This is a genomic window from Geodermatophilus sp. SYSU D00705 (assembly GCF_054050135.1).
In genome coordinates, this window is record NZ_JBJGYT010000001.1 from 1 (window position 1) to 115343 (window position 115343).

A 115343-nucleotide genomic window follows, 5' to 3' on the forward strand; every position below is an offset into this window, starting at 1 on the left:
CCCCCCCCGCCCCCGCCCCCCGCCCCCCCCCCCCCCCCCCCCCCCCCCCCCCCCCCCCCCCCCGGGCCGCGGTGGGCTGCCTTCCACGTCGGCGACTCACGCGTTTACCGCTGGTCGGACGGCGTGCTCGAGCAGGTCAGCACCGATCACTCGGTGGTCCAGGAGCTCATCGACGCGGGCTACATCTCCGACGAGGGGGCTGCGACGCACCCGCAGCGGCACATCATCACCCGGGCACTCGGTGTCGGTCCGCGCAACGAGCCGGACATCGTCCTGCTTCCAGTGGTGCCGGGGGAGCGCTTCCTCGCCTGCTCCGACGGCCTCACCGGTGAAGTGGCGGACGAGCGCATCGCCGAGCTGCTGGTGGCCGAAGCCGACCTCCAGACGATTGCCGAGGACCTCGTGGTGAGCGCCGAGGCCGTGGGTGCCCGCGACAACGTCACCGTCGTGGTGGCCCACGCCCGGACCGTCGGCGCGGTCTGAAGCAGCGGGCGTGGGTCGGCCGGGGATCCCGGTCGGCTACAGCTCGCCTGCGCCAGGACGGGTCAGGGCGCCTTGATCACGTCGGGCGCTCCGTGGGCCACCGGGTAAAGGCATCACAGATGTCTCTTCTCCGGTCTCCGGACCGATCGACCAGTCCGCAGGCGCCATTCAGATCGAGGCTGGTGTCGGTGACGGCCCACGCCAGGGCCCCGGTGAACTCGGAGCGGGACTCGACGAGCTGTTGCGCCGCTTCGTATCTCGCCTCCCGCGCGGCAGCGTCGTGCTTCAGGCTGATCCCGACTTCCCCCAGCAGGACCGCGCGGCCGGCCCAGTTGTCGAAGAACGGCCGCGCGTCCTCGAGGGCGGCCTGGTAGTACAGGTGGAGATCGAAGTGGTCGCTCATCGCGGCAACTGCTTCGTGGTGCCTCGACCGCCAACCCCCCGCCTCGGCCAGTACGTGAGAGTGTGCGAGGGGCTTGTCCGTCACATCGCGGAGAGCTCGGGTCAGCGCGGAGAGCGTCGCGAGGATGCTGCTCTCCACGCGTCCTACCGCGGCCCCCTGACCGAAGCCCTCGTTCGTCACGTCGATGCCGATCACGTGGTCGTAGCCATCCAGCAGGGCGCCCCACGCCCGGTAGATGCGTTGAGCCTGTCCATCGGTCGTCGCATCCCAGTGAGCCAGGTCGCCGCCGCAGGGATACGCGTAGAGGCCGAGGGACCCGGTGTAGTCCAGGAACTGTCGCCAGCGGTCCAGGTAGGTCTCGAGGGTGAAAGTGCCGTTCGTGATGCCTGAGACGTTGCCGATGAGCCGCACGGCGTTGGCATCGAGTTCGACGGCGCGGTCCACCTGCCACTTGACCCAGTCGTCCCACTTCCACCGGGACCACATCGATTCCCAGGGCTCGAAGTCGACGGTGAGGTTGACCCCCCGTAGGAGGGGAGCTCCACCGACCGACATCGGGCGAGGAAGTTCGGAAGGTTGCTTTGCAGCAGTCACGCCGGCGAGTCCCGCCGCTGCGAGAAGCAGTAGGAACCGCCGCCGATCCATCGACCGAGGCTAGCCATCGGTCCCGGTGATCTCGGTCTCCATGAACACGACGGCGGGCCTGGTCGGCCTGACGTCTTCGCGTCCTACACCGAAGGTGAGGACTCCTGGGCTGTTCGTGCTCGATCTAGTCGTGGAGGACCGTGACGGGTGTGACCGGGTTCCAGCAGAACCGACCGCTCGACCGAGTCCGAGCAGACCACCGCCCCCGCAGTAGGACATGGGCCATCGGAGGCAGGCCCCTCGGGGACGGTGTACAGAAGCGTCGACCCTGCGGAGAGCGGCACGCGTTCGGTGGGCGATAGTCGAAGCGTGAAGCCCGAAAAGCTGTGGTGGTGGTCCACGCTTCTGTACCGCCGGGGATTGACCCCGGTAGCCAAGCTGCTCAAGGCGTTGAACTTCTTGATCTTCAAGGCCGTGCTGCCCTACGAGTGCGACATCCAGCCCGACGTCGTCTTGTGGCATCGGGGTGTCGGCACAGTCGTGCACCCCAACACGACCATTGGTCGGCGTGTCCGTGTGAGCCACAACGTCACGATCGCGGCTGGGACGTGGCACATCGGTGACGGGGTGCAGGTGGTCATCGGGGACGACGTGGTGCTCGGAGTCGGATCCTTGGTCATCGGACGCGACGGCAAGTCGTTGACGATCGGTCCCGGCGCGATCGTGGGGGCCAACGCGACGGTGACCCGGGATGTGCCCGCTGGCGCCCGGGTGGTGAGCGGACGGTCGACGATCCTGCCGGGCGATGGCGAGGTGCCGCCCGAGGAGGTATCGGCGGAGGCCTGACTTCTCGTCAGGGTGCGACGACGGGGGGTGGACCGGGCGGCCAGGCGGCGCCGGGATGCCGTGAGATCTCGCCGTGCCGGATCTCCACAACGCCACCGTTCCCCGCGGTGCCCGCACCCCGAAGGGGCGGCGCCAGGATGTCCACGATGATCCGCACGGCATCGTCGATGGATTGCGCGGCGGCCGCGTGCTCTCTGACCGGCCCTCCCATGGGATCCAGGACGTCGTCCTCGGCCGGGGAGACGGGTGGCACCAGTCCACGGTGCCGTCGCACCGCTTCGACGAGGGCGTGCGCGCGCGGGACCGGATCCGCAGGCAACGCGGTCGGGACGATCGATGCGGCCAGCCGGGCGAACTCGCGCAACGCGAATGTCGTCGAGAGTGCCGAGGGCGCCGCCTGCGCGGCCAACGCACGGTGCCGTCGGGTGGCTCCCAGCACGAGGTGAGCGCTCGCCAGCATCGTGCCGTCCATCTGCCGGGCCACGAACCGGTCCACTGCGGGCGAGTCGAGCCCCCGGGACCGGAGCTGCTCCCGTGTCATGGGGTGGACGCCGGTCCCCACGACCGCTTGGACCCCTGCGCTGCCTATGTCGAAGGAAGAGCTGGAGCCGTACCCGAGCCGCTCGTTCAGCAGATGCCTCGTGACGATCGCAGCGAACGGGGAGCGGCAGACGTTGCCGGTACAGATGAACAGCAGGCGGAACTCGTCGTCCTCCTCCCGTCGATGCCGCCCCACGAACACATCATGACCGTCGACGAGCTGGACTTCCGCGCTCACCCCATGGGTCGGTCGGCGGGCCGCTGGGTTCCGTGTTCCCCATACTGGCGCGGTGGATCGTCCCCGAGTCTCGGTCGTCATCCCTGCATGGGAAGCGGAGACGACGCTGCCCGACACCCTTGCCAGCCTCGCCGCACAGACCGAGGAGTCGTGGGAGGCGGTCGTCGTGGACGACGGGTCGACCGACGGCACGGTCGCCGTCGCCGAATCCGTCGCTCAGGAGGACCCGCGGGTCCGGCTTGTCCGGGCCCAGCACGGGGGCGTGAGCGCGGCCCGCAACCGCGGCATCGCGGAGGCCCGTGCCGAGTGGCTGCTCTTCCTCGACGCCGACGACGTCCTGGAGCCGGAGGCCCTGACCGGCCTCCTCGCCGCGACCTCGCCCGAGGTCGATCTCGTGATGGGTGGGTACGTCCGCGTCGACCCCGGCGGTCGCAGGGCCGACGGCGTGCTCCCACGGGGATCGGAAGACTGGTTCGCCGTGCTGGCGAACCGCTGCCCGGTCGCCATCCACGCCTGCCTGGCTCGCAAGGAAGCCGTGGTCCACGTGGGCGGATTCGACACCGGCCTCGTCCTCTGTGAGGACTGGGACCTCTGGCAGCGGGTGGTCCGTCGCGGTCGCGGCGTCGCACTGGTGCCCGAGGTCCTGGCCGTGTACCGAGTGCGCGAGAACGGTGCGTCGATGGACGAACGCGGGCTGCTCAGGGACGCCCTGCAGGTCGTCGCGCGCGGTCACCGGCCCGATCCCCGCGTCCCGGACCCAGCCGACCGCCACCGCGCCGGCCTGCCCACTGTGGAGCTGACCGGCCGCGCCTACCTGCTGGCGTCATGGGTAGCCGGACAGGCTCTCGGTGCCGGCCGCGACGGCGCGGGCCTGCTGGAACTCGTGGGCGATCGGCCGTTCCCCGGGTTGGACCCGGCTGCAGTGGCGGAGGCGCTCGGAGACGGGCTCGCCGTCCACGGTCACGGCCGCCCCTGGGAAGAGGTGGAGGCGGGGATCGATCGGTTCCTGGCGGCACTCGAGCGCCAGTCCGAGGCGACCCACCTCGTGGACGAGGCCCGTCGACGCCTCGAGGCCTCGGTGCTCGAACGCCTGCCGAAGCGGCCTGCGACGGCAGGCGTCACCCACCTCGTCACCGTCAACGTCGACGAAGCCGTCCCGGACGTGGCGCTCCCGCAGGAGGTCCAGGTCCTCCGGGTGGAGGTGCGCAACGGGGAGGAGGTGCTGGGGGTCGTCGCTCTGCCCGCCGTGGGGCGGAGGGTGCGCGGCCTCGTCATCGCCGACACGATCGCAGCGGAACTCGGATGGCGACTGCTCGGGCACTTCTTCGAATCCACCGTCTACTCCGGACCAGCGGACCACGATGCGGTCGGCTGGGGGACGTTTCTCCGGGAGTTGTGGGGTCGACCGGACTGGTCGGAGGCAGCGTTCTACGACCCGCGCACGCGGGACGACCGACCGGCATCCTCGGCCCAGCTCGTGGACGGTTGGCTGCACGTCGAGGTCTCGTCCGACCTGCCGCGCGTTTCTCGCGTCCGCGGCGAGGTCCCCGTCGCCGTCGCCGTGGGCGGTCGGTCCATCGGAGCGATCACGGTGACCACTCGCCGCGGCCTCAGTCCTCAGCAGCTGCGGGCGGCGATCGCCGCGGAGTGCGGGGCGGAGCTGCTCACGGCGGCGGTTCGCGAGGGCCTGCTGGGATCGAGCCACGACGGTCCTCTCCGTGCCCGGCTCCGCGAGGCGGCGGCACGTGCCGACGACGGGGATGGCGACGAGGAGGTCCTCTGGCGTCATCCTCATGGGGCGGTGACCTCGCCGGCCAGTCGGCACGCAACGCTGCCTCAGGGTGCGGTGGACCTGCTCCGACGGTCGATCGCTCGGGAGAGGCAGCCGCTCACGCGGAACGAGGCCGGCTCCGCTGGAGTCCGCTACGCGCCGGATCGCCTGTGGGCCGTGCCGCGGATGGTGGTGACACCGCCTGCGCCGGAGGCGGACGACTCAGCGCAGAAGGCCTTCACCCGGCACGACTTCGAGGCCCTGTTCGCCGCTGACGCAGATCCGTGGAAGTACACGACCGAGTACGAACACATCAAGTACCGGGAGACCCTCGAGCTCCTGCCCGCCGGTCCCATCGACCGTGCGATCGAGCTGGGATGCGCCGGCGGGCACTTCACCGCGATGCTCGCTCCCCGGGTGGGACGGTTGGTGGCAGCGGACATCTCTCAGATCGCGCTCGAGGCGGCGCGGGAGCGCTGTCAGGAGTTCAGCAACGTCGACTACCGACAACTCGATCTCGGGAGTGACGAACTGCCCGGCCTGTTCGACCTCGTGGTGTGCAGCGAGATGCTGGCCTACACCGCAGACCGGCGCGGATTCCCCGCCGTGGCGGCCCGGCTCGCTGCGGCCCTGCGGCCCGGTGGTCACCTGCTGACAGCGCACGCCAACGTCGTCGTGGACGGTGAGTCCGGGCCGGCCTTCGAGTGGGACGTCCCCTTCGGGGCAGCGTTCATCAGCAGGACCTTCACCCGGACTCCGGGGCTGGAACTGGTCCAGGAACTCAAGACCCCGCTCTATCGCATCCAGCTCTACCGCCGGACGACGGGGAGGCGGCCCTTCCCGCGTCTCCTGCGCAGGACGCGCCCCCGTGTCGAGGAGCGACCGCTGACGGCGCGGCTGGAGCCCGAGGTCGCCGCTCACGTGCGCTGGACCGGGAAGGCCGCCCCAGCGGCAGATGCCGATGGTCCTGCTGGCACTGATCGGCTGCCCATCCTCATGTACCACCGCGTCTCCGCATCGGGCTCCGAGGCGCTGTCCCGGTATCGCGTGACCCCATCCGCGCTCGACGAACAGCTCGGATACCTGCGGTCGGCGGGCTTCCGCGGCACCACCCTGGAGGAGTGGGCCGAGGCGAGACGGGTCAACCGCCCCCTGCCCGGACGGGCAGTGCTGTTGACCTTCGACGACGCATACGTCGACTTCCAGGAAGAGGCCTGGCCGATCCTCCAGCGTCACGGTTTCCCCGCGACCCTGTTCGTGCCCACCGCTCACGTCGGCGGCAGCAACGTCTGGGACGAGGTGTACGGCGAGAAGGTGCCCCTGCTCGGCTGGAACGACTTGCAGGCCTTGCACGGTGCCGGCGTCACCATCGGTGCACACGGTCACACGCACCGGCCGCTGTCAGCCCTCACCCCCGCGGAGATGGCGGAGGAAGCCGCGCGCTCGCGCGTCGAGCTCGAGGACCGTCTCCAGGCGGCTGTCACGGCCGTGGCCTATCCGTACGGGCGTCACGACAGCGTGGTGACCCATCTGCACGCGGCATGTGGCTTTCTCCACGGTGTCACGACGCGGTCGGCGTTCAGCTCGCTCAAGGACCCTGCGATGGCCCTTCCCCGCGTGGAGGTGCTCGGCGATGACGACGTGTCCACCTTCATCCGACGGGTCAGTGTCACCGGCGATCGCCGCGTCTGACATCCGGGCGCTCGGGTTCCTCGAAAGGGGTGGGGTGGCGCGTGACGTCGAGCGACACCCATTCGTATCGGTTAGCGTGCTCCAACGTTGGCCAGGGAAGGGGACCGGATGGGGCGCCTGTCGGTCGTGGTCGGCCGGCACCGAGATCGCTCCTGCGCGGCGGACCCGGTGCAGTGGACCCGACCAGTGCCCACTGACCATGGTTGCTGAGCCGGGCCACCCGGTGGCCGGGCGTTCGACGGCGGCGCACAAGCCCTGGTACCGGGTGCTCGCGGCGAGATACCTGGACGTCCTCCCGCTCCGTGACTTCGTGCTCCGGATCCGACGGGTCCATCTCGCCCTCTACTGGACCCTGTGGGAACACCGCGAGGTGCGTCGCCTGGCCGAAGTCGTGAGTCCTCTGCCGGAGGCGACGGTCGCGGTGGTCATCCCGACCTTCCGGCGTCCGGCGCTCCTGCGAACCGCTGTCGCCTCCGCGCTGGGTCAGAAGTACCGGGATCTCGTGGTGATCGTCGTCTCGGACGACGATGACCCCCAGTACGTGGCCGGACTCCCCGAGGATCCGCGCTTACGCGTCGTCACGCTGCGCCGCCACACGGGTGTCCTGGGTGTCGTGAACAACGTCGGTGTCCGCCTGACCCGGTCCCGGTACGTGGCCCTGCTCAACGACGACAACCGGTGGCGTCCGGATCACCTGGAACGTGCGGTCGAGGCGCTGGAAGCCGGAGCCGACCTCGTCTACACCGGGATGCGCCGTCACCGCCCGGATGGTTCTGACGTCGACGTGCTCGCCGTTCCGTACGACCGGAAGACGCTCCGCCGCCTCAACTACACCGACAGCAGCACGCTCGTCATCCGGCGGGGGCCGCGGGTCCGCTTCGGGCGGACGCCGAGGAACAAGCGGGACGGGGTCAAGGAGGACTGGGAGTTCGTGTGGCGCTGCAGTCGCCGGATGCGGATGCAGTTCGTCCCGTCGATCACGGTGGACTACCTCATCCACGACGACAGCTATCTCACCGACTGGACCGAGTTCTGGCGCCAGCGGGCTCTGCGGGAGGCAGATCAGCAGTGACACCGCTGCATGAGGCGGAAGCGAGCACCGGCCCGAGCGCGCCGGGCGGAGTACCTGTCGTGCCGGCGCGGGTCGCCACGGCGCCGCCTGGCGCGTGGCACCCGGTCGTGGTGGAACTCGCCGATCCGGTGACCGACATCCCAACTCGCGGTGCGGCGGCGCTGCACGTCACCGCACTGTGGCGAGGGCACCCGCTGGGCACGGTGGTCCTCGCCGCGCCGGTCGACCCGTTCCCGGCCGCGGTCCTCGCCCCGACCCTGGCGCGCCGTTTCGGTGGACCGCTGGCCGACCACCGGGCCGATGAGCTGCTGACGCCGCAGCCGATCGCCGCGAGTCCCTCTCTGAGCGGGACCGTCGTGGTCTGCACACGCGACCGATCGGCCTCCCTGCTGCGCTGTCTGGACTCTCTGTCCGCACTCGCCCCCGGCGATCCGGTCGACGTCCTCGTCGTGGACAACGGCGACGGGGACCCGGCGACCCGACGCGTCGTGGAGGAGCGGGGCTTCCGCTGGGTGCACGAGCCCCTGCCCGGGCTCGCCCGTGCGCGCAACCGGGGCTTGCTCGAGGCCCGCGGGGACGTCGTCCTGTTCGCCGACGACGACGTGTACGTGTTCCCCACCTGGGCTCGGTCGCTGCTGCGGTGCTTCGACGACCCGCTGGTGGGCGCGGCCACCGGGCTGGTCCTCCCGGCCGTCCTCGACACCGTGGAGCAGCGCACGTTCGAGGAGCACTTCGGGTTCGGCAGGGGACGGCACCGCCGGGTCATGGACGGCGCCCTGCACGCGCCCACCGGCGCCGGCTCGCTGGGCGCGGGGGCCTCCATGGCGTTCCGACGTGACCTGATGCTGGCCGTCGGCGGCTTCCCCGAGGTCCTCGACAGCGGCATGCCGACGAGGGGAGGGGGCGACACCTACGGGCTCTACCGCGTTCTGCGCGCAGGCCACCGGGCCGTGTTCGAGCCCCGGGCCCTGTCACTGCACTGGCACCGGGAAGGCGCCGACGAGCTGATCAGGACGGTCACCAGCTACTCGATCGGGACCTACTCCTTCCTCTTCCAGGCCCTGCTGCACGACCACGACCCCCTGGCGCTGCGCGAGCTGGCGAGCTGGTCGGTGCGGTGGGTGGCCCGTCGCCTGCTCCGCGCTGCCACGGGGCGCGGGAACGCGCCCCCGACGCGTCTGGCGTGGGCTGATCTCGTCGGCGCGCTGCAGGCGCCGGCGGCCTTCTTCGCGGCCGAGCGCATCGTGCGTCGGCGCGGCGCACTGCTGTCCCCCGCGGGTGGCCTCCCCCCACCCTGGCCGGCAGCGGAACGGCCCTCCGTGCAGGTCTCGTCGGGCTCCGAGCGCCGTCCGCCGGTGTCCGTCGTCATCCCCACGCGGAACCGGCGGGACCGGGTCGTGGAGCTGCTGCGTGCTCTCGATCATCAGGCCACGCCGCCGGCCGAGGTGGTCGTGGCAGTCGACGGCGACGTCGACGGGACGGCCGCGGCGATCCGCCGCCTGGAGTTGGGGTGTCCCGTCCGCCTGGTCGTCCACCAGGAGAACCGTGGCGCCGCCGCGGCCCGCAACTCCGGGGTCGGGATGGCGACCGGGGAGGTGATCCTGTTCCTGGACGACGACGTCTCGCCGATCGGTGCCGACCTGGTCAGCGGGCACATGGCCGCCCACCGGTCGCAGGGCTCGCCGGTCGCCGTGGTTGGTCCATGTCTCCCCGGTGACGTGCCGGCCGAGCGACCGTTCCTCCTGGGCGTGCGCAACTGGTGGGTCGACCACGTAGGCCGGCTGTCCGCGGGGGGGCCGCTGGCGTTCACCGACCTGGGGACCGGCAACTTCTCGATCGGGCGCGAGACCTTCGACGCCGTGGGCGGGTTCCGCGAGCTCCCCCGGCGCGAGGACTGGGAGCTCGGGTACCGGTTGCAGCGCAGCGGGATCGAGCTCGTCGGGGCTCCCGCGGCGGCGGTGGAGCACCCGATCGACGTCGATCTCCGCGGGCTCCTGCGGGACCGCATCGAGGAGGGCGCCGGGGACTTCCGGTTCGCCCAAGACCATCCAGAGGTCGCCCACCACCTGCCGTTGTGGCGGTGGCTGGACATGGACGTCCGGCAGCAGGGGATGGTGACCGGACTCTTCCTCGCCCCTCACCTGGGGGAGCGGGTGCTCGGCCCGTTGCGGGTGCGGCTCGGCGGCTTGGACCGGCTGGGTGCCCGCACGCGGTTCCACCAGCGACTGGGGCAGGCCTTCTCGGTCGCCTACTGGACCGGGGTGGCACGCGCAGCCGGGACGGAGGCGCGGTTCATCGAGGCCCTCAGCCGCTCCCCGGCATGGGTGCGATCCCGCCCTGCTCCGTCGGTGCCCTTCACCCTGGACGACCGACCGTGGAGAGCTCCCGATCCAGCCGCCGTCGACGTCGAGCTCCTGGTCCGTGGGCGTCCTGTGGCGACGGTCCCGAGCAACTGGGGTGGGTTCCCGTGGTCCGGTGCCGAGTTGGGACGACGGGTGCGGGCCGCGTTGCCGCCCGAACGGTTGTCGGCAGCACTGGCGGAGCGGTGCGCATGAGCGCGCCGCTGCTCGTGGACGTCGATCTCCGCGATCCGGACTGCCCGGTGCCCCGGACGGAACGACCGCTGCGTGCGTTGCTCTGGTGGGGAGACCGCGTCCTGGGAGAACGGATCCTGCCCGCCACGGACACCGGCTGGGCGGAGATGAGGCAGGAACTCCTCCTGCCGCTGGAGCCGATCATCACGGCTCTGGACGCGGTGCGGCCGGACGGTGAGCCCGCGTACCCGCTGCCCGGTCAGGTGACCGTCGTCGTCTGCACCCGGGACCGCCCGGTCATGTTGGCCGGCTGTCTCGAGGCGCTACGGGACCTGGACCCGGCCCCGGCCGAGGTCGTGGTCGTGGACAACGCACCGACCGATGCGCGGACGGCCGAGGTGGTGGAGCGGTTCGGGTTCCGCCACGTCGTCGAGCCCAGGGCGGGCCTGAGCCACGCACGCAACACCGGGTGGTCCTCGGCGGGGACTCCGGTCGTCGCGTTCACAGATGACGACGCGCGTCCGCACCCCCGCTGGGTCGGCGCCTTGTGCCGCGGCTTCGTCACCGAGGCGGTGACGTGCGTGACCGGACTGGTCGCGGCGGCGGAGCTGGTCACCCCCGCCCAGCAGGTCTTCGAGGGCAACGGAGGGATGGGCAAGGGCTTCCAGCCGCAGCTCTTCTCCGCCGGGGACGTGGGTGTCCAGGGATTCCGGCTGGGAGCCGGCGCGAACATGGCGTTCACCCGCGCGGTGCTCGAGGAGATCGGCGGCTTCGACGTCCGCCTCGGCGCCGGTCGGCGCACCCGGGGCGGGGACGACCTGGACGTGTTCGTGCGGGCGCTCGCCGGTGGAGGAGTCGGCGCGTACCAACCCGACGCGGTCGTCCGGCACGTCCACCGTCGCGACCTGCCCGGCCTCCTCCGGCAGTACCGGGACAACGGCACCGGATACGCGGCCGTGCTGCAGAAGTACAGATCGGAGGGTGGGCCACGAGGGGCGGTCGCGGAGCGGGAGCTGTCCCGCTGGCACCGGCAACGGCACGTGCGGTCCCTGCTCGGAGCCGTGCGCCGGCGGGAGCCGGCCCGGTTCCTCGAGATAGCCGCGGAGGCCCTGGGGAGCCGCTCGGGTGCGGCCGCCTTCGAGGCCGAGGCTGCCCTCCCGTCCGGAGGCGACCGTGACCGTTGACACCCGGGCTTCCGATGGCCGGCTGCGGCACTCCGTCGACGTCGTGAGCCACCTGGTCCTGCGCGAGGTCCACCTCCGGTACCGACGTTCCGTCCTGGGGTGGCTGTGGTCCATCGCCCAGCCGCTGGCGCGCTTCCTCGTCCTGGCGTTCGTCTTCACCACCGTGCTGCCGCTGGACGTCCCGAACTACGCCGTGTTCCTCTTCTCTGGGCTCATCGGCTGGCTGTGGTTCAGTTCCGGGCTGGTCTCCGCGACGTCGAGCGCGGTGGACCGCCGTGACCTGCTGATGCGGCCGGGCATCCCCCGGATGCTCGTGCCGGTCGTCAGCGTCCTGACCGACGCCACCGACTACGTGGCAGCACTGCCGGTGCTGGCCGTCATCCTGCTGTTCTCCGGAGGCGTGCCCTGGACGTGGGTGCTCCTGCCGGTGGTACTGCTCCCGATGTTCATGCTCATCCTGGGGCTGGGATACGCCCTGTGTGCGGCCAACGTCTACGTCCGCGACGTGAAGATCGTGGTGGGAGTGGCGACGCTGCTCGGGTTCTACGTCACGCCGGTCTTCTACACCCCCGAGCAGATCCCGGAGCGGTTCCGGTGGCTGCTCGACCTCAACCCCGTAGCCACCCTGCTCTCCATCCAGCGTGACGTCCTCGTCGAAGGGGTTCTTCCGGACGTGCTGCAGGTCCTGTCCAGTTACGCCGTCGGCGTCGTGGCCCTGGTGATCGGTGGTCTCATCTACCGTCGCGCGAGCCGGACCTTCGTGGACGAGCTGTGAGCGAGCTCGGCAGGCCGGTCATCGAGGTCCGGAACGTCGGCAAGTGCTACCGCCGCTCCACCGCCGGCGGCGGCGGGTCGCTGCGGAACCTCGGAGAACTGCGCGCCCGTTCGCCGCACTGGGCGCTCAAGGACGTGTCCATGACGGTGCGCGAGGGTGAGGCCCTCGGCATCATCGGCGTCAACGGTGCGGGCAAGTCCACCTTGCTGCGGCTGTTGTCCGGTGTCACCGCGCCCACCCGGGGATCGATCACCCTGCACAGTCGGATCAGCGGGCTCCTGACCCTGGGTGAGAGCTTCCAGCCCCTCCTCTCGGCTGAGGAGAACGCGCTCACAGCCGCGATCCTGGCCGGCATGACGCGCCGCCAGGCCAGGGCACGGCTGCCACGGATCGCGGCGTTCGCCGAGCTCGAGGACGTCATGGACCAGCCGCTGCGGACCTTCAGCGACGGCATGCGGCTGCGGCTGGCCTTCGCGGTGTCCATCAGCGTCGAGCCGCGAGTCCTGCTTATCGACGAGGTCCTCGCCGTGGGTGACCTGCGCTTCCGCCAGAAGTGCCTGAACCGTCTCGCGGAGCTGCACCAGCAGGAGTCGGTCACGGTGGTCCTGACCTCCCACGAACTCGAGCAGGTCGAGGCGATGTGCACCCGAGCCGTCTGGCTCTCCGACGGCGTGATCGTCGCCGAGGGAGACCCGGTGGAGGTCACCAAGCAGTACCGGCGGTCGCTGCGGGCGGCGACCGGTGAGGTCGCGGTGGACGAGAGCGGACTGGAGCGGCACGGCGACCGCCAGGTCGAGATCACCGCCGTCCGGATGGGGTCCATCTCGGGCGGCGAGGCCACGGTGGACCCGGGCGAACCACTCGTCGTCGACGTCGACCTCGTGGCGCACGAGCCCGCTCCCGAGGTCGTCGTCGGGATCAGCGTCTTCAGCGACGACGGCGTGCTGTGCTTCGACTTCGCCACGCTCTACGACCGCGTCTTCGTGGGTCCGGTCGAGGGCAAGCAGACGGTGCAGTTGACCCTCCACCGCGTCGACCTGGCGCCCGGGACCTACTGGATGGAGGTGGGCGTCTACGGCGCGGACTTCAAGACCGCTCATGACGTGCACAGCGGCGCCTACCACTTCGAGGTCCCCGGCCGCGCGTCCCGTGGCGTCCTCAACCCGCCCCGGCAGTGGCAGGTCACGTGACCGGGGCCGGGGGAGAGCCCGTGCAGCTCAGCGTCGTCATCCCCACGCGAGGACGCCGCGAGGCCGTCTGCCGACTCGTCGCTGGGCTGCAGGAACAGCGGTTCGACTCCGGGGAGTTCGAGATCGTGATCGCCCTCGACGGCGACCTCGACGGCACGGAGGGAGCGCTCCGGTCGCTGACCGTGGATCGGTCACCGGTGATCGTGCGTCTCCCGCAGACCGGCGACGACCCCCAGCACGGGCACGGCGCCGGTCCCACCCGGAACGCGGGCGCCCGGCAGGCCTCGGGTCGCGTGCTCCTGTTCCTGGACGACGACGTCGTTCCCCACTGCCCGGACCTACTGGCTCGCCACGCCGCGGGGCACGCCGACGGCGGACGACGGGCGCTCGTCGGCACCGTGGTCTCCGAACCTGCCCGTGCGGACGGCTTCCTGACCCGTGCCATCACCGAGTGGTGGGAGGGACAGACGGCGCACATGGAGGGCCGGGGGGAGTTGCGGTTCACCGACGTCGCCACGGCCGACCTGTCGGTCCCCGGAACGGTGTTCCACGATCTAGGGGGCTTCCGCCCTCTGGCACGCCGCGAGGACTGGGATTTCGGGCTCCGGCTCCAGCAGGCCGGCGTCGCGCTCCTCCGGTGTCCCGGCGCGCCCGTCGGTCACCGCTTCGACACCGACCTCCCGACGTACTTCGCCGACATGCGCAAGGAGGGCGAGGGGGACGCCCGGCTGGTCGAGGCCCATCCCGGCGCCTGCGGCGCGCTGCCGCTGGACCTCCACCGGCACGCCCGCGGCTGGCAGCGGCGCCTGCTGGAGCAGGCATTCCGAAGTCGCGGAGCCGACCTTGGCCTCGTCCTGGGCCGATCGGCGCTGCGGGCCCTCGAGGCGGGGCAGCGATACCGCGAGTGGATGGCCGTCCTGCAGCGGGCCACCGTCCTGCAGTACTGGGTCGGTGTCGGAACCCAACTCCGGTCCCTGGACCGGCTGCACGCGCTCATGGCGAGGGTCGAGGAAGCCGCGCGGACGACAAGCGCCTTCATCGACGTCGACACTGGGGAACTGCGGCTACCCGAGCCCGGAGAACCGTGCGACGTACGGATCCTGCGCAACGGCCGACCGGTGGGGAGCGCCCCGCTGCGCTGGGGCGGGCTGCCGTTCGATCCCGACCACTTCGTCGCCCGTGTGCGCCGCGCCTCGCAGGACCGTCGCGCCCCTGCTCAGCGCCGACTCGCGACAGGGGACAGCGACGCGTTCTCCCGGCCGGCGCCGAGAGCCGACCGCGGCGTGGGATCGTGAATCCTGCAGCCCTCGGACACCGAGCGCAGGCTCGCCCGGCATGTGCGGGTTCGAGTAACGAACAAGGGATGGGATGAGGTGCGAACGCCTCTGTTGTTCGTCGCCGCTGCGGTAGCAGCCGCGGTTGCCGGGGTAGCAGCCTTCCACCAACCGCTGTCAGTGGCTGCCGCCCTTGGTGCCGGAGTCACCCTCGTAGTTGCTTCGCGCAGCCCGAAGTGGGGATTTGCGCTGTGGTTGGTCAGCTCGCTCACGATCCCCTACTGGGTCGGCGTCGACGTCGCCGCTTACATACCTGCCGCTGCGGCCACGGGCTTTCTGATCCTCGTCCCGCAACTGCGGGGGACGCCGTGGAGAGAGGTGCGCCCCAAAGCGGCTGACGTCATTCTGCTGTTGATTCTCGCGTCTTGCGCCGTACTGGTCGTGACCGGGCTCACCACCTCGGGGCCGTTTCTGGCCATGCTCGATCAATGGGCGCTGGCGTACCTGATCGGTCGGGTCTTCGCCGCTGAAGTCGGGCCGGACTGGATCTATCGGTGCCTGGCTGTGGCCATCGGTGTCCTCGGTGTCCTCGCTGTCGTGGAGTTGATCCTCGACATGCATCCGTTCACCGGCCTGCGCGTCAACAACCCCCAGTACTTCACCTGGTTCCCCGTGCAGGAGCGCGGAGGAGTCGCGCGTAGCGAGTGGGCGCTCGGGCACAGCATCGCTCTTGGTGGCGTGCTGGCGGCTGGAGTCCCTTTCGTGCTGGGCATGCGTGCTTCTGCTCTCGCGAAGCTCGGCCTGTTGGCGGCGATCGCCGGCGGGATCGCGGCTACGGGCAGTCGTGGGGCTCTCCTGGCAGGCGGTCTGTCGCTGGGCCTGTCGCTGCTGCTCATGCGGCGTCTCAGCCCCGCTCTCCGGGGAATCATCGGTGTGGGAGTCGTGGGCATCGCGGCGACGTCACTGAATGACGTGTTCGGCATCGCCTTGTCCGCGGACAGCGAGACCGCATCGAGCACGTCGTATCGTTTCCGGCTGTTCGATGCGGTCGTACCCCAGTTGCAGGTCGTCGGACAGGTTGCGGGTCAAGGTGCGCAAGTCGGGGATCTGCAACGGCAGGGGTTCGAGAGCGTGGACAGTGCGTTCTTGGGGTTTGCCATCCAATTCGGCTGGATCCTCACGCTGTGTCTCTTGGCCCTTCTGGGGATCGCTGTCGTCGTAGCGATCAGGGCAGGGGAGCCGGCGATGATCGCTGTGGTGGGTCAGATACCCATGCTCCTGACCGTCTACTTGATCACCCAATACCAGATCGTGGTGTGGCTCCTCGTCGGACTGGCGGTGGCCGGTATGGCTCACCGCGCGCCGACTCGACCTCTTATGTCCGCCGGCGGACGTACGACATGGCCTGAGCGAGAGCCGACCTCACCTGGGGTCTGGTCGAGGAGGCGTCCGGCGCATTAGACGGTCCACCCGGTCGCCTGCGCAGAGGCTGGGCGGATGTCCGGCGGCCGCACAGCGGGGACACTCCCTCGATGGGGGGTGGCGACCGCTCAGATCACGTGCTGGACCTGCGCACTGCAAAGCCCCACAGGTAACGTGCCTGTGGATTCCGCCGTCGGACGCTGCGATCCGCGCAGCGCCGACCGCGCGTTCTTCAGTGGAGGTAGGTAGTGCGCCTCAGTGAGTATCTGCGCGTCCTCCGAGAGCAATGGTTGATCATTGTCCTCGGGGTACTGTTGGGCACCGGCGCAGCTACTGCCGTGTGGCACTCCACACCACCGCAGTACACGACCTTCCTGACGATGTACGTGTCGGCGCAGTCCTCGAGCAGCGCCGACAGCGCCTACAGTGCTGGGCTCCTCTCCGCACAGCGCGTCACCTCGTACGTGGAACTGGCCAGCAGCGAGCGCGTCGCGGCGGAAGTCGTCGACAGACTGGGCCTCGATGAGACGCCTGGCCAGGTGGCTTCTCAGATCACGGCATCGAACTCGCCGGACACCGTCCTCATCTACGTCACCGTCACCGGTACGTCACCCGACGACGTGACGGCGATAGCCAACACCGTGGGTGAGGTCGTGAGCGACCTGGTGGACGACCTCGAGGCGCCGACTGTTTCCGGAGGGGCGACGCCGGTTGCCGTCCGCGTCGTCGAACCTGCCGCACTGCCGAGCAGCCCGTCCTCGACGAGCCTCACGACGGCTCTGACCTTCGGCTTCCTGGCCGGACTGGCCGTCGGGGTCGGTGCAGCCTTCACACGCAATGCACTCGACACGTCGGTCAAGTCGCCGGAGCAGCTCCGCGAGCTGGTGCGAGCCCCCAACCTCGGGATCATTGGGTTCGACCCAAAGGTCCCCAAGCGCCCCCTCACCGTGCACGAGGACCCGCAGTCGCCCCGGTCCGAGGCTTTCCGGCAGCTCCGCACCAACCTCCAGTTCGTGGACGTCGACGAACCCAGGCGCGTGATCCTCGTGACGAGCTCCCTCGCCGAGGAGGGCAAGACGACGACGCTCTGCAACCTCGCGATCGCCATCGCCTCCACCGGCAGTCGCGTGCTGGTTATCGAGGCCGATCTCCGTCGCCCTCGGGCGGCCGACCTCCTGGGTCTGGAACGCAGCGTCGGACTCACGAGCGTGCTCGTCGGCCAGGTGGAGGTCGACCAGGCCATCCAGCCCTGGTCGGGTGGGCTGTTCGACGTCCTGGGCAGCGGCCCGCTGCCGCCGAACCCGAGCGAGCTCCTGGCGTCCAAGCAGATGAAGACGCTGCTGTCCTCCCTGCGGGACAGGTATGACGTCGTGCTCATCGACGCGCCGCCCCTCCTGCCGGTCACCGACGCGGCTGCCCTGGCACCGGCGACGGACGGCGTCCTGCTCGTCTGCCGGCACCAGCGGACGGCGACCACGCAGGTCGCAACCGCAGCACAGGCGCTGGAGGCCGTGTCCGCGCACGTGATCGGCACCGTTCTCACCATGGTCCCGCGGCGAGGTCCGCATGCGTACGCCCAGTACAACTCGTACTACCAGCGCGATCACAAGCACGAGAAAGATGGCGCCATCCTCGCCCTGTCCTCGGGCCCGGTCGTCAACAGGACCGGTCGGCATGAGACGACGGAAGGCGCGAGCCCCGAAGCGCCCTCGGCGTCTCGTCCCACGTGACCACGGTGTCATCGCCACTTGACACCAGGCGTTCCTGCGGCCGCCCATGACGACGGACGCGGGGCGGGCCGTCTCGGCCAAGGGGCTTCGTCGGGGCGCTCTCACGGGGCTCGTCGGTCAGGCGACCGTCATCGGGGCAGGAGTCCTGACCCAGATGCTGCTCGCGCGTCTCCTGGCTCCCGAGGACTTCGGCGCCTACACGCTGATCACCACGGTCGTCTACCTGGCAGCGGCCACGGTTCGTCTGGGGCTGCACCAGGTGGTCGTGCGGGCGACAGCGTCCGTGTACTCAGCGGAGGGCCGGGACGCGGCGTTGGCGGTGGCCCGGCGTGTGGTCGTGGCCGCCACCGTGGTCGTTGCCGCGACGTTCCCGGTCGTAGCCTTCTTGGTGGGGCCGAGCGTCTTCGCGCCGATGTTCGACGATGGCCAGTTGGATGGCTTGAGCCTCGTCGTGGCGGGGACCGTGGCCACCGAGGCGCTGCGCGTTGTCGTCTCCGAGAGCTTCAGGGGGCTCCACCAGCAGGGGCGCGCCACCCTCCTAGGCAATGCGCTGCGGGCTGTCCTCGTGCTCCTACCTGTCGTCGTGGTCGGCCTGACCCGAGGCACCATGGGGTTCGCTGGCCTCATGTGGCTGCTGTGGGGTACCTCGGTGGCCGTGCTCATGAGCGCTCTGGTGAGCTTCGGAGTCACCGCAGCCCGACGTTACGGGAGGCGTCCCGCGACTGAGGCGAGTCTCATCTCTCTCTACCGGGCCGGATTGCCGTTCCTCGTCACCGAACTCACAGCCGCTGCGCTGTCCATGGGAGACGTCGTGGTCATCGGGCACGCGGCGTCCCAGGAGGAACTCGCGCTCTACGCAGCAGCCAGCCGGGTTGCCGGATTGATCGCGGTTCCCGCCTTCGTGGCGACGACGGTGCTGACCCCGGCGGTCGCGTCGCTGTGGAGCGTCCGGGACAAGACTCGTCTGCAGGTCCTCCTGCGGGGTTACGGCGTGCTGGCCGTGACGCCGGCGCTGCTCGCGCTGCTGGTCGTGGTGGCGTTGGGAGACAGGTTGCTGACCCTGCTCTTCGGGTCCTACTACGGGGCGGCCTGGCCCTTCCTCGTCGTCCTGGCCCTGGGAGCTGTGGGGAACACCCTCTTTGGGTTTGCCGGCGGGGTCCTCATGATGGCGGGCCAAACAGGCATCGTGGTGCGGGTGACCGTGGCTGCGGCTGTGCTGACCGTCGTGGGGGAACTGATCGCGGTTTCCCACTGGGGAGCGGTGGGCGTGGCGACGGTCGCGGCCGCCGGCGTTCTATTGCAGCAGGTCGTCCTGACTTTGATCTGTCGACGGAGGACGGGGTTGTTGGCACTGCCAGGAACCGTTCGGGACGCAGTCCGAGCGGTGCGGGAGCGGCCGTGAGCGAGGCAGTTGCGGAGATCCAGCGCCGGTCCATCGACGTCCTCGGCAGGTTCTTGGGTCCAGGAGAGCAGGTTGCCCTCCTGGACTTCCCCAGCCACCAGAACGCCGGCGACTCGTTGATCTATCTCGGCGAGAGCGAGTACCTGGAGCGACTCGGTGTCTCAGTGCAGTACGTCGCCGACATCGCGCGCTTCGATGTCGGACTGCTGCGTCGGAGGCTGCAGCACAACTCGACACTCCTGCTAAACGGAGGGGGCAACCTGGGGGACCGCTGGAGCGACATTCAGTTGTTCCGCGAGCGGATCATCGAGGCATTCCCGGACAGGCGGATAATCCAGCTCCCGCAGAGCACCGACTTCTCGGAAGCCGAGAGCCTCCAGCGCACCCAGGCCGTCTTCGGCTCTCATCCCGACCTGATCCTCATGATGCGTGAGCAACGCTCCCTGGCGTTCGCCCGTGAGCACTTCTCGGCGCCGGGCACCACGGTCGTCCACTGCCCGGACGCGGCGTTCGGGGTGGGCGTCCACCGACCCGCAGCACCACCCACGGTCGATGTGCTCGCACTGTTGCGTCGGGACTCCGAGGCGGTTACCCGGTCGTTCGACTTCCCCGGCCTGGAGGTGCTCCGGGACGACTGGGGACTCTCGGGCTGGCGCGACCGACAGTGGCGTCTGTCGCGGGTGCCGGGTCGGCTTCAGCGGTATGTGCCAAAGGCTGCCGGGGTGCTGTATCCGGCCGTGGCGCGCTCCTACGAGCTCCAGGCGCGGATCAACATCAGGGATGCCATCGAGAAGCTCTCCCGAGGTCGGGTCGTCGTCACGGATCGGCTGCACGCCGCTGTGCTCGGAGGCCTGTGCGGTCTCCCAGTCGTTGCCCTCGACAATGCCTACGGCAAGGTCTCCGGGGTGTACGAGGACTACCTGTGCCGGCTCCCCAACGTGCGGTTCGCCTCCGATGCGCCGACGGCTCGTCAGTTGGTCATGAACCTCCTCGAGGGTGATGGGGACGGGCCGGCGAAGTCGTCGTGATGTGCCCGGCCGTCCCGCTCGAGGAAGGTGCACTCGAGGCGTCCGCCCCCATCTGCGGGAGTGCTCCGTGACCGCGATCCGTCTCCGTTACTCGCACTCGCTCGACGCGCGGCAGTGGTCGGCGCGGTATGCCCGTGGCGAGGTACCCGATGAACTGCCGTACGGACTCCACCGTCTGGACGGCACAGGACGATCGCTGCACGTCGAGCCGCCCCCGTCGGGACTCACCAAGCTGGCCAGTCGCGCCGCTCGCTTCCTCACGGGCCGGTACGAATGGGCCGGACGGCGAGGAGTGGCCGGCGCGTCGGAGCTGAACGTCGCCTGGGACGAGGGGGTTGGCATCCCCCTGGCGCTGACCGCGCGACACGCAGCCGTCGCCACAGGCGTGATCTGGTTGACCGACCACGTCCGGCGACCCAGGGCGCTACTCGCAGCGGAACGGGAGGCGCTCCAGCGCTGTGTTGCCGTCTGGGCACTGTCCTCGGCGCAACTGCCGATCCTCCGCGAGGTCTGGGGCGTCGACGACCGGCGGTTGCACCACCTCAGGTTCGGTGTCGACCAGGAGTTCTGGACCCCGTCGCGCGAGGCAGCCGGGCCTGGTCGTGTGCTCGTGGTGGGCAACGACCGGGACCGGGACCACGACACGGCGATCCGGGCGGTGGAGGCGCTGAAGGACAGAGGTTCAGGCGCTCGGCTGCACCTTGTGACCAACCACCAGGTCAGCGTGCCTGCCGACACCGGCGTCCACACGAACGCACTGAGTCATGTGGCGCTGCGGGACGAGTACAGGTCGGCATCCGTCTGTGTCGTCGCAGTGAAGCCGAACGTCCACTGTTCTGGGGTGACGGCGACGCTCGAGGCCATGGCCTGCGGTCGGCCGGTCGTGGTGACCGACACGCCGGGCATGCGTGACTACGTGACGCACGGGGTGAACGGACTGCTCGTGCAGCCGGGGGACTCCCAGGAACTGGCCTCGGCGATCGACCGGATCGAGTCGAATCCCGCACTGGGGCCCGACCTCGGAGAAGCCGGGCGCCGGACGGTGGAAGAGCGCTTCAACACCGCTGCAATGGCTGCGGAGCTGGCCGGGATCCTGAACGGTGCATGAGATCGGATGAACGTCGTCGAGGAGGAGCAGTTGAGGGTCCTCTACCTCACCACCTATGACCCCGCCCGCAGTGACCTGGGCGGGGCCAGTTGGGTGGATCGCAGGATCCTCGATCAGGTGCCTGACGGCGTGACCGTGGACGTCGTGGAGGTCCTCCAGCCCGCTGGGCATGTCCGGCGAGTCCCCGTCTCGGTGCAGGACTCCCGCGTGAACCAGACGCGCGTCCTCCTGCGGATTGCGCGGCGGAGAGAGGCGTATCAGGAGGCCAAGTTCCGCTTCCATCGAGGCTGGCTCGAGGCCGTCCAGCACGTGCGGTACATGATCGCCGACGGGGGATATGACCTCCTGGTCACCAGCCAGTGGCCGGCTCTGCTGATGGCCGAGGACGCCGACGTCTGGCCCGACCTGCACATCGCTCACAACGTCGACACGGTCATCGCCCAGCGGTACGACCCCGCGGCCCTGCGCCTGTTCCGCAACGCGGCTCGCACCGAAGGAGCCGAGCGACGACTGCTCAGCCGCGCGGGTCACGTCCTGGCCCTGTCCCGCTCCGACGTCCTGCGCCTTCGGGAATGGGGGATCGACGCGGAGCACCTGTCTCTGGTCGGTCAGGAGCCCGGGCCGCGTCCGGTCGAACGTCCGCGGAGGAACGGCATCGGCTTCATCGGCAACCTGCGCTGGCCGCCCAACGCCACCGCGCTGCGGGCGCTGATGGACGACGTGATGCCCGAAGTGGGTCGGCGCGAGCCGGCTCTGCGGGACGCACTGCAGGTCGTCCTGGCCGGCCGGGGATCGGAGGCTCTCGCAGGTCCCGGGGTGGAGGCCCTTGGGGTGATCGATGACGTCCGGACCTTCTACGACCGCGTCGACGCCGTTGTCGTGCCGCGTACCGGGCCCAGTACGGGCGTCAGCGTCAAGATGCTCGAGGCGCTCGAGCGCGGGGTGGACGTCGTGGCGCCCAGAGCGCTGCTCGACGACGCCGGCGTGGTCCACGGCGCCTGGCCCGGGGACACCCCCGAGGAGATGGCCGGCCAGATCATCGAGTTCTTCTCCCATCGCAGTACGCCGCTGCCCGAGGACCGTCCCGCTGGAGCGGTCCCCGTGACCACCTTCGGCCCCGCGCTGATGGCTGCTGCGAAGACCGGCCGCCGACGGGGACAGCGTGCACCCGACGGGACCAGGGGACGGTTCGTCCGGGATTGCGCGGAGTTGCACGCCGTGGTCTTCGACGGTCCTCGGCCGGTGCGGGTGCAGACCGTGAACCTCCAGCACCTCCAGCTCGCATCGGTCCACTCGGGTTTCCGGTCGGCACTCGCCGGTGCCGACCGCCTGACGGCCGACGGCTGGCCGGTCCAGCTGATGCTGTGGCGGCGAGGCGTCCGCGTGGAGCGCGTCACCGGTTCCGGATTCCTCCACGATGCCGTGCGCAGTGGCGCCCTGGCAGGGCGGCGCGTGGCGTTGCTCGGGGCCGCCGAGAGCACGGGGATCGCCTTCCAGGAGATCGTGGAAGACGCGGGGGGCCACCTGGTCCTACGAGAGCACGGCTGGTGGAGCGAGTGGGACGCCGACCTCCTGGTCGAGGAGATCGGAGAGGCTCGGGCCGAGATCGTCTTCGTGGCAGTGACCCCGCCGGCCGGTGAACTGGTCGCGCACGCGCTGCGGCAAAGGGGGCTTCGTGCCGCCATCATCGGCGTCGGCGGGTCGGTCGACATGCTGACGGGCGTCAAGCGACTCGTTCCTTCGCCGCTCGGTCGACTGGGTCTCGAGTGGCTCTTCCGATTCGTGCAGGAACCGCGGCGGCTCTTCCGTCGCTACTTCCTCGAAGGGGTGCCCTTCCTCGTGCGGGCCCTGATGACCAACACCCCGGTGCACGGGATCGATGACATCCGAGCATGACCCGGTGGTCCCGATGGACGTGGTGATCGTCAACTACAACGCGGCGTCCTACGTGGCGAACTGCATCGGATCCCTCACCGGCGCCACCGTGGGCCGGATCGTCGTGGTGGACAACGACTCCTCCACCGCGGACCGCGAGCGACTCACCGAGGTGATCGCAGCAGACCCGCGCGTCCATGCCGTCTGGTCCGCGACGAACGTGGGTTTCGGTGCCGGCGTCAATCTCGGGGTCGATCACCTCGCCCCTGAGGACGACGACTTGTTCGTCGTCCTGAATCCCGACACCCGGGTGCACGACGGCGCTCTGCAGGCGTTGTCGCGCGCATTGTCCGACGGCCGGTTCGATGTCGTGACTCCGACCATCTACTCCGGTGCGGAGGAGGAGCCGGTCATCTGGTTCGGCGGCGGGGAGATCGACCTCCGTCGAGGTGAGACCGTCCACTGCGACCTCGGCCGCTCCCACCGTGCCGCGGGAGGGGACCGGGCCATCTCCTTCATCACCGGGGCCGCGCCGGCCATGTCGGGACGTACCTGGCGTGCCATCGGAGGATTCCGTGAAGACCTCTTCCTGTATTGGGAAGATGCCGAGTTCTCTCTCCGGGCGGCGGCTCGGTCGAAGCGATTGGGCCTCGTGGGTGACGCGACGATCTGGCACGAGGAAGGGGGCTCGAGCAGCGGTAGCGGCCGCAGCGTCGCCTACTACTACTACATGCAGCGGAACCGGATCCTGGTGTTGCGCCCGATCGTCGGTCTGCGACGCCTGCTGTCCGGACTCGGCGGCCTGGCCGTCCTCAGGTTGATCGCGCGGGCGCTCAGAGAGAGGGACTGGCGCTGGCGCAAGGTCCGCGCCACGGTGCTCGGCTTGCTGGACGGTGTACGCGGCCGCACGGGTCAGCGTCGTCTCTGACCCCGGACGACCGAGGCCCGACAGGACGGGCCCGACGGCCGCACCCAGATGCTGCTCGACGGCGGATGCGTACGGCTCGGATGACCTGCTCGGACCCGGAGGCCACGGGCCCGCCTCTCCCGGCACGTGAGCCGAGACACACTGCCGCAGTCGAGCGATACCGGGTAGTTTCATGGCACCGGTTGAACGCTGAAGTTCCCGGGAATCCTGGCTCGTTCTCGGCGCACGGACATGTGCGCAGTACGGTCTCACGGGGGTCCGGTCATCTCGATGCTCGACGTGCGTGACGGCGCGGGCCGGCGCGACGCTCAGGACTCTGCCCGTGGCTGGGCGGCCTTCACGTCCCGTCTCCGGGGTGAGGGGACGGAGGCCCGGCGCGCGTGGCAGGCGGGGTACGTCCGGCGGACCGTCATCGGGGACGCGACCTGCGCCGCGGCGGCGGGACTGGTCGGCTACCTGGCTCGCTTCGCTGCGCCCGGTGCCGAGGCCGCGGCGGCTTCCCTGGTGGTCATCGCGGTCCTGCCGCTGGTCTGGATCCTGGCCATGCTGGTCGCCCGGGCTTACGAGAAGCGATTCCTCTGGGTCGGCGCCGAGGAGTTCCGCCGCGTCTCCGGCGCGGCGGTCATGATGCTTGCTGCAGTCGGGACCGTCTCCTGGGCGCTCAAGCTCGAGGTGGCCCGCGGATTCGTGGTCGTCGCCCTCCCGTTGGCCGCGCTGCTCACCCTGCTGCAGCGCTACATCCACCGGCAGTGGCTCCACCGCGAGCGCGACCGGGGCAGCTACCAGCAGACCACGCTTCTCGCCGGGCACCGCAGCGCCGTGGCCGCCCTGGACGACCAGATCCAGCGGGAGGCCTACCACGGCTACCGGGTCATCGGGTGCTGCCTGCCGCTCGACCCGCGTGACGCCACCGCCGACGCCTTCAACGGGCTGCCGGTGCTCGGCACCCTGGACGAGGTCGCGGACGTCGTCCGCCGCTACGAGGTCGACACCGTCGCCGTGCTCCCGTGCCCGGAACTGGACGGGCCGGCACTGCGCCGACTCGGCTGGGAGCTGGAGGACACGGCCGCGGAGCTGCTGTTGGCGCCGGCGGTCACCGATATCGTCGGCCCACGCGTCCGCATCCGTCCGGTGAGCGGCCTGCCACTGCTGCACATGGAGCGCCCGGAGCTGCGCGGCGTCCGCCGGCTGACCAAGGACCTCGTCGACGGTGCCGCCGCGGTGATCGGGCTGCTCCTGCTGTCCCCCGTCTTCCTCGGGATCGCCGCGGCCATCAAGCTGACGAGCCGAGGGCCGGTCCTCTTCAGGCAGGAGCGCGTGGGCCGGGACGGCCACACGTTCGGGATGCTCAAGTTCCGCAGCATGGTCGTGGGCGCGGACCGGATGGTGGACGAGCTGGCCGAGCAGAGCGACGGCAACGGCGTCCTCTTCAAGAAGAAGGACGACCCCCGCATCACGCGCGTCGGCAGAGTCCTGCGGCGCTACTCGCTCGACGAGCTGCCCCAGCTGGTCAACGTCCTCAAGGGCGACATGTCCCTCGTCGGTCCCCGGCCACCGCTGCAGTCGGAGGTCGAGCGGTACGGCTTCGACATGCACCGGCGGTTCCTGGTCAAACCCGGCCTCACCGGCCTCTGGCAGGTGAGCGGTCGCTCCGACCTGTCCTGGGACGACTCCGTGCGCATCGACGTCCGGTATGTCGAGAACTGGTCGCTGACGTTCGACCTCATGATCCTGTGGAAGACGGTCGGTGCCGTCCTCCGCGGGGGCGGCGCGTACTGACCGTCCATCGACCGGCTGTCCCGGCGCCGCCCGGCGACCGAGCCCTCGCCACCCCGTCCCGGCGTGAGCTGGGTGACCTGCAGGAGACTGGAGACGTGCGACTCCTCGTGACCGGCGGTGCCGGGTTCATCGGCGCCAACTTCGTCCACCACACGCTCCGGGAGCGGCCGGAGTACGCGCTCACCGTGCTCGACGCGCTCACCTACGCAGGGAACGAGGCCTCGCTGGCCGGCGTGCGGGACCGCATCGACTTCGTCCGAGGATCGGTGGCCGACGCCCCCCTAGTCGACTACCTGGTGGGCCGGTCCGACGTGGTCGTCCACTTCGCCGCGGAGAGCCACAACGACAACTCGCTGGCCGACCCGTCCCCGTTCCTGCAGACCAATGTCATCGGCACGTACACGCTGCTCGAGGCGGTGCGGCGTCACGGCGTCCGGCTCCACCACATCTCGACCGACGAGGTCTACGGGGACCTGGAGCTCGACGACCCTGCCAAGTTCACTCCCGAGACGCCGTACAACCCGTCCAGCCCGTACTCGTCGACGAAGGCGTCCTCCGACCTACTGGTCCGTGCGTGGGTCCGCTCCTTCGGCGTCCAGGCCACGATCTCCAACTGCTCGAACAACTACGGGCCGTTCCAGCACGTGGAGAAGTTCATCCCGCGGCAGATCACCAACGTCCTGTCGGGGCGTCGGCCCAAGCTCTACGGCGAGGGCCTCAACGTCCGCGACTGGATCCACGTCGACGACCACAACTCGGGCGTCCACGCCGTCCTCGACGGCGGCCGGTCAGGTGAGACCTACCTCATCGGTGCCGACGGTGAGCGCTCCAACCGTGAGGTGCTGTCCCTGATCGTCGAGCAGCTGGGACAGCCGGCCGACGAGTTCGACCACGTGGTGGACCGGGCCGGCCATGACCTCCGGTACGCCATCGACACGAGCAAGCTCCGCGAGGAGCTGGGCTGGAAACCCCGCTACACGGACTTCGAGGGCGGCCTGGCTGCGACGATCGACTGGTACCGGTCCAACGAGGCCTGGTGGCGCCCGCTCAAGGACGCCGTCGAGGCCGCTTACGTGGCCCGTGGGCAGTGAGCGCGGTCGTCGTCGGCGCCACGGGCGAGCTCGGCCGGGCCGGCGCCGGGCCATCCCGTCGGCTCAAGAGAAGACGCACAGGTCGACGCTAGGGGCGGATGGCGCTGATCGCACTCGGTTCTCGCGGAGTGCCCACCCGATGGCGTGGGACAGGACTGTCGTCGGTCCGGGGCACCCGTCAGGCGTGCTGCCTCCGTCGGAGGCGCACGGGCTCAGCGACGCAGAGCGCTGCCACTGCGAGTGCGGGACCGTGTTCGGCCACCCAGATGTTGAGGGCGAGCCAGGTGGACCCCACGAGGAACATCACCCGACGATGGTGTCGCGTGGACCTGCGGAAAGGTGTCAGCCGCCGCAACAGCTGGGACGTCTGGGACGGCTGGTGGGTCGGTGGCCGTTGAGTCGCGCGGCAGCCGGTCAGCGCGGGACGTCGGGCAGCGCCTCGTCGGCGAACTCCGCCGCGTTGAGCGCCAGCGAGTCGTTCCGCAGATAGGTCCACATCCGCTCGCACGCCACGTCGTCCAGGTAGACGACGCTCGCGGCGCCCTCCGTGCCGGTGCCGAGAACGGGCGCGGTGAAGAACTCGACGTCATCCGGCTCGAGCTCGCGCAGGGAGTAGGCCAGCGCGAGCATGTCGCCGTTGCCCAGCTCGCCGTCAACCGCGACGGCGCTGGTCACGACGAGCAGGGCAGCGTCCAGGCGGCCGGGGTCGGTGAACGTGTCCGAGCTGGACAGCTGGGCGAACACCGACCGCAAGTACTGCTGCTGACGCTTCACGCGGTCGAAGTCGCCGCCGGCAAGGCCGTAGCGCTGTCCCAGGTACCAGCGGGCCTGGTCGCCGTCGAGGTGATTCACGCCGGTGCGGAAGGTGTACGGCCCGTTGCTCGTCGTCTCCGCGACGACGACGTCCACCCCGCCCAGGTCGTCGGTGACCTGGACGAGGCCCTGGAAGTCGATGGCCACGTAGTGGTCGATCCGGACGGCGGTGAGATGCTCGACGGTCTGGACGAGCAGCGACGGCCCGCCGAACGCGTACGCGGCGTTGATCTTGTCCTTGCCGTGCCCGGGGATGTCCACCCACGAGTCCCGCGGGATGGAGATCAGCTGCGCGTGCTGCCGATCGCCCGTGAAGCGGACGAGCATGATCGCGTCCGAGCGTCCACCCGCGGCGACGCCCTCGTCGGCGGTCGCCCGGGTGTCTGAGCCGACCAGCAGGAACGTGACCGGTTCCTCGCCGGTCTGCTCGACCGGTGTCGCCGGCGCCGGGCGCGCCTGCTCGTCGAGGTTGGCGAAGACGCCGGAGACCCGGTCGATGTTGCCGGCGTACCGGTCCGTGAGATACCAGAGGCTGCCGCCGACGAGCAGGACCAGTACCAGGCCGAGGACGCCGAGGCTGATCAGCACCCGGCGCAGCGCGCGACGTCGCCGTGACGTCGGCTCGTCGCTCTCGGCGGTCTGTCGTTCCGGCGCACTCACCTCAGTGCTCATGGGGCCCCCGTCCACCAAGCAACTCGCCCGAATGTACGGACGCGGACGGTGGACGCGACGGCGGTGCCACCCGTACGGGTGAGGCCGGTCAGCCGGCCCGCCGGACCGTCAGGTCGTCTCGTTCTCCCACGACGACGGTGACCGGTCGACCGGCGAGAGGCAGCCCGAGACGGCGCGGGGCGCCGACGCCCGGCGTGAGGCCCCCGCGGAGCTGCGGGACGCCCGGAGGGGGTGGGGAACGGCGGCGGCCCGGATCTCGCGCTGTTCGGCGGTGCGGATGGACCGGCCGATGACCACGGCGCCCGCGACTGCGAGCAACAGCCATCCGAGCCCGACGATCGCCACCCAGTGCATGTGCCCCCCAGATCACCCCGGTGTGCGCGCAGACAGACGGCACCCCGCAGCGCTGAGTCAACCGAACAGACGATCTCTTGTCCGCCCCCAACGTCGGGGAGGCGCGACGGGCCTGTGACGGTGTGACGGACGAGTACGCCACCATTCCGCTCGGTCGCAAAGCCGGGCAGACTGCGTACCGTGATCGCGCTGGTCCGGCTCGTCGGCCGTCGTCCCCGGACGGGCGACCAGGGTGTCCCCCGTCCGTGTCGGTGGCACCGCTTCTCCTGGGCGGGTGACGACGCCTTCAGCGGCTCCAGCCTCTATGCCTGTCGCTGCGGGGTCGTCCGCCCCGGGCTCTGAGGCCTTTCAGGAGGCGTCCAGCAGTCCGGGCGCCCCCTGCTCGGCGGCCCACGCGCTGCGCACCATGTCAAGCAGCTCCCGCTTCGCCGTCCATCCGAGCTCGGCGGCGATCCGGTCGACGCGGCTGACGACGTGCCCCGGGTCGCCCGGCCGGCGCGCCACCACCTCGTGCGGCACCGGGCGGCCGATGACCGCGGCGATGGTCTCCAGCACATCTAGAACGCTGCTGCCCACCCCGCGGCCGACGTTGTACGTCGCGATCCGCGGCCGCTCCTCCAGCGCCGCGGCGGCGGCCACGTGGGCCTCGGCGAGGTCCTCGACGTCGGTGTAGTCGCGGATGCAGGTGCCGTCCGGCGTGGGGTAGTCCCCGCCGTAGACCGTGGCGGGCGTCCCGCGGCGCAGTGCCTGGAACACCAGCGGCACGAGGTTGTAGGCGCCGGTGTCCTGCAGCTCCGGGGCGGCGGCGCCCACCACGTTGAAGTAGCGCAGGTTCACCACGCCCGTCCCGTACGCCGCCCCAGCCGCGGTGAGCACGCGCTCGCCGTAGAGCTTGGACTCCCCGTACGGGCTCTCCGGCCGCGTGGCGGCGTCCTCGTCGACGACGTCGACCGACGGCGTCCCGTACACCGAGCAGCTGGAGGAGAACACCACCCGCGACACCCCGGTCGCGCGCATCGCCTCCAGCAGGCTGACCACCCCGCCGGCGTTCACCCGGGCGTACAGCAGCGGATCGGCCACCGACTCCGTCGGGAACTTCTTGCCGGCCGCGTGGACCACCCCGGCGGGCGCGGTCCGGCGGATGACGTCGGCGAGGAACCCCGTGTCGAGCACCGACCCCTCGGCGAACTCCACGCCGTCGGGCACGCGGCAGGTCAGCCCGGTGGAGAGGTCGTCGACGACCACGGCGTCCCGGCCCGAGGCCAGCAGCGCGCGGACGACGTGTGCACCGATGTACCCGGCACCGCCGGTGACCAGCCAGGTCGTTCCCGCCATGACCGGAGGCTATCGGTCGGACCGACACCATGACGGAGCGTCGACGGGGGACCACGGAGCGGCGGCCCTAGAGTCCGTCAGGGTGTACGAACGCTCCTCCGACCGGGTGGTCTGCGAACGGTTCAACTTCGACGTCGTCGACTCGACCGTCACCAGGTCGGACGGCGCCACGTTCGGCCGCTCCTGGGCCCGGCACGAGCCGACCGTGGCGACCGTCGCCGTCACCTCCGACCGCCGGGTCCCGCTGATCCGCCAGTACCGCGCGGCCATCGACGCCGACAACCTCGAACTCCCCGGGGGGCGCATCGACGCCACTGACGGCGAGCCGTCGTCCGCCGCGGTCCGGGAGCTGGAGCAGGAGGTGGGCGTGCGCGCGGCCGCCGTCACGCCCCTCGGCAGCTTCCTCAACTCACCCGGCCACTGCAGTCAGCGGACGCTGCTGTTCCTCGCCGAGGACCTGACGGACACCCCCCGCGACCTCGACGCGGAGGAGGAGTCGACGTCGCAGGTCCAGTACGTCGACCTCGCCGACGTCGACGGCCTCATCGCCCGGGGCGACGTGCAGGACGCCAAGTCGATCATCGGGCTGCTGCTGGCCGCCCGGCGGCTGGGGGTCTGAGCGTGGCCTTCGTCGACGACGTCGCCGCCAACCTCGTCAGCGGCATGGTCGCCGGTGGGCTCTCCAGCGCGGCCACGGTCAGCTACCTGAGGGCCAGGGAGTGGCTGCCGGCCCGCCGGCTCTGGCGGCTGAGGGACCCGAAGCACCTCACCGTCATCGTCTCCACCAGCGAGACCCCGCGGCACATCACCGGGAAGGTCCGCCTCGGCACGGGGGTGGGTCAGCTGCGCGGGGTCGCGCTGCTCGCGCCGTCCCTGATCCGCGCCTACGGCTCGGCCCTCGCCCCCGACATGGTCGTGCTCTCTGCCAACGCCGGCCCCGAGGAGGAGGAGGGCGACGTGATCCTGCTCGGCGGCCCCCGCACGAACGCGGTCGCCGCGAAGGTCTGCGAGGTCCAGGGTCTGCCGGTGTACATGTGCGACGCCCCGCGAGCCGACGGCAGCGGCCCGGTGGACAGCCGCATCCACTGGGCGCCGCCCGGCCAGGAGCCGGTGGTGCTCGACACGGCCGACGAGGGGGACTGGGCCTACGGGATGGTGTTACGGCACCGGAACGTCCTCGTCGACACCTCTCCCGGGCGGATGTGGATGATCGCCGGCACCTCCACCTACGGCACGCAGGCGGCCGCCGAGTGGCTGGTGGCCAACACCAAGGTGCTCGCCAAGGCGAAGGACACCGCGGCCTACGTCGTCCGGGCCCGGCTGATCGGCACCCCCGCGCGCGGCATCCGCACGCCCCAGGTGCACCTGGCGGTCGACTATGCCGACCGCTGAGGTCGTCGCCACGCGCGGCAAGTACGACGACCCGGCGCGCAACGAGGACGCCGTCGTCGTCACCGAGCACTTCTTCGCGGTCGTCGACGGCGCGACCGCCAAGCACCCGGTCGCCGGTGGCGAGTCGCCCGGACGGCGGGCGTCGCAGGCGGTCGCGGCGGCCATCCGCGGGCTGCCACCGACCGTCGGCGCGCGCGAGGCGGTCGATGTCCTCACCCGGGCGCTGGCCGCCCTCGGGACGTCGTCCGACGTCGCCGAGCTGCCCTCTGCGAGCGTGCAGCTGCTGTCGGTGCACCGCGACGAGATCTGGGTCGTCGGCGACGGCTGGGCCTCCTGCGACGGGGAGGCCACCCGCTTCGGCCACGAGGTGGAGCGCCGGGGTGCCCGCGCCCGGGCCGCCCTCCTGCGCACGCAGCTGGAACGGACCGGCCTCGCCGAGCTCCTCGAGCACGACCCCGGGCGGGCCATGATCCTGCCCCTGCTCGCCAGCGAGCACCTGCTCACCAACCTCGACCGGGACGACCCCCTCGTCTTCGGCCGGCTCGACGGCCGCCCCGTGCCCGACCGGCTGCTGCGCGTCATCTCCCTGCCTGCGGACTGGCGCCGGGTGGTGCTGGCGACCGACGGCTACCCCGCCCTCGGCGGCACGCTCGAGGAGTCCGAGCAGCTGCTCGCCCAGCGGCTGCGCGAGGACCCGCTCATGATCGCCGACCCGCCCGCCACCAAGGGCCTGGGCCCCGGGCTGGTCAGCTTCGACGACCGCACCTGGCTGGAGGTCGTGCGCTGAGGACCCCCGGCCGCGCGGCGACGACGCGCGGCCGACGGCGACTTCGGCCATGATCGACTGGCCGCCGGGCCGTCGCACGGCGGGGAGGAGCGCCGGGTCGCGGGACGTGGGAAGCGGTGAATGCGAGCGTGACGAGCACGTCGAGGGGTCCGGCGCGCCCGCGAGAGCGGTCCGTGTGAGCCCGTCGACGCGGCGGCCGGTCTGGGAGCAGCGCTGGCACCCCCTCCGAGAAGAGTGGGTGATCGTCGCCGCGCACCGCCAGGGCCGCCCCTGGCAGGGGCAGACCACCGCGGCCCAGCACGACCGCGTCCCCGAGTACGTCGCCGACTGCTACCTCTGCCCGCGCAACACCCGCGTCTCCGGGGCGACCAACCCCGACTACCGGGGCGTGCACGTCTTCGACAACGACCACCCGGCCATCGGCCCGGACGCGCCCACCGACCTCGAGGTGCCGCCGCCGCCCTACCGCGTCCAGCCGGCGACCGGCGTCGCGCGGGTCATCTGTTACGACCCGCGTCACAACCTCACCCTCGCCCGGATGCGGCTGCCCGCGGTCGCCGCCGTCGTCGACGCGTGGCGGCGGGAGACCTGCGACCTCGGTGCCCGGCCCGGGGTGCGGCAGGTGCTCGTGTTCGAGAACCGGGGGGAGGCCGTCGGCGTCTCCAACCCGCACCCGCACGGGCAGGTGTACGCCACCAACTTCACCTGGAAGACCTTCGACGGCGAGCTCGAGGCGCAGCGGCGGTACGCCCGCGAGACCGGCCGCGGCCTGTTCGCCGACGTCATCGCAGCCGAGCAGGCCGACGGACGCCGGGTGCTGTGGGAGGACGAGCACGCCATCTCGTTCGTGCCGTACTTCGCGCGCTACGCCTACGAGGTCTACGTGGCGCCCAAGCGCAGCGTCCCGCACGTCTCCGCGCTCACCGACGACGAGGCCGAGTCCCTGGCCCGCGCCCTGAAGGACCTCACCGTCCGCTTCGACAACCTCTGGCGCCGGCCCTTCCCGTACGTCATGCCGCTGCACCAGGCCCCGACCGACGGTGGGGACCACCGCGACCACCACTTCCACGTCGGCTTCCTCCCGCCGCTGCGGCAGCCGAACCTGCTGAAGTTCCTCGGCGGGCCGGAGAGCGGCGGTGGCAACTTCCTGAGCGACACGGCACCGGAGGAGAAGGCGGCGGAGCTCCGCGCGCAGCCGACCGTGCACTACCTCGATGTGGAGGGCACATGAGCGGAACGCACCCTGGCGGCACGGGCGAGGACGGCGGCGACGCCCACCGCACCGACCTCGAGCGCTGCGCCGCTGCGGTCGCCGCGAGCGGGGAGTTCTTCGTCCCTTCCCGGCCGGTCCACGTGGCGCGCGCGCCGGGGCGGCTTGACGTCATGGGCGGCATCGCCGACTACTCGGGTGCGATGGTCCTGGAGCTGCCCCTCGCGGCCGCCACGCTCGTCGCCGTCCAGGAGGCCGACGACGCCGCGATCACCGTGCGCAGCCCCGCGGCACCGGAGTTCGGCGCCGACGCGGAGGTCCACGTACCCCTGGACGAGCTGGCCCCCGACGGCGTGGCGCCGGACTACGACGCGGCCCGCGCGCTGCTCGCCGGGTCCGAGCGCACGCGCTGGGGCGCCTACGTCATCGGCACCCTCGTCGTCCTGGGGCGGGAGAAGGGGATTGGCCTCGACCGCGGGCTGCGGCTGCTCGTGGACTCCAGCGTCCCCACGGGCAAGGGCGTCAGCTCGTCGGCGGCACTCGAGGTGGCCACGATGCGCGCCGTCGCCGACGCGCTCGGAGTGGACCTGGAGGGCCGCGAGCTCGCCCTGCTGTGCCAGCGGGTCGAGAACCTGATCGTCGGCGCCCCGTGCGGCGTCATGGACCAGATGACCGCCGCCTGCGGCCGCGAGGACGAGCTGCTCGCCCTGCTCTGCCAGCCGGCGGAGCTGCAGGACCACGCGCCGCTGCCGGCCGGCATCGAGGTCTGGGGCATCGACTCCGGCATCCGCCACGAGGTGGGTGGCTCCGACTACGGCGCGGTCCGCGTGGGCGCCTTCATGGGCTACCGGGTCGTCGCCGACCTCATGGGCCTGGACGTCCGGGAGGTGGCCGACGGGCGGGTCGCCGTGGACGACCCCCTCTGGCACGGGTACCTCGCCAACGTGCCGCCGTCGCTGTGGGAGTCCGAGCTGCGCGACCGCGTGCCGGAGAAGATGGACGGCGCCACCTTCCTCGCGCGCTACGGCGGCACCACGGACGACGTCACGCGGGTCGACCCGAGCGCCAGCTACGCGGTCCGCCAGCCGACGGCACACCCGATCCACGAGCACGCGCGGGTGCGGCTGTTCCGGGCGCTGCTCGGCGCCCCGCACCTGACCGAGGAGGTGCGCGCGCTGCTCGGCGAGCTCATGTACCAGTCGCACGCGAGCTACTCCGCCTGCGGCCTCGGGTCCAGCGGCACCGACCGGCTGGTGGAGCTGGTCCGGTCCGTGGGGCCCGACGGCGGCCTGTACGGCGCGAAGATCACCGGAGGCGGCAGCGGCGGCGTGGTGGCCGTGCTGGTCCGCGCCGGCGCGCGGGACGCCGTCGAGGAGGTCGCCCGGAGGTACGCGGCAGAGACCGGGCGCGCGGCCCGGGTGCTCGGCGGGTCGTCGTCCGGGGCGATGGCCTTCGGGGCGGTCCGGATCGACGCCGGCGGCGCCTGACGTCGGAGTCCGGTCCGGCGGTACCGGTGGGCACGCAGACTGCCGATACACGTCGACGTGGAGGTACTCGTGGGCGTTCTTCTCGTGTGGGTGCTGCTCGCGGTCGTCGTCGCCGTCGTCGTGGGCCGGGGCATCCGGCTGGCCGACGAGCGCTCCGGCGTCCCGGCGTCGCTGACGACCGCCGACCTGCCCGCGGGCTTCACGGCGGAGGCCAGCAGCGCGCGACGCTGACGGTCTTCCCCGATCGGGTGACCGGACGGTCAGGTTCCGCCATTGACCTGCCGATGGTCAGGGCGTGTGGCTCTGGGTCGTCGGGGGACTGATCGTCTGGGTGTTGTTCGCCCTCATCGTGGCCGTGGTCGTGGGCCGCGGCATCCGGGTGGCCGACGTCCACGCCGGGCACGCCCTCCCCGCCGCGCGGACGCCGCGCCGCCGCATCCCGCTCCCGCCGGTCGGGGTCGCCCTGGCCGCCACCGCCGTCGTCCTGGAGACGATCGGCTACGTCGGCCGGCTCACCGGAGCCAGCGGGAGCACTGCCCGGGCCCTGTCGATGGACGCCCCCTACTCCGTGCCCCGCCTGTTCGTCGGCGCCCTGTTCGCCGCCGCCGCGGTCGCGGCGGTCGCCGGCGCCGCCCGTTCGCCGGGACGGCGCACCTGGTGGCTCGCCGTCGGTGTGGTGGCGGCTCTCATCGCCGTCGTGAAGGTCGGCAGCACCGTGCATGCCGAAGCGATGGTCGGGCTCCAGCGCGTGATCGGCGAACCCGGCGCCGTCGGGGTGAGTGTGTTGCTCGCCGCCGGCGTGATCGCCGTGCTCGCCTTCGTCAGCCGGGCCGAACGACGGGACCGGCGCCGCGTGCTCAGCTGCCTGGCCGGCTACGCCGTGGCCTCGGTCGGCCTCTCCGCCGTCTCCGCTGCCGTCACCGGCCGGCTGGCGATCACCGCGACCTTCCTCGAGGAGTCGGGGGAGGCGCTCGCCGGCGTCGCGGTCCTCGTGGCGGTGCTCGTCGGCGTCGCCCCGCGCCTGGTCCTGCCCGCCGAGTGGGTGCTGCGCCGCGAGGCCGACGCCGCCACCCTCGATGCTCCGCAGTCCCAGCCGGGTGCGGCCCGTAGCTGAGTTCTCACTGAGCGCACGGGTACCTCGTCAGGAACGAGTCAGGCTGCCGTGTCCTTGCGCGATCCGGCTGCCTGTTGTATGGGAACTTGAGTGTTTCGACGCGCTCACGACTCGTATGGTGACTGTCAGTGATACAGCGCCGGAACTTGCTGTGAGTCACACCCCAACAGGTTGACCCGCACACGCTGTCGTCGAACAGTCGCTGCTGGGTGAATGCGGGCAAGAGGCCTGCCACCAGCCACATCGCTGCCCGTGCGGATGTGGCGCGGGGGAGTGGACGTGCTGAGCGCAGGCGGCAAGGAGGAGGCGAGCGGTCACTCCGCGTCACCGCCCTCCGCCGTCCCCGCCGCTCTCCGCCGCCCCTCCTGGGCCACCCGCGCGCTCCTCGCCGGGCTCTTCCTGATCGGCCTGTCGGCACTCATGGCCGACACCGCGTCGGCGAGTCCCGGCGCCCACCGCAGCAGCGGGTCCGACGGCTGGTCCGACCGCAGCTGGGACGGCTCCGGCTTCGCCGGCGGCGCGCACCGCTGGGACGGCCACTCCGGCCACCTCGACCGCTGGCACGACGCCGCATGGCGCGCCGACGCCCGGTCGTCGCGTGACGTCCGGGACGTTGGGTCCGCCGCCGAGGCGTCGCCGGAGGGGCTGACCGCCGACGGCGTCGTCGGGCGCGAGACCCTCGCCGCGGACACCGACGCCGTCGCGCCGGCCGACACCGCACCGCCCGCGCCGCCCGTCCAGGACGCCGCGCCCCCGGTCGTCGAGCCCCCCGCGCCGGCGCCGCCCGCGGAGACCCCCGCCGACACCGGGGATGCCGGCCCGCCGTCGGCCGGCGGTGCGGTCAGCACGCCGCAGTCGGTGCCCCTGCCCGCCGGCCCGCCGCCCGCCGCGCCGGCCGATCCCGCTCCCGCGCCCGAGCAGCCTGCCCCCGCGCCCGAGCAGCCCGCCCCCGCGCCGGCGCCGCAGCCCGATCCCGTCGTCCCGCCCTCGGGCAGGGACGTCGCGGCGCCGGTCTGCGACGTCGTGGACGGCGTCCTCCCGGAGCTGCCGCTGGGCCAGGTGCAGCCGTGCCCGACCGACGAGCCGTCGACCCCGGTCGCCGGTGGCGGAGGCACCCAGGCCCCCGCGGGCAACGGCTCGCAGACCCCCTCCGGCAACGGCTCGCAGACCCCCTCGGGCAGTGGCGCGCAGGCGCCGTCGGGCAACGGCGCCCCCAGCCCGCTGCCGGGCGCCGGCACCACGCCGCCGCCCGCGGGCACCGGCACCACCACCCCGCCCGCGAGCGGTGTCCAGCCGCTCCCGGCCACCGACCAGCCGCCGGCGTCCGAGCCCGCTCCGCCGGCGGCCCCTGCTCCCTCGTGCCCGGTGACGCCGGCCCCCGACGCGACGGGCTCGACGGCGGCCGGAGCCGCGGCCGCCGCCCTCCTCGGCGCCGTGACCGACCCCGTTCCCCCCGGGCCCGGTACCGCACCGGCCGCCGACCCGGCTCCCGCGCCCGTCGTCGACCCGCTGTGCGCCGCCCCGGTCGCGCCGGCGCCCGGCGCCGCGACGCCCGAGTCCTCGACGCCCAAGCCGGCGAAGGGTGCCGAGCCCGCGACCGACGCGACGGCGCCCGGTACGCCCGTGCCCGCGACCGGCGACGTCCCGGTGCTCGTCGTCCTCGACCGCGTCGCCCAGGAGCTGGTCGGGCCCCTGGCCGGGCCGCCGCTCGACGTGGTGTCCCTGACGCCGCTGTCCGAGGTGCTCGCCTCGCCCGCGGCCCGCGACCTGCGCGTCAAGGGCAGCGCCGCGGTCGGTACCGGCTCGGCGGCCGGTGCCCGCGCCACCGTGCCCGCGAGCGTCTCCGACGCCGGGGACGTCCCCGTCGCGCCGCCCGTGACCTCCACGCCGGTACCCCCGGTCGCCCCCGCCCCGGCTGCGCCCAGCGCGCCGTCCACGGGCGGAACGCACGCCTGCTCGTCGTCGGCCGGCTCGGGGGGCCAGAACGATGCGGTCGGCCTGCCGGCGGCGGTGCTCCCGGTCTCCTGGGTCGCGCCGCCCGCGAGCCACGCCGCGCTCCTCTCCTCCGGCATCGCCGGATCGGTCGTCGGGGGTGCCGACGACCCGGGCTGCAGTCCCGACTGACCCGGTTCCCGACCGGCTGATCCCCTGCGCGCCCTGAGCGACGCGCCCGAGGGCAGCCGGTGCTCCGGCGCGCCCGCCCTCCGTCGCGCGGCGCCGTCGAGCGCCTGACCCGTTCCCACGGTCGCGCCCGAACCCCCTCACGCCCGCACGCACACCTGCACCCAAGGACTTCGAACCATGAGGCGATCCACGCCCGGCCTCGGCCGCGGCACGGCCACGATCCCCGTCTTCGCCAGCCCCTCCGGGCGGCGTTGGCGACGGCTGCGCGCCGTCCTGCTGACGCTGCTCCTCCTCGCCGTCGGCTTCGCGGTCGTCGCCGTCCCGAGGATCCTGGCCGCGCCGACCCTCGCCGGTGCGCCCGTCCCCGCCGGCCCCACGCCGGAGGACGTCGGCGACGACGCCCCGATCATCGGTGCCGGCCCGCTGGTGCGGGTGGTCGAGGTGCTGCGCGCCGACGGCGAGACCTACGCGCAGGAGCCGTTCACCGGCGAGGTGGTCGGGCGGCTGGACCGCGACGAGCTTCGGACCGTCGGCGACGCCGACTACGCCCTGCAGTTCTACGGGTACGGCCCGCACGTCCACCGGACGATCTCGCTGACCTTCGACGACGGCCCCGACCCGCGCTGGACCCCGCAGCTGCTGGACCTGCTCAGCGAGAACGGCGTGCCCGCGACCTTCTTCGTGACCGGCGAGCAGGTGGCCAAGAACCCGGCGATCATGCAGCGGATCGTGCGGGAGGGCCACGCGCTCGGGAACCACTCGCTGTCCCACGTCGACGTGAGCGACGCGACGGCCTTCCGGGAGAAGCTCGAGCTCGCCGTCGCCGACCGGATCATGCGGGCGCAGACCGGCCAGGCCGCGCCGTTCTTCCGGCTGCCGTACGAGAGCCCCGACGAGGAGACCGTCCGCGAGGACACCACCGGCATCCTCCGGGCCCAGCAGCTGGGCTACACGGTCGCCTCGCACGACTTCGACACGCTGGACTGGGCACACGCCAGCGGCGAGGAGCCCGGCCCCATCGAGATGCCGCCCCTGGGCGACCAGGACAACATCACGATGCTGCTGCACGACTCCGGCGGCGACCGGTCGATGACCATCGCCTACGTCGAGGACCTCATCGCCGAGGCGAAGGCGGCCGGCTACTCGTTCACGACGATGCCGCAGTCCCAGCCCTCGATCGACACGGTCACGGGGGTGTCGGTCAGCCTCTGGGACCGGTTGGCGCTGTGGGGCGCCGAGGTGCTGTTCGTGCTGCCGCCGGACCTTCTCTACGTCCTCTTCGTCGTCGCGCTGGTCACCATGCTCGGCTTCGGCCTGTTCAACGCCGTCCTCGCCGTCGCCCGGGCGAAGCGGCGGATCCGGCCGGTGAACATGGGCCGGCCGCCGGTCAGCGTGCTCATCGCCGCGTTCAACGAGGAGAAGGTGATCGCGCGGACGCTGGACTACCTGCTGGCGTCGAAGTACCCGATCGGCGAGATCATCGTGGTCGACGACGGCAGCACCGACGGCACGTCCGCCGCGGTGCGCTCGGTCGCCGACCGCGACGAGCGGGTGCGGCTCATCCGGCAGGACAACGCCGGGAAGTGGGCCGCGCTCAACAACGGGTTCGCCGAGGCCCGGCACGAGTTCGTGGTCACGCTGGACGCCGACACCCTGTTCACGCCGACGACCGTGGCCCGGCTCATGGAGCAGTTCCACTCCCCGCGGGTGGGCGCCGTCGCCGGCGTCATCAAGGTGGGCAACTACTCCACCAACGTCATCACCCGGTGGCAGGCGCTGGAGTACGTCACCCAGATCGGGCTCGAGCGTGCCGCCGGCGCCCTGCTCAACGCGGTGATGGTGGTGCCCGGCGCGTGCGCGGCCTGGCGCAAGGCCGCCGTCCTCGAGGCCGGCGGGTACGACAACGCCACCCTCGCCGAGGACTGCGACCTCACCCTCGCCCTGCACCAGCACGGCTGGCAGGTAGAGCAGGCCGACCAGGCGGTCGCCTGGACCGAGGCGCCCGAGACCCTCGACGCCCTGCTCAGGCAGCGGGTGCGCTGGATGTACGGCACCATCCAGGCGGTCTGGCGGCACCGGAACATGCTGCTGCGGCCGCGCTACGGCTGGCTGGGCATGCTGTTCATGCCGATGACGGTGGTCACCCTCGTCGTCCCGCTGGTGTTCACCCCGCTGATCCTGCTGGGCGTCGTGCAGACCCTCGCCGATCAGGGCCCGCTCATGCTGGCGCTCTACTTCGGCCTGTTCGCGGTGGTCTACGGGCTGCTCGCGGTCATCGCGGTCAAACTGCTCGACGAGCGCGCCGAGCACCTGCTGATGGTGCCGGTGTACCGGCTGATCTACGAGCCGCTGCGGGTGTACCTGCTGTACGCCTCGCTGGGGACGGCGGTCCGCGGCATCCGGCTGGGCTGGGGCAAGCTCGCCCGCACCGCCCACATGGACGAGGTCGCCACGGCCACAGCCGCGGCGCCGCAGCCGGTGGCGGTGGGCACGTGATGAGCCACCACCGTCGCGACCCGCTGCTGTGGCTCGCGGTCGCCGCCGCGGTCGTCGTCCTCGTCGTCGGGGCCGTCGTCCTGCGGCCGCGGCTGTTCCCGGGCACCCAGCCGCTGGTCACCGCTGCCTGGCTGCCGGTGTGGGACGAGCGCGCCGCGGGGTCGCTCGAGACCGCACTGGACGAGGGCGGGCTGACCGAGGTCAGCCCCACCTGGGCGGCCGTCGCCCCCGACGGCTCGCTGTCGCTCACCCCGCCGCCGGCCGAGGTCCTCGACCGGCTGGCGGGGGAGGACGACGTCCTGCTGGTCCCGACCGTGCAGAACTTCAGCGGCGGGGAGTGGCAGGGGCAGGCGACCGCCGACCTGCTCGCCGACCCGGCACGGGCCGCCGACCACCGCGCCCAGTTGGTCGAGCTGGCGGTGGCCAACGACTGGGACGGCATCGACGTCGACTACGAGTCGCTGCCGCCCACGGCGGGCCCGCAGTACACCGAGTTCCTCGAGGGCCTGCGGGACGACCTGGACGCGCACGGTCTGCAGCTGACCGTCGCCGTCCCGGCCCGCACCAGCGACGACGACCCCACCGGCCTGGCCTACAGCTACCGGGTCATCGGGCAGATCGTCGACGAGGTGCGGGTCATGACCTACGACCACCACTGGAGCACCAGCGAGGCCGGGCCCATCGCCCCGGTCGAGTGGGTGCAGGACGTCGTCGACCACGCCGTCGACCGCGTCCCGAGGGAGAAGCTGATGCTCGGGTTGCCCACCTACGGCTACGACTGGGTCGGCGACACCGGCACCTCCCTCGCGGCCACCGACGCCGAGGCGCTGGCCGAACGGGTCGGCGCCGAGCCCCGGTGGGACGACGACGCCGCCGCGTGGACCTTCGCCTACGAGCAGGACGGTCAGCAGCACACGGTCTGGTACGAGGACGCGCGCTCGCTGCAGCGCAAGCAGGCGATCGCGGTCGAGGCGCGGCTGCGCGGCGTGGCGATCTGGAGTCTCGGCGGGGAGGACCCGCAGGTGTGGAGAACGGTGACGACCACTACGAGCAAGGGGGTGGAGCAGTGATGGCGCAGCGGGACCGGTACATCGACTTCCTGAGGACGTTCGCGCTGATCCGTGTGATGACCTATCACACGTTCGACTGGGCCTGGCTGCCCATGGCCTTCCCGGCGATGGGCATCATGTTCGCCCTCGGCGGGGGGCTGGTGGCCGCGTCGCTGGACCGCGCCGGCTCCGCCCGGTCGTTCTGGCGCAAGCGCGTGCGCCGGCTGCTGCCGCCCTTCTGGGTGTTCGGCGCGGTCGTCGTGGCCGCCATGTTCGCCGTCGGCTGGCGGGTCGAGAGCAGCATCAACACCTTCGACTGGAGCACCGCCTGGCTGTGGCTGCTGCCGCTGTCGGACCCGCCGTACTCCGCCGACGCCTTCGACTGGGTCGTCCCGCTCTGGTACATCCGGGTCTACCTGTGGTTTATCCTGCTCAGCCCGGCGATGCTGTGGCTGTTCCGCCGCTGGCCGCTGCGGATGATGGCGGTCCCGCCGGTCGTGCTGATCGTGACCGTCCTCGGCCTGGTGGAGCTCGGCGGGCGCACCTACGACAACATCGTCGAGCTGTCGATCTACGCCTGCTGCTGGATGATCGGCTTCGCCCACCACGACGGGAAGCTGCGCGCGCTGCCGCTCAAGCGCACGCTGCTCGCCGGGGTCGCGCTGGTGGGCATCGGCCTCTGGTACGCCTTCACGCACCAGGAGCAGTACGGCACGTACAACATCGACGACGTCCCGCTGGCCAACATGCCCTACTGCCTGGGTGCCGTGCTGATCCTGCTGCGGATCTACCCGAGGTTCACCTGGCTGGACCGGCTGCCGACGTTGGGTGCGATCGTGTCGCTGTTCAACAGCCGGGCGATGACGATCTACCTGTGGGGCAACGTCGCGATCGCGATGGCCCCCGTCGTCCTGGCCCACACCCCGATCTCCGGGTGGGACACCGACGACGCCCGCGGCATGGTCGTCGAGTACATGACCGCGTGGGCGCTGATCTTCGTCGCCGTCCTGGCCGTCGGGTGGGTCGAGGACGTCGCGGCGGCGCGGCGGCCGCGGCTGCTGCCGTGGGACCGCGTCCGCACGGCCGTCCCGGTGCCGGCACCCCGTCCGGTCGCGGCCGAGCCGCGGCCGGTCACCTTCGCCGACAACGTGGCGCAGGCGCTGCCGGCCCGGCCACGGGTGTCCTTCTCGGACAACGTGGCCCGGGAGGTGCCGGCCGCCGAGCAGCCGGCCGCACGCTCGGCGGAGCGGCCGGTGGGGGAGGTGCCTCTGCCGCGGCTCGTGCGCGACTACGGGCGCCGGGTCAGCCTGCCGGACGTCTCGGTGCCCGAACCGCGGGGCGGGGTGTGACCGCCGTCCGCCGCCGGTGACCTCCCGCCCGGGTGCGCCTGCCAGCACGGGGGTGGCCGGCCGTGCACCCGGGCGGGACTGCGGACGCCGGCTGGGCGCCGCCGCGGATCAGCCGCCGGCGCTCAGCCGGTCGTCCAGCCGAGGAGCTGGTCGGCCGGCCAGGTGTTGACCACCCGCTCCACCGGGACGCCGACCTCCACCGCGCGCTCGCAGCCGTTGCCCTGCCAGTCCAGCTGACCGGGGGCGTGGGCGTCGGTGTCGATCGCGAACTCGCAGCCCAGCTCGACGGCGAGGGCGAGCAGCCGCAGCGGCGGGTCCAGCCGCTCGGGCCGGGAGTTGATCTCCACGGCGGTGCCGTGCTCGATGCAGGCCCCGAACACCGCCTCGGCGTCGAACTCGCTCTCCGGCCGCGGCCGCTGCCGGCGTCCCTCCCGCTGTTCGCGGGGGATCAGCAGCCGGCCGGTGCAGTGGCCGAGGACGTCGGTGTGCGGGTCGGCCACGGCGGTCAGCATCCGCTCGGTCATCGCCGCCCGGTCCGCGCGCAGGTCGGAGTGCACGCTCGCGACGACGACGTCCAGCCGGCCCAGCAGCTCGTCGGTCTGGTCCAGCGAGCCGTCGAGGTTGATGTCGCACTCGATGCCGGTGAGGATCCGGAACGGCGCCAGCTCCTCGTTGAGCTCCGCGACGACGTCCAGCTGCCGCTCCAGCCGCTCCGGGGACAGCCCGTTGGCGACCGTCAGCCGGGGCGAGTGGTCCGTGAGCGCCATGTACTCGTGGCCGAGGCCGATGGCCGCCTCGGCCATCTCCCTGATCGGGCTGCCGCCGTCGGACCAGTCCGAGTGCACGTGGAGGTCCCCGCGCAGCGCGGCCCGGAACTCGGCGACGTCGTCGGCCAGCGGCACGAGCTCGCCGTGGGCCTCCTCGAGCCGCGCCAGGTACTCGGGCACCTCGCCGGCGTGGGCCTGGACGATCGCCGCCCCGGTCTTGGGGCCGATGCCGCGCAGGTCGGTGAGGGTCTTCGTGCGGATCCGCCGGTCGAGCTCGTCGGGCCCGAGCGTGTCGACGACGGCGGCGGCGGTGCGGAACGCCGCGACGCGGTGCGTGGGCTCGCGGGCGCGCTCCAGGAGGAAGGCGATCCTCCGGAGCGCGGCCGCGGGTGGGAGGGGAGCGCTCAGCGGGAGGCCCTCTTCGCCCGCCGTTCCGCCTTCCTGTGCGCCTTGGCCGCGCGCTTCTGGGCCTTCGCGTAGCTCTTCTCGGTCGTGTCGGCCGCCCGCTTCGCCGCCCGGCGGGCCCGGTAGCCGACCGACGGCTTCCCCTCGGTGTCGACCGCGGCGATCAGCAGTCCGCCGAGCAGGCCGAGGTTCTTGAGGAAGTGGATCGTCTGGCCGGCCTTCTGCTGCGGGTCGTCGTGCTCCCAGAAGCGGTGTCCGGCCAGCGTCGTCGGCACGGTGCTCACCGCCAGCGCGGTGGCCGACAGCCGGGGCAGCTTGCCGAGGGAGAACAGGGCACCGGCGGCGACCTTCACCGCGGCGTCGATCTTGACCCACTGCTCGACGTCCCGCGGGACCTGCACGGGCAGCTGCTCGTCGGCCTTGGCGGTGATCGTGTCGACGACCGGCTTGGCGCCGGCCACCCGCGACTGCGGGTTGCGCAGGGTGTCGATGCCGCCGTAGACGAACGTCGAGGCGAGCAGGGGCCGGGCGATCCGGCGGACCAGCATGGGAGGACCTCTCTCATCGGGGACATTGGGTGCCCCGGTCGCGACCGGGACACCCCTGCTCGGACCGTAGTGAGCTCACCGCCACTCCGCCTACCGAGTCCCACGCCGCAGCGGCTGGTCGCCGTCAGTCGGTGCGGGAGCAGTAGACGGTGAGGCAGGCGCGCTTGCCGAAGGCGAACTCCGTGGCCCGCTCGCCGGTCTCGCCGTCGTAGGCCACCTGCTGCGGCCCCGAGCGGGACACCACGCGCACCTCGCGGACCTGCAGGTCGGCGTAGCCGGAGCTGCGGTCGCTGATGCCCAGCAGCGAGCCGAGGACGGCGCGGGTACGGCTGAACCGGACGTCGGCGCGCAGGTACTGGACGTCGAGCAGCCCGTCCTCCAGCCGCGGTCGCCAGGCGGGGGCCAGCCCGCGCGGGGTGTAGCGGCAGTTGCCGACGAAGAGGATCCAGACCAGCGCCGGGCGGCCGTCGATCAGCAGCGACACCGGGGTCCCGTGCCGGAGCGTGCGGGCGACGGCCACGGTCATCGCCGCCCACTTGCCCATCCGCCCGGCCAGCGCGTCCCGGCGGCGCACCATCTCGGGATAGCTGCCGAGGCTCGCGGTGTTGAGGAACGGCGTCCCGTTGACCTCGGCGACGTCCACCTCGACGGCCTGCCCGGCGGCCACCGCCTCCGCGGCGTGCTCGAGGGTGTGCACGCCGACGTCCCGGGCGAAGTGGTTGAGGGTGCCGGCCGGCAGCACCGCCAGCGGCAGGCCGTGCTCGACGGCGACCGCCGCGGCGGCCGCGACGCTCCCGTCGCCACCGGCGACGCCCAGTGCCCGGGCCCGTCCCGAGCGCGCGGCCTCCGCCAGCAGCTCGGCGACACCGGTCTCCGGCGTGGTCTCGTGGACCTCGGCGCGGGGCAGCAGCCGCCGGACGTCCTCGGCGGGGTGGTACCCGTCCGGGCCCGACCGCGGGTTCACCGCGACGACCAGCCCCTCCCCCTCGGGCAGCGCCGGCGCCGACCGCGCCGGTCGGACCCGCGCCGGGGTGGTCGGACGCACCGCCCACCAGTGCCGGCCGGCCGTGGCGACCGCCGCGCCCACGGCCAGGCCGGCGACGACGTCCCCCGGGTAGTGCACGCCCACGTGCACGCGGGAGTAGCCGACCGCCAGGCCCACCGGCGCGAGCGCCGCCCCGGCGAGCGGGCTCTCCATCGCCACGCCCGTGACGAACGCCCCCGCCGACGCGGCGTGCCCGCTGGGGAAGGAGTGGGTGGTCAGCGGGTGGTGCAGGAGCTTCTCCAGCGCGTGCCCGGCGAGGTCGGGACGGCGCCGGCTGAACACCTGCTTGAGGACGGCGTTGACCACGGTGCTGGACACCGCCAACGACCCGAGCCCCCGGATGGCGGCCCGCCGCAGCGCGCCGCGACGCAGGCCGAGCAGCAGGCCGATCGCCATCCAGAGCCGGCCGTGGTCGGCGGCGGTGGTGAGCCGGCGCAGCCAGCGGTCGGCCGGCGAGTCGGGCAGGCCCCCGACGAGAGAGTGCAGGCGGGCGTCCCAGTGCCGGGCACTGCGCATGCCGCTGGACGCTAGCGGTTGTGGAGTGGATCCGTCGGGGTGATGGCGACGGATCCACTCCATCAGGTCCTGCGGCGGGCGCGGTAGGCGGCGACGGTCGAGCGGCTGGCGCAGGTGTTGGAGCAGTAACGGCGGCTGGCGTTGCGCGAGGTGTCGACGTAGACGTTGTCGCAGCCCTCGGCGGTGCACACGCCCAGCCGCTGCCACCCGTGCTGGACGACGACCTGCGACAGGCCCATCGCCACCGTCGTCGTCAGCTGCTCCAGGGCCGAGGCGTCCGCGCGGGCGTAGTGCAGGTGCAGCTCGCCGTCGTGGTCGGTCGCGTACGGCTGGGGCGAGGCGAGGGCGAGCAGCGCGTTGAGCCGCTCGATCACCTCCGGCTGGGACCCGGCCACGGCGACCGCGCGCACCAGATCGGCGATCTCGGCGGCCTGCGTGGCCTCGGCGGGGGAGAGGTCGAGAGCGGTGCCCGGCTCGAACCACTCGTCGTGGGCGCGCAGGAAGGCGGCAAGCCAGTCGGCGTCCCGGTCGGCGTTGGCCAGGTCGATGGCCAGCTCGACGGCGCTGGACCCGTAGGTGTCGTAGTCCATCAGGCTCCCCGGTCCCCTCCGGCCCCGCGCGACACGTAGGTGGCGTATGTCATTTGACTCCCTACCGCCGCGTCCCTAACCTGTAGGTGGCCAACAGAGTTTGGCCCCCTACTCTTCCTCATCTGCTCGTCCGAAGTGGGTTCGTCGTGCGTTCGTACCTCAGCGTCTGGCGGCTGCCGTCCGCCCCGGTGCTGCTCGTGGCCGGTTTCGCCGGCCGGCTGCCGTCGGCGATGGTCCCGCTGGGGCTGCTGCTCATGGTGCAGCAGCAGACCGGTTCCTACGCCGTCGCCGGCGTCGCGTCGGCCGCCTACGGCCTGGCGATGGCGGTCATGGCGCCGGTCCTCGGCCGGCTGGCCGACCAGCGCACCCCCCGCCCGGTCCTCCTCGCCCAGGCCGCGGCCTACCCGCTGCTCCTGACGCTGCTGGTCGCCGTCGTCCTCGGTGGTGCGCCCACGGCCGCGATCGTGGCCGCCGCCGCCCTCGCCGGGGCGGCGACGCCGCTGGTGTCGGGCACCGTCCGGGCGCTGTGGTCGCGGGTCGACCCGCGGGTGCGCACCACCGCCTTCGCGCTCGACGCCACCGCCACCGAGCTGGTCTTCGTCGCCGGCCCCACCGTCGTGGCCGCGCTCGCCGTGCTCGCGGCCCCCGCGTGGGCGCTGGGCGTCGCCGGGGCCCTGGCCGTGGCGGGTGCCGTCGGCATCGCGACGTCCCGGGCGATGCGTGGCTGGGTGCCCGCGCCGGCCGCCGAGCGGGCGCACCCGCTGGCCACGGTGCTCACCCCCGGCATGCCCCGCCTGCTGGCCAGTGGTGCGGCGCTGATGCTCGGCTTCGGTGCCCTCGAGGTCGCCATCCCGGCGTGGGCGGACGCCGCGGGCACGCCGGGCATGTCCGGGGTCCTGCTGGCCCTGTGGTCGCTGGGCTCGGTCGCCGGCGGGCTGTGGTTCGGCGCCCGCGTGGTCAGCGTCTCCCTGCCGCGGCAGTACCGCTGGCTCCTGCTCGGCGTCACCATCGGCCTGGCCCCGCTCACCGCGGCGTCCGGCCCGTGGGTGCTGGGCGCGCTGCTCTTCCTGGGCGGGACGGCGATCGCGCCGACCCTCACCGTGCAGAGCTCGCTGGTCGGCACGCTGGCCCCCGCGCACGCCACGACCGAGGCGTTCACCTGGCTGTCGACGATGGCCACCGGCGCCTCCGCGATCGGTGCGGCGCTGGGCGGCGCGCTCATCGACGGTCCGGCCGGGGTCTCCGGCAGCCTGCTGCTGGCCGTCGCCGGGGCCGCGCTGGCGGTGACCGTCACCCTGCTGCCCGGCCGGCGACGGGTGGCAGCCGAGCCGGTCGCCGCCTGATCGACGGGCCGGGGGAGGGCCCCCGTGAACCGCCGTCCGAGGCGCTGGTAGTGTCTCTCCTCGGTGGTTCCGGGGGGACTCGGACCCCGGGAGGCTTCGCCTAGTCCGGTCTATGGCGCCGCACTGCTAATGCGGTTTGGGTTAATCCCCATCCCGGGTTCAAATCCCGGAGCCTCCGCGCACGACAACTGAACACCAGGCACCCGTAGCTCAACGGATAGAGCATCTGACTACGGATCCCGTGCTCCGCAGCGCCCGGTCCCCGACCGGGCGTTTCTGCGTTCAACCGCCGTCATGGCGGCGTTCCCGCAGCTCACCGCTCAGTGTCGGCCCCGTCGGCGGCCCGGCGACCGGCCGCGCGTGCCGTCACCGCAGTCGCCGGATGACGCGGCGACGACCTCCGTCCGGCCCGCCGGACACAGATCCACCCGTTCCGCCGGACACAGCCCGGGTCCCGGAGTGTTCGGCCACTCCCAGCGGCGATTGCGCACCGGATGTCGTCGCGGACCGGTCGGCTGCGTGTTCCACCCCGCCCCGACGCTGCAGCCGTGGATCCCCGGCACCAAGCCGGTCCGGGTCACCCCGCCCCGGCCGCGGCGCAAGCCCGCCGAGGGCACGCCGCCGGCCGCCCCGCTGGAGCTGCCCGTCCTCCCGCCGCGCCGGGTGCTCCCCGCGCCGGCCGCGGCGCCGGACGGCACGCCCTCGGCGGCCGCGCCCGGCCCGGCTCTGGCGCCGGCGGCGCCGACCGCCGGCGCACCGGACCCGTCGACCGCGGCCGGCCCGGCGGGGGAGGCGCTGCTCGCCGCCGGCGTCACGCTGTACCGGCGCGAGACACTGCTGGCCCGGTGGGACCTCGACGAGGCCGAGTTCTCCGCGCTGGTCGACGGCGGCGGGCTGCTCACCGTGCCGCTCGACACGGTGACCCGGTACGTCCCCGCCGCCGCCGTGCCGACCCACCTGCGGTCCGCTGCCGTCGTCCCCCCGGCGGCCGCGGCGTGAGCGGCGCCGAGTGGGCCGGCCCGTACTGCTCGGCGCAGGCCGCCGACGGCGCCGCGCTGGCCTGGGACCCGCTGGCCGGCGGCCGCCCGCCGCGTGACGCGGTGCGGTTCGTCGTCCGCTGGCGGGTCACCGGCTTCGCCCACCCCCGCAAGCGCACCTTCACCGACCCGGCCGCGGCCGCCGACTGGGCGCGGCGGATCGCCGCCGCCCGACTGCTGCGCGCGCCCCGCGACGAGCGGGGCTGGCCGATGCCCGATGCCGCTAGCGGCACCTCGCGCGGCCGCCCCGGCGAGGATGCCCCCAGGGAAGCCGACGAGGGCCCCCTCGGGCAGGCCGCCGGTCCTGCCCCGGGTCCGGCCACCGGCGCCGGCTCCTCGCGCGGTGTGACGCCTGGGACCGGTGAGCCGCCGGCCGGTGACGACCGTCACCGGCCATCTGGCCGCTCCTCCGCGAGACGGGCCGATGACCTGCATGAACGCGGACACGGCCGTGCTGACGCGGGTGCGGACCCCGCGAGCGCACCGGCGATCTGGTTAGCTTCTTCCCACATGCCTTCACGCATGGAACCCGGGGCGGAGCTGGGCCCGGACATCGCCAGCTACATCGACGACGAGCTCATCGTCGTCAACCTCCCGTACTGGGAGCAGACGAACCAGGACCGCTGGTGGATCGACCAGCTCCGGTTCGTCCAGGCCGTCTTCCGCTACCGGGACGGCGACCCCCGGATCGCCCGGTTCGGCGTCGCCGCCGGTGACAGCATCCACTTCCGGCTGCTCGGCCACGCCGACCTCAACACGGCGCTGCAGATCCGACGGACGACCAACCTGCGCAACGCCCACCAGAACCGGCAGCGCCGCGAGGCCTACGAGCGCAAGCTCGCCGAGTACGAGGCCAAGCTCGCCGCCTGGCAGGCCCGCAGCGCCCCACGGGGTCGCAAGCCGGTACGACCCTCCGAGCCGAAGCGGGCGCCGGAGACCTCCGACGGGCAGGTGCTCATCGGCGAGAACACCGAGAACCGGTTCCGGATGGCGCTGTCCTTCGTCTTCGACCGCGCCTTCGACGCGGGGCTGTTCCCGCCCGGCCCCAACCCGTACCGAATGTGGAATCCGCGCGGCTCCGGTGGCCGTCACGCCGCCCGCCGTAGTCCGTTCCGCAAGCCGACCCGGCACACCGCCGGGGAGCGCGACTACCCCGGCCTCGGGTTCTGGATCGACCTCGGCGACGACTTCGCCAGACGTGGCCGGCGCGTCGCCGAAGGCGTCCACAGCGGCGAGCGCTACCGGATCCTTCCGCTCGTCGATGTGCAGGTGGCTCCCCGTCCCGGCGAGCTGATCCGGCTGCGCGACCAGCACTTCCGCCCGGACCTGGGCAACGTGCTGATCGAGAACGAGGACGGGCACCTCAAGGCCCGCGAGGTGGGCGCGACGCGCACCGCGCCGCTGAGCGCGCTCGTCGCCGCGCTCGTCGAGCAGCACGTCGCCGCCGGCCTGGCCGGCCCCGACGGCACGCTGTTCCTCTCCCCGGAGGGGATGGAGCTGGATTCGACCAACTTCTACGAGCACTACCTGCGCCCCGGCATCGCCGACCTGTGCGGGAAGGGCAAGCTCTGGCCGGAGTTCCCCGCGCTGGCGCGGGCGACGTTCTACGACCTGCGCAAGGCTGGCATCACCACCTGGGTGGTGCACGGCGCCGACACCTACGAGGCGTCGACCTGGTCCGGTGACACCGAGCACGAGCTGCTGCGCAGCTACCGCGGCGTTCACCAGGGCCGTGGCCGACGCGCCGTGTGGAAGGACATCGACCACACGGTGGAGCAGGCCCTGCTCGAGGCTCCACCGCGCGGCAACGGCCGGCTCGCGCGGCACATCCGCTCCTGGCTCGGGCTCAAGTAGCCGCAACGTGCTCGCGTGCCCCGGGCATGGCCGGCAGGACGCATGACGCAGCACCGGTCCGGCGACGCGGCTGTCGCCGGACCGGTGCTGTACTTGGAGGCAGTGGGGCAGCCAGCGCCGGTGACCCGGCAGCGCCGCGGCGAACGCGGCGAACGCGGCGACCGACTGGCCGTTCATCGCGTCGACGACGAGCAGCACCTCGTCGGCGGCGACGACCTCGAGCACCCGGGCGGCCTGGACCATCAGGTCGGCGTCGACGGTGACCCGCCCGGCGGTGTCGACGATGACCACGTCGTGCCCGCCGGCGGCCGTGGCCGGACCGGGAAGCGGTGCGGCACCGCGGCCGCTCTACCGTGCCGGGCGTGACCGCCGACGACCGCACTGCCCGGGACGAGGTGCTCATCGCCCATCAGTGACTGCGCCGGCTGGCGAAGGAGCACGGATTGAGCCAGCCGCGGGTCGATACCGCCGGTGCCGTCGTCATCACGCTGCTCGCTGCCGACCGCGGCTACGGGACGCTGAAGCGGTTCGCGGTGGTCGGCTGCTGGGCAACTTCGTCGCGGACGACGCCCCGGCGCCGTCGGGGGACACCATGCCGCTGTAAGCATGCCCGGGAGCGATTCCGAGTGATGTGCCGCCCGGACCTCGGCGCGCGGGTCAGCGGTCGGTCGGCTCGGCTCGGGTCAGCGCGCGGTAGCGGGCGTAGAGGCTGCTCCAGGCCATGAGGTCGTTGATGGTCTCCGGCAGCGCGCAGTTTGGATCATGGAAGGCCGCGGCCTCGGTCAACCGGTCGCTGGGCAGTCCGTAGCGCTCCTCGAAGCCGCGCAGCCGGGCGCGGATGGCGGCGGGGACCCGGCGGTCCACCAGCGGCGGCAGCGGCCTGGTCACTCTGTGGGCGGCGATCGGGTCAGGTCGGCCCTCGCCGGCGGCGAACTCGGCGTAGCTGCGCGCCACCAGCGCGGCGTACTCGTCCCCTGACAGCTCCGCCAGCCTGGCGGCGGCGGCCTGCAGGTTCGGCTCGGGCTCGCTCACGGCCCCATCGTGCGCCCCCGCCCGGGCCGGCTCAACCTTCCCGCCGGTGCCCGCGCCGACCGCCGGCGACGGGCGGGCGGCCCCTCTGCGGCGCCGGGTCAGACCCCGGCACTGTCCGCCAGGCGGCTGGCCAATGCCAGGCCCACCCCGCGCCGGCTCGCCGCCGGTAAGGAGCCGATGTGAGCGGGGATGTGCTCCGGCAGACGGTGGGCCTGGCGCAGGGTGGACCCCGGCCTGCTCACTCAGCGACATTCGGGCAACGACCCGCCCTACGCGCATGAGGACCACCGACGCGAGCCGGCCGGCGGCGACGTGCTCGGCATCGGACAGCCGCACGAGCGGAACATGAGGGTTTCGCTTCTGTCGACTCCGCGTGTCACCATCTTCGCGGCGCCGTCATCCATGAGGGGACCGGCGCATTCATGGGGGTTCCACCTAATGCGTTCGCGACTGTCTGTTCTTGCCGTGCTCGCTGTCGGGTTGCTCGCCGGTTGCGGCACCGACTCCGAGGCTGCCGCTCCGACGGCAGTTCCATCGCCGGCGGCCTCGGAGTCGGCGGCCGACGTCTGGGTCGGCCCGTCGGGGTTGGAACTCGAGTCCGAGGAAGCGGCACGGGGTGCGCTAGAGGCGGCACGCGCCGAGGCCGAGCGTGTCGCCGCCGAGGCGGCAGCGCGGGCCGCTGCCGAGGCCGCAGCGCAGCAGGCGGCCGCAGCGGCGGCCGCCCGGGAGGCGGCGGAGGCGGCGGCACAGCGAGCCGCGGAGGAGGCGGAGCAGCAGGCGGTCATCGAGGCCGAGGGCGGCTGTCCATCCGGCTGGTACTTCGACGACTACCTGGGCTGCACCCAGGTCGACGCCGGTATCGGCGACTCCTATGTCGACGGAGACGACGGCTACGTCTCCTCCGACCTCGAGGTCCGCTGCTCAGACGGCACCGCCACCGTCGAGGAGTGCTTCGGGCCGGGCTCGGACCTCAACGGCAACGGCATCGCCGACATCAACGAGTAGGCCCGGCCCCACGCCGCGCGGTCCGCGCCCGGGCGGCTCCGCTGCAGCGCTGTGGTACGGCGACATGCCGTGGATTCGGGCGGACGGCCGTCACATCGTGCGGCGATGACCCGCTGCGGACGGAGTGGCCACCGGACACCACCGCCCACGTCCGGCGCTCCGGCCGTGGGCGGTGGGACGGGGATGTTCGAGGGCGGTCGGCTACCGGAGATGATCGGCGGTCACCACAGCGCTTGCTCGCGGGCGGCGGCCGCGTGCGCGTAGGTCGGCAGCCAGGAACCGACAGGGCTGGTGAGCGCGGCACCCCACGGGCCGCCGGGCAGCCGCGCCCACACCGCGGCCACGGCGTGCCCGGTCACGTCGGCGTCGGCGGCGCTCATCGCGGGCCGCACCGTGGTGAGGGCGGCGCAGACGGCGGTGAGCCGGTCGGCGATGACCGCGGTGCGCACCGCGGACGGGTCGATGGCGAAGTCGAAGGCGAGGCTGCCGTAGAGCTTGGTGGCGTCGCCACGCTTGGCGTCGGTGAGCACGACGACCGGGATCGGCGTGCCGGCCGAGCCGAGCAGCGCCGCGCCGAGAACCTGCGGAGCGGCGAGGTAGCCGCCGGCGTCGCCCACGGTGTGCGCGGCCTGGCAGGTGGCGCCCGGGCAGGTGGTCGGGGTGCACTGCACCGGCGGGACCACGAACCCCGGCTGCGGAATCAGGACGCTGGCGCGCACGCCGGTGTCGTACATGCCGATCGTGGCGCGGCCCCACTGTCCAGCGGCGCCCTCGGGCTTGGCCTCGACGCTGAGCAGCGGCATGTCGTGGTGGGTGCAGCCGGGGTCGGTGCAGCGGACGTACCAGTCGACGACGCGGGAGCACCACACGAGCTCGGTCGCCGCGGCGCAGGCCGGGCAGGTGACCGGTGCGCCGAAGAAGTGCTCGAGCCACAGCTCCTCGGTGCCAGGCACCCGGGCGGCGGCGGTGACCAGCGCCTGCCAGTCGTCTTCGAGGATGTGCCAGTCGGGGCCCTCGATCCGCTCGACGGCGCGGGCGGTCTTCTCGGCGAGCACGTCGGCGGTGAGCGTCCGCTCGGCGGCGGCCGACAGCGGCACCGAGGTCCACGACGCGGTGGTGGGCGGGGGAGGGGGCGTGGCGGTGGTCATCTCGGCGCTCTTCCGTGCGGGCCGCGGGCGGGCGATTGAGGCATCTCCGGGGAGGTGACGGGAGGCGGCGGTCCTCACGAAGCGCCGCCTCCCGCCTGACCGTGGCAGCGTGCCGCCGGCGGCCCCGGCGGCACTCGCCCGACACGCGGAGCGCATCACCCGGCCTGCGGGGCCGACGGGGCGCTGCGGCACGCTGGTCACCGCCGCAACGGGGCGGCGGCAGGTCCAGGCGGAAGGCGGCAGCCGCGGCCGGCTTGGGACCGCGTGTCCGGCGGCTACGCGTTCGACGGCACGGCTCGCCGTGGCTGCTGGTAGGCAGCTTGTCGGGCGCATGCTCGCCCGGGCGAGCTTCAGCCGCGGGCTGATGCGTCTGGACTCCCTGTTGCGGCGTGCCGGTGTGACGCCCCATACGGCAGGGGCAGGACGAAGCCACCGGCTCAGGCAGCGGCGGCGTCCTCGCCAGGCGACAGGGCGCGGTGCGCGGCTTCGGCGGCCTCCTGCTCGGCGGCCTTCTTGGTGCGCCCGGTACCGCGGCCGTAGACGACGCCCGCGAGCAGCACCGTGGCGGTGAAGGTCTTGGCGTGGTCGGGGCCCTCGTCGGCGACGTTGTAGACGGGGGCGCCCAGGCCGCGGGCGGAGCCGAGCTCCTGCAGGCTGGTCTTCCAGTCCAGACCGGCGCCGCGAGTGGCCGCCTCGCTCAGCAGCGGGTCGAACAGCCGGTGCACCATCGCGGCGGCTGCGTCCAGGCCTAGGCCGACATGCACGGCGCCGATGAGCGCCTCCATCGTGTCGGCGAGGATCGAGTCCTTCTCCCGCCCGCGGCCGGTGTCCTCGCCACGGCCGAGCAGCAGGTGCGGGCCTCGGCGGTCGGCTCGTCGGGGCTCTGGCCCACGGGCGCGCCTACGTGCGGTTCGACGGCGTGCAGGTGCCAGCGGGGGCCGCCGTCGAGCTGGCTGCCCGTGTCGCCCGGGACTGGCCGGCGTCCGCGGGGCGGGCGGCGGCGTTGGCCGCCGCCGCCGCGGAGGCATGGACCGGTTGGGAAGCGACGTCTGCGTACTGGGTGGGGACCGGTGCCGCTGTGCTCCAGGGCGCCGTGCCGACTGGGGTGACCGTGATCGGCCTCTGGTGGGACTAGCCGGCCGCACCGGCCAAGATGCCGCACGCGGTCAACGGATGATCCGGTCGCAGCAGCCGTCGTGCACCGGCCGCTCGTCCTCTGTCCAGCACTCCTCGCAGAGGTCCCACGGCCGAACGGCGCCACCGCAGATCTCGCACAAGGCCCAGTCGTCGCGATGGCGCAGGGGGGTGACCAGGAGCCGGTGTGGTCTATGTCGGTCATGGCAGGCACCCGCAGCAGTGAAACGGCCGGATGGCCAGGATGCCTGTCGGCGGCCGACCGACGTCGGCCGAAGTGCACACGGCCAGACGGCAGCGGGCAGGGGCTGCGCGGGACATCGTTTCACCGGGGGGTGGTCCCGGGCCCGTCGTGACGACGGGCCCGGGACCGGCGCTGGCACCAGCGCCGCCCCCGGTGACAGCGGGGGCGGTGCCTGCGGCCGGCGCGGCGGCCGGGTGGTGGGACCACTCCGCCGCAGCCTGCGCCGAATCTGGTGCGCCGGAGGCACCGGACGCGGCTGATGTTGTCATCGTCAGGACAGCAGTCGTTCTTGAGCCGGGTGCCCTTGACCACCCGTACGGGGAACGGCAGGCAGAAGGCGTTCGTGGCGGCCAGTCGCGGCGCGTTGCATGCCGGCGGGTCGGGTGGCCGTTCAGGCGGTCAGGAGCTCTTTCAGCTCGACGGTGCTCAGTCGCTGGCCCGGATCGGCGACGTCGCCGATGAAGCGGACCTCCTCGCGCTCGAGCACCTCGCGCACGGTGTCGGTGCGGGTGGGGTCGGACCAGCGGAAGCCGGAGGCGGGGCTGCCGGTGTCCTGGAGCACCCGCCAGGCGTGCTCACAACGGGAGCAGGTGGTCACGTGCCGGCCGAGTGGCTGCGGGGCGGTGCCGACGAGTTGGGCGATGTCGCCGTAGCTGGCCCACCGCCCCTCTGGCAGGGCGGCCAGCAGCCGGTGCAGCCCGGCGGCGTCGAATGTGCTGGGGCTTCCGCCGGTGCCGGCGAGTTCCGCCAGGGAGCGCCCGTCGGGGATCACGACGTGCTGGGTAGCGGCCCCGGCCGGTGCCGCCGCGCCGGCCTGCTGGTACAGCCAGCGGACCAGCCCGGTGACGCTGAAGCTGCCCGCGGTGTGTACGCCGGCGGCGTCCTCGCCGGTCCACCGCAGCGGCTTCTGCGGGGCGCCGGACCACACGGCACGGTCTCGGTCGCCGACGGCCGCCCACGCGGTGAACACCTCGGCATCGGGGCCGGCGGCCAAGACGCGCAGCTCCGTGCCTGCCTCCAGCGCGCCGCTCGCGATGAGCTGCCGGACCGCCGGTTCGGCACGCGCTGCGCGCCGGTCGGCCTCCTCCCGCTTCCGTTCGGCCAGCAGCGGCGACACGGTGAACTCCTCCACTGACGGCGTCGGGTACACCGCCGACACGCTGATCACCGGGCCGGCGTCGGTGGCGTAGGCGCGCACCGCGCGCAGGGCGATGTCCACACCCATCTGGCGCAGCCACACCGCGACCGCCGTCGTTGACGGGGTGAACCCGCCCGCCAGCAGCACGATCCGCGGCTCAGCCAGCGGCGCACCGGCGAGCCCACCGACGTCCTCGGCCAGGTGCGCCTCCAGCTGGGCGGTGGCTGTCTCGGCGTCGAGGACTTCGCCGGCCTGCTCCCGCCAAGCGCGGTACTCGGCGACCAGCGTCTCCGGGGTGAACCGCGAGCAGAATGCCGCGTACTTCAGCGCCTGCAGCTCGACGGTCTCCGGCGCCTCGTCGCGCTTGAGCTCGACGACGACCAGGTGCCCGTCCGGGTCCAGGGCCAGCACGTCGAGCCGGTCCCGCTCCCGGCCGCGGGCCGACGACCACCGGTCGCACTCACTGGTGATCACTAGCAGCGACCCGCCGAGCATCTCCGGGTGCGCGAGCACCCATTCCTGCAGGTGCTCGCGTTCCCGCAGCCCCGCCTCGGCCAGCGTGATCGGGGTGGCGCGCACCGCGGCCGCGCCGTCGACGGTGTACAGCAGCTCGTCCATCGGCCAGGGACGGTACGGCCCGCCTTGCCCCCGCGCGGCGTGGCAGGGGGCTCCCGGCGCGTCGTGCTGTGGCTCCCGCACCCGTCCGTCTGGGATAGGGGACACCCTCTGCGGCATCTTGCGGCGCGGATTCCGGGACGACGCCGACCGGATGATCGTGAACATGTCGGTGTCGGTGCCTACCGTGGTCGGCCGCGGGTCATTGCGAGGTGCGACGGCCCGAGCACTGTCAGCCGCATGCGAGGAGCAGGCGGTCGAGCGTCAGGAGGTCGTGTGGAGGGCTTTACGGACAAGGTCGGCTTCATCTGGTCGATCGCTGAGCTGCTCCGCGGCGACTACAAGCAGTCCGAGTACGGCAAGGTCATCCTTCCGTTGACCGTGCTGCGCCGGCTGGACTGCGTGCTTGAGCCGACGAAGGACGCCGTCGTGGCGAAGGCCGCCGCGCTCGCCGGGAAGATCGACAACGTCGACCCAGTGCTGCGCCGTACGTCGAGGGAGAGCTTCTACAACGTCTCCCCATTGACGTTCGGCAAGCTCCGCGACGACCCGGAGAACGTCGCCGCCAACCTCACCGCCTACATCGCCGGGTTCTCCCCGGGCGCACTGGAGGCGATCACCCGGTTCGGCTTTGATGACCAGATCAAGCGGCTGGACGAGGCCGGCCTGCTCTACCAGGTCGTCGCCCGGTTCGCCGACATCGACCTGCACCCGGACGCCGTCAGCAACCTGGCGATGGGCTACATCTTCGAGGAACTCATCCGGCGGTTCTCCGAGCAGTCCAACGAGACCGCCGGTGAGCACTTCACCCCGCGCGAGGTCATCCGGCTGATGGTCAACCTCGTCTTCGCCGAGGACTCCGACGCACTCGCCATGCCAGGCGCGGTGCGCACCCTGTACGACCCGGCATGCGGCACCGGCGGCATGCTCTCTGTCGCCGAGTCCTACCTCCGCGAACTGAACCCCGATGCACGGCTGGAGGTGTTCGGCCAGGAACTCAACCCGGAGACCTGGGCGATCTGCCGGTCCGACATGATGCTCAAGGGGCAGGACCCCACGCACATCCACTTCGGCAACAGCTTCACCAACGACGGCGAACCCGACCTTCGGGCCGACTACCAGCTCGCGAATCCGCCTTTCGGAGTCGAGTGGAAGAAGGTCGAGAAGGCCGTCCGCGACGAGCACGAGAGCAAGGGCTACCGCGGCCGGTTCGGCGCGGGCCTGCCGCGCATCAACGACGGCTCACTGCTGTTCCTGCAGCACATGATCAGCAAGATGAAGCCGGTCGAGACCGGCGGCTCCCGCCTCGCCATCGTGTTCAACGGCAGCCCGCTGTTTACCGGCGCCGCCGGCTCAGGCGAGAGTGAGATCCGCCGCTGGATCTTGGAGAACGACTGGCTGGAGGCGATCGTCGCCCTGCCCGACCAGCTGTTCTATAACACCAGCATCAGCACCTACGTGTGGGTGCTCAGCAACCGTAAGCCAGTCGAGCGCGCTGGCAAGGTCATCCTCATCGACGCCCGCGACCAGTGGGTGAAGATGCCCAAGAGCCTCGGCGAGAAGCGCAAGGCGATCAGCGACGAGCAGGTCGCCACCATCACTGGCTGGTTCACCGACGCCGTCCAGCTGGCCGCTGTCGGCGACCCACATGTCCGGGTGTTCAACACCACGGACTTCGGCTACCGGCGGATCACGGTTGAGCAACCCCTCCGCGTCCGCTACGAGTTCACCAACACCGCGGTGGCTGCGGCGATGGCTACTCGCCCGGTCGGGAAGCTGCCGGCTGACGCGCCGGATGCTCCGCTCGACCTGGCTCGGCTGCAGCGGACGTTGGACGCGTGCAACGGCCTGGTCAGCACCGCCCGGGAGGATGTGGAGCAGCAGCTGCGCAAGGCCGCAGCCGGCCACGCGGCCGTGCTCAGCCCCGCGCTGGTCAAGGCCGTCGTCGACGCGCTGGCGGTCGTCGACCCGGACGCTCCGGTCGTCACCGATCGGAGAGGAGCCCCTCAGCCCGATCCGGAGGCGCGCGACTACGAGAACGTGCCGTTGTCCGAGGACGTCGACGAGTACGTTCAGCGCGAGGTCCTGCCGGTCGTGCCCGAGGCGTGGGTCGACACGACGAAGACGAAGCTCGGATACGAGATCCCGTTCACCAGGTACTTCTACGTTCCTGTCGTCCCCCGCGACCTCGCCGAGATCGACCGAGACCTCAAGGCCTCCGAGTCCCTGATCCAGCGGCTGCTGCGGACGGCATCCGCCGATGCCTGAGCTGCGCCTGAAGCACATCACCCGTCTGCAGTACGGCGACGCGCTTCCCCTGGATCAGCGGCGCCCCGGTGACGTCCCTGTCTATGGGTCCGGCGGTGTCACCGGCGTGCACGACGCCGCGAACACCCGGGCCCCCGCCATCGTCGTAGGACGCAAGGGCTCCTACGGCACCGTGCACTGGACCGACCGCGAGGCGCACGTCATCGACACGGCCTACTTCGTCGACAGCCGGCACGCGCGCTGCGACCTGCGCTGGCTGTACTACGCCCTTCAGGCGCTCGACCTGCGCGGCCCGTCGCAGGACGTCGGTGTGCCGGGACTCTCACGCGAGCTCACGCACGAGCTGCCCCTGCCGTATCTACCCGAGGCAGCGGAACAGCGACGGATTGCCGCCTACCTCGACGACCACGTTCGCCGCATCGATGCCGTGGCGGAAGAACGCCGCACGGGCAGGAGCTACCTGCTCGAGCGCCGGCGAGCGGTCATCCACGCCGCGGTCACCGGCGCGCACGGCGGAAGCTCCGGCGAGGCCGACGGTCGGCTGCCGTGGGCCCCGGTGCTGAACACCGCGTGGCCCGTGACCAAGCTGACACGCGTGGCGCGCCTGGGCAGCGGCCACACGCCGAGCCGGTCGAGGCCGGACTGGTGGGCCGACTGCACCATCCCGTGGATCACCACCGGCGAGGTCCGCCAGGTTCGGGACGACCGCCGCGAGGTCATCACTGACACGCGTGAGTGCATCAGTGAGCTCGGCCTGGCGAACAGCGCCGCCGAACTGCACCCGCGGGGCACCGTGGTGCTCTGCCGCACCGCGGCCTCCGCCGGCTACTCCGGCGTCATGGGTCTGGACATGGCCACCAGCCAGGACTTCGCTACCTGGACCTGCGGTCCACGGCTGGATCCCTTCTACCTGCTGTACTGCCTGCGCGCGATGCGTCCCTATCTGCTGGGCTACTTGGCCCAGGGGTCCACGCACAAGACCATCTACATGCCGGACATCGAATCCCTGCGTGTCCCTCTACCACCGATCGACGAGCAGCGGGCCATTGTCGGCCGAATCCGCCAAGCGGTCGGACGCATCGACGAGCTGGTCGACGCCGTCGACCAACAGCTACGCCTGCTGGAGGAACGTCGCGGGGCCCTGATCACCGCGGCGGTGACCGGCCAGATCGACCTCACGGGGAAGGCAGCATGAGCACGGGAGTGCACACCGAACGGCGGTTCGAAGACGCCGTCGAGCACGATCTCCTCGACGCCGGGTGGAGCCGGGGCGCGGTCGGCAACTACGACCGCAAGTTGGCGCTGGACACCGTCGAGCTGTTCGCGTTCATCGACGCCACCCAGCCGAAGTCGTGGGGGAGGGTAGTCACCCGCTACGGCGGCGACCCCGGCACCGCGCGACGCGAGTTCGCCCGGCTGGTCGCTGACGAACTGGATCACCGGGGCACCGTCGACGTGCTCCGGCGCGGCATCAAGGTCAAGGGCGAGACGATCCGGCTGGCGTTCTTCGCGCCCGCCCACGCGCTGACCGAGGCCACGACGGCCGCCTACGCCGCCAACCGGCTCACCGTCACCCGGCAGCTGCCCTACAGCCCCGACCACCACAACACCCTCGACCTGACGCTGTTCGTCAACGGCGTCCCCACCGCGACCGCGGAGCTGAAGAACCCCTTGACCGGGCAGGACGTCGAGGACGCGAAGGAGCAGTACCGCCGCGACCGCGACCCGCACGACCGGCTGCTGAGCAAGCGCGCGGTCGTCCACTTCGCTGTCGACCCCGACCTGGTGTTCCTCACCACCCGGCTGTCGGGCAAGACCACACGCTTCCTGCCGTTCAACCAGGGCTCCGGCGGCCCCGGCCGACCCGGCGGCGCCGGCAACCCCACCCCGGCCGACGGGTACGCCACCGCCTACCTGTGGCAGCGGGTATGGGTCCGCGACGCCTGGCTGGACCTGCTCGCCCGGTTCGTCCACGCCGCCCCCGCCGAGGGCGGGGCGAAGCGCGCAGCGAAGGCCAAGCCGGCCCAGCGAGAGATCATCTTCCCCCGCTACCACCAGTGGGACGCCGTCCTGACGCTGCTCGCGCACGCCCGCGAGCACGGCGCCGGGCACAACTACCTCGTCGAGCACTCCGCCGGGTCGGGCAAGTCGAACACCATCGCCTGGCTGGCGCACCGGCTGATGAGCCTGCACACCGCGGCCAACCGCAAGGTGTTCAGCAAGGTCATCGTCATCACCGACCGCGTAGTGCTGGACAAGCAGCTGCAGGACACGATCTTTCAGTTCGACCACACCCCCGGCGTGGTCGCCCGGATCGACAAGCACTCCACGCAGCTGGCCGAGGCGCTCGCCGGCGGCACCGCGCAGATCATCATCACCACGCTGCAGAAGTTCCCGTTCGTCCTCGACTCCGTCGCCGGCCTCACCGAGGCGAACTACGCGATCGTCGTCGACGAGGCGCACTCCTCGCAGACCGGCGAGACCGCGAAGGCGCTCAAGGCCGTCCTCGGCGCCGGCGCCGGCGCCGCCGACGGCGCAGGGCAGGACGCCGACCCCACCGACGCGGCACTGGAGGCCGCCGAGGCCTTCGACGCCGCCCTGGAGGACGCCAACGACCCGCAGGAGGCGCTGGTCGCGTCGCTCTCCGCCCGCGGCCGGCAGCCGAACCTGTCCTACGTCGCGTTCACCGCCACCCCGAAGGCCAAGACGCTGGAGCTGTTCGGCACTCGCGTCAACGGCCCCGGCGGCCCGCAGCTGCGCCCGTTCCACCTGTACTCGATGCGCCAGGCGATCGAGGAGGGCTTCATCCTCGACGTGCTGCGCAACTACATGACCTACAAGACATACTGGAAGCTGGCCAACGCCGCCGTCGACGACCCCGAGGTCGACAAGGCGAAGGCCGCCGCCGCGCTGGCCCGATTCGTCTCGCTGCACCCGACGAATCTCGCCCAGAAGGCCGAGATCATCGTCGAGCACTTCCGTCGGCACACCGCCGCCAAGATCGGCGGGCGGGCGAAGGCGATGGTCGTCACCCGCTCCCGGCTGCACGCCGTTCGGTACAAGCAGGCCATCGACGCCTACCTGGCCCGAAAGGGCTACGCCGACCTCCGCGCGCTGGTGGCGTTCTCCGGCAAGGTCATCGACGCCGGCGCTGGCGCCGACGTCGTCTACACCGAGCCCGGCATGAACGGCTTTGCCGAGCGGGAGCTGCCCGAGCGGTTTGACTCTGACGACTACCAGGTGCTCGTCGTCGCGGAGAAGTACCAGACCGGCTACGACCAGCCGCTGCTGCACACGATGTATGTCGACCGCAAGCTCGAGGGCGTCAAGGCCGTGCAGACGCTGTCCCGGCTCAACCGCACCGCCCCGGGCAAGGTCGACACCTTCGTTCTGGACTTCGTCAACACCGCCGAGGACATCGCCGAGCAGTTCAAGCCGTTCTACGAGACGACCATCGGCGAGCCGACCGACGACCAGCTGCTGTACGCCTACGCCGGGGAGATCGACGGCTACGGCGTGATCGCCGAGGCCGACGCTGACGCGTTCGTCGCCGCGCTCACCGCCGCCGGCACCGGTGCCAAGACCCACGCCTCGCTGTACGCCCACCTGGCCCCGGCGGTGGCGCGGTTCAAGGAGCTGGCGGTCGAGGACCAGGACGCGTTCCGGCGCCTGCTGGCCGGTTACACCCGCGCCTACGCCTTCCTCGCGCAGGTGCTGTCCTACGGCGACCCGGACCTCGAGCGGCTCTACCTGTACGCGCGCTACCTGCTGCTGCGGCTGCCCGGCCGGCCCGAGCCGACCGTCGACCTGGGCGAGGACGTCCGGCTATCGCACCTGCGGATCGAGGCCACGGGGCTGCACGACGTGTCCCTCGGCGAGGGCAGCGGCGACCAGATGCTGCCTGGGTTCACCGGCGTGGGCACCGGCGCGCAGAACGAGCCGGAGAAGGCCCGGCTGTCGCAGATCATCGACACCCTCAACGAGCGGTTCGGCATCCACCTCACCGAGGCCGACCAGCTGTACTTCGACCAACTCGAGCAGGCCCTCGCCGAGGACGGCGACCTCGCCGCGCAGGCCCAGGCCAACACCGAGGAGAACTTCGCCTACGGGTTCGACAAGACCTTCGAGGGTGCGGTCATCGACCGGCAGACCGCCAACGAGGACCTGTTCCGCCGGCTCATGGACGACGACGACTTCAACGGCGTGGTCAAGAGCTACCTGCGCCGCCGGGTGTACCGGCGGCTCACCGACGAGGCCGAGTCGGCGTGAGGCGACGGCGCCGACCCGGCCCCGGCGAACCCACAGACGCCGCGGCCGACCGGTCCATCCGGGACCTGGAGGCCTGCGCGGCCGGACACATCGCGCACTACACCGCTCCGCAGGGACCGCGCGCGTTCCACACCTACGACCACCTCGGGACCCCCGACGCCCTCCACCCGCTGGACTGCCTGGCTCCCGCCCTGCTCAGCACGCCGGCCAGCTGGAAGACCGTGGTGCCGCTGTTCCAGCCCGAAGGACCCGGTGCCGAGCTGCGGAAGGCGATGCAGGCGGTCCTCGACGCACCGGCCAGCTCGACCACCGACTTCCTCGCTGTGGACCTGGACAACCCACCGGCCGCCTGGGCCGCCGTCGACGTGGCCGTGGAGGCATGCCGTACCCGGGCGGCGGACGTCTCCGGGTTCAAGGAGTCGTCGTTGACCAAGACGTTGCACCGCAAGCGGCCGACGCTGGTCCCGATCTTCGACAGCGAGGTGTACGCGTTCTACTTCGGGCACAAGCCGCGGTTCAGCCGCGGCCGCGACTACACGCAGGCGGCGCGGGCCCTGTGGCGGCGGCAGCAGGCCGACCTCGGCACGCACTGGGAGTGGATCGCAGGGCTCGGGCGCGGCGTGCGCACGCCCGACGGCCGGCCGATCTCGGTGTTGCGCACCGCCGACATCGTCATCTGGGAGCACCAGATCGGCTGCCCCAGTCCACGGGTTTGACGTGGGCGGCCGACCGGAGAACGTGTCCGGCGTGACACGGACTGGCATGCCGACCGAGGGCCTGGAGCAGCTGGTGGCCCGTGCCCGGCGGCAGGCCCATCTGCTCGTGACCGCCGGTCGGCTCGAGCAGGCCCGCGACGAGCTACTGCGCGCGGAGGCCGTGCTCGCCGCCCGGGCCTCGAGCGCCCACGGCCAGCGCGCCCGCCGGGCGGCACACCGGGCGCTGCGGGACGTTCCGACGGCAGATCCGGCACCGCTGTCCGGGCCGGGTGGTGTAGTCGATGTCGTCGGCCGGCCGGCGCAGCCGCTCGCTGGCGCCGGACGGCTTGAGGCGGACCTGCCCGGGACTGACGCCGCCCGCGGTGAGCCTGACCCGCCCCATGCCCGACATCGTGCCGCCTCGCGTCCCGCCCGACGCTCCCTCGGAGGAGGGACTCCGCCTCGCCGCCTCCCCGGCCGGCGGATGGCCCGACACGCCGGCCCAGGCCATCGGCCGGCCGTCATGCGGCCAGCCAGGTACCTGTCCTCGGCGCTTGCCCCGGCCGTGGCGGCCCTGTTGGCGCGTCCGACCGGGCTGCCGCGGCCGTAGCCTTCGACGACCTCGACGCCGACACGCACGCCGGAATCCGCGCATCGTGTGAAGTCCGGCCGCAGTGTCGCAACGAGACCGCGGGGATTCCCACACACGACACCCGTCCTGGACGCGACACAGTCTAGGTGACGACACCCGCGGTCCAATCCGCGACACAGGCGGTCCAACTGACGACACAGAGCACTGCGCGCCCCGCGCGCCAGCCGCCTTACTACCGTCCTGGGGCGTGGGCATCGAGCGGAGTGAGCTGGAACTGGTCTGGCCGCCCCAGCTCTTCGCCGAGGAGGCGTCAGCGCTCCTCGCTGCCGGTCACGACGACGAACCGACCCTCGGCTGGTTACTCGACGAGGCCTTCCACGGAGACGCGGGATGGCAGCTGTTCCGTGAGGAGACTGCGAAGGCTCCCTTCCCAGGCCCGAACGCCTTCCAGGCGATGCACAGTGCCTTCGTGGAGCAACCGCCCAGTCGGGCGACCGCGCTGGTGCAGTCCCTGGTCGAGGAGGCTGAGAGGCTTCCTCGGTATGTCCCCAGGCGGTACTACAGGGCGCGGCAGCGACCAGTGGAACCGCCGGCGCGGTTGACCCTGACCGAGACGAAGGCGAGCTTCGCCCGGGTCGTCATGCAGCTCGCGGAACTCGGCTACTTCGAGCGGGCCTTCGGCAGCTCGTGCGTGGACGACGCCGACAACCCCGACATCAACGGCCAGCGGCAGCTGTCCGAACTCCTCCACGAGGACCAGGTGGCCGAGCACGACGACTACGTGCACTTGTGGCCGATGCGCCCCCGCGACTGGGGCGACCCGTGCGCCACATGGCCCGAAGACCTGTTCTGCGACCTCATCGAGGCTCTTCACGATCTTGTAGCTCGTCCCCGTCGCCGGCACTGGCACGACTACGGCAACGAGTGGGACTACGGCGACTTCGCCCGCCGCCCCGGGCAGGCGGTGTACCGGTGGCGCATCAACGAGGTACTCGACCGCTCCGAGGTTCCGCTCAGGTTGGCCGAGTCCGGCCCGGACATCGGCCGCCTCGTCACCTCGGCCGGTGACCCGCGGGACGAGCTCGTGGAGCGAGCTCTGCAGTCCCCAGAGCCGAAGGCCCTCCAGCGCATCGAGCACGCCATCGCGCAGTTCCGGGACCGGCACGCGACTACGGCCGCCAAACGGGAAGCGACCCGCGCCCTCGCCGATGTCCTCGAGCTCCGCCGCGGTCTCCTGAAGGAGGCGCTCTTGTCCGGCGACGAGGGCGACCTGTTCCGCATCGCCAACACCTTCGAGGTCCGCCACCTCAACGAGCGGCAGAAGGCCGACTACGACCCCATCTTCTTGGACTGGGTGTTCTGGTGGTACCTCGCCACCATCGAGCTCACCGACCGGCTGCTGGCCCGCCAGGAGAAGGGCTGACGTCCTGAGCTTCGGGCGGCCGGCGGCCGGCGGCGCTAGGCCGGCGGCTTGGCCACACCCATGCCCTTCAGGGTCGCGGACACCACGCCCATCGCGTCTCTGTCGAACCCCTGCTCGAGGACGCGGAGTTGATGCGGGATAGGGCGCAGCCCCTCCCGCTGGCCCTCGAAGGTCCCGTCCGGGCGGCGGTTCTCGTCGGGCACCACTTCGAGCAGCCCGTAGCGGGCGAGGTACTTGTGCGTGGCGTAGGTGTCCAGGGAGAGCCCGTGGAACTGGATGCGCGTCGTCCCGTCTAGCTGCGCCGTCGTCCCCGGAGCCCAGGCGAGCAAGCCGACGTGGGCGAGTAGAGCGAAGAGCAAGGCCATCTCCGAGTCCGAGAGGACCGCGTGCCAGCCGCGGAGGAAGAACGACGGCGGTAGACCGAACACCGGCTCGAACGGCTGGGGGACTCTGTACGGGAGGACGCTGGCCCGCTCCAGGTCCCCGGCCTCGTTGAGCAGCATGAAGCCCTCGTACTTCGCCTTCCGTCGGGAGCCGTTGGGCAGATGGACGAGTTGGACGTCGTCGTGCGCCAGGTGGTTGAGCGTGCTGCCGATCTGGCGAACGCGGTTGTCATGCGGAGAGGTGTAGGTGCGTCGGGGCCCCGGGCGGCTCTCGGTCGCGATGGCGATGAGGTCCGACCAGGTCGGGGGGCCACCGCGGTCGGCGACCGGGGGGAAGACCGGCCTGTCGTTCAACGGTCGACGCCCCGGAGGGGTGGTGCACTGGGCGATGAAGACGGCCGTCAAAAAGAACTCCATCGCCGATCCGGTCGGCGCAATGAGGCGGGTCGCCGGCGGGCGCTTCGTCCTCGGCGGCACCTTCCGGTCCGAGAACGTGCCGGGGGGCAACGGGCGCTCAAGTCGCGAGAAGGACCGACGGATGAGGATCCGGTCCGGGCGGCGGCCGTTCTCCCACTCGGCCTCGAGGGCGGCTAGCACCGTCTCCCGCTGGCGTCGGACGTCCAGGAGCCTCAGTCGCTCGAGTCGCGTCCAGTGACGCTCCTCGGGGGTCGGCTTGCGACGACTTGAAGCCGTATTCGGCTTACTGTCTTGAACGTCCATTCCTGTCCTTGCCCTGCCACCGTGTCGTTGCTCATCGGACGGTGTCGCGGGGCAGGAATGCCCGTGCTCAGCGTACCCCGGCGTCGTCCTCCAGCGGCCGCACTCTGGTGCTCGAGCGGGACACGCAGCGAGCGGGAGAGGCGATGGAGGAGATGGCGATGGCCGAACTGGGGACCGTGGCCGGTCTGACGGGCCTCGGGCTGGTCATCGCCGTGCTGCTCATCGTCGTCGTGTTCGTGGGCCTGGGCATCTGGTCCCTGCGGCAGGATCCGACGCGGCAGACCCATGTGCTCGCCCTGCTGGACCGGCTGGTCAACCTCGTCGCCGCCGTCCGCGCCGGGGCGCCGGCGTCGCCGGCGGAGGACAGCGCCCCGACGGTTGAGGCGAAGCCCGCGGACGACGCCGCATGAGGGCCCGCTCGCGGGAATCACGACTGGTCGGTGAGGACCGCTCGGACCTCGGCGTACGGCACGACCAGCGGTTGCCCCGGTGGGACTGCTCGGCGGCGGGCCGTGAGGTGGTCGGCCAGACGCGTGATGCGGTCGGCGTTGCGCCGCGCCCAGTCGTCGATCTCCCGAAGGAGGTCATCGGCTCGCTGTCCGAGCGCGGTGTCCCGTTCCTCGTCGCTGACGCTGCCGGTCAGGCCCACACCGCGGTGCCAGTTGTCCTTGTCCACCTCGGAGTTGTCGGCGTTGGCCTCATGTAGCACGGCCATCTCGGCGTACAAGCCGGCGAACGCGACCCGGAAGCTGGCCACGGGGTCCGCCGTCCAACGGGTGTCGCCGAACTCCAGGCCTGCGGAGCCCTCGAACAGGCCACCCTCGAAGCTGGGCGCGGCGCCCTCGTCGAAGAAGATGATGTGCTTGAACTCGATGCCGTTGTCGAGGGCGGCGACGGCATGCCCGGCTTCATGGACATCGACGTGCCGGGCGCTGCTGTACTGCCTGTAGTCGCCGTCGCCCTCGTCGTCTTCGAGAGGCGTGACGCGCACTCGCTCCGCTCGGTTCCTCAGCTCCTGCAGATGGTTCCGCCGGGGCGGTCGAGCGGCGACGGGTTGGGCGGCCGCGTCGACGTCGTCCTCGTGGTCGTCCATGAGGACGAGTCTGCCCGGCCCCAGCGGGCGTGGTCCCTACGACCAGCGCACCGGGACGTCGAACAGGGTGAGCAGCGGCCAGTCGCCGGGGCCCTTGCATGCGGTCGACGCGGTGCGCTGCCGCGCGAGGGCGGCGCGCATGGACACCGGGACGACGACGTGGTCGCCGTCGGCGGTGCGCAGCGCCCAGACCTTGTCCGGCGTGGTCTCCGGGTCGGTCTCGACGGCGGCGAGGAGGTGCCGGACCTGACGGCCGGAAGTTCCAGCTTGCCGGTCGGCACTGCTACCGCTCTGGCCTGCATGTCGCGGAGGGTCACGGACAGCAGCGCCAGTGTCACGTGTCAGACGCCGTGACACTGCCACTGGACTTCACACATCCTCCGTGCGCGTCGCGTGCCGCTCCGGACGGTGTCGGGACATGGGGCACACGCACGGACCGGGCTCTCGGGCTCGGCGACCGAAGTACCAGCCCGTCCACGTGCAGGACATGGCCGGGCACCTCGCTGCGCTGCAGGCCTTCATCGACGAGCAGGGCCGTGCCGCGGCGACCCGGCTCAACGACGACATCTTCTGGCGGAGGTGGACGGAGCACTGTCAAGAGGTGGCGGAGAAGTACGGGCTGATCATCGACCCGGAAGACGCGCCGTTCCTCGCGTTCGAGGAACTTGTGCTGCAGCGCCGTGCCGACGGCAAGCCGATCGCCGCCTCCACCACGGACCGCTATCTGGCCGCAATCCGGTGGCGGTACGCCGAGCTGGGGCGCGTACCGGCGCACCAGCGGCCCGAGAACGCCAACGCGTGGCGGGAGCTGCGCCGGGGTCAGCGGAAGCAGGAGGGAGAGCGGCGCGCGGCCGGTGATCCGCCGCGGGAGCAGGCGGTGCCGCTGTTCCGTGAGGACCTCGTCCGGATGCTGCGGGCCGAGCCACCGCGGACACCGTGGCTGGATGAACGGCGGGCGCTGGTCCTGCTGGCGCTGGACACGGACCTGTCAACGCCGCAACTGCAGGAGCTCGACACCGCAGACGTCGAGCTGATCGACACCACCGACCCGACGGAGCCCGGTGGCATCCGCGTGGCCGGGTACGAGCTGCCCTGCGACCACGCCGAGCGGTTCCCTGGTGTGCCGTGGGACTGCACCGCCTGCGCGGTGCGCGCGGCGCTCGCCGCGCGCACCGGCGGAGGGCCGCTGCTCACCAGCGGCGCAGAGGCGCTGCCGACGTACCTGGGTGTTCGTCGGCGGCGGTGGGCCGGATTGCAGATGGCGCGTCGCTACGGCCCGGCGCTGGACGTCGATCCGACGTTGAGTCCTCGGGCACTCGCTGGGCTGCGACGCGGCCTCGTGCTGACCGTCGATCCGAAGGGTGCGGGCTTCCGGTGGGCGCGGGCGCGGGCGTGGACGGCGCTGAGCTGGGTCTGCGGCTTCCGGATGGGTTCCGATGTCGCCGGCCTCGACCGGTGCGCGGTCGCCGTCGATGCCGCGGGCCGTGGCTACCGGATCGACCTGGCGGCCACGAAGGACGACCCGGAGGCGGTGAAGGACGTCGCCCGTCCGCTGGCGTGGAGCGCCACCGGCGGCCCGTCGGCGGCGCAGGCGGTCGCGGAGTACCTGTGTGTGCGTGACGCCTCGGCCGGCCGGGCCGGGACACTGCTGGTTGAGGCCGTGCCTCCGCACGGTCCCGTCGCCCGGCTGCGCGCGTGCACCCTCGCCGGCAAGGACCTGGACCTGCTGTGTGAGTACGCGGGCCTGCCGAAGGTGTACAGCAGCTACTCCACCCGGGTGGGCTACACCCAGCAGGCTGAGCGGGACGGCTGGCTGGTGGAGGAGATCTCTGCGGGCCTGCGGCACCAGTCGCTGGAGACGACGGTGCAGCACTACACCGGCGCCTCCAACGCCCGCGGCGCGGTGACGAAGCTGATCAACTCGAAGCCCGGTTCCGAGGAGCGGGTGGCGTGAGCCGGCAGGAGGCCCGCTCTCGGGCACAGACCGAGGTCGTCGATCGCCGTCGGCGCACCGAGCAGGAGCAGTCCGACTGCTACGCGCTCGGCAGCTACTTGCGGTGGTGCGAGGTCAATGGACAGCCGCCGCGGCCACCCGCAACCTCGGACCCCGGGTACCCGGGGTCCGAGCTGGTGATGCTGGCGTTCCTGTACGCGCATCCCGGCTGGTCGCACACCTACGCCACGACCCTGGTCCGGCTGATCGGCACCGATCACGTCCGGGGCGGCCACCCGGACCCGCGTGGCCAGCTCACCGAGCAGTACCTGCATGCGCTCAAGCGCGCGGAGGGGCTGCGTAAGGGCCGCGCGACCGACGCGCTGACGCAGGAGCAGGTGACTATCGCGCCCGAGCGCGCCCAGCACGGCCTGCGCCCACCGACGCCGCTGGCGGTCCGGCTGCGCGGGGTGATCGCCGCCGCCGAGGCCCTCGGAGTCGACGCGACCCTGCCCGGCGGCTGCATCCAGCAGCTGCCACGGACGGCCTTCGAGATCCGGCCCGACGCCGTGCTCCTGACCGTGCACGATCGCTGTGCGCGCAACGGCCGCGACCACCGCCGGTGCGGCCGCCGCCTGGACGCGGATCGGCAGGCTTCGTTCTATGCCGCGCTGGTGCTGGCGCTTGAGGCCGCCGGCGACGCGGACTTGCCGTTGGCTCCGCGGCTCGATGCGCACCGCTCCCTCGATGAGATGGTGCTGCAGGACAACCGCCGGCTGTTCGAGGCGTGGCGGCGGGCGCATCCGCTGCGGACGTCGGAGGTGACGACCAGCTACGGCGGGCGGAAGGTCCTGCGCGCGCAGATCGGGGAGTGCTGGGCCGCCGACCGGATCGAGGACCGGGTGTGGTGGCTGGCCAACGTCGACAGTTGGCTGTGGCTGCGTCGCCGCGACGTGGCGTACACCCTCGCCGGCGTGGTCAACGCCCGCCGGCACGTCGAGCTCGAGCGGCTGTCCCTCGGCCGCCTGGAGGTGACCTCAACCGGCTTTCGGTACGTGCTGCGTCCGCATGAGCACAAGGGCGGGCAGATCACCGGGCAGCGGGGCGGTAAGCCCGGTGACTTGGTGCGCAGCCTCGACCACCTCGCCGATGACCCCGCCGACTGCTCGACCGCGTGTCCCGCCTGCGCGATGCGCGATCACCTCGAGGTCCGGGTCCGCAGCGGCGCCGGCCCGGACGATCCGCTGTTCATCGGGCTCAAGGGAGAGGTGCTGCAGAGAAACGGTGCTCGTGCCGCGGTTCGCCGGCTGTACGCGCTGGTGGCCGACCTCGACGCGGACCCGGACGCGGTGCGGGTGATCGGCACCCGCACGCTGCGCGTTACCGGAGCCTCCCTTGCCTGGCAGGCCGGGATGTCCGCGCGGGAGATCGCCGACGAGATCACCGGGCACGCCAGTGAGTACATGGCGCTGTTGTACGTGCGCCGGGTCGACCCGTTCTCGTGTGACCTGACGCTGTCCCTCGATGGAAAGGAGCGCCGTGGCCGCCGGCCGGCAACCCGCAACGCCGCTGGTTCGGCGGCGCGTACTGCTGCCGTCGAGGAGGCCGCACGCGCCACTTGAATCGGCACGGCCGGGGGTGACTCTCGCCCGGATGCGACGGGCCCGGGCAGCCGATGGCTGCCCGGGCCCGTCGCCGTGCGGAAGCTGCGGTTTGCGATGGCTACTGCCCGTTGGTGTCCTCGTCGGTCGGCAACCGGCAGGCGTCGTGCATCTGCATGTACTGCTTGGCCGTGTCTCTGCCGCGGCGGGTGGTCTGAGCGGTCTGCTCGAGTTCCGGGCCGGTTCGCCGACCGTCCGGGCCGAGCAGCTTGCGGGCGGCGTTCCCCGTGGCGTCGTTGACCTCGCGCCGGTAGGCGAGCAGCACGTCGATGCTGCGGTGGCCGATGGCCTCGCCGATGGACAGGTCGTGGCGTAGCGCGGCGCCCAGCTCCTCCTCGGTCAGGCGGCGACGGGCGGGGCGGTTCTCGGTGGATTCCATGCGAGGGACGGTCCGGTGACCGCCTCGACGCGGCAGTCACCCGAGGAGCAGCTTGCGGGCAGCGTTCGTCTTCGCGCCGTTGACTTCTCGCCGGTACGCGACGAGCACGTCGACCGTCTTGTGGTCGGTGACGTCCTGCACCTCCGGGATGCTCAGCTTGTCGTCGCGGAGCGCCTCCGTGACGAAGCCCGACCTCAACGAATGCGCGGTGTACACCGCCTTCTCGCCGGTGGGCGGCTTGCGCATCAGCCCGGCGGCGACCGCGAGCCGCTGGACGGCGTCGTTGATGCCCTCGCCGGTCAGCCGAGGAGCTCGGCCATCCTCGCCGACCTTGAGCGTGCCGGCGCCGGTGAGCGCAACGAACACCGGCTCGTCCGGGCGTGGCGGCCGGCCGAGCGCGACGGTCAGCTGCGCGCGCCATGCACGCAACGCGGTGGCCGGGCACGCCTTGTCCGAACCAGGTGCCGCCTGCGGCACCCACTTGGGCTTGCCCCGTCCCTCCTGATCGGTCTTGCTGCGGCGGAAGATGGCGGCGAGGCCGTCCTCGCCGTGGTCGGTGAGGTCCCGCCAGTTCAGCGCTGACAGGTTGGACCGGCGGCCGGCGGTGTAGAAGCCGACGAGCAGCAGCGCCCGGTCACGGGCGATGACCAGCGGAGTCACCGGGCACTCGGCGGCCAGCAACCGGGCCAGCGCACGGTCGGTAAGCCCGGGCAGGGCGGCCCAGCCGCCGGCGTCGGCGGCCGCGGCGTGCACCGCCTGGTGCAGTGCCTGGCGGGTCATCGGGCCGCCGGCAGTACGGTGTGGTGTGCGGGGCGGCTCGCCCTTCTTCGTCCGGCGCGGAGTGGGGACCGCCGGGTGAGCGAAGACCGAGTCGAGCTTGACGGCCATCGTCCGCAGCTCCCGCAGCGTGCGGACCAGGCACAGCTCGGGGTTGCAGTGGGCGGGCACGACGACGGTCACCGGTTCACCCCAGCGATGCGCCGGGGCGAGCTGAAGGGTCACCTGCTCGGCCTCCAGGGTCACGTCGGCCCAGCCGAGCTCCGCCAGTTGCCCCGCGGTGGCGCCCGTTCGAGCCCGGACCAGCACCGCCGCCCGCTTGCGGGTGGCGGTGTAGCCGGCGCCGGTGGCGGCGGTCAGGCAGGCGTTGATGCGGGCGAGGTCGAGAGCTGCGGCGCGGTGCTCGGGGGCGATCCCGAGCCGGCGCCGGATGCCGCGCATCAGCTCCTGGATACCGGGGTTGTCGCCGGGGCGGGGGAGGCCGATGAACGCCGCGGCGAGGTTGAGCGCGGCCAGCCGGATGCCCACGGTGCCGGCGGTGACCGCCGGCATCAGGCCGCCGTCGGTGTCCCGGAGAAAGTCCGCGGTGGCCTCGTCCCAGATGAACGCATAGTCGAGGAGATGGTTGGCGACCTGCTGTGGGTCGAACGGAAGGGCGGGGAGGTCCTCCTCGCGGCACCACGCCCGCCAGGCGCGGACGTGCCCTCCGTAGCTGGCCAGCGTGCCGTCGGCCCACGCGCTCGCCCGCAGCTCGTCGAGCAGCCGAGCGCGCTCGAGCCGGTAAACCCGCTGGGCGGCGGTGCCGTCACCGAGGTCGGTGACCTCGGCCAGCCGCGCCGGGACCAGCCAGCCACGCTCGTTGAGGAAGGCGTCGAGGACGCGGTCGACGGTCAGGTCGTCGAAGGACGGCTGCTCGATCGTCTCGTCGACCAGCTCGGCCTCGACCACCTCGGCGGCGCTCTTCGCCGCTGCATCCGCGTCGGCCATCGAGACCGCGGCGTCGACGTCCTCGCCCGCGGGGAGGTCGACGGACCGGCGCAGCAGCAGGGCCAGCGCCGAGCTGGTCGAGGCGGTCGGCGCGGTCCGCCGAGGAACGGGGCGGCCAGGGCGAGCGCGCACGGCGCGGCGGGGCAAGGGGACCTCCAGGGGCCGGTCGGGGGGCGGATTCGCCCGGCGTCGGGTTGACGCTGACGGGACGGTGCCGGCAAGCCACTGACCTGCAATCGAGCCCCTCAGCGTCCAGAGGTGTCCCCGAGAAGATCAGTTCTCGGGGATACGACTGGACGCCAGTAACTGGTCCTGACCGACCCTCCGTGCGCCACCATCCGGCCGGTCCCGTCCCAGGCCGGAGACCTCAGCGGCGCCGACCCTTCGACGTCATGCCGATGGCGGCGTCAGGCGACCGAGGACGGCGGCCCCTGCCGGCCGCCGCTGGACGCCGTGCTTGTCCAGCACCCGCCGGATCGCCGTCTGGCTGCGGTCGGCAAGCTCACCGATCTCCCTCAGCGACCGCCCCAACCGGTACTGCTCGACCACGAAGGCCTCGTGCTGAACCTGCGCGCCGTTGGCGGCCGTGGTCCCCGACCGCGCGGTGCCCGCGAACTGCGGCAGGGGACGCAGCGATGGGCGCGAGGGATAGGGCACGGGTGGTGATCGTCCGCGCGCACCGCGATCGATGGAACGCTGCGCGCGCGGCTCCGCTCCGATTTGGTGACCGCCGTCGGGAGCATCGGTGCGGCGACCGCCTCACGGCTCGGGGGCCAGCGCACACCGTTGCATGCGGGTGTGCGACGCGCACCGGGGCTGGTCGTGCGCCGGTACGGTGCGCCGGTGCCCGCTCCCGCCCTGCCGCCGGTGCCGGCAGCATCCGACAGCGCCCTGTTCGGCGCGCCGCTGGTCCGCCGCCACCGAGCCGACGACGACCTGTCCGCCGAGAACGCCGAGACCATCCGGCAGCAGGTGCACGGCGAGCTGCTCGAGCGTTACGGCGACGCCGGCGGCCGACCTGAGCGGCCGCCTCGTCGCCCGCGGGCGGACTTCGGCGCGGCGCCGACCAAGCAGGCCCGGCGGGTATTCGTGGCGAAGTTCAACCCGGCCGAGTCTGCGCCCGGCACCGGCCGCTACGAGGAGTCCGACCCCGCGACCGTCCCGGTGTTGTGGGACTTCACCGCGCCGCCGAGCAGCTGGGTCGGGGACCGGTGGAACCGGCACGTCGCCGAGCATGACGCGATCGCCGCCGGGGACCTGATTGTCGTCCAGCGCAGCATCCCGCGGACCGCAGATGTCCCAGTCGCCGACGACGACGCCTACGGCGGGCGGCGAGTGCTGCTCGGCGTGTGGTGGGTGACGCATGTGCACCGCCGCTGGCTGACCCACCCGAAGAGCAGGCCGGTGACCGAGGCCTGGCACGCGCCGCTGGTCCGGTTCGACCAGGCCGTCGACGTCGAGATCATCCGCCGGCATCCGGAGCTGACCTACCTCGGCCCGTTCACCGACGACCGCCGGGCCACCCTGGTCGCCACCACCCCGGTCGAGGCCGCCGCGCTCACCGCCGCGTGCGGGCTGCCCAGCTGGGTGCTCACCGACCCCGACCCCGTAGCCATCGCCCGTCGACTGGCCGGGCTGAGGACGGGGATGCGCGACAAGGACGTCGACTACGCCCGCAATGCCCGCGCCCGGTACGAGCACATCCACGCCATCGACGTGGCCGCTTCCAACCGGGTCCGCGACCAGCTCGTCGACGGCGGCTGGGACGTGATGAGCCGGGAGCGCCGGCCCCGGTGGGGCGCCGACCTGGCCGCAGTCCGCGCACACCTCGGCGTCAAGGAGCGGCGCGCGGTCGAGGTCAAGGGCAAGCGGAGCAGCCGCTGGACCGACATCGTCCTGCAGCAGTCCCAGTGGGATCGGGCGTGCGCATCTGCCACCGCCGGCGACGACGAGTGGTGGCTGGCCGTGGTCACGAAGGCGCTCGACGCGAACCCGCCGCCGGTGAAGCAGATCGCCGCGCCGTGGGTGGCCCAGCACTGGCCGCCCGCCCAGGTGCGCGCCGCCGGCGGCTGGGCCGGGCCCGCTCCCGACGACTGGACCCCCGACCCGAGCTGACCGCAGCCACCGGTGCGCAACTGTGATCGCGCTCGCCGGATCAAGATCAGGCGCTGTCCGAGGTGCCCGCCAGCCTCCTTCTGCGCGTCGCAAGGGCGCGCAGAAGGAGGATGAAGTGGCGATGAGGATCACCGGCATGAGCGTGCCGGAGCGGGCGTTCGAGCTCAGGCTGCCGGACGTCGGCGTCAAGGTGATCGTGACGACGTCGCAGGACGCCGCGCGGTACGCCAAGACGTGCACCGCCGGGGTCTACCTGCGGTGTGTCGAGGTCGGTGGGGTCCTGGTGGTGTACGTCGGAACCAGTCGGGCCGTCTGCGGCCGCCAGGCCGGCCACTCTGGGGTGGTCGACTGGGTGCTGTTCCTGACCCGTGCCGACGCGCCGGAGTTCGCCTTCGGCTCCGACGACCGCAAGGCGATCGAGTACTGGCTCGCGGCCGCGGCCGGCCGTGCGCAGGGCGGCGGGCGGGTCCGGTGCGGCAACGGCACGGCACCGGAGGACCCGGGCCTGTCGCCGGAGATCGTCGCGGCCATCCGCCGGCCGGTGCTGGCGGCGCTGCAGGCGGTGGCACACCCCGCCGCGGCGCCCGGGCTGCACGACCTCGTCGAGGCCGCCGCGGAGCTCCTCGACATCACTGCGGCCTCGGCGAAGGCCACCATCCGGCCGCGCCCGACGAGCAGGGGGCACGGCCCCGGGCTGGTGAAGCAGCTCATGGCCCACGGGCTGCTCGACGAGGGCGACCGGCTGTACTCAACCATCCGGGGTGTCCGGCAGGACTTCCACGTCCGCCGTGACGGCAAGCTGCAGGACGGGCCGCTCGGCAGTGGACGGGTGAGGGTCTTCCGGTCCGTGACGGGCGCGTACGACGCGCACCGCGTCGCCGTGCGCAAGCAGCTGCCCGCGGACGTCACCCTGTCCGAGGCTGCGCGCCGCAGCGGCGTGGAGGCACTGAAGGTCGACGGCGGGCGCTTCCCCGACTACAGCCTGGCTGCCCTCCGGCGTCTGCTGCCCTAGACACTGGAGGTCGCTGCCGGGTCAACTGCGATGCGGCGCCGCTGGTCGTGCTCCGGTGCTACCAGCGGCGCTGTAATCCGCGGATGTGAGGAGCTACGGGGAGCACGCGTGTGGCCGCCCCGAGCGACCGGAGCCGCCCACCGTCGCGTGAGGAGCCGTCCGGAGATACCGCCTCGCAGGTGTCCGGTGCGACCGACGCCGGGGCGGCCAGGCGTCGCCGGTCGGCGACGTGGTGACTGCCCAACAGCACCCGCATCCCACGGTCTCCGCCACACGGATTGGAAGGAGCCGGACATGTGGGTGATCGTGCGCCAGCAGGACTGGGTGGGCGGCGAGGACGTCGAGGAGGTGATCGGCCCCTTCCCGACGAAGAAGGCGGCGCACGCCGCGCTCACGCACCACCAGCGGCTGATCGACCAGCGGCCACACCCCGATGAGCGCCTGTGGCTCCTCCCGCTGCGGCCGGCGTGATCTCCCGGCACCGACCGGGACTCACGGGTCGGGGTCGAGGTGGCACCGTCGGTCCTGACGACCGGGATCTGAGCGTCCCGGCAGCACCGCGGTGGCCGTGATGACCGGCAGGGGAGCAGGGCTGGAGGCCGGCCCGCCCCACTCGCCGACCGGAGGGAGCGCCGCCGTCCCCATGCCGTACCCCCGCAGCGACCGGCGACTCCGGCTAGCAGCGCACGCCGAGGGCGTCGAAGAGGGTCCGCTGCTGCTGCGGGGACTGCCTGAAGACGACCTCGGGCCTGGCGAGCCGACCGCGCAGGGAGCGGGCGTCACACGTGGCGGAGGCGATGACAGGAACGCGGAGCGGAGTGCCGCGGTAGGCGCTGCTGCAGCGCCTGCGCCCAGCTCACACGGCAACCGCGACGTGATCGCCGGATCGGCGCCAGCGGCTGAGCGGGCACCCCGGCTCTGCGTTCGGGCGACGCGACCCGTCGAATGCTCGGGGCTGTCAGCACCGGGCATTACGTTCGGCGAAGTTCCCGTTACTCCTCGAGGAGGTCGCGCGTGGCGTACTCACGGCGGCGCAAGGCCGGTCGTCCCCGCCAGCACTCGCATCCGCAGCCGCGGGTGATGGTGCCACCGACACCGGAGCAGTGGCCGTCCGGGCGGGACATCGCTGACGTCTGTGACCTGGATGCGATCGCCTCCGCGGCGCTCTCGGAGGTAACCGCGGACGATGTGCTGCGGGTACTGCGCGCGATGCCGGCACGGTCGCGGCAGTACGTGCTCAGCGTCCTCGGCCTGCGGGGTGCGGCCACGGTCAACCGCGGCATGGCCGCGCAACTGCTGGCCCGAGCCCGCGCGGAGTCGGCCGATGGTGAGGTGCTGCGGGACCTCACCGGGCCGCTGGCCTCGGCGTTGGACCACGACCTCGACACGGAGCAGTGGGCAGCGGTGCTCGGCGGTGACCACGGCCAGGCGGCTGTAGTGCTCGCCGAGCATCCGCACTTGGCCGGCAACCTCAACCTGACCGGGCGGGAGCTGTCGCCGGCTCTACTGCGCGCCGGGCTGGCCAATGCCATCGCGACCGACACGGCCGCCTCCGCAGTGGCGCTCACACTGCTGGCGGTCACCGAGGAGACCGCGCGCGACGCGTACACCGAGCTGATCGGCCGCTATCCCGAGATGCCGCCGGTTCCGCATGCCGGGTTGGCTGAGCTGTCGCCCGCCGCGCGGTTGTCCGACCTGGGTCTGACCGGCAACGGCGACATCGACGACGCCTCTCTCGAGCGAGCGCTGGAGAAGGTCCGCAGCCTGCCCGACCTGCGTGCCGCGGCCACCGGCACCGACGCCGGCGATGTCGAGCTGGACGAGCCGGAGGTCGAGGCGGCGGACAGGGCCACCACCGAGGCGCTGCACGGCGGCGCAGACCCGGATGTCGAGGCCGTCATCGACCGCGGCGACCTAGTGCTGATGCGATGGGAGGCGGCGACGGACGCCGCCACCGCGGTCGCCGGCGAGCTACGCGCGGGGCGGTTGCCCACGGACGGGGTCCTGAACCAGGTCGTCGAGCATGTCGAGACCGCGGTCGGGGCACTGCGCGACCTGCGGGCCCGCACGTCCGCGGAGCTGCCGAAGTCCCGTGCCGGGATCCATGAAGGCGTATCGGCGCTCCGGGCGCAGCTGGCGGCGGCCGCTGATGCGGCGTGGTTGCGGCGGCTGGCGGCGCTTGAGGGGCACCCGGGCGTGCGCCCTGCCCTCGAGCAGGTCCGCGCCGCCGCCGCCGCCGCGATCGACGATCGGGAGGTGTCGCGGGAGCCGCTGGCCGCGCTGCTGCGGGTACTCGACCTCATCGCCGCACAGCGCAGCGGTGAACTCGTCGACTTCGCGGCGGTCGCCGAGGCGCAGGCGGCCGCGGCCGCGCTGTGGCCGGAGGCGGCGGCGATCTTCACCGCCGCCGCGATGGGCTACGTGACCGTCCCCAAAGCGGTGTCCGCGATCGACGCCGGCACAGCGGCCGCCGTCAACGTGGGCGAGCTCACCGGTGAGGACGCCGTGGAGGTGTCGACGCAGCTGTCGTTACCGGCCTCGGGCGACGCTCACGCGGAGGACGGGGACGACCGGCGGCTGGCCCCGCGCGTGGCCGCCGGCAACGCCTCCTCAGATCGCAGCGACCTCCACGACGTTCCGGCCACCGACGCCACCTCCGGCCTCGAACCGGGCGTGGACTCCGATCTCCTCGACGGCATCGCCTCCGTCGGTCCCATCGTTCCTGACGAGGCCCTCGCCGAGGGCGCAGATACGGCGGTGGACTCTCCCCAGGGCGCCGTGGAGCGGTCGGACGAGGACCCGGAGCAGGCCCCGGGCACCGCGTCGGACGAGAGCGGCGACGACGCGTGGCCGGACCCGCCCATGCCCGCCGGCGTCGACATCGGCGCCAACACCGAGCTCGACGTCGGCCCCGCCCTTGAGGCCAATGTCGGCCCTCTCGACGGCATCGACGCCCTCGACCTCAGTGAGCTCGATGAGGCCCTCACCGGTGGCGCCGGAGCCGCTCTCGCCGCGGTCGGCGCACACCGCCGCCGGGCCGCCGCCGAGGCGCCGGACACCGCGGCCCCTGCGGCCGACGACGCTCCGGACGAGTCCGCCGACGCCGAGGCCGACGTCGAGGCCGAGGACGTTCCCACTGCGATCGTCAGGCTGATGGCCGACCGCCGGTTCGGCTTGGCCGCGGACATCCTCGAGGCCGCCGGCGCCGCCTCGCCCTCGGTCGCCGCCCGTCGCCTGGCCGCCTACGCCGACGCGCTCACCACCCCTACCGGCCCGCTGGCGACGGCGTTCGCTGAGCTGGCCAGTGAGGTGACCCGCGACAAGCTCGCCGAGGACCGCGCCGGACAGCTGCTGACCCTGGCCGCGTCCGCCCGGATCGCCCTGCTCGCGCCGTCGGCGTCCCCGGCCAACGTGCTGCTGGACCTGCTGCCGTGCGTGGGGGACCAGCCGGCGCTGACCGAGGCAGTCGACGCGCTCGCCGACGCCAGCCGCGCCGGCATCGTCGTCGTCGCTGAGGCAGCCGACGTCGTCGGCACGCTCGCCGCGGCGGAGAGTGAGACCGCCGAGGCGGCCCGCACCGCCGAGGAGTTGCTCACTCCCGGCGGCCGTCGACCCATCAAGTACGTGCCCGCCAACGGCGTGTACGGGGCCTGGCTGAACCCCGAGGGGGAGCTGGGGCTGCTGCTCGGCATGGTCGCCGCCAACGACCCGGAGGACGTCTCTGTCGTGCGTGAGCGGGTCGTCAACCTGCGGGGCAAGGCGGCGAAGGCGATCGATACCACCTTCGCCGAGCTGAACCGCGGCCAGAAGCGGCAGATCAAGGCCGGGGCCCGCGGCACCCTCCTGGCGCGCTGGGACGAGGCGCTGGACCTCGCGGTCCGCTGGGCGAACGCCGCCGAACAGGTCGGGCACGCCTCCGCTACCTCCTCTGGCGCCTGGCAGGCCGCGCCGCTGAACAGGCTGCGGCAGCGGCTGGCCGCCGTTCGCGAGCGTGCGTTCGCCGAGCTCGGCGAACAGGCCGGAGACGACGTTGACGCCGCCGCGACCGTCGTCGCGGCCGCGCAGTTGCTCGACGACGCGTTCTCCATCTGCGAGGGCGGCGCCCCCGGCGGCGGCGAGCCGTCGGCCGCCTACACCGCGCACGCCGAGCTGATGGCCACGGACCTGCCTCTGGCGGCCGACACGCTGCTGCCCGATGCGGGTCTGACCAGCGACACCCTGCCGGCGCTGCTGGCGGTCGCCGCAGAGGCGGCCGACGCCGAGTCCGTCTACGCCCGGCGCGCCGCCCGCGGCGACCACGACCTGACGGCGGTGCTCGTCGCCGGCCTGCGCGCCGAGGACCCGGCGATCGCCGCGGCGCTGGACCGGCAGCGCGCCATCGACATCACCGGCATGGCCGGGACTGTCGGCGACGAGGTTGCCGCGTTGCGCGCCCTCATCGACGCCCGGCGCCTGGCCGGCACTCTCGACGACGGGCCGTGGGCGGCGCTGGCGTCACGGGCGCGAGCGCTGGACGAGAACACCCGGCGCGACTACGGGCGCATCCGATCCGCCGGCGCCGGCATCCGCGCCGAGCTCGATGCTCACCAGCAGCGCAAGATCGACGCGACCCTGGCCCGGATCGCCGAGCATGCGCAGGCCAGCACCACGGTCGCCGCCGCCGCCGACCAGCTGTCGGCGTGGGTCCGAGACGGGCACGTCGCCAGCGCCGAGGAGCACCTGCAGGCCGCGCTCGCCGGACACCCGCTGCCGCAACCGCGCGTCGAGCCGGTGCACCTGCAGCGGTTCTTTCCGGCCGTGCCCGACATCGCCGCCGCGCACCCGAACCTGCTCGGCGAGTTGCACCTGACCCTCTCCGGTGGGCCCCCGTCGGACGGAGTTGCGCGGCTCATCGGCGCGGGGTGCGATCCGGCTGGGCTGCCCGAGGTCCGCCGCGACGCCGCCCGCAAGGCGATCGGCGCGTGGCGGGAGGCGCTCATCGGCGGGCGCGGCACCCAGCGGTCGGTCGAGTTGGCAGGCGCTCTGCGCCTGGTGCTGTCCCAGGCCGGCCTGGAGTTCGGAGAGGTCCGCCAGCACCCTTCCCCGGCCGGGCAGGCCGGCCGGCAGTGGCTGACCCTGCACCGGGTCACCGGCTTCGGCAACGCGCTCACCCCGACCCTCGGCTCGGGGATGAGCACCGACGGGTCGACGCTGCGGCTGCTGCTGGTCAAGAGCGCCCCCAGCCCGACGACGGTGCTGGAGTGGATGAGCAGCGAGGCGCCTGACCAGACGGTGCTGGTGCTGTGGACCGGGCCGGCGCTGTCGGCCGCACAGCGGCGCGCGATCGCCGACGCCGCCCGCGGCCGCCCGCGGCCGCCGCTGCTGTGGCTCGATGCCGCCGCGCTGGCCTACCTGGTGTGCCAGCCTGAACCGCGGCGGTCGACGTTCGCAGCGATCTCGCTACCGTTCACCGCAGCCAGCCCGTACCGCGACACCCCAGGCAAGACCCCGGAGGAGATGTTCTACGGGCGCACCGAGGAGCTGGCCGCGGTGCTGGATCTCTCTGGCCCGTCGTTCGTCTCCGGCGGGCGGCAGCTGGGCAAGTCCGCGCTGCTGCGGGAGGCGCAGCGCCGGTTCATCGAGTCCGGCACCGCCCGGCACGCCGTGCTGACCAGCCTGTTCACCGTCGGGGGGCACGGGGACCCGGAGCGGCTGTGGTTGACGCTGTGGCCGGAGCTGCACCGGGCCGGCGTCGTCGGCGAGACCGCGCCGGCCGGTGACCTGGGCGAGCTGGTGCACGCGGCGGTGCTGCGCTGGCTGGAAGGCAACGCGAGCCGGGCGCTGCTGATCCTCTTGGACGAGGCCGACGCCTTCCTCGACGCCGACGCCGTCGACGCCCGGTTCGCCCACGTCGACCGGTGCCGACGGATCATGCTGGAGTCCGGCGGGCGGGTGAAGTTCGTCTTCGCCGGGCTGCACCGCACCGCCCGCTTCGAGTCGCTGCCCAACCAGCCGCTGGCGCACCTCGGGCGCCCGATCGTCGTCGGGCCACTGCGGCCGCAGCACGCCCTCGAGCTGCTCACCGAACCGCTGGCCGCGCTGGGGTTCGAGTTCGCCGACCCCGAGACGCTCCCGGCGCGGATTCTCGCGCTGGCCAACAACATGCCCGCCCTGCTGCAGCTGTTCGGCGCGGCGCTGATGGAGCACATGGCCGCCCAGCCGGTGCCCGCCGACGGGCCGCCGCAGATGGTCACCGCCGAGGACGTCGACGTCGTGTTCGCCGACGCCGACCTGCGCGCGGCGTACCGGGACAAGTACGTGCTCACGCTCAACCTCGACCACCGTTACCTGGTGATCGCCTACGCGATCGCCGCCGCGGCGCACGAGCACGGCATCGACTACAGCCTGAGCCTGCTGGAGCTGTCCGAGGAGTGCCGGGCGCACTGGCCGGCTGGATTCGCCGCCTGCGGCGCTGACGACTTCCGTGGCCTGGTCGCCGAATGTGTCGACCTCGGCGTGCTCGCCGCCGACGGCGGCCGGTACCGGCTGCGCACCCCGAGCGTGCTGCGGCTGCTGGGCACCGAGGAGGAGGTGCTGGAGACTCTGTACTCCGCGCCCGACCGGCTCACCGTGCCCACCGCCTCGGACGCCGGCAGCCACCGCCGGCCGTTCGGCGAGGCCGGCCGCAGCCCGCTGACCGAACGGCAGCTCGGCAGGCTGTTCGATGCCCGCCGGCAGGTGCTCGCCATCACCGGATCGGCGGCTCTCGGGGTGGGGGCAGTGGTGGCCGCCGTGGAGGCCGCGCACGCCTCCGGAGCGATGTGGCTGGGGGCGCTGACCCGCTGCCACACCGTCACTCCCGACGGCGTCCGGGCCGAGGTCGCAAAGGCGGCCACCGACGCGACCCTCGTGCTCGCCGACGCCCGCGCCGCCTCGACCGACGCGCTGGCGGCGCTGTTCACCGCCGCGGAGGCCGCCGTGGACACCGCCTCGGTCGACGTGACCGTCGCCGTGATCTGCGCGCCGGGCAACGCGCCGGCGTGGGTGACCCGCAGCGTCCGCATCGACCTGGCCCGCGTCGACGAGGCCGGCCTGCGGCTGTGGTGCGACCAGGACAACCTGCCGTTCCCCGACGAGGCGTCCCGCGCCCGGCTGGCCGCGGTCACCGGCTGCTGGCCGAAGGTACTTGCGCACACCGTGGCGCTGGCCGCCGCGGGCAGCCCCGCACCCGGGGCCACCCGGCTGCTGGAGGACACCGCCACGTGGCTGAACGCCGACGCCGGAACCCGACTGCCCGCCGACGCTGGCATCGGCGCGGACTCCGCAGCGCTGCGGGCGGTGTTCGCCACCGCCGCCGAGCTCACCTCCGAGCACGGCGAGCAGCCTGACGAGGTGGCCGCCGTCCTCGCCGACGACGCCGCACTGACCGACGTGGTCACGGCAGCCGGTTTCAGCGGCGTCGCCGCGGCCGTCGACACCCTCCTCGCGTTGGGCTGCCTCGCCGTGGCTTCGGACGGGCGGGTGCAGGCCGAGCCGGTGCTGGCCGCCGCCGTGGCCCGGCAGGAGGCAGCGGGCGGAGCGGACGCGTGACCGCAGCTCCGCCGGCGCCCGGCCGGGTCCTGCCACCCGCCGTGCACGCTGCACTGCACGCGGCGGCGACGGTCGTCGCCGGCCGGTCGAAGCAGCCGATCGACCCGGATGCCGTCGTCGCCGACGCCGACGGCATCAACCGGATGCTGGGTCTGCTGGAGACGGTGCCGGCGCTGCGGGCCGCCGCCGCGCACCTGCGCACGCAACCGTCCCGACCTGCGGACGGCGACGGTGACGATGGGCAGCCGGTCGCCGACCTCCTGCTGTCGTCGGACGCCGAAGCCGTCGGCCGCGGCGTGCGGGCCGTGCGTGGCCTGCTCGCCGAAGAGCGTCGGGCCCGCGGCCGGGCCGCCCGGCAGGCCGCCGCGGCCGAGAAGGCGCCGCCGCAGCAGCGAGGGGCTGCGCGTGCCGACCGCCGGCTCGCTGAGGCTCGCGCTGCCCGTGACCGGGCGCGCGCGCAGGCCTCCGCCGCCGAGGCCGCCGCGGCCCGGCTGCGCGACGAGGTCGCCGAGCTCACCGACGCCCTCACCGCGCTGGAGGCCCGCGCCGAGGCCGCCGAGGCGCAGCTGGCCGCCGCCCGCCGCGACGCCGCCGAGCCGCTGCGCGCCGCCGATCACCTGGCCGCCGCGCTGACCCCGGGCGATGTCCGCGGCCCCGTCGACCCGCGGGGCGTGGGCGCCGGCGAACCTGAACGGGTCGACCCGACGCGCGCATCTGTGCTCGCTCCGGCCGTTGACACCGAGCGGCTGGCCGCTGCCGCCCGCATCGCCGGCCTGCCCGCCGACGTCGCCGCGACGGTCGCGCAGTGGCTGCCTGCGGTGCTGGAGGCGTTCGCCCGCCCACCGCAGCCGGTCGCGGTGACCGCCGAGCGGGAGCTGCGCGTCGATGTCCTCGGTGGCGGCGCCGAGGTCGGTGGCTCGTGTGTGCTGGTCACCGCCGGCGACACCCGGCTTCTGGTCGACGCCGGGTCCCGGCCCGGCGGCAGCGACGCCGAGTCGATCGCACCGCGTCGAATCGAGGAGGCGTTCGCCGGGCCACTGCACGGCGTCGTCCTCACCCACGCGCACAACGACCACGCCGGCTGGGTGCCCGTGGTCCTCGCCCGCCGCCCCGACACCCCTGTCTATGCCACCGCGCCGACCGCCGACCTGCTGGCAACCATGTGGTTCGACTCGGCGAAGGTTCTGGCGCGCCGCGGCAGCCCGGGCCAGGCCGCCCCGTTCGACCGTACCGACGTCGAGCGGGCCCTGGCGCGGCTGGTGCCGACCTCGTATGGCCGTCGGCAGCGGGTCGCCGACGTCGAGATCGAGCTGTTCCCGGCCGGTCACATCGTTGGTGCCGCCGGTGTCGTCGTGCACACGGGGGGCAAGCGGGTCGTCGTCACCGGCGACGTGTCCCGGCCCGGGCAGAAGACCGTCGGCGGCATCGAGATCCCCGAGTCCGCGAAGGGCGCGGACCTGATGCTGCTCGAGTCGACCTACGCCGGGTCCGGCCGCCGTGCGCCGCGGGAGGTCGAGGTCGCCCAGCTGGTGCGGGACGTGGCCACGGTCACCTCTGCCGGTGGACGGGTGCTCATCCCCGCGTTCGCCCTCGGCCGCGCACAGGAGGTCGCCGCGGTCCTGGCCGAGCACCTGCCCGACGTCGACGTCCTCGTCGACGGGATGGCGCGTGACGTGACCGCGGTGTACGAGTCGCACACCGGCCCCGATGGCGGGCCGCTGCGCATCTTCGGTTCCCGCGTGCGCCGCGTCCCTACCGGTGGCACTCAGGCCGCGATCGCGGGTCTGCGCTCCGGCGTGGTCATCGCCACCTCGGGGATGCTCACGGCCGGGCCGGCCGTCTCCTGGGCGCGAGAGCTGCTGCCCGACCCCGCGGCCGGGCTGATGATCGTCGGCTACCAGGACGAGGAATCTCCCGGTGGGCGGCTGCTGGCGCTGGCTGAGGCCGGCGGTGGGCGGTTCGAGCTGCCCACCGCCGGCGGCTCACCGGTCGCCGTAGATGTCGCCGCGCATGTGGCCCGCTACGGCCTCGGCGCACATGCCTCGGCCGACGAGCTGGTCGCCATCACCGCCGAGGCCGGCGCCCGCGAGGTGATGCTCGTGCACGGCGAGGCGTCCGGGCAGGCGGCATTCGCACAGCGGCTGGCGATGAGGCAGCAGGCCACGACCCCAGCCGGGCTGTGGCGTCCGTCGTCGCCCGTGTAGCCCCCGACGCCCTCGGCAGACCTGCGCCGGGACACCGGTCCCCTGCGTGCTCGGTCAGCACCGACGAGTCGGGCCTACAGCGGCAGCTCGGAAGGCGACTATGCCGCCTACGGGCCGACCTCGGAGATCGCCGACGCAGGCGCCGGTGCCTCCGGGCCACGGCGAGCGACGGGAGACCTGCGTCGCGAAGGTCTGGCGGCGCTAGCTGCACGCTGTGGCCGTCTGATAGGCAACGGCAGCGGCGCTGCTTCTAGGGTCTACCGGTGGCCCAGTGCCCGCACGGCGCGGCTTCCGTCGGTGGTGCAGAGGCGATCAGCCGCGGTCATCGTCATGAGGCGTCTCCTCGTCCGGTCGGTGTGGAATCGCCGCGACGAGCAGGGCCAACTCCTCGTCGGACAGTGCAGTCAGCCGGCTCTCGAGTTCCTCGAGAAGTCGGCGACGATCCGCCCCCCGACGGAGGTCCTGCGCGGCGGAGACCAGGGAGGCACCGAGAAGCCCTCCGGTAGCGAACGCACCGATCGGCACGGCCAGAGCCCCCGCGACAAGGCCGTCGTGGTAGCCGGCGTGGACGCCCCGGGCCCGTGCCAGGAGGTCGGTCGAGGTCGTGTCCAGTGCGGCGGCGATGCGTGCAACGACGTCGGGCTGAGGCTTCCGCTCGCCTCTCTCGATCTTCCCCAGGTACTCGAGGCTGATCCGGGCGGCGTCCTTGACCTCCTTGCGCGTCGCCCCGCGCTCGAGCCGCAGCTCCTTGATCGCGTCGCCCAGTCCCTCGTACGGATCGGCAGGCGGGATGGTCACGCTGCCTCCTGTACCAAACAGTACTTGACAGTACCTACGGGTTGCTGGCATGTTGCCGTGTACCAAACAGTACCAGGGAGGGCAGCATGGACAAGAACACGGCAGCGACGACGGGTGGCGTCGTCGGAACCGCCGCGGGCTGGGCGGTCGCCGGCCCGGTGGGCGCGGCTGCATTGGGGGCCGCTGGCGCCGCGGTCGGCCGGTTCCTCGGAGCTGCCCCGTCGACGGACGCGACGACCGCCGAGGGCGGCGAGGCGCCCGCGGGTGAGAACCTCGACCAGGCCGGTTGATCCGGAATGACCAGCATGGATCCCGCACTTCCCGACCGGGTCCTCCTGCTCCGTACCGGCGACAACCAACTGGCGGCGGTCACCCCGGGGCGGCCGACGAAGGACTGGCAGCCGCTGGCGAAGGCGGCGTTCGAGGCCGTCGCCACTCATCTGTTCGACCGGGACGGTGCACCGGCGCAGAACGCCAGCGTTCGGCACTTCGTGATGCGCCCGGAGGACCTCCGGGCGTGGGACACGCTCCAACGGCGCGGACAGGGCGGCTACTCCTACGGCAGCCTGTGGAACGACACGGGCATCCATCGCAACGTCCAGATCAAGGAGGTGCCGCCGCCGGCCTCGGCGTCGGGGGCGCTGCCGCCCTTCGACCCGCTCGCCGTGGCCACCGCGCTCGCCGTCGCACAAATGCAGGCTGACATCCGCCGGCTCACCGCGCTGGTCGAGCAGATGGCCCAGGACGTCAAGGCGATCCTGCAGTTCCTGCGGCTGGAGCAGGAGGCCGAGGTCCTGGCCGCCACCGAGACCATTGACGAGGTCTACGCCCGTTACCGCGCCGAACACGGGATCGGTTCCACCGACTGGGATCGGCTCGCCGGTCTTGAGCACGTGCTCAAGAAGCAGCACCGCCAGCTCATCAGCGAACTCCACACGGTCGCCGACACGCTCGGGTTCACCAGCGTGGACCAGGCGACGGCGGTCGAGGCCATCGAGGCCGAACGGGTGCAGAACCTCATCCACCTCGAGTGGTACCTGCTGCGCTCGCTGAAGAAGTGGGGGGAGTTGATGCTCGCGAGGAAGGCCGACAGGAGAGAGAACAGCTTGTCCGCGGCGCAGGAGGTCCGCCGGCTCGGCGAGCAGTACGTCGACGATGCGCGCGAGGCCCTCCAGCGAATCAAGAACGCCGACAGCGTGATGGCCGGGCGCAGCGCCTGGGCACGCCTGTTCAGCACCGATGGCATCGTGCTCGGCGCATACCGTGACGGCGAGGCCGCCAGCGCCGCGTGCGCACGCCGGACCCAGGTGCAGGCTCTCACCGCCGTGCGGAAGCGTCTGCCCGCTTCCGTCGCCGCCGGTCCGGCTCGCCTGGAACTGGAGGCGGCACCCCCCTCACCCGTCACCGTCATGCCGACGTCGGACTGACCTGCTGCGGGATCTCTGGTCGCCCAGCCCACCGGGAACCGGGTGGGGTCCCCAGCGCCGGGGGTGGCGTCGGGATCTTCCCGACGCCACCCCCGTCACGGCCCTGCTCAACTTCAGCTCAGCATGTGGAGGGCCGTGCGGTCCTGGCCGCTCACGGCAGTGGGTGCCGAAGCCGGCTGCCCACCGGCCGTGGGGCGCACGTGCCGCCGCGGCTTCTCGGTCAGATGACCGAGATGGGGGCCTGCGCCTCGGAGCTCTGCTCGGTGGCTGAGTCGGCGGCGCGAACGGAGGCCGTGACGGAGATCCCGTCCATGCCGAGGCGGTCCAGTTCGGCGAGCACGGCGGTTGCGACTGCTGCGGGTGTGTGCCCGCTCAGCGCGATCAGCTCGCGCAGCACCGGCGCCTCCTGCCCGGGGGACGCCAAGTGACGCGCGGCCCGGACACGCGCCGCCGCGGAGGGCCGGCGAGCCGCCCGATCCTTCGGCGTCAGGCCGTCCTCGAGCTGCGCCGCCACCGTCGCGATCTCGTCCGTCAGGTCCTTCATCGTGTAGCAGAGGTCCAGGCCCAGCGCCCAGTCCAGCGACGTGACCGCCCGCAGGTTCTCGTAGTCGTCGTTGGACTCAGCGTCGACGACTTCCTCCAGGGCCAGGATGCGGACCTTGCCGTTGGCCAGGTCCTGGGTCAGGTAGTCGTGCGGGGGGTTGCTGGCGTACGTCATGTCGGTCTCCACAGGTCAGCAACGCGCCGCGGCCCCACGGGACGCGGCACGATCGGTCGTTGTCTGAGGCGGCCTCAGCGGGACGTCCACCGGCAGTGCGGCTGCCAGAGGGGAATCCGAACGACTGGGGCGGTGGGTGGTGCACCTCCGGTACGGCCGGAGCAGCGGGCCACCGGTTGTGATGTTAGCGGTCTCGATGCTGGGTGCCATCACACGACCGGGTGAACGAGGCGGGCAGCATCCGGGCTTCTCGGATGCTCGTTACCGCTGCCTGCTCTCCCATCGACCCGACGGGGGAGTCAGTCCCGGAGCGCTGCCCGTCGACTTCGCCGTAGCGCAACGGGCGGTGGATGCTCCCGCGGCACCCTGACCCACGCGGTGGCGGCCGGGCGCGGCGGAGCGGGGTGATGGCGCCCGGAGGGTGAGGGTGCGGTTCGCGGGAAGCATGGGAGCGATGGGGCGGTGTCGGCGTCGCGGTCACCGGCGTCGACGGTGCCGCCTGTCACCGTGGCGGCCGTGACCTTCCAGTTCCGTAACGGCCGGGCGGGCCGGTAGGTGGCCGCACGGCAGCAGGCGAAGTCAGGTAACGGCGTCTACGTGCTTCTCGTGGTCGTGCTCACCGCCCTGTACCAGTTCTTCGGCCCGGACGGGGCGGGGCCCGAAAAGCCGGAGCCGGTCGCGGTGGTCGTGCCGGACCTCGCCGGTGTGCAGCTCGACGTGGCCGACGCGCAGCTGCGCGAGCTCGGCCACCGCGACTACTTCGACGACGGGGAGCCCATAGTCCACGACCTGTCCCCGCGGGAGCGGGTCGAGTACGCGTCGACGGGCTCGGAGTGGACGGTGGTCACCACGCGGCCGGCCGCCGGGCAGACGTGGGCGGTCGGCGACCCCATCTACCTCTTCGCGTTGCAGACCACGGAGTACCAGTGGTTCGGCGCGCATCCGGTGATGCCACCGCTGCCGTCGGACGTGGCCGTCGCCGACCTGACCGCGCAGGGGCAACTCCTGTTCGAGGTGGAGGACCTAGTCGACTTCGCCCACGCTCCCGGGCACGAGCCGCCGCATCCGTCCTTCCTGGGGTCGTTCCAGCAGCCGATACCTGGATTGCTCGACGACCCGTCGCTGGAGCCGCCGGCCGAACAGGCCGCACGCGCCGAGCTCGCGTCTGCGTCGCCGTACACCGACGCGCCGCTGATCGGGTCGGTGCCGGCGACGGGAGCGCCGCTGCGGATGGGACAGATGCTCTTCGTGACCGTGGGGGACGAGCCGCAGACGGAGTACTCCAGCGGTGGCAGTAGCGGAGGCCAGTACGGGTACGGGTACGGGTACGGCGATGGCGACGACGACTTCAACGTGCCGGGATGGGCGTGCCCGACGCGCTTCTGCTGACCTTGCCCACCAGCCGGGGGGCATTTCGGCGCTTCTCGTCGGCAACTTCGACGCGCGCAGGGTCGACCTTCACCGGTAGAGCCCCCGCGGTGCAGGAAGGCTCGTCCAGGAGCTTCTCCCCCGATCTTCGGGCAGCCGCAGCCCGGGGACGGGACGATTCCTCCATCGCCGCGGCGCGTCGTGGGCGTCTGCCCGTTCAGGCGTGGCACCCTCGGCCTGAACTGCTGGCTGAGGGCCGAGTTCGACACCCGTTCCGCAAGGAGTCGAACCGTGCTCAGGCACCGGCGCCCCACCTGTTCCCATGCCCGTTCCCACGCAGGTCTCTCCGCTCGGGGGCGGGCGGCTCTCGCGACTGCCGCTGGCCTGCTGCTGGCCTGCGGCGTGCGGGCCGGGCGAAGCCTGAGATGCCGGCCACCGGCAGTGGTGGTCACCGTGTCGCCCGGCTGTGTTCGTGCCGCCCGGCCGGGGATGGCGATTCGGACCGCGGGTACGCGAGGACGCGACACTAACGCGGGCCGCGTTGAACCATCCCGACTCGTGAACGGATACGTGGATCAGACAGGCCAGCTCCGGCGACGACGGAGCCCCGTGGAACAGCGCGCCCTGGAGCACCAGGTGCAGTCGGACGTGCTGCGGCGGAGCCGCGAGCGGGCCGCGCTCGCGGAGCAGCGTCGGCGTCGCCGCCGCAGTGTCGTCGTTGCCCTCCTCGCCGTAGGCCTCGTGCTGGTAGTGGCCGCAGCGCTGTTGGGTGGATCGCTGGGCTGGGTGGGTGTGGCCGTGGCGGCGGCCGCTGAGCTCATCGGTGCGGCCTCCGACGGGTGGGGCCTCTCGGACCGGCTCCGCCGACGGCAGTAGGCCGGGTGCCCGCCGCGCGGGGGCCGGGTCGGTGGCCGGCGTGACATGGCCTGCGTCCACCTCGGTCCGCCCGGCTTCGTACACGAGCACCGGGTAAAGAGGTGAAGAGGTGAAGGCGGTGTAAGGGCGGTCGGCTGTCGCCGGTGGTCCCGGCGCATCGTCCCCTGATGGCTGCCGGGTCCCAGATCGTCGGCACCGTCGCTGTCCGACGGGCGTGCGAGCCTCACGGCGCAGGACGAGGCGACCGGGAACACCCGGGGAAGGAACGGCGGGCATGGACACACTCCGCGGGCCGGCGGCAGCTCCGGACACAGGACGCCGGTCGGCCGGACACAGCAGGCCGTGGAGGCCGCTGCCATCGACCGCGACCGCCGCCGAGGGCCGCGCGTACCCCGGCACGACGGACGATGGCGCGCCCGCCCTCCTCCGCGACGCATCCATGCTGGTCAGGAAGGCATGGACCGCCGCGGGGCAGGCCCTCGGCGGAGGCCGTACGGCACCCGGTACACTCGTTCCTGTGCCGCTCACGCGGTGCCGCACCCGTAGCTCAACGGATAGAGCATCTGACTACGGATCAGAAGGTTAGGGGTTCGAATCCCTTCGGGTGCACGTCTGGTTGAGACAGCACCGCGGCCCCGCCCTCACCGAGGACGGGGCCGCGATGTGTTGGTGGCCCTGGTCGCGGGCTGCGGCGTCCCACCGGGACCTCCCCCGCGGATGCTCGTGCTCTGCCCATCACCGTGGGCAGAGCACGAGCATCCGCGGAGGTACCCGGTCGCCGGGCGGTGCGGGTCACCCGGTCCGGACGGGCAGGTGGACGACGGTCCGCGGCTGCTCGACGTCCGGGCTCGGCCAGCCAGCGCTCGCCGCGGGCGTAGGCCTCCGCCACCCCGGCGTGGGGGCCGCGGTGCAGGACGCGCACCGCCGGCCCGCCCGGCAACTCGGTGGGGACGACCCGGCCGGCCGCGGTCACCGGTCCGGTCACGGGGAACCCGGCCTCGACGTCGACACCGGTGTCGGTCATGAGGTAGCAGGCGAAGGGCGGGCCGGCAGGGGTGTGCCCCTGGCGGGAGATGGCCGCGAGGGTCTCCTCGAACGCCGCGCCGAGGAACTCCGGCAGCGCCTCCTCGGCGACGTGCCCGCGCACCACCGTGGCCGGCTGCTGCTGCAGCCTGACCTCCTCGACCTGCTGCGTGCTCACCGGTCGCCGTCCGCGGGCAGTGGCGCGAAGGCCGACGCCGGGTGCGGGGTGCGGGCGTGCTCGGCCTGACGCTTCACCGCCACCAGCGTGGCGCGCTGCAGCTGCCGGACGAACGGGCGCAGCAGCAGCCAGTACGCCCCGAAGCGGCGCCGGGCCGTCGCATCGGTGGTCACCGTGCGGCACTCGTAGGTGAGCAGAGTGCGCCCCGCGCCGTGCGGGTGGAGGGAGAAGGCGGCGACGGTCTTGGCGTAGCCCGGGCGGTCGAAGCCGGCGAACTCCTCCGGGCGCAGGCGCACGATCCCGTAGTCGCGCTGCCAGAACCGGCCGACCAGTCCGACGAGGAACTCCACCCCGGGCGCCTCGCGCAGCGACACCCAGCCGCCCTCCTCGCCCGCCGTGGTGTCGCGGATGCGGAATCCCGGCCGGCGGGTGAGCTCGCGACTGCGCAGCACGTTGGGCAGGTCCCGGACGCCGACCATGAGCCGGGTCAGGGGGTTGTCCATCAAGTCGGCGTCCAGCAGGGCCTCGTAGGTCTCCCGCGGTCCGGCGTTCACGACGATGTGCTGCACGACGTTGGTGTCGAAGTGCGGCATCACCTCGTCGATGCGCAGCGAGGCAGGCGTGACGGTGACCGGCGGTGCGTCCAGGTCGGTCATGGGGCCACCGAAGCGCCGGGCGCCGGGGCGCGGACAGGGCCTCCCGGCCCGGCGGACCGGGTCGTGGGGCTCCGCCGTGCCGACCGGCGGAGGCGCGGCTCGCGGGGGTGCGGGTCATGATGCCGGGGACACGGCAGCGGCGGGGGAGGGCATGGCGGATCCCGAGCACCTGCTGGAGCGCCCCGCCCGGCCGCCGGCCGGTCTCCGGCAGGTGGCCCGCGACCTCGGGGCCGTCTACGCCGCCAACGGCCTCATCGGCTTCGTCTTCGCCGCCACCGGCCCGGTCGCCGTCATCCTCGCCGTCGGCGGCGCGGGCGGGCTCAGCCGCGACCAGTTGGCGTCCTGGCTGTTCGGGTGCTTCGCCCTCAACGGCGTCCTCACCGTGCTGGCCTGCTGGCTGTACCGGCAGCCGCTGTCGTTCTTCTGGACCATCCCTGGCACCGTCCTGGTCGGCCCGGCGCTGACGCACCTGTCCTGGCCGGAGGTGGTCGGCGCGTTCGTCGCCACCGGGCTGCTGATCGTCGTCCTCGGCCTCACCGGCTGGGTGCGGCGGCTCATGGCGGTCATCCCGATGCCGATCGTGATGGCGATGGTCGCCGGGGTCTTCCTGCGCTTCGGCTTGGACCTGGTGCACGCGCTGCAGGACGATCTCGCCCTCGCCGGGCCGATGGTGTTCACCTTCCTGGTGGTCAGCGCCCTGCCCGGGCTGGCTCGGGTGGTGCCGCCGCTGCTCGCCGTCCTCGCCGTGGGGGCGGTCGCGGTGGCCGTCTCCGGCCGGTTCGACCCCGGTCCGGAGGCCACCTCGTGGGTGGCCGCGCCGGTGTTCCAGGCCCCGGCGTGGTCGGTGCAGGCGCTGCTGGAGCTGGTCGTCCCGCTGGCGATCACCGTCATCGTCGTCCAGAACGGGCAGGGCGTCGCCGTCCTGCGGGCGGCCGGGCACACCCCGCCGGTCACCGTCATCACCGTCGCCTGCGGCGTCTGGTCGCTGCTGACCGCCGCCGTCGGAAGCGTCTCCACCTGCTTGACCGGCCCCACCAACGCGCTGCTGTCGGCCTCCGGGGAGCGGTCGCGGCACTACACGGCCGGCGTCGTCTGCGGGCTGCTGGCCGTCGTCTTCGGCGTGCTCGCGCCGCTGGCCACCGACCTGCTGCTGGGCACGCCGGCGGCGTTCGTGGCCACCCTCGCCGGCCTGGCCATGCTCCGGGTGCTGCAGGCCTCCTTCGTCACCGCGTTCGCGGGCCGGCTGACGCTGGGCGCGCTGGTCACCTTCCTGGTGACCGTCGCCGACGTGACCCTGCTGAACATCGGCTCGGCGTTCTGGGGCCTGGTCGCCGGCGGCGCCGTCGCGGTGCTGCTCGAGCGGGGGGACCTGCGGCAGGCCGCCGCCTGAGCAGGACGCGGACGCTCGAGTTGCGGTCAGGACCGATCCCCTGTAGAGGAGTGCCGCTACAGTTCCGGTGTGCGCGCGACCCGGTGCCCTCGGTGACCGGGACGCCGGACCAGGAGCTGCTGCGGCGCGACGCGATCCTCGACGCCGCGCGCTCGGCCACCGAACGTCTCCTCGGGGCGGACGACGGGTGGCGCCGCCACCTGCCGGAGATCCTCGGGGCGTTCGGGCGGGCCGCGGAGGTCAGCCGGGTGTTCGTCGCCGACCACGTGCTCGACGACCAGGGACGACTGTGCAGCCGGAGCATCGGCGAGTGGGACGCCCCCGGGATCCCCGTCGCCGGGAACGACCCGCAGCTGCAGGCCATGCCGTACGAGCCCGACTTCGGCCGGTGGCTCGACCTGCTCGGCCGCGGCGAGATCGTCTCCGGCGCCGTCCGCGACTTCCCCCAGGCGGAGCGCGCGCTGTTCGAGCCGCAGGGCGTGATCTCGACCGTCGTCGTCCCCGTGTTCGTGGAGGGCGAGTTCTGGGGGCACGTCGGCTTCGACGAGTGCACCGCCGAGCGCACCTGGTCGGCCGCCGAGCAGGCCGCGCTGCGCACCGCGGCCGCGATCATCGGCCTCGCCGTCCGGCTGGACCGCACCCGCGCGGCGCTGCGGGCCGAGGAGGGCGAGCGCGCGCAGGCCATGGCGCTGCTGGAACGGCGGGTCACCGCCCTCGGCCGGGTCGCCGGGAGCCTCACCGTCGACCAGCCGCTGGAGGTGACCGCCGGCGACGTCGTCCGCGTCCTCGTCGAGGCCGGTGCCGGTGTGGCCGCCGCGCTGCACGTCGTCGACGCGACCGGCCGGCTGGCCGTCCTCGCGACGCACGGCCTGCCCGAGGGGTACGAGGAGGGTCTGCAGGCCACGTGGGCGGCCGGCGCCGACCTGCCGACGACGGCCGCGCTGCGCAACCAGGAGCTGCTGCTCACCCGGGACGCCCCGGCCCGCAAGCTCGCCGACCCGCTCGCCGCGCCGCTGCACCGCTACCTGGACGGCGTGCCGTGGGACACCGTGCTCTCCCTCCCGCTGGACTCCCTCGGCCGCAGCCTCGGTGCCCTGCACCTCTACCGGCCGCCCGGTCCCGACCCCGAGGCCGACGAGCTGGCGTTCCTGCGCGCGGTCGCCGACCAGACCGCCGTCGCCGTGGAGAACGCGCGGCTGCTCGCCGACGGCCGCCGGGCCGCCGCGCTGCTGGAGCGCCAGCGTCTGGCCCGGGACCTGCACGACTCGGTCTCCCAGGCGCTGTTCTCCATGACCCTGCACGCACGCACCGCCCAGCTGGCGATGGCCCGGCTCGGCCTGCCCGACGACGGCCCGCTCGGTCGCACCGTCGGCCAGTTGCGCGAGCTGACCCAGGGCGCGCTGGCCGAGATGCGGGCGCTGATCTTCGAGCTGCGCCCCGGCGCGCTGGCCGAGGAGGGGCTGGTCGCCGCGGTCACCAAGCAGGCCGCCGCGCTCGGGGCCCGCGAGGGGCTGCCGATCCTCGTCAGCGGCCCGTCGGAGCGGCCGGTGCTGGCGCCCGAGACCGAGGAGCACCTGTACCGGATCGTGCTCGAGGCGCTGCACAACACCGTCAAGCACGCGCGCGCCGGCGCGGCCGGGGTGACCGTCACCGCTGACGACGGCCTCACCGTCGAGGTCGCCGACGACGGCGTGGGCTTCGACCCCGGCACGCGGCGCGCCGGCTCCCTCGGGCTGGGCACCATGCGCGACCGTGCCGCCGCCATCGGCGCCGACCTCGTCCTCGACAGCGCCCCCGGCCGGGGCACGCGCGTCACCGTCCGACTGCCAGGAGGCAGGCCGTGAGCATCCGGGTGTTCCTCGTCGACGACCACCGGGTGGTCCGCGACGGCATGCGCGCGTTCTTCGCGCTCGTCGACGACATCGAGGTCGTCGGCGAGGCCCCCGACGGGCGGGCCGCGCTCGACCGGCTCGCCGTCCTCGAGCCCACCGGGGAGCTGCCCGACGTCGTCCTCATGGACCTGCTGATGCCCGCGCTCGACGGCATCGCCGCCACCCGCGAGGTCAAGCGGCGCTGGCCGTCGGTGGAGGTGGTCGCGGTGACCAGCTTCCTGGAGGAGGCGCAGGTCCGGGCCGCGCTGGAGGTGGGCGCGAGCGGCTACCTGCTCAAGGACGCCGAGGCCGACGACGTCGCCGCCGCCGTCCGCGCCGCCGCCCGTGGGGACGTGCACCTGGCCCCCGCCGTCGCCCGTGAGCTGACCGCGGCCCTCCGCACGCCGCAGGTCGGGGCGGTCACCCTCACCCCGCGCGAGCGGGAGGTGCTGGCGCTCATCGCCGACGGCCGGACCAACCGGGAGATCGCCGCGCACCTGCAGGTCACCGAGCGCACCGCCCGCACCCACGTGAGCAACATCCTCGCCAAGCTCGGCCTGGCCTCCCGCACGCAGGCGGCGATGTACGCCGTCCGCGAGGGGCTGGTACGTCATCCGGCCGAGTCCGTCGGCGGGATGACGCAGCCGGAGTCCGGCCTCCTGCCGCATCCGCGCCGCGCGCCGCGCGGTCAGGCTCTCTCCCCGGGCGGGCTCCCGCCCCGCTGAGGACTGCCGGAGGAGGACGTGTGCCCGTCGGTCCCCTCTGGCTGCTGGTGGCCGACGACGACCCGCGGGTGCGCGCGGCGCTGACCGCGGCACTGTCGGAGGTCGGCGGCCTGGCGCTGCTCGCCGTCTGCGGGTCCGCGGCGGAGCTGAGGCGCTGCCTGGCCTGCGCACGCCCCGACGTGGTGCTCCTCGACGTCCACCTGCCCGACGCCGGCACCGGGCTGGCCCTGCTGGAGGAGCTCGCCTCCGCCGCGGTGCCCGCGGTCGCCATGAGCGCCGCCGGCAGCGTCCGCAGACGGGCGCTCGTCGCCGGCGCCGCCGCCTTCGTGGAGAAGGACGGCGCGCTCGACGGGCTGGTCGCCGCCCTGCTCGCCGCCGGCACGGGCGGGGTGTCGGGCTGGCCCGACACCCCGCAGGCCAGCTGGCGGGATGGGCTGCCGGCCGCCTGACCAGCAGATTCGACCACCGTGCGAGACCGACAGGAGACGAGAGTGGACGGACGCGGCAACCTCGCCGCCCGGATGGGCCGGTGGAGCGCTCGGCACCGGAGGACGGCGGTCGCCGGCTGGCTGGCCTTCGTGCTCGCCGCCGTCGTCCTCGGCGGGATGCTGCCCTCGGGTGAGCTGACCCGCGCCGAGCAGATGGTCGGCGCCCCGGCCGAGGCCCAGCGCATCCTCGACCGCAACGGGTGGACCGAGCCGGCCTCGGAGATGGTGCTCGTCCAGCGGGCGGACGGCGTCCCCGAGGCCGCCGCCACCGCCGCGCTCACCGACCTCGTCGCGGGGCTCGACGCCACCCCCGAGGTGACGAACCTGGTCAGCCCGCTGGACGGTGCCCCGTTGACCTCGGCCGACGGGCGCTCGGCGCTGGTCACCTTCGACATCGCCGGCGACCCGGCGACCGCCGCCGACCGGATCGGGCCCGTCCAGGACGCCGTCGCCGCCGTCGCCGCCGACCACGACGACGTCCGGGTCGAGCAGTTCGGCGGCACCAGCGCCGACCTGGCCCTCGACGCGGCTCTCGACGCGGACTTCGAGCGGGCCGAGTACCTGTCGATCCCGATCATCCTGGCGGTGCTGCTGCTCACCTTCGGCGCGCTCGTCGCCGCCGTCCTCCCGCTGGTCTTCGCGCTGACCGCGTTCGCCGGCGCACTGGGCCTCCTCGGCTTCGCCAGCCAGCTGTGGCACGTCGACGGCAACGCCCAGACCGTCATGCTGCTCATCGGCCTGGCCGTCGGCGTGGACTACTCGCTGTTCTACCTCAAGCGCGAGCGGGAGGAGCGGTCCCGCGGGCTGTCCGCCGAGGCCGCGCTGGACGTCGCCGCGGCCACCTCGGGCCGGTCGGTGCTGATCTCCGGCATCACCGTCATGGTGGCGATGGCCGGCATGTTCCTCACCGGGTTCGCGGTGTTCACCGGCATGGCGGTCGCGACCATCCTCGTCGTCCTCACCTCGGTGCTGGGGTCGCTGACCGTGCTGCCGGCGCTCATGAGCTGGCTGGGGGACCGCGTGGAGAAGGGCCGGCTGCCGTTCCTGCGCCGCCGGCGGGCCGCCGCCGAGGGCCGGTTCTGGCCCGCCGTGCTCGGCGTCGTGCTGCGCCGCCCACTCGTGGCGGCGGTGGTCTCCGGCGGGCTGCTGGTCGGCCTCGCCGTCCCCGCGTCCGGGCTGTCGCTGCGCAACGAGGGCATTCCCGACCTGCCGCAGGAACTCGCCGTCATCCAGACGTACGAGCGCATCGCCGAGGCGTTCCCGGGCGGCTCCGACCCGGCCGAGGTGGTGATCGAGGCCGATGACGTGACCACGCCCGCGGTGCAGGCCGCGATCGCCGACCTGCGGACGGCGGCGCTGGCCACCGGGCGGATGAGCGAGCCGATCACCGTGCAGGCCAACGACGCGGGCACCGTCGCCGTCGTCTCCGTGCCGCTGGCCGGGGACGGCGAGGAGCAGGCCTCCCGCGACGCGCTGGCCGCCCTCGCCGACGACGTCGTCCCCTCCACCGTGGGCGCGCTGCACGACGTCACCGTGGTGACCTCCGGCAGCACCGCCTACTCGGTGGCGTTCGAGGAGCTCATGGCCGACCGGACGCCGTGGGTGTTCGGGTTCGTGCTGGTGCTCGCGTTCCTGCTGCTGCTCGTGTCGTTCCGCTCGGTGGTGGCCGCGGCGACCGCGATCGTGCTCAACCTGCTGTCGGTGGCGGCGGCCTACGGCTCACTGGTGCTGGTCTTCCAGGAGGGCTGGGGCGCCGGCCTCATCGGGCTGGACGCTACCGGGCCGATCGTCAACTGGATCCCGCTGTTCCTCTTCGTGATCCTCTTCGGCCTGTCGATGGACTACCACGTCTTCATCCTCAGCCGGATCCGCGAGGGCCACGACCGCGGCCTGCCCACCCGGGAGGCGGTCCGGACCGGGATCACCTCGTCGGCCGGGGTGGTCACCAGCGCCGCCGGGATCATGGTCCTGGTCTTCGCCTGCTTCGTCGCGCTGTCGATGACGTCGATGAAGCAGATCGGGCTGGGCCTGGCGGTCGCGGTGCTGCTCGACGCGACCCTGGTGCGGGCGGTGCTGCTCCCGGCGGTCATGCGGCTGCTCGGCGAGGCCAACTGGTACCTGCCGCGGTGGCTGGCCTGGCTGCCGCGCCTGGAGCACGAGCCGGCCGCCGTCCCGGCGCCGCCCCTGCCGGCCCCGCGGCCGGCACCCGAGGAGGCCACCGCCCTGACTGGCAGCTGATCCCGCCACGAGATCGCCGATCTCGCGCGCTCCGGGCGGCGGAACGCCACGACATCGCCGATCTCGCGCGCTCCGGCGTCGAAACCGCGCCAGATCGCCGATCTCGCGCGGTCGAGGCCTCACGACCGGTGCCGGACTACGTCAAACCGCCGAGCCCGGGCCCGGCCACCGAGCCGATGTGCCCGCCTCCCGGCGCGCCCACGATCCCCACCGAGAACCCCACCCCAGGAGTTGAGACCGCCATGTCGGCACCCAGCACCACGTCCCTCGCCCGCCCGCCCGCGCAGCCGGAGCCCGCGGCGGCCACCGTCGACGCCGTCAAGGCCTACGGGACGGGGGAGGCGACGGTCCGCGCGCTGGACGGCGTGACGGTCGCCTTCGACCGCGGCCGCTTCACCGCGATCATGGGCCCCTCGGGCTCGGGCAAGTCGACGCTGCTGCACTGCCTCGCCGGGCTCGACACGCTGACCAGTGGCGACGTGCGGCTCGGCGCCCGGTCGCTGACCGGCCTCCGCGACAAGGAGCTCACCCTCCTGCGCCGCGACCGGATGGGCTTCGTCTTCCAGGCGTTCAACCTGCTGCCCACGCTGACCGCGGCCGAGAACATCCGGCTGCCGCTGGACCTCGCCGGGCGGACGGTCGACCAGGACTGGTTCGACACCGTGGTGGCCGCCGTCGGCCTGCAGCAGCGGCTGGACCACACCCCCGCCCAGCTCTCCGGCGGGCAGCAGCAGCGCGTCGCCGCCGCCCGCGCCCTGGTCACCCGGCCGGAGATCGTCTTCGCCGACGAGCCCACCGGTGCCCTCGACTCGAGGAGCGGGGCCGACCTGCTGGCCTTCCTGCGCCGCGCGGTCGACGAGTTCGGCCAGACCATCGTCATGGTCACCCACGACCCCGTGGCCGCCGCGCACGCCGACCGGGTGGTGTTCCTCGCCGACGGCCGCATCCGCGACGAGCTGACCGCGCCCACCACCGACGCCGTCCTCGACACGATGAAGCGGCTGGGCAACTGATGCGGAAGGTCGTCCTCAAGGGCCTGCTGGCCCGCAAGCTCCGGCTGGCGCTGACCGCGGTCTCGATCAGCCTCGGCGTCGCCTTCGTCTCGGGCACGTTCGTGCTCGGCGACACGATGACGGCCACCTTCGACCAGCTCTACGAGGGGCTGACCGAGGGCACCGACGTCACCGTGCGCGGGGAGTCGGCGTTCTCCGACGCCACGACCCTCGGCAACACCAGGCCGTTCGACGCCGCGGTGCTCGAGCGGGTCGAGGCGGTCGACGGCGTCGCCGCTGCCGAGGGGGCGGTCACCGGCTACGCGCTGGTCCTCGACAGGAGCGGGGAGCCCGTGCAGCCGGGCGGCGCCCCGACCCTGGGCACGAGCTTCCCCGAGGTGCCCGAGCTCAGTGGCGGGATCTCCATCCGCAGCGGCTCGGCCCCGTCGTCCCCCGGCGAGGTGGTCGTGGACGCCGCCACCGCGGAGAGGACCGGCTACGCGCCCGGCGACGAGGTCACCATCCTGTTCGCCGACGGACCGCGAGCGTTCACCCTCAGCGGCATCCTCGGCTTCGGGGACGCCGACAACCTGGCCGGCGCCACCATGGCCGCCTTCCAGCAGGACACCGCGCAGCAGGTGCTGGGCAAGGTCGGCGTCTACGACACCGTGGCCGTCCGGGCCGAGGACGGCGTCGGCGCCGAGGAGCTGCGCGACCGGGTCGCCGCCGCGCTGCCCGGCGGCCTGGAGGCGGTGACCTCCGACGAGGTCGTCGCCGAGTCCAGCGCCGCGGTCGCCGACGCGCTCGGCTTCTTCACCACCGCGCTGCTCGGGTTCGCCGCGATCTCCCTGCTGGTCGGCGGGCTGATCATCTGGAACACCTTCTCGATCCTGGTGGCCCAGCGCACCCGTGAGCTCGCCCTGCTGCGGGCGATCGGCGCCAGCCGCCGGCAGGTGCGCACCTCGGTCGTCGTGGAGGCGTTCGTCATCGGCCTGGTGGCCGCCGGCATCGGGCTGGCGCTCGGCGTCGGCGTGGCCGCCGGCCTGCGGGCGGTGCTCGGCGTGGCGGGCATCGAGGTGCCGACGACGAGCCTGCAGGTGCAGCCGCGCACCGTCGTCGCCGCCCTGTTCGTCGGCGTGGTGGTGACCGTGCTGGCCGCGCTGCTGCCGGCCCGGCAGGCCACGCGGGTCGCGCCGATCGCCGCGCTCCGCTCGGTGGACGCCCCGGCGCGGCCGATGAGCCGGCTCCGGGTGGCCACCGGGCTGGTCCTCACCGTGCTCGGCGCCGCCGCGCTGACCTGGGCGGTCGTCGACGAGGGCCGGCCGGCGGTCGCCGGCGCCGGGATGCTGCTCACCCTGGCCGGCGTGCTCGCCCTCGCACCGGCCGTCGCGGTCGGCGTCATCCGGGTCATCGGTGCGGTGGTCGCGCGCCTGGGCGGCACGCCGGCGCAGCTGGCCCGGCGCAACGCGCTGCGGACACCGAAGCGCACCGCCACCACATCGACCGCGCTGATGATCGGGCTGGCGCTGGTCTCCACCGTGACCGTGGTCGCGTCGTCGATGAAGGCCTCGGTGGCCGACGTCATCACCGACAGCACCCGCGCCGACTTCATCCTCAAGGCCGCCGGCCAGGCCTCCCCGGGGCTGCCCCCGGCACTGGCCGAGGGGCTGCGGGGGGTCGACGGGGTCGACACGGTCGCGCAACTGCGGTTCGGCTCGGCCCAGGTGGACGGCGCGGGCGCGTTCGTCGTCGCGGTCGACCCCGCCACGGTCGAGGCCGCCGCGGACCTCCAGGTGAGCTCCGGCGCGGTCGCCGACCTCGACGACTCCTCGGTCCTCGTCTCCGACGGCGTCGCCGAGGCCCGGGGCTGGGCCGTGGGCGATCGGGTCGAGGTCGTCTACGCGCAGACGGGAGCGCAGGAGCTGACCGTCGCGGGCACCTTCGGCAACACCGCCCTGCTCGGCGGGGACTACGTCACCACCCTCGCCACGCACGGCGCCAACGGCGGCTCGCCGCTGGACGTCGCGGTGCTCGTGGCCACCGTGCCCGGGGCGGACCTGGACGACGTGCGGGCCGGGCTGGAGGCGGCCGCGGCGGCGTACCCGAACGCCCAGCTCGACGACGCGGCGTCGTTCACCGAGTCGCAGGCGGCCACCATCGACCAGCTGCTGGCGATCGTGACGATGCTGCTGGCGCTGGCCGTGGTCATCGCGCTGCTCGGCATCGTCAACACCCTGGCGCTGTCGGTGTTCGAGCGGACCCGCGAGCTCGGCCTCCTGCGGGCCGTGGGCACGACCCGCCGGCAGGTGCGCGCCGTGGTGCGCTGGGAGTCGGTGGTCGTCGCGGTGCTCGGTGCCCTGCTGGGGGCCGTCCTCGGGCTGGCGTTCGGGGCCGCGCTGACCCGCGGCCTGGCCGGGGAGGGGCTGAGCGTCGTGGCGGTGCCCGGCGGGCGGCTGGCGGTCTACGTGCTGGCCGCGGCGCTGGCCGGCGTCCTGGCCGCGGTCGGCCCGGCGCGACGGGCGGCGCGGGTCGACGTCCTCCGGGCGGTCGCCGCCGCCTGACCCCTCTGACGGGATCGCGCGATCTCGCACGCCCCGGCCCCCGGGACCGTGCGAGATCGCGCGAGAGGGCGCCGCAGGAGGTGAGGGGCGGGGGGCCGGTCCTGACGGTCTGGCCGCGTTGGTCGGTCCACCCAGCAGTGGGTGGCCACTCGTTGCCGGCTGCCCCCGCCCGCCCCCTATGTGACTCCGTTCACACGAACGGGTCAAGTGGAGCCCGGCGTGTCGCCCCGTCCGCGCGTCAGCCGACCCGGCGCAGCACCTCGGGGCCCAGCTGGGAGACCGCGGTGTGCCCGGTCAGTGCCAGCGTGAGGTCGAACTCCCCGAGGACGTCGGCGACCACCTGCCGCACGCCGTCCTCACCGGCCAGCCCCAGGCCGTAGGCGAACGGCCGGCCGAGCAGGACCGCGCGGGCGCCCAGCGCCACCGCGGTCAGGACGTCTGCGCCGCTGCGCACCCCGCTGTCGAGCAGCACCGGCGCCCGGTCGGCGACGGCCGCCACCACGTCCGGCAGGGCGTCGAGCGCGGCGATCGACCGGTCGACCTGGCGCCCGCCGTGCGTGCTGACCACGAGGCCGTCCACGCCCTCGTCGAGTGCCCGCGCGTCGTCCGGGTGCAGGACGCCCTTGAGCAGGATCGGCAGCCGGGTGCGGCCGCGGAGCCAGGCCAGGTCGGCCCAGGTGATGGAGGGCCGGGAGTAGATCGCCAGGAACGTCTCGACGGCGGCCCGCGGCAGCGGCGAGCGCAGGTTCTCCCGCAGCGGCCCCGGCCACGCGCGTGCCATCCCGACCAGTGCGCGCACCGCCGACAGCGTCGGCCGCGGCTGCCGGTCGCGGCGGGCGGCGGACCCGGCCTCGACGGGGGCCGGCGCGGCGGCGGCCCGCTCCTCCACCAGCCGCCGGAACACCGGGTCGGAGGTGTACTGCGCGATCCCCTTGCCGAGGGCGAACGGCAGGTGCCCGAGGTCGAGGTCGCGCGGGCGCCAGCCCAGCATCGTGGTGTCGAGGGTGACCACGAGCGCCTCGCACCCGCTGGCCTCCGCGCGGCCCACCAGGCTCTCCACCAGCTCGTCGGACGTCGACCAGTAGAGCTGGAACCACCGGGGCGAGGAGCCCATCGCCGCGGCGCACTCCTCCATGGCCACCGACGCCTGGTTGGAGAAGACCATCGGCACGCCGAGCGCCGCCGCCGCCCGTGCCACCGCGAGGTCGGCGTCGGGGTGCACCAGCTCCAGCGCGCCGACCGGGCCGAGCAGCAGGGGCGCGGGCAGCCGCCGTCCGAACAGCTCCACCGAGGTGTCCCGGACGCTCACGTCGCGCAGCACCCGGGGGACGACGGCCCACCGGTCGAACGCGACGCGGTTGGCCCGCTGGGTGGCCTCGTCCCCGGCGCCGCCGGCCACGTACGCGTACCCGCGGGCACCCAGGCGCTCGCGGGCGCGGCGCTGCAGCGCGCGGGCCGCGGTGGGGACCCGGGGCCGCCGGCCGTACACGCCGGCGCGGTAGACCTCGTCCTGCCGGCGGCGACCGGTACCCGCTGCTGAGTCCACCGGGCCACCGTAGTGAGGGCGCCGTCACAGGCCCCGGAGCGGTGTCGCCGAGGAAATGTGTCGACACGCCGCAACGACACGCGGGACCGGTCGATGACGCCCCGTCAACCGGGCGTTCCGCCCGTCATCATGGGAGCCGCACCGGCGCATCGCGGATGACGCGGGTCAGCACGATCCAGGGGGAAGTACACGTGCCGGTCCTCACCAGGACCGCGACCATCGCGGGCCTGTTCGCACTCCTCGCCTGTGCCGGTGTCGCCGGCGCCGCGCCCGCGCTCGCCGTCGACGACCCCACCCGCCCCGACGCGCGGGTCACCCACGGCCCCAGCTGCCGGCCCGGCGGCGTCGTCCTGGAGGTCACCGGGGGCGCCGTCGCCTACACCGTCACCCTGACGACCACCCGCGCGCCCGCGGGGGAGGACGTCGCCGAGGTGCAGCCCGGCCAGGTGGTCGTGCTCGGCACCGGCGACGTCGACTGGGGCGAGACGATCGACCCGGGGCTGGAGTACGCCGCGCTCGACGGGTCCGGCACGCACTACGTCGACGACCTCGAGGGGTACAGCTTCACCCGTCCCGCCGCCGAGGACTGCGCGGCCATCGCCCCGCCGACCGCCGCCGCGACGGTGCCGGCCCCCGCCGTCGACGCCGGGTCGCCGGCACTGCCGGGGACCGAGCTGCCCGACGCCGGCACGGCGCCGGGGCCCGGGGGGTCCGCCCCGGACGAGCCCGGCCCCGCGGACCCCGGCCCCGCGGACGCCCTCGACGTGCTGCCGGCGGTCACCGCCTCGGCGCGCGAGGTCGTCGCGGGCGAGGAGGTCACCGTCCACGGGCAGGGCTTCGCCCCCGGGGAGCAGGTCGCCGTCCGCGTGGCCGACGGCGAGGTGCTCACCGCGGTGACGGCGGGTGCCGACGGCGCCCTGGACGCCGACGTGCGCATCCCCGCGGCCACCGCCACCGGGGCCGCCGTGCTCGAGCTGGTCGGTGCCGACTCCTCGTCCACCGCCACGGTCGGGCTCCGGGTCGCCGCCGCGCCGACCCCCCTCCCGCGGCCGGACGGCGGGGTCGCGCTGCCGGTCGTCGTCGCCGGGATCGCCCTGCTCGGGGCGGGTGCCGGCCTCGCCGCCGTCACCACCCGGCGGGCCCGGCGGGCGGCCGACCCCACGTCTCCCGGGAGCGCCTGAGCGCGTCGTCGGCGACGATGGGACGGTGCCCCGCCCCGAGGACGCCGTCACGCAGGCCCTCCCTCCCCCCGACGTCGCCCGGGTGCCCGGGGCCGGGCCGCTGCCGGCGGAGACCTGGCTGCGCATCGTGCAGGTGCACGACCGCATCACGCACCGCGTCGACTCCGTCCTGCACCGCCAGCACGGCATCTCCCTCACCGGCCTCGAGGCGCTGCGCCGGATCGCCGAGGCGCCGGGCGAGCGGGCCACCATGGGCGAGCTGGCCGAGGCGCTGGGGCTGTCCCGGGCCGGGGTGACCAGCACCGTCGGCCGGCTGGTGGACGAGGGCCTCGTCGTCCGCGAGCGGGCGGCGGACGACCGGCGGCTGATGCACGCCCGGCTGACCCCGGCGGGGCGGGCCCGCGTGGCCGAGGCCGCCCCCACGCACGACGACCTCGTCGCGCACCTGCTCACCCTCCTGGGGGACGACGCCGCGGTGGTCACCGACGCCCTCGCGCGGGTGTCCGCGGCGGCCCGTATCCGCCGCTGAGCTGCACGGACACCGTTCCGGCGGCTGCGGGCGCAGCGTGCGCGGAAAACACTTCGAGCTCGTAGTGTTTCCCGGCACGGGTACCCGGGCAGGACGCGATCATGCAGGTGGGGATCGAGCAGTGCTCCGTGGTCGTGCCGACCGTCGGCCGGCCGTCGCTGGACGCGCTGCTCGACGCCCTGGCGGCTGCCCCCGGCCCCCGCCCCGCGGAGCTGGTCCTGGTCGACGACCGCCCCACCGGAGCCCCCCTGCGGCCGGACCGGCCGTGGCTGCCGCCGGTCCGCGTGGTCCGCACCGGCGGCGGCGGCCCGGCCCGGGCGCGCAACCTCGGCTGGCGCACCGCCCGCACCGAGTGGATCGCCTTCCTCGACGACGACGTCGTCCCCGATCCGGACTGGTACCAGCGGCTCGCCGCAGACCTGGCGGACCTCGCGCCTGACGTCGCGGGCAGCCAGGGGCGGGTCCGGGTGCCGCTGCCCGGCGACCGCCGGCCCACCGACTGGGAGCGCGGCACCGCGGGCCTGGCCACCAGTTCCTGGATCACCGCCGACCTCGCCTACCGCCGCTCCGCCCTCGCCGCGGTCGGGGGCTTCGACGAGCGCTTCCCCCGCGCCTTCCGCGAGGACTCCGACCTGGCGCTCCGCGTCATGGACACCGGCGCCCGGCTCACCCGCGGCACCCGCTGGATCACCCACCCGGTGCGCCCGGTCGACCGGTGGGTGAGCCTGCGCGTCCAGGCGGGCAACGCCGACGACGTCCTCATGCGGCGGCTGCACGGGCCGGACTGGCGCGACCGCGCCGACGCCCCGCTGGGTCGCCGTCCGCAGCACCTCGCGGTCACCGCGCTCGGCGTGGCCGCCGTCGGGCTGGCCGCCGCGCGCCGGCCGCGGGCCGCGGCCGCCGCGGCACTGGCCTGGGCGGCCGGCACCGCCGAGTTCGCCTGGGCCCGCATCGCCCCGGGCCCGCGCGACCGCGCCGAGGTGGGCACGATGCTCGCCACCAGCGCGGCGATCCCCCCGCTGGCCACCTGGCACTTCCTCCGCGGGATCGTGCGGCACCGCCGGGTGCGGCCCTGGCGGGGGCTGCCCGACCTGGTGCTCTTCGACCGCGACGGCACGCTGGTCCGCGACTACCCGTACAACGGCGACCCGGCGCTGGTGACCCCCGTGCCCGGGGCGCGCGCGGCCGTCGACGCGCTGCGCGCCCGCGGGGTGCGGGTCGGCGTGGTCAGCAACCAGTCCGGCGTGGCCCGCGGCCTGATCACCCGCGAGCAGGTGGACTCCTGCATGGCCCGGCTCGCGGAGCTGCTCGGGCCGTTCGAGACCATCCAGGTCTGCCCGCACGGCCCCGACGACGGCTGCAGCTGCCGCAAGCCGGCGCCGGGCATGGTGAAGGCGGCCTGCGCCGAGCTGGGCGTCGCCCCCGAGCGGTGCGTGGTCATCGGCGACATCGCCGCGGACGTCGACGCCGCGGCCGCCGCCGGCGCGTCGGCGATCATGGTGCCCACCCCCGTCACCCGGAAGTCCGAGGTCGCCGCCGCCCTGCGCCGCGCCGGCACCCTGACCGAGGCGGTCGACCTCGTCCTGGCGGGGGAGTGGTGAGCCTCTCCCGGGCGGCCCGGCGGGCGGGCACGCGCGAGGCGCAGGCGTGACGCGCACCGTGCTCGTCGCGCGGCTGGACTCCGCCGGCGACGTGCTGGTGCAGGGGCCGATGGTGCGTGCGGTGGCCGCCGGCGCCGACCGCGTCGTCCTCCTCGCCGGGCCCGCCGGCGCCGAGGCCGCCGGCCTGCTCCCCGGGGTCGACGAGGTCTGGACCTGGTCCTGCCCCTGGATCCTCGGCGACCCGCCGCCGGCCGACGCCGCCGACCTCGCCGCGCTCACCGAGCGGGTCCGGGCGCTCGCGCCCGACGAGGCGGTCGTCTCCACGTCCTTCCACCAGTCGCCCCTGCCCCTGGCGCTGGTGCTCCGCACGGCGGGCGTCCCGCGGATCTCCGCGATCAGCGTCGACTACCCCGGCTCGCTCCTCGACGTCCGCCACCGGGTGGACGACGACCTGCCGGAGCCGGAGCGGGCCCTGTCCCTCGCCCGCGCCGCCGGGTTCGAGCTGCCGCCGGGCGACGACGGCCGGCTGGAGGTGCGCCGGCCCCTGCCCCCGGCCGCGCACGAACCGGGGTATGTCGTGCTGCACCCGGGCGCCTCGGTGCCGGCCCGGGCCTGGCCGGCCCAGCGCTGCGCCGAGGCGGTCGAGGCGCTGGCCGCGGCCGGCCACCGGGTGCTGGTCACCGGCGGCCCGGGGGAGCGGGAGCTCACCGCCTTCGTCGCCGGCACCCTCGGCGTCGACCTCGGCGGCGGCACCAGCCTCGCGCAGATGGCCGCGCTGCTCGACGGCGCGGCCGCCGTCGTCGTCGGCAACACCGGCCCGGCGCACCTGGCCGCCGCGGTCGGGACGCCGGTCGTCTCGCTGTTCTCCCCGGTCGTCCCCGCCGCGCGCTGGGCGCCCTACGGCGTGCCCACGGTGCTGCTCGGCGACCAGTCCGCCCCGTGCCGCGACACCCGGGCCCGCGAGTGCCCCGTGCCCGGCCACCCCTGTCTGTCGTCGGTGAGCGCCGCCGACGTCGTCGCAGCCGTCGAGAAGGTGGTCGCCTCGTGAAGGTCCTGGTCTGGCACGTGCACGGGTCGTGGACGACGGCGTTCGTCCAGGGGCCGCACGAGTACCTGCTGCCCGTGACGCCCGGTCGCGGGCCCGACGGGCTGGGCCGGGCGCGCACCTGGGACTGGCCGGCGTCGGCCCGCGAGGTCACCCCCGAGCAGCTGCGCGAGGAGGCCGTCGACGTCGTCGTCCTCCAGCGGGTGCGCGACCTGGACCTGGTCCGCGAGTGGCTGGGCCGAGAGCCCGGCCGCGACCTGCCCGCGGTGTTCCTCGAGCACAACGCGCCGGGGCTGGAGCCCGACGACGGGCCGGTCCCGCACACCCGGCACCCGCTGGCCGACCGCGCCGACATCCCGATCGCGCACGTCACCCACTTCAACCGGCTCTTCTACGACAACGGCCGGGCCCCGACGGCGGTGATCGAGCACGGGATCGTCGACCCCGGCGAGCGCTGGACCGGGGAGCTGGCCCGCGCCGCCGTCGTCACCAACGAGCCGGTCCGGCGCGGCCGCACCGTCGGCGCGGACCTGCTGCCCGGGCTGGCCGCGGTCGCGCCGGTCGACGTCTTCGGCATGGGGCTGACCGGTCTGCACGAGCGGTACGGCCTGGACCCCGACCGGGTCGCCCTGCACGACGACCCGCCGCAGGCGGCGATGCACGCGGAGCTGGCCCGCCGCCGGGTCTACGTGCACCCGGTCCGGTGGACGTCGCTGGGCCTGTCGCTGCTGGAAGCGATGCACCTGGGGATGCCGGTCGTCGGGCTGGCCACCACCGAGGCGGTGGAGGCCGTCCCCCGGGAGGCCGGCGTGCTCTCGACCGACCCGGGGCGTCTCTGGGATGCGGTCCGCACCTACCTGCACGACGAGGACGCCGCCCGGCTGGCCGGCAAGGCGGCACGGGCCGCCGCGCTGGAGCGGTACGGGCTCCCCCGGTTCCTCTCCGACTGGGATGCGCTACTCGAGGAGGTGGTCCGGTGAAGGTCGACCTGGTGTCGGAGCACGCCAGTCCGCTGGCCGCGATCGGCGGCGTGGACGCCGGCGGGCAGAACGTGCACGTCGCGGCCCTGGCGGCCGGGCTCGCCCAGCGCGGGCACGACGTCACCGTGCACACCCGCCGGGAGGACCCCGACCAGCCCGACCGCGTCCCCACCGTCGACGGCTACACCGTCGCGCACGTGACCGCCGGCCCGGAGCTGGTGCTGCCCAAGGACGACCTGCTGCGGCACATGCCCGAGTTCGCCTCGGTGCTGCGGCGCGCCTGGTCCGCCGCACCGCCGGACCTGGTGCACGCGCACTTCTGGATGAGCGGCCTGGCCTCGGTCGCGGCCGCCGGCTCCATCCCGGTCGTGCAGACCTTCCACGCCCTCGGCTCCGTCAAGCGCCGCCACCAGGGCGCGGCCGACACCTCCCCGCCCCAGCGGATCGAGCTGGAGCGGTCGCTGTGCCGGACCGTCACCCACGTCGTCGCCACCTGCTCCGACGAGGTCTTCGAGCTGCGCCGCCTGGGTCTGGACAGCGACCGGGCCTCGATCGTGCCGTGCGGCGTGGACACCGCCGTCTTCACGCCGAGGGGCCCGGTGGCTCCGCGCACCCCCGGCCGGCAGCGGCTGCTGGTCCTGGGCCGGCTGGTCGAGCGCAAGGGCCAGGAGGACGCCGTCCGGGCGCTGGCCGCGGTACCCGGGGCCGAGCTCGTCGTCGTCGGGGGACCGCGCGCCGACCGGCTGGACGCCGACCCCGAGGTGCAGCGACTGCGGGCGGTCGCGGCGTCCATCGGCGTCGCCGACCGGCTGGTGTTCGCCGGGGCGGTGGCGCGGGCCGACGTCCCCGCGTGGGTGCGCTCGGCCGACGTCGTGCTCGCCGTGCCCTGGTACGAGCCGTTCGGCATCACGCCGCTGGAGGCCATGGCGTGCGGGCGGCCGGTGGTCGCCACCGCCGTCGGCGGGCTGCAGGACTCCGTCGCCGACGGGGTCACCGGCGACCTCGTCCCGCCGCGGGACCCCGAGCGACTCGGCGCGGTGCTCGCCGCGCTGCTGGCCGACGACGCGCGCCGGGCCGCCTACGGCGCGGCGGGCGTCCGCCGGGTCCGCTCCCGCTACCGCTGGGCCCGCGTGGTCGCCGACACCGAGAACGTCTACCGGCAGGTCCTGGCCAGCCGCCGCCCCGTGGAGGTCGCCCGATGAGTTCCGCCGCCCGCGAGGTCGTCTCCCCCGACACCTGCACCCACCTGACCGGTGCCGACCACGTCGCCTCGCTCACCGCCGCCCTGGGGTCGCTGAGCGGGCAGCTGGACGCCCTCGACCGGTGGGGCCGGCTGATCGCCGACGTCCTGTGCGGGGAGTCCCGCGGCCGGTTGCTGGCCGCGGGCAACGGCGGCAGCGCCGCGCAGGCCCAGCACCTGACCGCCGAGCTGGTCGGCCGCTACCGCGCCGACCGGCCGCCGTTCTCCGCGATCTGCCTCACCGCGGAGACCTCATCGCTGACCGCGATCGCCAACGACTACCCGGCCGACGAGCTGTTCGCCCGCCAGGTGGAGGCGCACGGGCGGGCCGGCGACGTGCTGGTGCTGCTGTCGACGTCCGGCCGGTCGCCCAACGCGGTCGCCGCCGCCCGCCGCGCCCGGGAGTGCGGCCTCACGGTGCTGGCGATGACCGGCCCGGCGCCCAACCCGCTGGCCGCGGCGGCCGACGACGCGGTCTGCATCGACTCCCCGTGGACGGCGACCGTGCAGGAGTGCCACCTGGTCGCCCTGCACCTGGTGTGCGCCGCCTTCGACGCCGCGGTGCTGGCCGAGCCCGCGCGGGTGCCGGTCAGCCGGATCGGCGTGGTCCAGTGACGGGGCCGCTCGTCGTCGTCGGGGACGCGCTGCTCGACGTCGACCTGGTCGGGACGGCGTCCCGGCTCACCCCGGACGCCCCCGTGCCGGTCGTGGAGGACGTCGAGATCCGCGAGCGCCCCGGCGGTGCGGCCCTGGCCGCGGTGATCGCGGCGGGGCTGACCGGCCGCGAGGTCGTGCTGGTCGCCCCGATGGCCGACGACGAGGGCGCGGCCCGGTTGCGGGCGCTGCTCGACGGCCGGGTGCGGCTGGTGGCGATCCCGGCCTCCGGCGGCACCGCGGTCAAGCAGCGGGTGCGCGTCGGCGACCACTCGGTGGTGCGCCTGGACAGCGGCGACCCCGTCGCCACGCTCGGTGCCCTGCCCGACGAGGCGGCCGCGGTGCTCCGCGACGCCGCGGCGGTCCTGGTCGCCGACTACGGCCGGGGGACGACGTCGGCGGCTGACGTCCGGGCCGCGCTGGCGCAGGCCGGGGGCCCGATCGTCTGGGACCCGCACCCGCGCGGCGCCGACCCGGTCCCGCAGACCCGGCTGGTCACCCCCAACGGATCCGAGGCCGCCCGGGTGGCGGCGGCGACCGGGGGAGCCGCCGACGGGGACGGGCTGGCCGCGGTGGGGGCCCGCGCCGAGGCGCTGATCCGGCACTGGGGCGTGGGCGCGGTCGCGGTGACCCTCGGGGCCCGCGGCGCGCTGCTCTCCTACGGCGAGGGCGCCCCGATGGTGGTGCCCGCGGTGCCGGTCACCGGCGGGGACCCGTGCGGCGCCGGTGACTCCTTCGCCGCCGCGGCGGCGCTCGCGCTGGCCGACGGGGCCGTGACCGGGGAGGCGGTGGCCGCGGCGGTGGCGGCGGCCTCGGCGTTCGTCGGCCGCGGCGGCGCGTCGTCCTGGGACCGGCCGCGGCCGGGGACCGGCCCGGTGCCGGGCGCAGGAGGCGGCCCGGACGTCGACGCCCTGCTGGCCGGGGTGCGCGCCGCCGGCGGCACGGTGGTGGCCACCGGCGGGTGCTTCGACCTGCTGCACGCGGGGCACGTCGCCACGCTGCGCGCAGCCCGCGGGCTGGGCGACTGCCTGGTGGTGTGCATCAACTCCGACGAGTCGGTGCGCCGGCTGAAGGGCCCGTCGCGGCCGCTGGTCACCGCCGCCGACCGGGCGCGGGTGCTGGAGGCGCTGGAGTTCGTCGACGCCGTGGTGGTCTTCGCGGAGGACACCCCGGCGGAGGTGCTCGACCGACTCCGCCCGGACGTCTGGGCCAAGGGTGGGGACTACGCGGGTGCCGACCTGCCCGAGGCCGCCGTGCTGCGGCGCTGGGGCGGTCAGGCCGTGGTGCTGCCCTACCTGGACGGCCACTCGACGACCGCCCTGGTCGAGCGATCCCGGGTGTGAAGGGCGCGCCGGTCGCCGTCGTGCTGCGGCCGCTGGGGCTCGGTGACCTGCTCACCGGTGTCCCGGCGATCCGGGCGGTCCGCACCGCCGTGCCCGGGCACCGGCTGGTGCTGGCGACGACGACCGCGCTCGCGCCCCTCGCCCGGCTGGTCGACGCCGTCGACGAGGTCCTGCCTGCCCGCGAGCTGGAGCCGCTGGACTGGTCCGGGCCGCGCCCCGAGCTCGCCGTCGACCTGCACGGCAAGGGCCCGGCGTCGCACGTCGTCGTCGCCGGCCTGCAGC

Annotated in this window: 89 protein-coding genes and 2 tRNA genes (1 of these 91 running past the window's edge); 68 read left to right on the plus strand and 23 right to left on the minus strand. The window is 73.3% G+C overall.

From position 1 onward, the window contains the following. Window positions 1-123: 123 nt before the first annotated feature. Window positions 124-483 (plus strand): PP2C family protein-serine/threonine phosphatase, encoded by a 360-nt coding sequence (locus ACI78Q_RS00005; RefSeq protein WP_456921229.1) that lies wholly within the window; start codon window positions 124-126, stop codon window positions 481-483. A gap of 76 nt (window positions 484-559) precedes the next feature. Here ACI78Q_RS00005 and ACI78Q_RS00010 read toward each other — a convergent pair whose 3' ends face one another. Then, window positions 560-1480 carry a hypothetical protein gene (locus tag ACI78Q_RS00010; protein ID WP_456921230.1) on the minus strand — a complete coding sequence of 307 codons (921 nt, stop codon included), beginning with the start codon at window positions 1478-1480 and terminating at the stop codon, window positions 560-562. 360 nt (window positions 1481-1840) lie between these two features. Between ACI78Q_RS00010 and ACI78Q_RS00015 the strand changes: the two genes are divergently transcribed. Then, window positions 1841-2317, plus strand: coding sequence for a hypothetical protein (locus ACI78Q_RS00015; protein WP_456921231.1), 477 nt, complete (start codon window positions 1841-1843; stop codon window positions 2315-2317). Between the two features lie 7 nt (window positions 2318-2324). Here ACI78Q_RS00015 and ACI78Q_RS00020 read toward each other — a convergent pair whose 3' ends face one another. Further along, entirely contained in the window at window positions 2325-3095 is a 771-nt protein-coding gene (locus tag ACI78Q_RS00020) for an arsenate-mycothiol transferase ArsC (RefSeq protein ID WP_456921232.1), read from the minus strand. Between the two features lie 52 nt (window positions 3096-3147). On the opposite strand from ACI78Q_RS00020, the gene ACI78Q_RS00025 reads away from it, so the two are divergent. The 16 genes from ACI78Q_RS00025 to rfbB all read left to right on the plus strand — a co-directional run bounded on the left by ACI78Q_RS00025 (window position 3148) and on the right by rfbB (window position 26950). After that, a complete protein-coding gene (locus ACI78Q_RS00025) occupies window positions 3148-6558 on the plus strand; it encodes a glycosyltransferase (RefSeq protein WP_456921233.1) in 3411 nt (1136 codons plus the stop codon). Between the two features lie 370 nt (window positions 6559-6928). Beyond that, window positions 6929-7630 (plus strand): glycosyltransferase family 2 protein, encoded by a 702-nt coding sequence (locus tag ACI78Q_RS00030; RefSeq protein WP_456921234.1) that lies wholly within the window; start codon window positions 6929-6931, stop codon window positions 7628-7630. A gap of 59 nt (window positions 7631-7689) precedes the next feature. Continuing rightward, window positions 7690-10185, plus strand: coding sequence for a glycosyltransferase (locus tag ACI78Q_RS00035; protein ID WP_456921235.1), 2496 nt, complete (start codon window positions 7690-7692; stop codon window positions 10183-10185). Continuing rightward, entirely contained in the window at window positions 10182-11348 is a 1167-nt protein-coding gene (locus ACI78Q_RS00040) for a glycosyltransferase (protein WP_456921236.1), read from the plus strand. The genes ACI78Q_RS00035 and ACI78Q_RS00040 overlap by 4 nt, the downstream gene beginning before the upstream one ends. Then, on the plus strand, window positions 11338-12123 hold the full coding sequence (locus ACI78Q_RS00045; RefSeq protein WP_456921237.1) for an ABC transporter permease: 786 nt from the start codon (window positions 11338-11340) through the stop codon (window positions 12121-12123). Before ACI78Q_RS00040 ends, ACI78Q_RS00045 begins: the two co-directional genes overlap by 11 nt. Next, a complete protein-coding gene (locus ACI78Q_RS00050) occupies window positions 12120-13313 on the plus strand; it encodes an ABC transporter ATP-binding protein (RefSeq protein ID WP_456921238.1) in 1194 nt (397 codons plus the stop codon). Before ACI78Q_RS00045 ends, ACI78Q_RS00050 begins: the two co-directional genes overlap by 4 nt. A gap of 20 nt (window positions 13314-13333) precedes the next feature. After that, window positions 13334-14608, plus strand: coding sequence for a glycosyltransferase family 2 protein (locus ACI78Q_RS00055; protein ID WP_456921239.1), 1275 nt, complete (start codon window positions 13334-13336; stop codon window positions 14606-14608). A 78-nt stretch (window positions 14609-14686) separates the two neighbouring features. Next, the gene (locus ACI78Q_RS00060; RefSeq protein ID WP_456921240.1) at window positions 14687-16048 is read left to right on the plus strand and encodes a hypothetical protein; all 1362 of its coding nucleotides are present in this window, start codon (window positions 14687-14689) and stop codon (window positions 16046-16048) included. 209 nt (window positions 16049-16257) lie between these two features. Next, window positions 16258-17739, plus strand: coding sequence for a polysaccharide biosynthesis tyrosine autokinase (locus tag ACI78Q_RS00065; RefSeq protein WP_456921241.1), 1482 nt, complete (start codon window positions 16258-16260; stop codon window positions 17737-17739). Window positions 17740-17785: 46 nt separating this feature from the next. After that, on the plus strand, window positions 17786-19141 hold the full coding sequence (locus tag ACI78Q_RS00070) for a lipopolysaccharide biosynthesis protein (protein WP_456921242.1): 1356 nt from the start codon (window positions 17786-17788) through the stop codon (window positions 19139-19141). Further along, window positions 19138-20169, plus strand: a complete 1032-nt coding sequence (locus tag ACI78Q_RS00075) for a polysaccharide pyruvyl transferase family protein (protein WP_456921243.1) — start codon at window positions 19138-19140, stop codon at window positions 20167-20169. Before ACI78Q_RS00070 ends, ACI78Q_RS00075 begins: the two co-directional genes overlap by 4 nt. A 67-nt stretch (window positions 20170-20236) precedes the next feature. Continuing rightward, window positions 20237-21277 carry a glycosyltransferase gene (locus ACI78Q_RS00080; RefSeq protein ID WP_456921244.1) on the plus strand — a complete coding sequence of 347 codons (1041 nt, stop codon included), beginning with the start codon at window positions 20237-20239 and terminating at the stop codon, window positions 21275-21277. A gap of 6 nt (window positions 21278-21283) precedes the next feature. Then, complete coding sequence (locus tag ACI78Q_RS00085) at window positions 21284-23173, plus strand: WecB/TagA/CpsF family glycosyltransferase (protein ID WP_456921245.1); 1890 nt, start codon at window positions 21284-21286, stop codon at window positions 23171-23173. A 13-nt stretch (window positions 23174-23186) separates the two neighbouring features. Beyond that, window positions 23187-24080, plus strand: coding sequence for a glycosyltransferase family 2 protein (locus tag ACI78Q_RS00090; RefSeq protein ID WP_456921246.1), 894 nt, complete (start codon window positions 23187-23189; stop codon window positions 24078-24080). A 270-nt stretch (window positions 24081-24350) separates the two neighbouring features. Continuing rightward, window positions 24351-25859, plus strand: a complete 1509-nt coding sequence (locus ACI78Q_RS00095) for a sugar transferase (RefSeq protein ID WP_456921247.1) — start codon at window positions 24351-24353, stop codon at window positions 25857-25859. A gap of 95 nt (window positions 25860-25954) precedes the next feature. Next, window positions 25955-26950, plus strand: a complete 996-nt coding sequence (rfbB, locus tag ACI78Q_RS00100; protein ID WP_456921248.1) for a dTDP-glucose 4,6-dehydratase — start codon at window positions 25955-25957, stop codon at window positions 26948-26950. Between the two features lie 414 nt (window positions 26951-27364). Here rfbB and ACI78Q_RS00105 read toward each other — a convergent pair whose 3' ends face one another. Next, on the minus strand, window positions 27365-28435 hold the full coding sequence (locus tag ACI78Q_RS00105) for an LCP family protein (RefSeq protein WP_456921249.1): 1071 nt from the start codon (window positions 28433-28435) through the stop codon (window positions 27365-27367). 702 nt (window positions 28436-29137) lie between these two features. Continuing rightward, window positions 29138-30124 (minus strand): UDP-glucose 4-epimerase GalE, encoded by a 987-nt coding sequence (gene galE, locus ACI78Q_RS00110; protein WP_456921250.1) that lies wholly within the window; start codon window positions 30122-30124, stop codon window positions 29138-29140. 82 nt (window positions 30125-30206) lie between these two features. Between galE and ACI78Q_RS00115 the strand changes: the two genes are divergently transcribed. The 11 genes from ACI78Q_RS00115 (at window position 30207) to ACI78Q_RS00165 (ending at window position 43132) form a co-directional block, all read left to right on the plus strand. Beyond that, entirely contained in the window at window positions 30207-30743 is a 537-nt protein-coding gene (locus tag ACI78Q_RS00115) for an NUDIX domain-containing protein (protein ID WP_456921251.1), read from the plus strand. 2 nt (window positions 30744-30745) lie between these two features. Further along, complete coding sequence (locus ACI78Q_RS00120) at window positions 30746-31516, plus strand: hypothetical protein (RefSeq protein WP_456921252.1); 771 nt, start codon at window positions 30746-30748, stop codon at window positions 31514-31516. After that, window positions 31503-32303 carry a hypothetical protein gene (locus ACI78Q_RS00125; RefSeq protein ID WP_456921253.1) on the plus strand — a complete coding sequence of 267 codons (801 nt, stop codon included), beginning with the start codon at window positions 31503-31505 and terminating at the stop codon, window positions 32301-32303. Before ACI78Q_RS00120 ends, ACI78Q_RS00125 begins: the two co-directional genes overlap by 14 nt. 175 nt (window positions 32304-32478) lie before the next feature. Then, a complete protein-coding gene (galT, locus tag ACI78Q_RS00130; RefSeq protein ID WP_456921254.1) occupies window positions 32479-33534 on the plus strand; it encodes a galactose-1-phosphate uridylyltransferase in 1056 nt (351 codons plus the stop codon). After that, window positions 33531-35000, plus strand: coding sequence for a galactokinase (locus ACI78Q_RS00135; RefSeq protein ID WP_456921255.1), 1470 nt, complete (start codon window positions 33531-33533; stop codon window positions 34998-35000). The genes galT and ACI78Q_RS00135 overlap by 4 nt, the downstream gene beginning before the upstream one ends. A 69-nt stretch (window positions 35001-35069) precedes the next feature. Further along, entirely contained in the window at window positions 35070-35231 is a 162-nt protein-coding gene (locus ACI78Q_RS00140) for a hypothetical protein (RefSeq protein WP_456921256.1), read from the plus strand. 64 nt (window positions 35232-35295) lie between these two features. Then, complete coding sequence (locus ACI78Q_RS00145; protein ID WP_456921257.1) at window positions 35296-36114, plus strand: hypothetical protein; 819 nt, start codon at window positions 35296-35298, stop codon at window positions 36112-36114. Between the two features lie 279 nt (window positions 36115-36393). After that, complete coding sequence (locus ACI78Q_RS00150) at window positions 36394-38238, plus strand: hypothetical protein (protein WP_456921258.1); 1845 nt, start codon at window positions 36394-36396, stop codon at window positions 38236-38238. Between the two features lie 177 nt (window positions 38239-38415). Then, a complete protein-coding gene (locus tag ACI78Q_RS00155; RefSeq protein ID WP_456921259.1) occupies window positions 38416-40734 on the plus strand; it encodes a bifunctional polysaccharide deacetylase/glycosyltransferase family 2 protein in 2319 nt (772 codons plus the stop codon). Beyond that, window positions 40734-41804, plus strand: coding sequence for a glycosyl hydrolase family 18 protein (locus tag ACI78Q_RS00160; protein WP_456921260.1), 1071 nt, complete (start codon window positions 40734-40736; stop codon window positions 41802-41804). The genes ACI78Q_RS00155 and ACI78Q_RS00160 overlap by 1 nt, the downstream gene beginning before the upstream one ends. Beyond that, window positions 41804-43132 (plus strand): acyltransferase family protein, encoded by a 1329-nt coding sequence (locus tag ACI78Q_RS00165; RefSeq protein WP_456921261.1) that lies wholly within the window; start codon window positions 41804-41806, stop codon window positions 43130-43132. The genes ACI78Q_RS00160 and ACI78Q_RS00165 overlap by 1 nt, the downstream gene beginning before the upstream one ends. 122 nt (window positions 43133-43254) lie before the next feature. On the opposite strand, the gene ACI78Q_RS00170 is transcribed toward ACI78Q_RS00165, so the two are convergent. From ACI78Q_RS00170 to ACI78Q_RS00185, 4 genes are all read right to left on the minus strand, one after another. After that, window positions 43255-44307 (minus strand): PHP domain-containing protein, encoded by a 1053-nt coding sequence (locus ACI78Q_RS00170; protein WP_456921520.1) that lies wholly within the window; start codon window positions 44305-44307, stop codon window positions 43255-43257. Next, complete coding sequence (locus ACI78Q_RS00175) at window positions 44304-44852, minus strand: DoxX family protein (RefSeq protein WP_456921262.1); 549 nt, start codon at window positions 44850-44852, stop codon at window positions 44304-44306. The genes ACI78Q_RS00170 and ACI78Q_RS00175 overlap by 4 nt, the downstream gene beginning before the upstream one ends. A gap of 124 nt (window positions 44853-44976) precedes the next feature. Further along, a complete protein-coding gene (locus ACI78Q_RS00180) occupies window positions 44977-46413 on the minus strand; it encodes a phosphatase PAP2 family protein (RefSeq protein WP_456921263.1) in 1437 nt (478 codons plus the stop codon). 62 nt (window positions 46414-46475) lie between these two features. Next, complete coding sequence (locus ACI78Q_RS00185; protein ID WP_456921264.1) at window positions 46476-47003, minus strand: CGNR zinc finger domain-containing protein; 528 nt, start codon at window positions 47001-47003, stop codon at window positions 46476-46478. 146 nt (window positions 47004-47149) lie between these two features. Between ACI78Q_RS00185 and ACI78Q_RS00190 the strand changes: the two genes are divergently transcribed. From ACI78Q_RS00190 to ACI78Q_RS00205, 4 genes are all read left to right on the plus strand, one after another. Then, the gene (locus tag ACI78Q_RS00190; RefSeq protein ID WP_456921265.1) at window positions 47150-48346 is read left to right on the plus strand and encodes an MFS transporter; all 1197 of its coding nucleotides are present in this window, start codon (window positions 47150-47152) and stop codon (window positions 48344-48346) included. Window positions 48347-48435: 89 nt separating this feature from the next. After that, window positions 48436-48524 (plus strand) — tRNA-Ser (locus ACI78Q_RS00195). A 341-nt stretch (window positions 48525-48865) separates the two neighbouring features. Continuing rightward, window positions 48866-49345 carry a hypothetical protein gene (locus ACI78Q_RS00200; protein WP_456921266.1) on the plus strand — a complete coding sequence of 160 codons (480 nt, stop codon included), beginning with the start codon at window positions 48866-48868 and terminating at the stop codon, window positions 49343-49345. A gap of 548 nt (window positions 49346-49893) precedes the next feature. Next, on the plus strand, window positions 49894-51237 hold the full coding sequence (locus tag ACI78Q_RS00205; protein ID WP_456921267.1) for a hypothetical protein: 1344 nt from the start codon (window positions 49894-49896) through the stop codon (window positions 51235-51237). A gap of 657 nt (window positions 51238-51894) precedes the next feature. Here the strand turns inward: ACI78Q_RS00205 and ACI78Q_RS00210 are convergent. After that, a complete protein-coding gene (locus ACI78Q_RS00210) occupies window positions 51895-52269 on the minus strand; it encodes a hypothetical protein (protein ID WP_456921268.1) in 375 nt (124 codons plus the stop codon). Between the two features lie 222 nt (window positions 52270-52491). Between ACI78Q_RS00210 and ACI78Q_RS00215 the strand changes: the two genes are divergently transcribed. Further along, window positions 52492-53274 (plus strand): hypothetical protein, encoded by a 783-nt coding sequence (locus ACI78Q_RS00215; protein WP_456921269.1) that lies wholly within the window; start codon window positions 52492-52494, stop codon window positions 53272-53274. Window positions 53275-53495: 221 nt separating this feature from the next. Here ACI78Q_RS00215 and ACI78Q_RS00220 read toward each other — a convergent pair whose 3' ends face one another. From ACI78Q_RS00220 to ACI78Q_RS00230, 3 genes are all read right to left on the minus strand, one after another. Beyond that, window positions 53496-54422, minus strand: coding sequence for a hypothetical protein (locus ACI78Q_RS00220; protein WP_456921270.1), 927 nt, complete (start codon window positions 54420-54422; stop codon window positions 53496-53498). 437 nt (window positions 54423-54859) lie between these two features. After that, a complete protein-coding gene (locus tag ACI78Q_RS00225) occupies window positions 54860-55207 on the minus strand; it encodes a putative dsRNA-binding protein (RefSeq protein WP_456921271.1) in 348 nt (115 codons plus the stop codon). Between the two features lie 984 nt (window positions 55208-56191). After that, window positions 56192-57556 (minus strand): hypothetical protein, encoded by a 1365-nt coding sequence (locus ACI78Q_RS00230; protein ID WP_456921272.1) that lies wholly within the window; start codon window positions 57554-57556, stop codon window positions 56192-56194. Window positions 57557-57829: 273 nt separating this feature from the next. Between ACI78Q_RS00230 and ACI78Q_RS00235 the strand changes: the two genes are divergently transcribed. Genes ACI78Q_RS00235 through ACI78Q_RS00250 form a run of 4 tightly spaced genes read left to right on the plus strand, consistent with a single transcriptional unit; the run spans window position 57830 to window position 64806 of the window. Further along, window positions 57830-59821 carry a type I restriction-modification system subunit M gene (locus ACI78Q_RS00235; RefSeq protein WP_456921273.1) on the plus strand — a complete coding sequence of 664 codons (1992 nt, stop codon included), beginning with the start codon at window positions 57830-57832 and terminating at the stop codon, window positions 59819-59821. Continuing rightward, window positions 59814-61016: a restriction endonuclease subunit S gene (locus tag ACI78Q_RS00240; RefSeq protein ID WP_456921274.1), complete on the plus strand. Its 1203-nt coding sequence runs from the start codon at window positions 59814-59816 to the stop codon at window positions 61014-61016. The genes ACI78Q_RS00235 and ACI78Q_RS00240 overlap by 8 nt, the downstream gene beginning before the upstream one ends. Then, window positions 61013-64090, plus strand: coding sequence for a type I restriction endonuclease subunit R (locus tag ACI78Q_RS00245; RefSeq protein ID WP_456921275.1), 3078 nt, complete (start codon window positions 61013-61015; stop codon window positions 64088-64090). The genes ACI78Q_RS00240 and ACI78Q_RS00245 overlap by 4 nt, the downstream gene beginning before the upstream one ends. Further along, window positions 64087-64806 carry a DUF6308 family protein gene (locus tag ACI78Q_RS00250; RefSeq protein WP_456921276.1) on the plus strand — a complete coding sequence of 240 codons (720 nt, stop codon included), beginning with the start codon at window positions 64087-64089 and terminating at the stop codon, window positions 64804-64806. The genes ACI78Q_RS00245 and ACI78Q_RS00250 overlap by 4 nt, the downstream gene beginning before the upstream one ends. Window positions 64807-64948: 142 nt before the next feature. Here the strand turns inward: ACI78Q_RS00250 and ACI78Q_RS00255 are convergent, their stop codons facing one another. Beyond that, entirely contained in the window at window positions 64949-65188 is a 240-nt protein-coding gene (locus tag ACI78Q_RS00255) for a hypothetical protein (protein WP_456921277.1), read from the minus strand. 436 nt (window positions 65189-65624) lie between these two features. Here ACI78Q_RS00255 and ACI78Q_RS00260 point away from each other — a divergent pair, with 436 nt between their 5' ends. After that, on the plus strand, window positions 65625-66800 hold the full coding sequence (locus ACI78Q_RS00260; protein WP_456921278.1) for a hypothetical protein: 1176 nt from the start codon (window positions 65625-65627) through the stop codon (window positions 66798-66800). A 35-nt stretch (window positions 66801-66835) separates the two neighbouring features. Here the strand turns inward: ACI78Q_RS00260 and ACI78Q_RS00265 are convergent, their stop codons facing one another. Further along, a complete protein-coding gene (locus ACI78Q_RS00265; protein ID WP_456921279.1) occupies window positions 66836-67537 on the minus strand; it encodes a hypothetical protein in 702 nt (233 codons plus the stop codon). A 524-nt stretch (window positions 67538-68061) separates the two neighbouring features. Between ACI78Q_RS00265 and ACI78Q_RS00270 the strand changes: the two genes are divergently transcribed. Next, window positions 68062-68313, plus strand: a complete 252-nt coding sequence (locus ACI78Q_RS00270) for a hypothetical protein (RefSeq protein ID WP_456921280.1) — start codon at window positions 68062-68064, stop codon at window positions 68311-68313. Window positions 68314-68330: 17 nt separating this feature from the next. Here the strand turns inward: ACI78Q_RS00270 and ACI78Q_RS00275 are convergent, their stop codons facing one another. Further along, window positions 68331-68996 (minus strand): hypothetical protein, encoded by a 666-nt coding sequence (locus ACI78Q_RS00275; RefSeq protein WP_456921281.1) that lies wholly within the window; start codon window positions 68994-68996, stop codon window positions 68331-68333. 478 nt (window positions 68997-69474) lie between these two features. On the opposite strand from ACI78Q_RS00275, the gene ACI78Q_RS00280 reads away from it, so the two are divergent. After that, a complete protein-coding gene (locus tag ACI78Q_RS00280; RefSeq protein ID WP_456921282.1) occupies window positions 69475-70950 on the plus strand; it encodes a hypothetical protein in 1476 nt (491 codons plus the stop codon). Continuing rightward, window positions 70947-72551 (plus strand): hypothetical protein, encoded by a 1605-nt coding sequence (locus ACI78Q_RS00285; protein WP_456921283.1) that lies wholly within the window; start codon window positions 70947-70949, stop codon window positions 72549-72551. The genes ACI78Q_RS00280 and ACI78Q_RS00285 overlap by 4 nt, the downstream gene beginning before the upstream one ends. Before the next feature lie 100 nt (window positions 72552-72651). On the opposite strand, the gene ACI78Q_RS00290 is transcribed toward ACI78Q_RS00285, so the two are convergent. The 3 genes from ACI78Q_RS00290 to ACI78Q_RS00300 all read right to left on the minus strand — a co-directional run bounded on the left by ACI78Q_RS00290 (window position 72652) and on the right by ACI78Q_RS00300 (window position 75390). Beyond that, the gene (locus ACI78Q_RS00290) at window positions 72652-72969 is read right to left on the minus strand and encodes a hypothetical protein (RefSeq protein ID WP_456921285.1); all 318 of its coding nucleotides are present in this window, start codon (window positions 72967-72969) and stop codon (window positions 72652-72654) included. Window positions 72970-73005: 36 nt separating this feature from the next. Then, complete coding sequence (locus ACI78Q_RS00295; protein ID WP_456921286.1) at window positions 73006-74865, minus strand: hypothetical protein; 1860 nt, start codon at window positions 74863-74865, stop codon at window positions 73006-73008. A 258-nt stretch (window positions 74866-75123) separates the two neighbouring features. Beyond that, entirely contained in the window at window positions 75124-75390 is a 267-nt protein-coding gene (locus ACI78Q_RS00300) for a helix-turn-helix domain-containing protein (RefSeq protein WP_456921287.1), read from the minus strand. A gap of 186 nt (window positions 75391-75576) precedes the next feature. Between ACI78Q_RS00300 and ACI78Q_RS00305 the strand changes: the two genes are divergently transcribed. From ACI78Q_RS00305 to ACI78Q_RS00325, 5 genes are all read left to right on the plus strand, one after another. After that, complete coding sequence (locus tag ACI78Q_RS00305) at window positions 75577-76848, plus strand: protein NO VEIN domain-containing protein (protein WP_456921288.1); 1272 nt, start codon at window positions 75577-75579, stop codon at window positions 76846-76848. Window positions 76849-76969: 121 nt separating this feature from the next. After that, entirely contained in the window at window positions 76970-77860 is an 891-nt protein-coding gene (locus ACI78Q_RS00310; protein ID WP_456921289.1) for a hypothetical protein, read from the plus strand. A 294-nt stretch (window positions 77861-78154) separates the two neighbouring features. Beyond that, window positions 78155-78331, plus strand: a complete 177-nt coding sequence (locus ACI78Q_RS00315) for a hypothetical protein (protein ID WP_456921290.1) — start codon at window positions 78155-78157, stop codon at window positions 78329-78331. A gap of 738 nt (window positions 78332-79069) precedes the next feature. Continuing rightward, entirely contained in the window at window positions 79070-85429 is a 6360-nt protein-coding gene (locus ACI78Q_RS00320) for a hypothetical protein (RefSeq protein WP_456921291.1), read from the plus strand. Further along, entirely contained in the window at window positions 85426-87633 is a 2208-nt protein-coding gene (locus ACI78Q_RS00325; protein ID WP_456921292.1) for an MBL fold metallo-hydrolase, read from the plus strand. The genes ACI78Q_RS00320 and ACI78Q_RS00325 overlap by 4 nt, the downstream gene beginning before the upstream one ends. 312 nt (window positions 87634-87945) lie before the next feature. Here ACI78Q_RS00325 and ACI78Q_RS00330 read toward each other — a convergent pair whose 3' ends face one another. After that, the gene (locus ACI78Q_RS00330) at window positions 87946-88431 is read right to left on the minus strand and encodes a helix-turn-helix domain-containing protein (RefSeq protein ID WP_456921293.1); all 486 of its coding nucleotides are present in this window, start codon (window positions 88429-88431) and stop codon (window positions 87946-87948) included. 86 nt (window positions 88432-88517) lie between these two features. Here ACI78Q_RS00330 and ACI78Q_RS00335 point away from each other — a divergent pair, with 86 nt between their 5' ends. Further along, window positions 88518-88721, plus strand: a complete 204-nt coding sequence (locus ACI78Q_RS00335) for a hypothetical protein (protein WP_456921294.1) — start codon at window positions 88518-88520, stop codon at window positions 88719-88721. A gap of 6 nt (window positions 88722-88727) precedes the next feature. Next, the gene (locus ACI78Q_RS00340; RefSeq protein ID WP_456921295.1) at window positions 88728-89858 is read left to right on the plus strand and encodes a hypothetical protein; all 1131 of its coding nucleotides are present in this window, start codon (window positions 88728-88730) and stop codon (window positions 89856-89858) included. A 220-nt stretch (window positions 89859-90078) separates the two neighbouring features. Here ACI78Q_RS00340 and ACI78Q_RS00345 read toward each other — a convergent pair whose 3' ends face one another. Next, on the minus strand, window positions 90079-90576 hold the full coding sequence (locus ACI78Q_RS00345) for a hypothetical protein (protein WP_456921296.1): 498 nt from the start codon (window positions 90574-90576) through the stop codon (window positions 90079-90081). Window positions 90577-91131: 555 nt separating this feature from the next. Here ACI78Q_RS00345 and ACI78Q_RS00350 point away from each other — a divergent pair. From ACI78Q_RS00350 to ACI78Q_RS00360, 3 genes are all read left to right on the plus strand, one after another. Further along, window positions 91132-91965 carry a PASTA domain-containing protein gene (locus ACI78Q_RS00350; protein WP_456921297.1) on the plus strand — a complete coding sequence of 278 codons (834 nt, stop codon included), beginning with the start codon at window positions 91132-91134 and terminating at the stop codon, window positions 91963-91965. Window positions 91966-92553: 588 nt separating this feature from the next. Continuing rightward, window positions 92554-92820, plus strand: coding sequence for a hypothetical protein (locus tag ACI78Q_RS00355; RefSeq protein ID WP_456921298.1), 267 nt, complete (start codon window positions 92554-92556; stop codon window positions 92818-92820). Between the two features lie 536 nt (window positions 92821-93356). Further along, window positions 93357-93429: transfer RNA gene (locus ACI78Q_RS00360), tRNA-Arg, on the plus strand. Here ACI78Q_RS00360 and ACI78Q_RS00365 read toward each other — a convergent pair. After that, window positions 93395-94021 (minus strand): GyrI-like domain-containing protein, encoded by a 627-nt coding sequence (locus ACI78Q_RS00365; RefSeq protein ID WP_456921300.1) that lies wholly within the window; start codon window positions 94019-94021, stop codon window positions 93395-93397. The two genes, ACI78Q_RS00360 and ACI78Q_RS00365, sit on opposite strands and share 35 nt — an antisense overlap. Further along, on the minus strand, window positions 94018-94677 hold the full coding sequence (locus ACI78Q_RS00370; protein WP_456921302.1) for a hypothetical protein: 660 nt from the start codon (window positions 94675-94677) through the stop codon (window positions 94018-94020). The genes ACI78Q_RS00365 and ACI78Q_RS00370 overlap by 4 nt, the downstream gene beginning before the upstream one ends. Window positions 94678-94828: 151 nt before the next feature. Here ACI78Q_RS00370 and ACI78Q_RS00375 point away from each other — a divergent pair, with 151 nt between their 5' ends. The 7 genes from ACI78Q_RS00375 to ACI78Q_RS00405 all read left to right on the plus strand — a co-directional run bounded on the left by ACI78Q_RS00375 (window position 94829) and on the right by ACI78Q_RS00405 (window position 104942). Beyond that, a complete protein-coding gene (locus ACI78Q_RS00375; RefSeq protein WP_456921303.1) occupies window positions 94829-96067 on the plus strand; it encodes a benzoate/H(+) symporter BenE family transporter in 1239 nt (412 codons plus the stop codon). Window positions 96068-96159: 92 nt separating this feature from the next. Then, window positions 96160-97911, plus strand: a complete 1752-nt coding sequence (locus ACI78Q_RS00380; protein WP_456921305.1) for a histidine kinase — start codon at window positions 96160-96162, stop codon at window positions 97909-97911. Next, entirely contained in the window at window positions 97908-98663 is a 756-nt protein-coding gene (locus tag ACI78Q_RS00385; protein ID WP_456921306.1) for a response regulator, read from the plus strand. The genes ACI78Q_RS00380 and ACI78Q_RS00385 overlap by 4 nt, the downstream gene beginning before the upstream one ends. Before the next feature lie 20 nt (window positions 98664-98683). Beyond that, window positions 98684-99112 (plus strand): response regulator, encoded by a 429-nt coding sequence (locus ACI78Q_RS00390; protein ID WP_456921307.1) that lies wholly within the window; start codon window positions 98684-98686, stop codon window positions 99110-99112. Between the two features lie 42 nt (window positions 99113-99154). Further along, on the plus strand, window positions 99155-101389 hold the full coding sequence (locus tag ACI78Q_RS00395) for an MMPL family transporter (protein WP_456921308.1): 2235 nt from the start codon (window positions 99155-99157) through the stop codon (window positions 101387-101389). Window positions 101390-101631: 242 nt separating this feature from the next. Beyond that, window positions 101632-102402, plus strand: coding sequence for an ABC transporter ATP-binding protein (locus ACI78Q_RS00400; RefSeq protein ID WP_456921309.1), 771 nt, complete (start codon window positions 101632-101634; stop codon window positions 102400-102402). Continuing rightward, window positions 102402-104942: an ABC transporter permease gene (locus ACI78Q_RS00405; RefSeq protein WP_456921311.1), complete on the plus strand. Its 2541-nt coding sequence runs from the start codon at window positions 102402-102404 to the stop codon at window positions 104940-104942. Before ACI78Q_RS00400 ends, ACI78Q_RS00405 begins: the two co-directional genes overlap by 1 nt. A gap of 238 nt (window positions 104943-105180) precedes the next feature. Here the strand turns inward: ACI78Q_RS00405 and ACI78Q_RS00410 are convergent, their stop codons facing one another. Further along, window positions 105181-106488, minus strand: coding sequence for an alpha-hydroxy-acid oxidizing protein (locus ACI78Q_RS00410; protein ID WP_456921312.1), 1308 nt, complete (start codon window positions 106486-106488; stop codon window positions 105181-105183). 155 nt (window positions 106489-106643) lie between these two features. Here ACI78Q_RS00410 and ACI78Q_RS00415 point away from each other — a divergent pair, with 155 nt between their 5' ends. The 9 genes from ACI78Q_RS00415 to ACI78Q_RS00455 form a co-directional block, all read left to right on the plus strand. Continuing rightward, window positions 106644-107669, plus strand: coding sequence for a hypothetical protein (locus ACI78Q_RS00415; protein ID WP_456921313.1), 1026 nt, complete (start codon window positions 106644-106646; stop codon window positions 107667-107669). A 25-nt stretch (window positions 107670-107694) separates the two neighbouring features. Beyond that, complete coding sequence (locus tag ACI78Q_RS00420; protein WP_456921315.1) at window positions 107695-108198, plus strand: MarR family winged helix-turn-helix transcriptional regulator; 504 nt, start codon at window positions 107695-107697, stop codon at window positions 108196-108198. 101 nt (window positions 108199-108299) lie between these two features. Further along, entirely contained in the window at window positions 108300-109799 is a 1500-nt protein-coding gene (locus tag ACI78Q_RS00425; RefSeq protein ID WP_456921316.1) for an HAD-IIIA family hydrolase, read from the plus strand. Between the two features lie 46 nt (window positions 109800-109845). Beyond that, window positions 109846-110847, plus strand: coding sequence for a glycosyltransferase family 9 protein (locus ACI78Q_RS00430; RefSeq protein ID WP_456921317.1), 1002 nt, complete (start codon window positions 109846-109848; stop codon window positions 110845-110847). Beyond that, complete coding sequence (locus tag ACI78Q_RS00435; protein WP_456921318.1) at window positions 110844-111824, plus strand: glycosyltransferase; 981 nt, start codon at window positions 110844-110846, stop codon at window positions 111822-111824. Before ACI78Q_RS00430 ends, ACI78Q_RS00435 begins: the two co-directional genes overlap by 4 nt. Then, a complete protein-coding gene (locus ACI78Q_RS00440) occupies window positions 111821-113026 on the plus strand; it encodes a glycosyltransferase (RefSeq protein WP_456921319.1) in 1206 nt (401 codons plus the stop codon). Before ACI78Q_RS00435 ends, ACI78Q_RS00440 begins: the two co-directional genes overlap by 4 nt. Continuing rightward, complete coding sequence (locus ACI78Q_RS00445; RefSeq protein ID WP_456921320.1) at window positions 113023-113679, plus strand: D-sedoheptulose-7-phosphate isomerase; 657 nt, start codon at window positions 113023-113025, stop codon at window positions 113677-113679. Before ACI78Q_RS00440 ends, ACI78Q_RS00445 begins: the two co-directional genes overlap by 4 nt. Next, on the plus strand, window positions 113676-115061 hold the full coding sequence (gene rfaE2 / locus ACI78Q_RS00450) for a D-glycero-beta-D-manno-heptose 1-phosphate adenylyltransferase (RefSeq protein ID WP_456921321.1): 1386 nt from the start codon (window positions 113676-113678) through the stop codon (window positions 115059-115061). Before ACI78Q_RS00445 ends, rfaE2 begins: the two co-directional genes overlap by 4 nt. Then, window positions 115058-115343 carry the 5' portion of a glycosyltransferase family 9 protein gene (locus tag ACI78Q_RS00455; RefSeq protein ID WP_456921322.1) on the plus strand. It continues 641 nt past the right edge of the window, so 286 of the gene's 927 nt are visible here — the first part of the coding sequence; its start codon is at window positions 115058-115060; the stop codon falls past the right edge of the window. The genes rfaE2 and ACI78Q_RS00455 overlap by 4 nt, the downstream gene beginning before the upstream one ends.

Bases quoted from the DNA above. Each gene is read 5' to 3' on its own strand.
- ACI78Q_RS00090 (WP_456921246.1), top strand. From the start codon at position 23,187: ATGGACGTGGTGATCGTCAACTACAACGCGGCGTCCTACGTGGCGAAC.
- ACI78Q_RS00155 (WP_456921259.1), top strand. From the start codon at position 38,416: ATGAGGCGATCCACGCCCGGCCTCGGCCGCGGCACGGCCACGATCCCC.
- ACI78Q_RS00400 (WP_456921309.1), top strand. From the start codon at position 101,632: ATGTCGGCACCCAGCACCACGTCCCTCGCCCGCCCGCCCGCGCAGCCG.
- ACI78Q_RS00310 (WP_456921289.1), top strand. From the start codon at position 76,970: ATGAGGATCACCGGCATGAGCGTGCCGGAGCGGGCGTTCGAGCTCAGG.
- ACI78Q_RS00185 (WP_456921264.1), bottom strand. From the start codon at position 47,003: ATGGACTACGACACCTACGGGTCCAGCGCCGTCGAGCTGGCCATCGAC.
- ACI78Q_RS00245 (WP_456921275.1), top strand. From the start codon at position 61,013: ATGAGCACGGGAGTGCACACCGAACGGCGGTTCGAAGACGCCGTCGAG.
- ACI78Q_RS00085 (WP_456921245.1), top strand. From the start codon at position 21,284: ATGAACGTCGTCGAGGAGGAGCAGTTGAGGGTCCTCTACCTCACCACC.
- ACI78Q_RS00180 (WP_456921263.1), bottom strand. From the start codon at position 46,413: ATGCGCAGTGCCCGGCACTGGGACGCCCGCCTGCACTCTCTCGTCGGG.
- ACI78Q_RS00415 (WP_456921313.1), top strand. From the start codon at position 106,644: ATGACGCGGGTCAGCACGATCCAGGGGGAAGTACACGTGCCGGTCCTC.
- ACI78Q_RS00240 (WP_456921274.1), top strand. From the start codon at position 59,814: ATGCCTGAGCTGCGCCTGAAGCACATCACCCGTCTGCAGTACGGCGAC.
- ACI78Q_RS00375 (WP_456921303.1), top strand. From the start codon at position 94,829: ATGGCGGATCCCGAGCACCTGCTGGAGCGCCCCGCCCGGCCGCCGGCC.
- ACI78Q_RS00345 (WP_456921296.1), bottom strand. From the start codon at position 90,576: ATGACGTACGCCAGCAACCCCCCGCACGACTACCTGACCCAGGACCTG.
- ACI78Q_RS00270 (WP_456921280.1), top strand. From the start codon at position 68,062: ATGGCCGAACTGGGGACCGTGGCCGGTCTGACGGGCCTCGGGCTGGTC.
- ACI78Q_RS00175 (WP_456921262.1), bottom strand. From the start codon at position 44,852: ATGCTGGTCCGCCGGATCGCCCGGCCCCTGCTCGCCTCGACGTTCGTC.
- ACI78Q_RS00135 (WP_456921255.1), top strand. From the start codon at position 33,531: ATGAGCGGAACGCACCCTGGCGGCACGGGCGAGGACGGCGGCGACGCC.
- ACI78Q_RS00255 (WP_456921277.1), bottom strand. From the start codon at position 65,188: ATGGGGCGGGTCAGGCTCACCGCGGGCGGCGTCAGTCCCGGGCAGGTC.
- ACI78Q_RS00105 (WP_456921249.1), bottom strand. From the start codon at position 28,435: ATGAGCACTGAGGTGAGTGCGCCGGAACGACAGACCGCCGAGAGCGAC.
- ACI78Q_RS00160 (WP_456921260.1), top strand. From the start codon at position 40,734: ATGAGCCACCACCGTCGCGACCCGCTGCTGTGGCTCGCGGTCGCCGCC.
- ACI78Q_RS00320 (WP_456921291.1), top strand. From the start codon at position 79,070: ATGCCGGCACGGTCGCGGCAGTACGTGCTCAGCGTCCTCGGCCTGCGG.
- ACI78Q_RS00095 (WP_456921247.1), top strand. From the start codon at position 24,351: ATGCTCGACGTGCGTGACGGCGCGGGCCGGCGCGACGCTCAGGACTCT.
- ACI78Q_RS00315 (WP_456921290.1), top strand. From the start codon at position 78,155: ATGTGGGTGATCGTGCGCCAGCAGGACTGGGTGGGCGGCGAGGACGTC.
- ACI78Q_RS00070 (WP_456921242.1), top strand. From the start codon at position 17,786: ATGACGACGGACGCGGGGCGGGCCGTCTCGGCCAAGGGGCTTCGTCGG.
- ACI78Q_RS00275 (WP_456921281.1), bottom strand. From the start codon at position 68,996: ATGGACGACCACGAGGACGACGTCGACGCGGCCGCCCAACCCGTCGCC.
- ACI78Q_RS00445 (WP_456921320.1), top strand. From the start codon at position 113,023: ATGAGTTCCGCCGCCCGCGAGGTCGTCTCCCCCGACACCTGCACCCAC.
- ACI78Q_RS00370 (WP_456921302.1), bottom strand. From the start codon at position 94,677: ATGACCGACCTGGACGCACCGCCGGTCACCGTCACGCCTGCCTCGCTG.
- ACI78Q_RS00230 (WP_456921272.1), bottom strand. From the start codon at position 57,556: ATGGACGAGCTGCTGTACACCGTCGACGGCGCGGCCGCGGTGCGCGCC.
- ACI78Q_RS00040 (WP_456921236.1), top strand. From the start codon at position 10,182: ATGAGCGCGCCGCTGCTCGTGGACGTCGATCTCCGCGATCCGGACTGC.
- ACI78Q_RS00220 (WP_456921270.1), bottom strand. From the start codon at position 54,422: ATGACCACCGCCACGCCCCCTCCCCCGCCCACCACCGCGTCGTGGACC.
- ACI78Q_RS00290 (WP_456921285.1), bottom strand. From the start codon at position 72,969: ATGGAATCCACCGAGAACCGCCCCGCCCGTCGCCGCCTGACCGAGGAG.
- ACI78Q_RS00425 (WP_456921316.1), top strand. From the start codon at position 108,300: ATGCAGGTGGGGATCGAGCAGTGCTCCGTGGTCGTGCCGACCGTCGGC.
- ACI78Q_RS00125 (WP_456921253.1), top strand. From the start codon at position 31,503: ATGCCGACCGCTGAGGTCGTCGCCACGCGCGGCAAGTACGACGACCCG.
- ACI78Q_RS00335 (WP_456921294.1), top strand. From the start codon at position 88,518: ATGGACAAGAACACGGCAGCGACGACGGGTGGCGTCGTCGGAACCGCC.
- ACI78Q_RS00340 (WP_456921295.1), top strand. From the start codon at position 88,728: ATGACCAGCATGGATCCCGCACTTCCCGACCGGGTCCTCCTGCTCCGT.
- ACI78Q_RS00225 (WP_456921271.1), bottom strand. From the start codon at position 55,207: ATGGAGGCGCTCATCGGCGCCGTGCATGTCGGCCTAGGCCTGGACGCA.
- ACI78Q_RS00165 (WP_456921261.1), top strand. From the start codon at position 41,804: ATGGCGCAGCGGGACCGGTACATCGACTTCCTGAGGACGTTCGCGCTG.
- galE (WP_456921250.1), bottom strand. From the start codon at position 30,124: ATGGCGGGAACGACCTGGCTGGTCACCGGCGGTGCCGGGTACATCGGT.
- ACI78Q_RS00405 (WP_456921311.1), top strand. From the start codon at position 102,402: ATGCGGAAGGTCGTCCTCAAGGGCCTGCTGGCCCGCAAGCTCCGGCTG.
- ACI78Q_RS00205 (WP_456921267.1), top strand. From the start codon at position 49,894: ATGCCTTCACGCATGGAACCCGGGGCGGAGCTGGGCCCGGACATCGCC.